This window comes from Rufibacter sp. DG15C, assembly GCF_001577755.1.
In the GTDB taxonomy this organism is placed as follows: Bacteria; Bacteroidota; Bacteroidia; order Cytophagales; family Hymenobacteraceae; genus Nibribacter.
This window is the reverse complement of record NZ_CP010776.1, coordinates 1,382,452-1,496,614: the sequence shown is the minus strand read 5'-3', so window position 1 is coordinate 1,496,614 and position 114,163 is coordinate 1,382,452. Positions and strand designations below refer to the sequence as shown.

Sequence of the window (114,163 nt, the reverse complement as noted above, 5' to 3'; positions counted from 1 at the left end):
GTTCTAGATCCTGTCCGTACTGAATGCGCACGTAGGTCACGTAGTCTGAGTTGATGGGCTCATGTCCGGCCAATCTTAGCTCACGGGCCACCTGTCCGCGGTGGTAGGTGGCGTGGTTGATGGCGTGGGTCAGGATATCATGCACTTTGGTAGAATACGCTTTGCCTTGGGTGTTGGTGTACTCAATTTGGCGGTTCAGCTCGGCTTCATCTGCATTGGCATAAATCTCTACCAGTTTAGTGGAAGTGTCTTGGGCCAGACGATGCAATTCTTCTAAAGAGTGAACTTGTAAAACGGTAACGGGGCTTTTGGTGCCGGTAATACGGGCAATCCAGATGGCTTGGGCGTTCAACACGTGGCTGAACATCAAAACGGCGTAATCTGGCAGTTCGCCTTCTATTCTGTCAAAACTTTTGAGTACCCGGGTGTTGGCCCATACGTTGTACTGCGTTAAGTTCTGGAGGACGTCATTGGTAGTCATAAAAGTAAATTTGGTAAACCATTCCAGAGCCGCGCCCTAGAATTTGCGCAAAAGTACTAAACGGGTGCCTCAGAAAGAATGTTTACTTGGTATATTCCAGGAGTTGGCGCAAATACGGCCAGAATACTAGTAGGCCAATGACGGCAGCCGTGAGTGAAGCGATGAGTACGGCCCCCGCGGCAATGTCCTTGGCCTTGCCCGCCATGGGGTGCGGCCCCGGCGACACCAGGTTCACCACCACCTCAATGGCAGTATTGAACAACTCGGCCATCCAAACTAAGCCAATGGCCGTGCACACCAGCGCCCACTCTACCGTAGTCAGCCCGAAGTAAAAGCCCACTGCCACTACCAATCCCGCCGACAGCACGTGCCAGCGCAGGTTCACCTCAGACCGGAACGCCGAGGAGATTCCTTTTAAAGCAAACCCGAAGCTGTTAATCCGTTGGCGTATGAAGGACGGTCTGGTTTTTTCCATATGGTGCTTGTCTACGTGAGAGACTGATTAAGGATAAAGTTCTGCATTAAATGCCTTATCATCTCCCACCCCAAAAGAAGGACCAACCAGTATAGGCAGGTGGATAAACTTCTTCCGTTTTTAGGCTAATTCCCAGAAAACAGTCCAAAAACGGAAATGTGTAGGCTGTGCATTGACAAGCACTTTTAGACCTTAATAATGATGTTTTTCTTATACATGACCCACAGGATGAGCATCCAGAAGGCAATCCAAGTAAGGGCCCAGGCCAGAGAGGCGTTGATAGGTGACAGGAACGGGGTGTAAAAAGACTCATACAACCACGTTTTGCTGTCTACCTCGCCGTTAGCGGTGTCTATTTTGATCATACCCATGATGCGTGGAATCAACCCAGACAAAAAGAAGACCGTGATGGCATTCACTCCATAGACTAAGAACGGCGTGGTGAACCTACGATAGCCCTTCACGTCAATAAGCCAATAGCAGAGGCCTAAACCCAGCATGGCCAAGCCCGAGGTATACAAAACGTACGAACTGGTCCAGAGGCTTTTGTTGATAGGGAAGTGCAGATCCCAGACAAGCCCCAGACAGACGCAGATGACGCCCCAGACCATAAGCCAAGCAATTTTCTCTCCTGCTTCAACACTGGGTTTCTTCAGCCATTGTCCTACCAATACCCCAGTCAGTGCTGTTGCCACTGCGGGCAGGGTGCTTAAGATGCCCTCGGGGTCCCAGACTTTGGATTGCTTCCAGAGGTGACCAGAAAGCAAGGTGTTGTCCAGCCAGGCTGCCAAGTTGGTAGCAGGTTCCAAGTTGGCCATGCCTATGCCCGGCACCGGCGCGAACATCATTAAGGCCCAATAGCCTACCAGAAGGACAATAGTCGTCCAGATTTGCGTGCGTCTGCTGGTTTTCAAGAAAAGAATGGCGGCTATGATGAACACTACTCCTATTCTCTGTAGTACGCCTGGTATGCGCACGGTGTCAACCTCAAACTTGGGGAACAGCGCCAGGAACATTCCCAGAGCAAACAAGGTAAGGCCGCGCTGCACAATCCTTAGCAGCGTGGCCTTATGCGTCTCGGGTAAATGTTTGTTGCGGTCCAAGGCATACGCAATGGAAACTCCTACAATGAACAGAAAGAACGGAAACACCAGATCGGTGGGGGTGCAGCCGTGCCAGGTGGCATGCTTAAGCGGCGAATATATCTTTCCCCAGTTGCCGGGGTTGTTCACCAAAATCATAGATAGCACCGTGAGGCCCCTAAAGACATCTAAGGATCTTAGTCTTACAGGGCCGGTGGGCTTAGAGGATGTTATAGGTGGGATTTCAAGGGAGCTAGTAGAGGCAGGCACGGGACGAGGGAAAAATATGAGTATGGATGAGTATGTTATTGCCGGTCAGGTATTTAAATGAAATGTCTTAGCTCTTATTAAATAGCTGTGACACTAGGAATACAAAATACGGTCTAATGTCTCTTTCCTAAATTATTAGTCTTTTGAGATGCGTGCAGAGTGCTCATAAAGAGTAATTGCTCAAGTAAGTAATTAATAAAATTTTAAAAGTCGGTCAAATGTTTAACAATGATTTAAGGAAATCATAAATTTGGGAGTGTGTGTCTAAATTTTTAGCAGTTCTCTGTTTGAAAACATACCTTAAGTTTTTCTCACTTATATCTTTTCTTAGTCCCCTTAACCAATTTTTCCCCAATTATTTTCTATGAAGATAGCGTTACGGCTTATGTTGTTTGCTATGAGTTTCCTCATAGTGCAATCAAGTTTTGCCCAGAGCAAAACCATTACCGGGAGGGTTACCTCCTCAGATGACGGCACGGCCCTGCCAGGAGTAAGTGTGGTGGTCAAAGGGACTGCCAACGGTGCCTCTACAGACGGAGATGGTAAATACACCATCCAGGCTGCCCCGGGCAGCGTGCTGGTCTATACGTTCATTGGCATGCTCTCTCAGGAGCGTACCGTGGGTGTGGACAATACCATTGACGTGGTGCTAAAATCAGACGCCAAAGCTTTGGAAGAAGTAGTGGTAACTGGTTTTAACATTGCCCAGGAGCAGAAATCCATCAACTACGCGGTGCAGTCTGTTTCTGGCAAAGCGCTGGAAGAAACCAGACAGCAGAATGTGGTGAATGCCCTACAAGGCAAAGTGGCCGGGGTGAACATCATCAGTTCTGGTGGCGGAGCCGGTGAGGGTGCCAGCATTGTGATTAGAGGGGGTTCTTCTATTGACGGGGATAACCAGCCGCTATTTGTGATTGACGGTATTCCGGTAGACAACTCCTCTTTCCAAGAGTCAACGGCTCCTGGGGCTGGTAGTGGTTTCAACGGTTTATTAGGCCGCTCAGTGGGTTCTTCTAACCGGGCTGGTGACTTGAATCCAGATGACATTGCCTCTATCACAGTCTTGAAAGGACCAGCCGCCGCTGCTTTGTACGGTCTGCGTGCCGGTAACGGCGCCGTGATTATCACCACTAAGAAAGGTGTGGCGGGTCAGACCTCTGTTTCTTACAATGCCATGTTCTCCTTTGACCAGGTAAACAGATTGCCAGAGGTACAGAGTGTGTACAAGCAAGGCACCAACGGCGTGTATGATCCTACCACCCGCAGATCATGGGGGCCTAAATTCCTGGAGGGCGAGCCTGTGTATGACAACATTGGAGAGTTCTTCCAAACGGGTTTCAAGATGAACCACAGCCTGAGTGTGTCTGGCGGTTCTGAGAAGACCAACTTCTATATCTCGGCTAACCACTTAGACCAAGGTGGGGTGGTGCCTGAGACAGAATATGAGAAGAACTCTGTACGCGTGGCTGGTACTTCTAAATTCAATGACTACTTATCCTTTGACGGTTCTGCCAACTACTTACAGACCAGTGGCAAAAGAGCTTTGCAAGGCCCGGGCCTTTTTGGCGGTACCGGTGGTTTCCTGGTGAGTATCTTCAACTGGCCTTTAAATGATAACATGGCCGACTGGCAAAACCCGGACGGTTCGCGCCGTAGATTGCTGGAAAGCGTAACCGGTGACATTGACAACCCTTACTTCACGGTTAACAAAAACCCGCAGACAGATAGAGTAGAGCGCATGATTGGCAACGTAGGCGTGACCATTGACCCTACAGACTGGCTGAAAATCAACTACCGCTTAGGTTCTGATGTGTACACAGAGCGTACTGAGAGCGTGCGCTCACCAGGTACCTCGCTTATCAACAACCAGCAAGGTGGTTTGGCCGTGACGGTGAACCAGTTCCAGCAGTACACCTCTAACTTTGTAGTGACCGCAGACAAAGACATCACCGAGAAAATTGGCGTGGGTCTTGTATTGGGTAACACCGTAGAGCAGACAGAAACCAAAGGCGTAGATTATTTGGGATTGATTTTTCAGAACCCAGACTTTGTGGGCTTGAACAACACCACTAACCGTAGCGTGATTCAGAGAAACTCCCTGCGCAGGTTGATTGGGGCGTTTGGCCGCGTAAGCTTTGACTATGATAACTTCCTGTTCTTAGAACTACAGGGCCGTAACGACTGGTCTTCTACCCTGCCGGTGAAAAACCGTTCGTTTGCGTATGGTTCTGCCAGCTTGGGCTACGTGTTCACAGAGCACCTGCCCTTGGGCTCTAGCTCTTTCTTGAAGTTTGGTAAGTTCAACGTTTCTTACGCCCAGGTAGGAAAAGATTCGCCACCGTACCGCGTGTCTTCGCCGTTGACCAACAACACCTTCTTAGGTGGCGGCTTTAGAAACAACTTCTTTGGCGGTAACCCAGAGCTGAAACCAGAGACCAAAGCATCTTTTGAGACGGGTCTTGACTTCAACTTCTCCAAGAACAACCTGCGCTTCAACGTTACTTATTACCAAGACAGGACCATTGATCAGATCATTGCCCCACGTTTGAGCCAGGCTTCTGGTTTCATTCTGCAATACATCAATGGCGGTACGGTAGAGAACCGTGGTGTGGAAGCCATCTTGTCAGGGACTGCCATTCAGAAAGGTGATTTTGCCTGGGACGTAGTAGCCAACTTTGCCCGTAACAGAAGCGAAGTGATTTCTATCCCGTTCCCATTAACCGAGATCTACCAGTCAGATTCATGGATTGTGCCGTTTGCCAGAGGTTCTGTTTTCCAGGGAAGCTCTTTGAGTGCCTTAGGCGCCATGCAGTATGAGCGTGCCCCAGACGGCCAGATGATCATCAGCTCAACGGGCTACCCAACATTTGTAGACCAGAAGTTCACCTATGCCGGTGACCGTGCCCCAGACTTTACGTTGCAAATCACCAACACTTTCAATTACAAAAACATGTCGTTGTCTTTCTTGGCAGACATTAGAAAAGGTGGTGTGGTAGTGAACGGAAACGAGGCTACGCTGGTAAGCAGCGGCTTAAGCAACCGTACCCTGGACAGATACAAGAAAGCGGTATTCCCGGGCGTAGTGGCCGTGACCGGCGCTGACGGAAAAGTAACCTATGTGCCTAACACCAGAGAAGTAGAATTGACAGAAAGCTACTACCGCAACATTATGTCTGTGGTAGGCTCTGACTTTATTGAAGACGCCTCTTGGGTGAGACTGCGCTACGTGACATTTGCCTATAGCCTGCCTACCAAGTTGTTTGGCAAGATTCCTTTCAAAAACGTGGAGCTGAACGCCACAGGACGCAACCTCCTTCTTTTGACCAAATACTCTGGCTCTGACCCAGAGACTGCGGCAGCCGGTTCTGGCGTGCGTGGTGGTGGTTCTGGCGGATTTGACTACGGTAGCGTGCCCGGAACGAAAGGTGTTGACTTAGGAATTAAGCTATCATTCTAGATTATTGAGAACTCAGATCATGAAGAAATTTATAATAGGATTTTGCGCAGTGGTAGGCATGTCGCTTACCTCTTGTGACAGTTATTTGAATGTAAATGACGATCCAAACAACCCTGTTGACACTACCCCCAATTACCTGTTGCCCAGCATTATTGGCAACGGTTTGCAGGTTCAGTTGTTGACAGAGTTGCGCGTTGGGCAGATTACCCAGAACGTGGCGGGCAGAACAGCCAATATTACCACAGACCAGTATTACTTTACGCCAAGCAACTCTACCTCTACCTTCAACAATACTTATTACCTGGTGGGTAGTAACATTGGGCCGATGATAGAGACAGCGCAGGCCGAAGGCTCTCCGTATTATGTGGGCGCTGGTAAAACCATGCAAGCCATCATCATGGCGCACCTCACAGACATGCTGGGAGACGTGCCCTACACAGAGGCTTGGAAGGGCTACACCAACATTGCCCCTAAGTATGACCCGCAACAGGAAATCTACACCACCATCTTCAAGTTGTTGGATGAGGCAGAGGCAGAGTTCTCCAAGCCAGCCACAGAGAACAAGCGTCCTTTCTACACGGCTACCCCGGTAAGCGGCGATATCCTGTACCAGGGAGATGTGGCCAAATGGATTAAACTGATCAACTCCATTAGAGCGCGCCAGTTAAACCACTTGACCAAGAAAGCCAATTACAGTGCAGATGCGGTGTTAGCGGCCATTGACAAAGGCATTAAGAACAATGCAGATGACGCTACCATTGGCTACAGACAACCTACCAGCGTAGAGTCCAGCACCACCAGCATCTTTGGTCCAACCAGAGGTAACATGGGGTCTTATACCTTCGGGAGAATGTTTGTGAACTACTTGAACGGGACCACTCTTTTAGGTGATGCCACCGCAGCAGATGATCCACGCTTCGCCATCATCTCCCCTACCTTGAGCAACGGTGCCATACCAGGAGCCGGTCAGACGGCGGCGCCGGCTGTGACAGATTTCTATGGCGGCTGGTATTCTACAGACAACAGCCCGTTCCCGTTGGTGACTAACTCTGAGATGCGCTTTATTGAAGCAGAGGCTGCCTTCCGGAAGAATGACAAAAGCCGCGCCTTTACAGCCTACAAAGCCGGGATTACCGCGCACATGACCAAGCTGGGAGTGGCTGCGGCGGCTCAAACTGCATATATGGCTAGTGCGGCCGTGGCGCAGAGTGAGGCCACCTTGACCCTGAAGAACATCATGGAGCAGAAGTACATTGCCATGTTCCTGAACCCAGAGTCTTGGTCAGACATGCGCCGCTTTGACTTTGATCCAGCCATTTATCCAGAGTTTGTGGTGCCTACAGGTGTGAACCCTAACCTAGGTGGAAAGATGGTGCGCAGACTGCCTCCAGCGCAGACAGAAACCCAGTACAACCCCGCCGAAGTTGCCAGAATGGGCTGGGGCGCTCCAGACTATGTGACCCTTCCGGTGTGGTGGGATCAGCAGTAAGCAACGTCAAACGCATTTAATTCAAAGACATGAAACGCATTTTAAATAAATATCTGGCTTTGCCGGTTCTTGCCTTGGTGGGCTTGACCGCTGTCTCTTGTGAAGAGGACTATGAGCCCCAATATCAAATCACCGAAGACTCCTTCCAGCTATTACAGGCTACGGGTACGTTGCCAGTGGCTGCAAAATATGCCGCCGGGGAAACCGTGAAAATGGAGTTGGTGTACAACAAGTCTGACATCAAGGAGATAGTACTTCTTCAGAAGATTGATACCCAGGACTCTACTGTAGTGAAAACTATTCCGGCACAGGGGGCTTACTCTGTTAGAAAGAAGGCAGACACGCTGGTAGTAGAGTACGTGGTGCCTGCTTTGGCAAACAAAGCAACGGTGCGGCTAGACGCCAAAGGTGTTGGTTTCAACAACAGCACCAAGACCAGAAGCGTGAGTTTTAGAGTAGCCGAAGCCATGCCAACTATCAGAATCAAAAGCGTGAGCAACCGTACCGCTACGGCCCAGTATGGTAATGCAGCCAATGATGTGATCCGGTATGAATTGGTCTTAAACGAAGGCGGCGTGACCTCGGTGACCGCAACTACGCCTGCCACCGCCATTCTGTACAAAGACTTGGACAGCTTGAACGTGTATGCTAAAGTAGGCGCAGCCGCTGAAACCCGCGTGCAACGAATTGCCTTGACTAAGTCTGGTGCGGCTTTAACCAGAAACGTAGACGTGACGGTTCCTGCCAGCTCTGCCGGCCAGGAAGTGATTTTCCGTTTCGAGGCGAAGTCAGTGTCTCCTAAGTTAGCAGCCTCTGTGAGCTCTGCGCCAGTTACGCCTAGTGCGGCAACAGCCTTTACGGGAACCAGCACGGCTACCATTGGTTTGAACGGTGATGCCAATGCAGCGTCTTTCAACTTTGTGGCCAGAACCAACGCAGGGACTGATGTCATCGCTAACAAGGACATCACCGTAACTAGCGTGGCCGGAAACAAGGTGGCTGTGAAGGCAGAAAATACCACAGCCTTTGTGAAGTCCACTGCCGCCGCTTATACGTCAGCTACTTTCTCTAGCGTGCGTCAGGCGTATTACGCAGGTGCCAATGCCGTGCCTACTGCCGTGGTGACCTCCATTGCCGACCTGTTGGTAGGTGACGTCTACATTGCCAAACTGGTGGGTACAGACAACTATGTCATCTTCAAAGTGACGGCTATTAATCGCACAGAAACAGGTGCCACCGTTACCATGGATTACAAGTATCTGTAGTTCTAAACCAATAAGCACTAAAACCACAAAGGCCGCCTTGTTACAGGGCGGCCTTTGTTTTTATTTGATTTTCACATCGCAAAAAAGCCCTTCCGCTTGTGAGCAGAAGGGCTTTCGTTTTTGGCCTGTTTTTGCCAAAAGAGGCCAAAAACGGCTTATCCTTTCAATGATCCAATCATGTCTTCTGGTCTCACCCACTCCGTGAACTGCTCATCTGTTAACAGACCCAAGTCCAAAGCGGCCTGACGAAGGGTAGTGCCTTCTTTGTGGGCTTTCTTGGCAATCTTGGCGGCGTTGTCATACCCTACGTGCGGGTTCAAAGCAGTTACCAGCATCAGAGAGTTCTCCAGCTGGCGCTTGATCACCTCGTAGTTCGGCTCAATGCCCACGGCGCAGTGCTTGTCAAAAGAATCACAGGCATCACCTAATAAACGGGCGCTCATCAATAGGTTGAAGATCATCACCGGCTTGAACACGTTCAGCTCAAAGTGACCGTTCATGCCGCCCACCGAGATGGCCACGTCATTGCCAATCACCTGCGCGCAGACCATAGTCATGGCCTCGGCCTGGGTTGGGTTTACTTTGCCCGGCATGATAGAAGAACCCGGCTCATTTTCTGGGATGATGATTTCACCAATACCTGAACGTGGTCCAGAGGCCAGCAAACGAATGTCATTGGCAATCTTCATCAAGCTCACGGCAATCTGCTTCAAGGCACCAGAGGTTTCCACAATGGCGTCATGGGCGGCCAAAGACTCAAACTTGTTCTCAGCGGTTTTCAAGGGCAAGCCAGAGAACTCAGAGATTTTCTTTGCTACTAATTCAGCGTAGCCTTGCGGGGTATTCAAACCAGTTCCTACGGCAGAACCGCCCAAGGCTAGTTCGCTGAGGTGGTCTAGGGTATTTCTAAGGGCGCGCATGCCGTGGTCCAGCTGCGACACGTAACCCGACAACTCTTGGCCCAGCGTCAACGGCGTGGCATCCATTAAGTGCGTACGGCCAATCTTTACCACGTTCATGTACTCCTGTGACTTGGCATGCAGCGTGTCGCGCAGCTTCTGAATCATAGGCAGGGTGTGCTCAGCCACAATTCTGTAGCCGGCAATGTGCATGGCCGTCGGGAAAGTGTCATTAGAGGACTGGGACTTGTTCACGTCATCATTCGGGTGAATCTGCTTTTTCTCGTCCATCAGGTCGCCGCCCAGCAATACGTGTGCGCGGTTGGCCACCACTTCGTTCACGTTCATGTTGCTCTGCGTGCCAGAACCGGTCTGCCACACCACCAGCGGGAACTGGTCGGCTAAGTCACCAGCCAAGATTTCATCGCATACGCGGCCAATGATTTCGGCTTTGTCCTGAGATAGAACGCCTAGTTCAGCGTTGGTGTAAGCGGCGGCCTTCTTCAGGATGGCGAAGGCTTCAATCACCTCGGTGGGCATCAACTGGCCGCCAATGGTGAAGTTTTCTTTAGAGCGTTGCGTCTGGGCGCCCCAGTATTTATCTGCGGGTACCTCTACCGGACCCATGGTGTCTTTCTCTATGCGTATGCTCATGTCTTATAAGAATAAAGTGAATACTGTAGATGCCTCAAAACTACGCAATAATTATAAAAAGCGCGCGCGATTGAAGACTTCCGTTTTTGGCTTATTTTCTGGAAAACAGCCCAAAAACGGCTGATAGAACTTCCTCTGTTGCCTTTACTTTCGCTTGGCTTTCACCGTTTCTGAGGGCCTGCTTTCATTGTGCAACCGGTCCACAGCCGTGACTAGGTAGGTATAGCGCTGGCCAGAAACCGCGGATTGGTCCAGATAAGCAGGCCCGCCATGGTGGATTCTCAAGATGTGCGCCGGGTTTTCCACGTCAATATCTGTGCCTTTGGGCGTGCGGTACACCACATAATAGCGAGCCATCTCCCCGTCTGGCGCTTTGGCCGGTGCTTTCCAGGCCAAATGGATGCCGTCTAGCGTGGAGGTAGCTTTTAGTTCTGTAGGGGCCAGCGGGGCCACATCATCCAGCCAAGGCATGGCAGGCACCAGCGCGGGGTATTTGTAGAAGTCTTTTCTGAGCGTGTCCTGCACGCCCAATGGGTTGCTCATGACAGACTTGGAGCTGAAGAACACGCTCCCCTGCACGTTGGGCGTCTGGCGGTTGAGGCGCAGCTGGTTGCCGGTCTCCAAAGGGTTGTACCATTCTTTGACCCGGGCGTCTGTGTTCACGCGGTAGGTACCTTGACCAATGTAGAGATGCTTCCCGAAGTTGTTTTTGCTCCACCAGTCCAGCAGCTTGGCGTAGTCTGCCACTTGGTAGCCGATGTTGAAATACAGCTGCGGCACGTTGTAGTCAATCCAGCCTTTCTCCAGCCAGCCCCTGATGTCGGCGTAGAGTTGGCCGTAGTTGGTGAGGCCGTTGGTGTCTGAGCCTCGCGGGTCTTCCTTCTTGTTTCGCCAGATGCCAAACGGACTGATGCCAAACTTGACATGGGGCTTGACCGCTTTGATGCTGTCAGACAAGACGCGTATCACCTCGTCTACGTTATGGCGGCGCCAATCATCCTTGTTGACAAAACCGGCACCGTATTGAGCGAAGTCGTCGTCGTCTGGGAACGTGTCTCTGGTGGGGTATGGGTAGAAATAGTCGTCAAAGTGAATGGCGTCTACGTCATAGCGCTGCACCACGTCCAGGATGATGCCCACAATGTATTCGCGTACTTCGGGCAGGCCGGGCTTAAAGTATTTCTTGCCGGCGTAGGTGACAAACCACTCGGGCCGGGTCTTGGTGATGTGGTTGGGCGCGATGTTGGCGCTGATGGTGTCATGGATGGCCCGATACGGATTGAACCAGGCATGAAACTCCATGCCCCGCTTGTGCGCCTCCTCTATCTGGAACGCCAACGGGTCATACGGCGGATTGGGGGCCTCGCCCTGCTTACCCGACAGCCAGTGTGACCACAGCTCCCTGCTGCTGCGGTAGAGCGCGTCTGTGGTGGGCCGTACCTGTACCACCAGGGCGTTGATGCCGTTTTTCTGGTGCTCGTCTAGAATGTACCTGAACTCCTCCATCTGCGTAACCGGCGAAAGCCCTTGCTGGCTGGGCCAGTCAATGTTGGACACGGTGGCAATCCAGACGCCCCTGAACTCGCGTTTGGGAGCTATTTGGGCGTGCAGTTGAAAGGAATAGAACCAACAAAAAATGACGATGAAGAGCAGCGATTGGGGACGGGGAAAGAAAAGCATAAGCTAAAAGGAAGTAAGCAGCAAAGCAGGCAAGTAACCGCCTTTTTAGGTTTCTTCCAACCTTTCTTTCACGCCATTTCGTTTTTGGCCTACTTTCCAGAAAAGAGGGCAAAAACGAAAATCCTAGAAGAAGGTTTTAGGGAAATCGATTGCCAAAAAAATAATATAGGGTTTGGCTATATTTTGTTTTGTATTAGACGGTTAGGGCTTATATTTCTAGAACTTTCAACCAACCCCAAACCCCTATCCATGAAAAAATTTTATCGTCCGTTGGTACTGGCTTTGCTGGTAGGCTTTAGTGTGTCTTGTTCTACAGAAGACGTAGAGCCCAATCAATCCCCCAGTGTGACTGGGACTGAAGATGCTACCGCCACCAAAGACTCACACCTGACTATGGGCAATCCCAGCAGTGCAGGCACCAGCTACAGCAATTACCTGGTGAGCAAATCACAGTACGTGATGTCCTACAACAGCTACCGCGGCACGCCCAACTGGGTAAGCTGGCATTTGAGCAGCGCTTGGGTAGGCAGCACGCCGCGCCAGGATGACTTTAGGGCAGACACGTCATTGCCAGCGGCTTTCTACAAAGTAACGTCTTCTGACTACACCGGAAGCGGCTTTGACCGGGGCCATAACTGCCCTTCTGCTGACCGCACCTTGACCGTGACGGATAACTCGGCCACGTTCTTGATGTCAAACATGATTCCGCAGGCGGGTCCTAACAACCAACAGACTTGGGCGGGCTTGGAGAACTACTGCCGTACCTTGATCAACGCCGGAAACGAGCTTTACATCATCATGGGCAGCTACGGCGTGGGCGGAACCGGCAGCGCTGGTTACAAAGAAACCATTGCCGGCGGCAAAGTGACCGTGCCTAACCGCATCTGGAAGGTGATTGTGGTATTGCCTAACGGTACCGGTGACGCCGCCCGCGTGACTACCAGCACCCGCGTGATTGCCGTGAACACCCCCAACACCACCAGCATCAGCAGCACATGGGGCTCTTACCGCACCACGGTAGACGCCATTGAAGCCGCTACGGGCTATAACATCTTGTCTAACGTGTCCTCAACGGTGCAGGCCACCATTGAGTCACGGGTAGATTCTGGTCCAACGCAATAAGTTTATCTCATTTGCGGGGCTACTTTTCTTGACCGGGAAAGTGGCCCCGCTTTTTTTATGGTGTCTATGTCTACTTTATACCAAGAACTAGAGCAGCTGAGCCAGGGCCTGTTGTTCATCAGTGAGAGTGAATACCCGCTAGAGCCGTTTACTTTGCCCGCGGGCGCCACGGCGCAAGACGCAAGTGGCTTTCTGCAGGCGTTGGGGCAGTCAGGGCAGCCCGTAGAGGAAGTGACCTTGGCGCATTTCTTCCGGAACATGGTAAGAACCTCAGAAGGAGATGCTGTGCAGCAGGAGAATGCCCAGAAGTTTACGGCCTTGCAGCAGTGGCTGGAAAAAAACCTGCAAGACGTAAAGGTATATAGGATTGGGCAGACCCAAGTGCAAGCCTACGTGGTAGGCAAGGCGACAGACCAAACTTGGATGGGCGTGAAAACCACCTTGATTGAAACCTAAGCGCCGTAATGCCAGCTCAGCAGAACTTACTTTTTGTTAGAGATGATGTAGGCCAAGCCTCCTGAGACCATCACGGTAAGCAAGGGAACCCATTCTATTCTACCGGTGGTATAGTAGGTGATGCCCAAAGAAATGAACGCCAGCACGGCGGCTACCGTGAAGAGAATGGAGATGGCCCATCTGTTTTTCATGAACAGGAGATGTGGATGAGGTGATTATTCAAAGATACCTAAGGGTCTACCAAAATTACCTTTCCTGCTGTAAAAGCCAAGGCCGGCTTCCAAATTTTCACATCCCTCCTTCTTCTTGCAAGCAGCTATCGTTTTTGGCCTGTTTTGGCCAAAAACGATAGCCTAAAATCGAAGTCATGCTTTTTCGGGCATCGGCTTTGTGCCCGCTTTCCTCTTTTTACCAACGTTAACTTTTCTCCCTGCCAGCTTGTAAGAAAGCCTGGATCTTAGCTACTAATGGATATGTGCTGGGGCCGCCGCTAGGTTGGCTTTCAACGCAGCTGTTATCTGTAGGCGGTGAAAAGCTAGAGATAGAGTAAATTTTAACGTTGTGTGTGGAAAGCCCGGCGCAAAAAGCGTCGGGGTTTTTTTATGTCCTTCGTTTTTGGGCTGTTTTCCAGGAATCAGGGCAAAAACAGAATCTCGGCAAACACGTTACGTTGTGAATGAACAACTTGCATCCCATCTTTGTCTCAAAGGGAGTCTCTAGCAATCTAACAACCAAATGGTGAACATCTACAAGCGGGTATTGGCAGTAGGGCTGTTGGGGCTGATGTGTGCTTGTACAGATACCCCCAGGCCCGAGATTCCGCCCGGCAGCGTCTCTGACCATAAACGCCCGGCTGCCTCCGCGGTAGATTCTGAGCAGTTAAACGCCTTGGCCACGGCCGTAGGAGACTCCATTGTGCATCTAGTGGAAGGTTCTTTCTTGCAGTTAGCCGAAAGCCAGCCCCGCGCGCAGGCCCTCTTTGTGGCCCAGCCAGACAAATTGCCGGCCGTTCAAGAGCTGTTGCAGCGCTACCATGCCCAGCTAGAAAGAAAGCCTTTCAACAAGAAGGAGGAAAAGCAATGGAAACGGCCTTTCTCTTTGTTCGCTAAGACACCTAATGCCCAAGCCAAAATCAAAGAAACCACTGCTTTCTTGGTGTATCAAAAGCCCATCCAGGTCAAGCGGCGTAACTGTGCCAGCTGTGAAGAACCCAGCCTTCTCAACTTCATGGCCACCGACTTGGACCAATTGCGCGTGTTCTCTGCCCAAGGCAAACCCGAAGGCTATGAGATTGGTACCATCATAGGCTTGTGGGTCATTCATTTCCCTAAACAGGGTTTTCAACAGTAACCCACGCTAGACCAAGGCCAGCGGTATACTCCAAGTGACCTCAATTGCAGGCAAGGCATAGCATAACCAAACTTTCTGTGGTAATTTTGCGTTTTGAAGGCGATTTTATACAAAATGCTTTTAAACATTAGGCAGGCCTGTTGGTTTGCTCAAAGACAAAACGTATCCATTTTAAATTTTCTATCCAAGATATGGCTATCATCCAAGCAAGTGACGCTGATTTTAAGAACGTGCTAGAAAGCAATGAGCGCGTGGTGGTAAAGTATTACGCCGACTGGTGCGGTAACTGCCGCCTGTTCACTCCCAAATTTAAGCGCATGGCCGCTAATGAAGAGTTTGCCGGTGTTTCTTTTGTTGACGTGAACGCAGAGACTAGCCCAGAGGCCCGCAAGCTGGCCGGGGTGACCAACCTGCCGTTCTTCGCGGTGTTCAAGAACGGTGAACTAGTTGAAGGCTCTGCCACCAGCAAAGAAGAGTACGTGTTAGAGATGGTTCGTAAAATAGCTTAACAAGAACATGAAGATACCTGCTATTAAACAACTGGTAGAGACGCAGACCATTGACAGCCTGCGCGCCGCCGAAGAGCAATTGCTAAACGAAGAAAACCCTGCCTTTGAGATTGTTGGCGAAGACGAGGGCGAAAAACTTACCCACGTGTTTGGCGCCATCTACATCCTCAACCACATGGAGGACAACGGTTCTGATTTTAAAACCGCTTTAAGAGAGTTCACTCAAAAGGTGAGAGTCTCCATCAACTAAGAGATAAAACACTTACTTATCCACAGCAAAAAGCCTGTCCTCTAAACGGACAGGCTTTTTGTTTTTCTGATTGATTGGAAGCAAAACTGCTGTTTCTGGCTTATCAATGAGAATATCCGTTTTTGGGCTATTTCTCAGAAAGCAGGCTAAAAACGAGACTAAATGTAAAAGTGGGACTAGCTTTTTAGATTTTAAGTATCCAACCCACCTCCATGTTAAGCCTGTGGATAACTTAAGCTAAAAGTGCGCTAAAGCTGCGGGTTAGTTGATTTGTTCAGCGTGAAGGTTAACCTCAGAGAGTAAGTTTTCTAAGGAGAGATTCCCTTTGTCCGTGGATAAGCCTCTTAGGTAATATTTGAAGATGCCCCTGAAGACCTCTGTAGGATTATAGCGATTGCTGGGAAACAGGTTCTGGTTTAACAGCATGTTTACCTGCTCTAATAGCACCTTGGTGACAATCTCAATGTTCAGGTCGGGCCGAAGGTATTTATGCTCTATGCACTTGTTGAGCAAATCATAGAACATGTAATAGGAGTGAATTTGCACATGGCGTAGGTATAGCATCCAGACGCGCGGGTAGAGGTATTGGATCTGGATGAAGAAGTTGGGATTGATCTGCTGCAGCTGTAGAATATGGTGCCGGATCATGAGCACCAGCTCAGCTAAGGGATGATGACTCTGGGCTTGTAGCGAAGTCTGTTCTGCCGTGTGCTCTGTCAAATACAGCTCCACTGCCTGCCGTATGAAATCCTCTTTGTCCACGAAAGAAAGCTGAAACTCCTCAGGACTCAACCCGAACTCGCGCAGGATACTGCGTTGAGAGATTTCTTTGATGCCGTTGGCACAAAAAAACCGCATGGCGTGTCGTAAAAGCTCTTCTTTGCTTCGGGAGTGCTGCATATCCTAGAAGTTGGGCTTAAACAAAAATAACCCTTTCTCTTAGAATAGCAAATAAATATATATGTTTTCTACTATGTTGAATTGGGTAATTATTTAGCAGAAAGTAGCTTTTAGGTCAAACCGTAGGTACCTGATAGACTTCGTTCTTATTTCCTTTTGAATAGTTGCATGTAAACCTGGCCTTGGCGCACTTCTTTTACTACTGTCCAATCATCAGAGGCCAACGCCTCCAGTTCCTGGTCTGTGAAGTCGTTGAACACATTGGAGTACAAGATATAAGATTGTCGGGTTAGGTCTTTGTTGGCCAGGGTACGTGTATCATTGGTCAAATCAGTGCTTGCCAAAGAGGCTAGATTAGGGAAGTCTGTACCTACCTGCTGCCAGGGAATGCGCTGCTGGTCTAAATAAGTGAGCATCTCTTTCTTCAACTCATAATAAGGCAAGTGCGCCAGCGTGGCATCCCAGCCTTTGGCCACCCGCTGTGGATAAACCCAGAAATGCCCACTTAGCAGGGAGGCAACCAACAGCCCCACCACAGAAAAACGAACGGGTTTGCTTTGTACCTCCAGAAGCAGCCTGGCCGTCAACAGCCCCAGAAACACGTAGACAACTAGCCAATACCGGTGAGCGATAGGATTAGTAAACCACACCAAAACCATGCTTACCGTAAGCAGCGGCACCAACAAAAGGAGAATCAGTTCCTTGACTTCTTTGGAAAGGTGCTTTCTGCCTTGCCACAATAGCACAAACACTGTCAGCCATAGCAGGACCCGTCCAAAGTCTAGGAGGCGCCAAATGATCAATCCTATGTTTCTAGCGAAGCCCATAGGGTCCACCACCGCGGCATATGCTCCCCAGTCAGAGGACCGGTTAAAGCCTATCCACCCAAACTCCTGGTAATGCAGAGCCAGCCATCCCCCTAGCATCAATCCTGCGGGCAAGTACCTTTTCAGTAAGCGCACCAGGTAGTCAGCCGTGAAACTCCCCTGATAGAGCCTGTGGATAACCAGGTTAGTCAGAAACAAGGAAACCGCCATAATCTGCCCTCTAGGGCTGAGCAACACTAAGAATACCAGAGCAATAGCCAGCAGGACATTGTTCTTTTTGAGAAGTGAATTAAGGGCCAGCAGGTACAGAAAGACCAATACACTATCTGGCGCCATCTGAGAACTCTGGGCTAGCAGCGTAGGATCCAGAAAGACTAATAATAACCCAACCAGTAGCCAGGATTTGGGCAGATAGCGCTTGGCCAGTAAATAGACTTGCCAAACGGTTCCCAGCAGTAGTGGGAGCATCAAGAAGTGACTGACGGGAAGGGTCTTCCCGAAGAGCTTCCACCCGGCGGCCAGATACATGCCAAACAAGGGTGGATAGCCAGCTATCTCCTGCGGGACAAAGACTGTGGAAAAGTTAGTGGTGTAGTACCATTGGCCGTAAGTAGAGCCCAGCAGAATGCTGTCCCAGAAGAAGCCGTTGTGCCGTAGCCACCACGTAAGCAGCAAGGCCAAGACCCAGAACGGGAGGACAACAGGAAGGGCTTCTCTTAGCGTTTTCAACAACAGGACAGTCTAAACCCGAAGGTACCAATTGTTTCAGATAACCAGCCACAGGCCCAGGAAAAACAGCACCTGCACCACAAATACCCACGGCGCCATGGGATTGTCTTTCCTGAAATCGGCTTTATGAAAGTAGACCTGCAACAGCAGCGCCACCCCAAACCAGCCCAGGAAATTAGAGAACGGAATCTGGTTCTGGTGCCAGGACCAAAAGTCAAACCGAACGGCTACCGGCTCAATCAGCACATCCAGGCTTACCATGAGTAGCGCGCCTAAAAATGCCCGTACCAGCCAATGAGAAATCCAGCGCTGCACCAAATGCCCCGAACTGTACACCAGCATCAGCCAGTTCAATCCTATCAACAGCGGAATATGATCCACTTTAAACCCCAGTGCTGCCCCGTAGCTGTACTCACCAAATAAAAGGCCAGTATGAACGCCAATCCATTCAAACAGAAAACCAGCAGCCCAGGCAGTAAAGGCAAACAGAAAGAAAGACCTTGTCCAGCCCCGGTGGAAAAGAAACAGAATGGTGTTGGTTAAGAGTAGGTTGAACGGCACCAAGGCTTGGAACCAAGGCTCATGGGCGCTAAAACCCAATCCCCAGAACCCCACCGCATAGAACAGGAACAATACTCCAATTCCCAATGGGAGAAAGCGTTCCCTGAAATCTTTGGAAGACGTGGAGATAAGCGTTGAAATCATGATGACACGAGATTTGAAGAAGCCGGGGCCAGATCACCCACAATCTTAGCCGATAGCAGGCACAGCGGTATGCCGCCGCCCGGATGGACGCTGCCGCCCACAAAGTAAAGCCCCTTTATTTTTGAAGTGAAATTGGGATGCCGCAGGAAAGCCGCCATTTTATTGTTAGAGCTGCTGCCGTACAAAGCGCCCGCAAACGACGAGGTATCGGCTTCAATCCCCACAGGCGTCCAAACGCGTTCTGTGGTGATCAAAGGCTCTATCTCTACGCCCAGTGCCTTGCTCACTTTCTGCAAGACCGCCTGTCTGGTGTATGTGGATAAGTCCTCCCAATCCTGGCCCTCGTTGTGCGGCACGTTCACCATCACAAACCAGTTTTCATGACCAGCGGGCGCGTCTGAGGGTGTGTATTTAGAGGTGATGTTTACATAGACCGTTGGGTCTGGGCTCACGGTTTTCTGCTTAAAGATGTGCGCAAACTCCTTTTGGTAATCCCCGCTGAAGAAGATGTTGTGCAAGTCCAGCTGTGGAAAACTGCGCGAAATACCCCAATAGAAAATCAAGGCACTGCTGCTGCGCGGCTGCTTCAACGTAGTTTCAGGGGCGGGCTGCGTGGGCAGCAGTTTCCTGTAAGTGGGCATGATGTCCATGTTGCTGACCACCACCTCCGCTGGATATGTAGCCTTCGCCGTTCTCACCCCTATGGCTTGTTGGCCTTCCACCAGAATCTCCTGCACCGGTTCCTGGTACTTAAACGTCACACCCAGCTCCTCCGCCAACTTTACCAAACTCTGGGCAATGGCATAGATGCCGCCCTCGGGGTAAAACGCGCCGATGTTGAATTCCAGGTGCGGAATGAGGTTCAAGGTGCCGGGGGCCTGATACGGGTCTGAGCCGTTGTAGGTGGCGTAGCGGTCCAGGAGTTGCACCAGGCGCGCATCTGTGAAGGCCTTGGCGTTGGCGGCGTGCATGGTGGTCATGAGGCCCAGCTCGGGTAGAGCCGGCAAAGTTTTCAACACGTCTGGGCTCAGGAAAGTACTCAGCTTGTGCAGCGACTTGTGCAGGAAGGTGGCCTCGGTGGCATGGTACAGGCGGGCTACTTTCTTGAGGTGCGCCAGTACTTTCTCTTGCGGCACTTGCAGCTTGTTCTCTACTTCTTGGGCAAAGTGCTGGGTGTTGGCATGGGCGGTCAAGCGGGTGTCGTCTGGCCAGAAGTACTCGGTGACTACGGGTAGGCGCTGGTAGTTGAAATAGTCCTTCGGGTTACGGCCGGCCAGGGTGAAGAGCTCATCTACCAAATGCGGAAGCGTGAACAAGGATGGGCCGGCATCAAAGCGGTAGCCGCCGGGCAAGGTGAACTGCGTCATCTTGCCGCCAAAGCTGGCGTTGGCCTCCAGCACAGTCACGTCATAGCCTTTCACGGCCAGCCGTATAGACGCAGCAATGCCCCCAATCCCAGAACCAATGATGACCGCTTTTGCCATGTTGCCAATCTACGCAGTTTCCCGCTTTTTGTGGGCATAACCCTTGCCGGCTTCAGAATGTTTTGCGGCAAGCTGGTGCTGGTCATTCGCTTTTGGGTTGTTTTCCAGAAAATAGGCTAAAAACGCATTACCTACGCTTTCCCGAAGAGCCGCTGGTACACCGGTCCGCGCAGGGCAAACTGGGCGTACAGCACAGGGTAGACCAGGTAATCCAGCACCCTGTTCTTCGTCCTGAACTCAATCAAGTCATGGATGATGCTGTAAGTGCCGTGATGCGTGATGAGGTGTTGGTGCCGCCAGTAGGTGAGCGGGGCGGGTAGTTCCTGGCCTTCGTCTACAAACCAAGCTTCTTGGTCGGTAATGTGCCGTTCGGTGATAAGGCTGGTCCAGCGTCTTTTTACAGGGCCTACCTGCAATTCAATCTCTACCCTGTCGCCCGGAAAGCTTCCGTCAAACCTGAGCACTTTCATTTTGGGGAACGCCGGGGCCAAGGCGGTGAACAAGTCCAAGTTGAACTGGTCTAGCACGGATAGGTAGTCTTGAGCGACGCGGGTTTGCAGAGAAATTTTCAAGGATATAGGGTTTTCTGTATGTATAACTGTCTACATGGTATTAAGTTGAGAATCCTTTTGTTATTTTTAATTAACCTTTGTGGTTTTCATCTTATTAAGCATCACATTCCTAACCTTTTAACCCTTTATGAAAACAAAACATTTACTAGCAGCCATGGCCCTTCTGTTCCTGAGCGTGACCGGCATGGCCCAAAACAGAGAAATCTACACCAATCCTGCCTTCTCCACCTTGGCCAAAGAGCACAAGACCCTGGCCATTCTGCCTTTTCAAGCTACCATCGGTCTTCGTCCTAACCAAATGAAGGCCATGACGCCGGAGCGCATGAAGGAAATGGAGAAGAACGAAGGCCTGGCCGTACAAAGCGCCCTGCAAACGTATTTCTTAAAAGAGCAAGGCAAAGACGACTTTACCGTTTCGTTCCAGGATGCCAACACCACTAACGCCCTTTTGTTGAAGAATAACATCACTGCTGAGAACATTAAAACGTTCACGCCTGCTGAGCTTTCTAAGGTTCTGGGCGTAGACGGCGTGATTATGGGCACGTTCACCACAGACAAGCCTATGTCTGACGGTGCTTCATTGGCCTTGGGCTTAGCCGTGGGTTTCTACGGAGCTACCAACTCTGGCAAGACCACCATCAACATCTATGACGGTTCTACCGGTGACCTGCTTTGGAAGTATGAAAAGAGCCTGGCCCGCGGCCTGGGCAGCGACACCAGCACCATCATCACAACCATCATGCGCAAAGCGTCTAGACAATTCCCGTATTCAAAGATCAAGTCATAAGGAACAGTCCTTTTGCACCAAGGCCGGGCCTGCTGGAGATCTCTGGCAGGCGCGGTCCGTTTTTAGGCTGTTTTCTGGAAATCAGGCCAAAAACGCTTGCTCCTTTCTTAAATCTTTTAGCCAGCGGTGCATAGGGGTAAAGGCAGGTTTACCCATCTATTTATACGTAGGCAACCATTCTCCTCCCCCACGCATCTTGCCTATACCCAGACCAAGAAAAGCCTTTGAAGAATCCCCAGTCTTTAAGGTTGGATGGTCTATCTCTTGTTACTATTTAAGCAAACCCATACTATGAAACCGAAGCATTTTTTCTTGGTGGCAGTAGTGGCCGCCGCCTGCAGTCTCCAGAGCTGTAGCCCATCTGTGTACACCAATCCATCTTTTACGGCGGTGGCCAAGCAGCACAAGACCATTGCCATCCTGCCCTTTGATGTGAAAATAGGCCTTCGGCCGAATGAGATGCGGGACCTCAGCGAGGAGCGTCATTATGAACTAGAACGCCAGCACGGGCGTGCCATCCAAGGGGCTTTGCAAGTACACTTCTTGCAGACCATCAACAAGAAAAGGGAAAAGGTAAAAGTGCAAGACATTGCCACCACCAACGCCATCTTGCTGGAGCAAGACATCCAGCCCGAGGAACTGACCAAGTACACACCTGCTGAGCTGGCGCAAATGCTGGGTGTAGACGCCGTCATGATGGGCTCCCTTACCACTGATAAGCCCTTCTCTAACGGAGTGGCCGCTGCCATGGCCATCTATGAGCTGTTGGCTACCCCCAACATATCCTTGGGCGCTCCTACCAACACCGGCATTACGGTCATGAAGATTTATGACGGCGCCACCGGAAGTCTGCTTTGGAACTACGAGAAAGCCCTGGAACGCTACCTGGGCAGTGACACCAACACCATCACCAAAGCCATCACCCGCAAGGCCGCCAAAAGAATCCCCTACGGCAAGTTGAAGGTGTAATGAAACGTGAATGTAGAACGCAGAAGCCCCGCCCATTTCTACTGGACGGGGCTTCTGCGTTTTTGGCCTGTTTTCTGGAAATCAAGCCGAAACGCTATTTAATTCCCAATGGATGCGCCGGCAAGTCCTGCTTCCAGCCCTCGCCGTACTTCTGGGTTAGGTATTCCTCTAGCCTTTTATTATGCTCAGAAGTATACTTTAAAGTAACGGGGTCAATGACGCAGTTTTTGGCTGTGTACCCCACGCCATACGTCGCTCGGAACGCCGTGAAGTCTAAGTTAAGTTTATAGAGGCAGTGGAAGATAAAATTGACTTCTCCCCGTGTAACCAACGCGTCTAGCTGCTCATTAGTCAAGTGGGTTATGACCGGAGTCAGCATTTCTATCTTAGGGACAATTTTTGAGTATTTGGCCTCTAACCGGATGGTGATGATATTGTTATTCTCCGTGATTCTGGCGGGGTACATGGTATAGGCCTCAAACTCATCTGCCCTAAACCCGAAGCTGTATTTCCCTTTCTCCGGCAAGGTCACCGTGAAGGTTTCTGTGGAGGTGATGTCTAACGTTTTCTCAAGTTCCTTGATGTAGAACTTACCCGCCGTGAGCTGTTTTGCGGTTCGGTTCTCAAAGATGATGTGCGCGGTGATTTCTTTGGCTTGGGCAACGGTGAGTGTGAAGAGAAAGATGATGGTAAGGATAGAATTTCTCATAGCTAGATTTTTGGCGGTATGTAAGGTAAAGTGATGCAATACCTTCTAGTTACCAAAACAATGACAGCACAGCTAACACCCGCCTCACCTTTAACAAAACATTAACCTTTTCCAAGTATGAAAAAGCCCATCCATTACTAGTGGCTGGGCTTCCGTTTTTGGCCTGTTTTCCAGGAAATAAGCTAAAATCGAATTGATTACAGGTGGTTCGTGTATAACTTCTTCGCGCGAGTTCTGTCTGTAGCCGGGTCCAAGTCTGAGAAGTACTGTAGCTGCCATTTCTGTGATTGCTCTGCTTGCTTGCTATGTACCACATCCCACGGCGGATATACCCTAAACGCCCTCTTCCCTTCTTTTTGCTCTGTAGAGACGATGCCCCTTTTGATGAGCACCGCTTTGGGAAACACAAACTGCCCGAAGCGATTCTCCGTCCTCACGTTCACCGTGTAATAGTCAATCGGGTCAGTCTCGAAGAAAGGCACAATGATGCCTTTTTCATTCCTTTTCCAAAAGGTCACAAATTGCCCCACCTTCTTGGGCGTTACCTTGGCGTCTCTGCCTATAACTACCGCTCCATTTACCCTAAACCGACAAGCTTTGTATTTCTGGCTTTCTGGCTCTACTTCAAAGTCTGTCATGTGGAGTGAGCATGCCTCAAATACTTCTTTTATAGAATCTGCCAATGGGCTACTGGGGGTTTCTATTTCAATCATTTATGAGGGCTTGTTGAGGGTTTTACTTAGTGTCATTTAAAAGATTTGAAGCTATTGCGGCTTTATAATTTAACTGAAAGTCACTGTTCATTCGGTGGCAAACTTCACTTTAACAAACATTCAATTTCCTTGGCAAGTAGAAGCCCCATCAACTTTAAATTGATGGGGCTTCTACTTGTAGAATTATGTTGCCCATAGATTAGGGAGGGGCACTCTAAAAAACAAATTATTTGATGGTATAAGATTTTAAAGAGATTTTACCCATACTACCAAAGTCGCTGAGAATCAATCCAACTCCTTTGGCATAAAAATAATTAGCAGGAGGTCCTGGTATAGTTTGTCCCATCACATAAAAGGTAGACTCAAGTTTAATTTGGATGACTTCTTTGTATTCGTTGGCCTCTACTGTTTTAGTTAAATTTTTAGCTACTAAGGTAAATTTATACTTAGTTGAAATGCCATTTACTACCAGTGTGTGTTCCCAAGTGGCACCAGTAGGCTCATTCTCTTTTAAGTAGGTAAGCTCCACATTTGCCATGGTTGGGTCTTGGCCCTTAGTAGTATATATACCCGCATTCTTATGAATGTAGCCTACAGTAGTGGTTGAACCTTGTTTCGTCTCAAACTCATTATAAGTTTTACCATCCATATTTTTGGTTGAGCCTAGAGATGTTTGTGTATATGTTTTATAGCCACCATACGACCAAGTAGAGCCAGCGCTGACAGGTTGGTAATCCAATTCAGCTAATGGAGTTGGGTCTTCGTCCTTTCCGCAGGAAGACAAGGTGCCAACAAGAAGACACCATACTAGCAGTTGTTTGATGGCGGCCAAAGATTTGATGTTCATGATAAAGGGATTTAATAGAGATAGATTAGTAGGATGAAGTATGTGATAGTTTAATAGCGGAAATAGAAGGGAGGTAAGCGCATGCGCTTAAATAAATAAGGAGATAGGGAAAGATGTCGTTTTTGACCTCCTTCCCACAAACCAGCCCAAAAACGGCTTAACTCAGCAAGCTTTCAATATCCTCTTTGGTGAGGTTCTTAATGACGGCTTCGTCCGTGGAAATAAGGTCTGAGACTAGTTGGAGTTTCTTGTCTTGCAGGGCCAGAATCTTCTCTTCTACGCTGTTCTTGGTGATGAACTTGTAGGTGAAGACGGTGTTCTGCTGGCCAATGCGGTGAGCGCGGTCCACGGCCTGGGCTTCCACGGCGGGGTTCCACCAGGGATCCAGGATAAAGACATAATCGGCGGCGGTGAGGTTAAGGCCTACACCCCCGGCTTTCAAAGAGATTAAGAAGACTGGCAAGTTGGGGTCGTTCTGGAAGGTGTTCACCTGTGCCTGGCGGTCTTTGGTGGAGCCGTCCAGGTAGGCGTACTTGATCTTGCGCTCGTCCAGTGAGGCGCGCACAATGTCCAGGTGCTTCACAAACTGACTGAAGATTAATACCTTGTGCCCTTTGCTGACCACCGTCTTGGTCAGGCGCATCACCTCGCCCAGCTTGCCAGACTCTGCCTCATAGGACGGGTCGGCCATGCGCGGGTGGTTGGCAATCTGGCGTAGCTTCATCAAGCCCTGCAAGAGCATGAACTGGCTTTTGGCTGCGCCCTGCTCCTCAATGGTCTTCAGGATTTTGTTGCGGTAGAAAGACTTGGTCTCCTCATAGGCATGCTCCTGCTCCTCGGTCATTTTGCAGTAGGTGATCTGCTCAATCTTTTCGGGCAGTTCACGGGCCACCTGGCTTTTATGCCGGCGGAGGATAAATGGCTTGATGAGGGCGTGCAGGCGCTTGGTCTTGTGCTCGTCTTTGAGCTTCTCAATGGGCTTCAAGAACTCCTTTTTAAAGAACGCCTGCGTGCCCAGCAAACCCGGATTAATAAAGGACATCTGGCTCCAGAGGTCCATGATGCTGTTCTCCACGGGCGTACCCGTCAAAATCAGCCGATGCTTGGATTTAAGCTCCCGTATGGCTTCTGAGGTATTGGAGTTCGGGTTTTTGATGGCCTGGCTCTCATCCAGAATGATGTAGTCAAAGTAGTATTTCTGCAGAAGCTCTGAGTCCAGGCGCACAATGCCATACGACGTCAAGACCACGTCATAATGCTTGAACTGCGATACGTTTTTAGTGCGGTACGTGCCTGTGTAGACTAGAATACGCAGGTGTGGGGTAAATTTCTGCGCCTCAGCGAGCCAGTTGTAAATCAAGGAAGTAGGCATGACTAGCAACGAGGCACTCTGCGCGCCATTCTCCTTGCGATGTTGGAGCATGGCCAAGGTCTGCACGGTCTTCCCCAAACCCATGTCATCTGCCAGACAGCCCCCGAAGTGATAGTCCTGCACAAAATGGAGCCAGTTGTAGCCCGCCTTTTGGTACGGACGCAACTCTCCTTTGAAGCCCTCGGGCAGGGGTTTGTCTTCCACGGTTTCAAACTCGCGGAGCTTCTCCAGCTTGCGGGTCATGGTGACGGTAGCCAGGTTGCCGTTCTGCAGGTCACTCACCAGCGCCAAATGGTGCTTGCGCAGTTTCAGTTCATCGTCCTCACCCTCGGCAAACGCGAAGAGCTCCAGGTACTGCGTAAACCATTCCTCGGGGATGATGGCAATCTGGCCGTTGGGCAGTTTGTACTCGCGCCGTTTGGTCAAAATATGGTTCCTGAGCTTGATAAACGGAATCTCATACGGCCCGAAGCGCACCGTCCCGTAAATGTCAAACCAGTCGTTGTTTTCGTTGATGCCTATATTTACGCTGGTCTCCCCGATGAAGTAGTTCTTGTCTGATTGGTTCTGCTTTAGAGAGAAGCCCAGTTCCTCCAGCGCACTCGCATACTGGTTCAGCCAACTGAACGCCGAGGCCTTGTCCAGCACCGCTTTCCCGTTCCTAATCTCCAAACCCCGACTAGCCAGCTCGCGCACAAAATGGCGCTCCTGCTCCAGGTCGCGGTGCACTCTGTGGAAGATGTAAGAATCAGTCGTTTTCTCCACGCTCACGCTCATCCTTTTGGCGTCCTGCATGGGCAAATTATAAGTGCCGTACTGGAAGTTCAGTTGAAACACCATCTTCTCGGCGCCCGACGGCTGTACCACTTCCTCTTCTTCCAGCATTTCACCGCCCGCCGTGAACAAAGCCACCGAGGTTTCTGCCACCGCCAATTCTGAGAAGACAATCTGCGGTTGTGGCGTAAAACGCTCAGATTTTATCAAGAAGCCACGGGCATAGACGTCAAACTGCTCTACCAGCGGGGCCACAAACTTGCGGTAGTAGCTGTCCTCCACGTTACGGGGCACTACAATAAAGCGCTTGTTCAAAAACGGCTGAAGCTTCTTGCCGTCCACTTCTTTCTCAAAGCTGTAGAGCGTGTCATTTAGCAGAAGCCAGGCCGGCTCATGGCACACCAGTACCGCGTCCTTGTACTGGAAGTCTATCCGCTCGCCCTGGTACTTGATGGTAGGAAAGTAATGGGTATTGTCTGGGTTGCGCACAAAGTGGAACAGCACCGTGGCTTTCTCAGTGGCAGATTCAATACGTTTCCAGGTTGGCTCGCCGTCCTTGCCCATGATGAACGTCATCTTGTTCTGCAACAAAGCCAGAATCTTGGCCATGCGGGACTGCACATAATGCAAGATGTTCTCCTGCAAGAGCTTGTCGCCTTTTACAGGGTCATAGGTCTTCAGAAAGAAATCGGCCAGCGTGCCTTTCTTGACCGCGAACTTCTTGAAGACCGCCTCCTGCTGAATCTGGTCTATGAGCTTGATGAGCTGGAAATCGGTCTCATCTAAGCGGGCGGCAAACTCGTCGGCGTTCTTAGCCGAGATGTTCTGGTGCTGGAGCGTGAGCTGTTTCTTGGAGTTGACCTGAATCACGAAAGACTCAAACAGATAGCCCAGATATTCATGCTCTAGCAAAGAGTAAATAATCTGAAAAGGCTGTGTGGTATAGACTTTCATGGCAGGCGCAAACTAACTCAACTTTGAAAGTACTACTTATTTTGGAGCCTGCCTGAGAAAAAGTAAGTTTTTTAGCCTGATAGTGGTATCGCTATAGAAACCGTTTTTGGCTTGTTTTCCAGAAAGTAGGCTTAAAACGAAGCTCCCCTTTATTTCAAAGCCCATACGCTCTAATCCCGCAGAAGAAACCTTAGAAGCTAAGCAATAATTAGTTAGTTTTGTCCAAAGACCAAAAAGCCAACCCATGCCTAAATTTAGATCTGGTGTTCTGCACGGCGACGAAGTGCAGGAACTATTCAAGTACGCAAACGACAATAACTTTGCATTGCCAGCCGTCAACGTGATTGGCACCAACTCCGTCAACGCTGTCCTGGAAACCGCCAAGGCAGTAAATTCCCCCGTTATCATCCAGTTCTCACAGGGCGGTGCCCAGTTCTTCGCCGGAAAAGGCTTGAACAACGACGGACAGGCCGCCGCCATTGCAGGTGCCATCTCGGGCGCTCAGCACGTACACCTTATGGCCGAGGCTTACGGTGTACCAGTTGTGTTGCACACTGACCACGCCGCCCGTAAACTCCTTCCTTGGATTGATGGTTTGCTAGACGCTGGTGAGAAATACTTTAAGCAAAACGGCAAGCCATTGTTCAGCTCGCACATGTTGGACCTTTCTGAAGAAGAATTGGAAGAGAACGTGAGCACTTGTGTTATCTATTTGGAGCGCATGAACAAGCTAGGCATGACCATTGAAATTGAGCTTGGCGTCACCGGTGGTGAGGAAGACGGCGTAGACAATTCTGACGTAGACAGCGCCCACTTGTACACCCAGCCTGAGCACGTAGCCCACGCTTATACGGAGCTTAACAAAGTAAGCAACCGCTTTACCGTGGCCGCCGCCTTCGGGAACGTGCACGGTGTGTACAAGCCTGGAAACGTAGAGCTTCGTCCAGAAATCTTGAAGAACTCACAAGAGTACATTCAGGAGAAACTAGGTACAGGCCCTAACCCGGTTGACTTTGTATTCCACGGCGGTTCTGGCTCTGAGAAAGAGAAAATCAGAGAAGCCATTGAGTACGGTGCCATCAAGATGAACATTGACACAGACATGCAATGGGCATTCTGGGATGGTGTGAAGAACTACTACGAAGGCAAGCGCGACTATCTGCAAGGCCAAATCGGTAACCCAGACGGCGAAGACAGCCCGAACAAAAAGCACTACGACCCACGCGTTTGGTTACGCAAAGGCGAAGAGGCCTTCATCACCCGCTTGAAAGAAGCCTTCGAAGACCTGAACTGCATCAACCGCAACGCATAGTTTAAGGTGCTGATGTTTAATTTATAGAGAAAGCCGGTCCTAAGGGGCCGGCTTTTTTGGTTACTCAAAGTATGTTATTACCTCATTTGTTACACGCCATTTCCCTTTCTTTTTTAACAAACTATATGCGTGCCCATATCCGCATAATCTATCGCATGCAAAAGCTACTTCAATATAGGCCCGGCTTTGGTCCTCAGAAACAATAGGATTCGAGAATACATAAAATGATTTTTCTGCTTGGCGTGTTTTCCATAATTCGTCAAAAAGTGTCTGTTTGGCTTTAAAGAAAATTCCTTGACTTCTAAGTCGTTGAATTACATAAGGTCTGCTAGACCACTTTGTGTCAAGAAATCTAAAGTATGCTGTGTCGGTTTTTGAAAATAGAAGTTCATCACCTGTGGAGTCCGTCTTTACAGATAGTAGGTCTCTCAGTCTAATTCCTAAACCTGGCATGGTGGGTGGCATATTAGATTCTAAGAATGATAGCCGGTAAGATTGTGTTTCTGAGCTTACAGGATAGTGTGGCGATTTTCCGGATATTACAGGTAAACTATCCTGCTTTATAACTGCCAGTACAATGGCTTGAACATTTTTTTCAGAGGGTATTTTGAAATCACTATTTCTATCTTGATTACAAGAAATAAGGAGGATAAGAGCTAGGGAAGAAAGGATTAGTCTGCGCATTGACTTGTGTTTTAAGTAGGATGCAAGCAATATGCATTTTCCATAAATATTACCTGCATATGTAAACACCCCTCTACGCTCCCCTCAAGGGGAGAATCCGCTTTGAATGTCAGCAGTAGCAATGGGAAACAGAAAAGCGTTTTCGGCCTGTTTCCTGGAAAACAAGCCAAAAACGCTTCTTCAAAAATCCTGTATAAGTGAAAGCTATACTGTTACCAATCTGAGCCAGCCCCGCCGCCTCCAAAGCTACCGCCCCCGAAGCCGCCGAAACCACCTCCGCCTCCTCCAAAGCCACCGCCTCCGCCGCCAAAGATGCCGCGTCCGCCAGAGAAGTCTCCGAAGATGATAGGTGGAATGAAAGGTCCTCCCATGCCACCCATGCCACGTCTGCCGCCCCTGCCACCACCGCCTCTACGACTGATGATGAAGATGAGAATCATGATGCCAATGATAATCCACAGCGTAGGAATGCCTTCTTCGCCCTGGCCTTGGCGCTGTTGTTTGGGGTCTGCCTTGTACTCACCGGCCGCGCGGGTAATGATTTGCGTGGTGGCTTGGTCTAAGCCTTGGTAAAATTGCTGTTTTTGGTAGTTGGGTTTAAGCGTGCCCTCTGTGAGGCGTTTGGCAATGGCGTCTGGCAAAACGCCTTCCATACCGTAACCGGTGGCAATGTAGACCTTCCGCTCATTAACCGCGGTGAGTATGAGAATGCCGTTGTCGTTGTCCTTCTGGCCAATGCCCCACTGCTCACCTAGCCTGAAGGCATAGTCAGAGATGTCATACCCGCCAATGGAGGTGATGTTGACAATGGCAATCTGAGTAGAGGTACTGTCACTGTAGGCTACCAGCTTCTGCTCCAGCGCCGCCTCTTCCTGCGGACTCAGAATATCTGCCAGGTCATTGACCAACCGCGGGGGCGTAGGCCTCGGCGGGAAATCCTTGTCCTGGATTTGAGCAAAAAGGGTAAATGACGTAATCCAAAGCAACCCTAGAAGCCAGAAGTATTTTTTCATGAGGTAGGGTCTTCTTTAGAGGTAGTTCCAAACGAGACGTGGTCTGCCAGCTCGTTAATGTCTTTGTGCGCACCAGCGTACGGGAAGTAGCTTTTGAGTTGCTCGCCGGCCATTTTAATGCCTTTGGCCAAGCCTTCAGAATACTTTTCTAGCTTGAAATCTGCCACTACTTGCTGGGTGATGTCTTCCCAGAAATGCGGCGGAACCACGGCATTGATGCCACCGTCTCCCAGCACGGCAAACTTGTGGCTTTTAAGGGCCACGTAGAACAGCACGCCGTTGCGCAGCTTGGTCTCATGCATGTGCAGGGCGGCAAACACTTGCGTGGCTCGGTCCAGCACTTCAATCTCACAGGTGTTCTCAAAGTGCACGCGCACTTCGCCAGAGGTGTTGGTCTCGGCTTCCTCAATGGCCGCTACAATGACGGCCTCGTCTGCTGGGGTAATGATGTCGCGCGGCATGTTGATGAGTCTTGCGTTCTGAGTCTCGAGTGATTTTTAGAAAATGCGTTTTCGGCCTGTTTTGGGTAAAACAGGCCGAAAACGATAAGATGGTTTGTGCAAGGACAGAGAGCGAGGGCTTTGAAAGTCCTACGTCTTGTGTCTTATATCTTGCGTCTTTATTAGAACTGAACTGTAGGGGCTTTTTGGGCACCGGCTTCGGCCTCAAAGTAGCCTTTCTTCTCAAAGTCAAACCAGCCGGCGTAGATGTTGCGCGGGAACGACCTGATGTAGGTGTTGTACTGCTGAACCGTCTGGTTGAATTTGTTACGCTCCACAGAGATGCGGTTCTCAGTGCCCTCTAGCTGGGCCTGCAACTCCAGGAAGTTCTGGTTAGATTTCAGGTCTGGGTAGGCTTCTACGGTGGCCATTAACCTAGACAAAGAACCGCTCAATTCGCTTTGCGCCTCTTGATATTTGGCAATGTTCTCTGGGGTAAGGTCATCTGCGCTGATGTTGATGCTAGACGCCTTTGCACGGGCATTGATAACGGCCTCCAGCGTAGATTTCTCAAAGTTGGCGGCGCCCTTCACGGTGTTCACTAGGTTAGGGATGAGGTCGGCGCGGCGTTGGTAGGCGTTCTGTACCTGTCCCCATTGGCCAGACACTTGCTCATCCAAGGTCACCATGTCGTTGTAGCCGCAAGAAGACTGGGAGAGTAACACCACCAGCCCGAAGAAGTAAAGCATTAATTTTTTCATAGTTGTAGGGTAGTTTTATCTAGCGTGTAATATAGTTCTTTTACCGTTTAACCGCACGTTTTGGGTTCGGGTAATCCTCTTACGCACATTCACATAAAAATATGCGTTTTTGGTCTAATTCTTAGAAAACAGGCCAAAAACGCGTATGCCCAAAATCTAAGGCGGAGAAGGGAATCGTCTGCTTTTCAAGCCTTAGTGCGAGCCTTCTTCCAGAAAAACACCAAGGGTGCCACAATTTCGTTATTTTAGCTTTTCAAGGAGGTACTTATGAAGGCAATTATACCAGTGGCAGGCATGGGCGCGCGCCTTCGGCCGCATACGCATACCCAACCCAAATCTTTGGTGCCCATTGCGGGCAAGGCTATTCTGGGGCACATCATTGAACGTTTGCAGGAGGCGGGCATCAAGCAGTTTGTGTTTGTGGTGGGCTACCTAGGCGAAAAAATCATGCACTATGTGCAGAAAAAATACCCAGACTTGGAGATGGAGTTCATTGTGCAGCAGCCGCGCGAAGGCCTGGGCCACGCCCTCTGGACGGCGCGTGAGACCTTCCGGAACGAAAAAGAGGTGCTCATCCAGTTAGGCGATACCATTGTGGATGTGAACATGGAAGCCATTCTGGCCTCTGATCAAACCGTGCTGGCCGTGAAGAAAGTGAAAGTGCCTACCCTATTTGGGATTACTGAGGTTGGGCCAGACGCGCATATCACTAAGGTGGTGGAAAAGCCCAAAATCCCGAAGTCCAACCTTGCCTTGGTGGGCCTCTATAAAATCAACAACCCCAAAGGCTTAGCCGAGGCGCTGGAATACATCATTGCCCAGGACATACGCACCCAGAACGAGTACCATCTCACCGATGCGCTCATGCACATGATCCAGAACGGCGAGCCCATGCTCACCTATGACGTGGACAACTGGTTTGACTGCGGAAGAAAGGAAACGCTCCTGCACGCCAACGCCACCCTGCTCAACCGTCCTGAATTCAAGCACACGGACTATCCAGAGTTCCCGAACACCATCATCATTCCGCCGGTGAGCATTGGCAAGGACGCGCAAATCAGCAATTCCATCATCGGGCCCAACGTGGCCATTGGCGAGCGGGCCATTCTCAATTACACCATTGTGCGCGACTCCATCATTGGCGGCTACTCAGAACTGGCCTACGCCGTCTTGCAAGAATCTCTGGTTGGCTCAGACTCAGCACTCAAAGGGCAAAGCCAACGCCTGAACATTGGCGACAGCACGGAGATAGATTTTAGTAGTTAAGAGGCGTGGTTTCAGAGTTAGAAACAGTGTTCAACATTAAGGGTAATATAACAATAGAAGAAGTTAAACTCTGGATGGATGGAGGAACAGTAACTCTGATTCTGACAGACCATAATTCACAAACTTGCGAAGTTGAGTTTGTGCAAAAAGTAGCTCTAAAAAGATATGCTGGCCATCCTAGGCCAGGAAGCCTTATGCTAAACAGAAAAGAAGTTGAAATTAGGTCATTAGTTGAGAAAGAGGTATTAGAAGCAATTCACAGAGCGAATTGGGGTGCTGGAATCAAAGAGGAAGAAAAAGAAAGTCTCAGGAAATTACTAGAAGACTGCATCAACTTTATTAAATCAGAAGAATACATTCATTTGTCCAAAGCATTAAAATAAACCAACAATTTCAGCTGGCGGATTCAATCTTTTCTAACGGGGCCGGACAGTATAACAAGTTTATATTTACCCTCAACCTCAGACAGACAACTCAAGGAAATCTTGATACTTGCTACCTGATACTTGATACCATGAACAATAGAATTACCGAACTCCTTAACATAGAATACCCCATTGTACAGGCCGGCATGATTTGGTGCAGCGGCTGGGAATTGGCCTCGGCGGTGAGCAATGCTGGTGGGTTGGGCCTCATTGGCGCCGGCTCCATGTACCCAGATATTTTGCGCGAACACATCCAGAAATGCAAGGCGGCCACGGACAAACCCTTTGGCGTGAACGTGCCCTTGTTGTACCCAGACTTGGAGCAGCATTTCCAGATTATCATGGAGGAGAAAGTGCCGGTAGTGGTGACCTCGGCGGGTAACCCGAAGACTTGGACCAAGCTATTGCAGGACAACGGCGCAAAAGTGATCCACGTGGTGAGCAACGTCAAGTTCGCGAAGAAGTGTGAGGAAGCTGGCGTTGATGCTATTGTGGCCGAGGGTTTTGAGGCTGGCGGTCATAATGGACGCGAGGAAACCACTACGTTCTGCTTGATTCCCATGGTGCGTGCCGCGGTGAACCTGCCTTTGATTGCCGCTGGCGGAATCGCCACCGGAGCAGGCATCTTCGGGGCGTTTGCTTTGGGCGCCGACGGGGCGCAGGTAGGTAGCCGCTTTGTAGCCAGCCTAGAATCCAGCGCTCACCAGAGTTTTAAAGACATGGTGGTGAACGCACAGGAAGGAGACACAGAACTGTCTCTGAAACAGCTCACGCCCGTACGCCTGCTCAAAAACAAGTTCTACCAGGACGTAAAGTTAGCCGAGTCAAGAGGTGCCAGCACCCAGGAACTAGCCGAACTGCTGGGCTCCAGGCGTGCCAAGCGCGGCATGTATGAAGGCGATTTGGAGGAAGGCGAACTGGAGATTGGTCAGGCCGCTGCCATTGTGGACCGCATTCAACCTGCCGGCGAGATTGTGCAGGAAATGTGGCAGGAGTTTCTAGATGCCAAGAAGAAGTTTTGCAATGAATGGTAAGCCTTGGCTAGCCATCAAACACACAAGTTATTGACGCTTTTGCAGAGAACTTATTGACCAAACAATACCCTATGGAAACGAAAGACAAGCCCACCCTTACCGTAGAGACCACTGTTCAACAACCGGTAGAAAAAGTATGGGAGCTGTGGGCAACACCAGAACATATTACCCAATGGAATTTCGCGCATGAATCATGGCAGTGTCCTGCCGCAACCAATGACCTGCAACGCGGCGGTCGGTTTGTGTGGCGCATGGAAGCCAGGGACGGAAGCGTGGGTTTTGACTATGCTGGTACCTATGAGCAGGTAGTCCCTCACAAAAGCATTGTGCTCAAGTTGGACGACGGCCGTCAGGTACGCATCACATTTGACAGCTTAGGGGACCAGACCAAAGTCACCGAAGTGTTTGAGGTAGAAGACGTGAACACCATTGAACTGCAAAGAAACGGCTGGCAAGCCATCTTGGATAATTTTAAAAAGCATGCCGAGTCGCAGAAGTAAAGACAAGGCTATGATGAAGTAGCTTGACTCAATTCCAATTACTAATGCCGAATTAATTTCCTCTTTGTCATCCTGAAAGGACCTTGTGGGCAAGTTGTAAAGACTGATACTAAGTGAGAAGCCGTCTAAAATAGATGCTTAAACCATAGTATTCCGTACTATAGCCACCACTTGCCTAGCTCGCCCACAAGGTCCTTTCAGGATGACAAAAAGAAGAGAGGGAAGCCAGCCTCAATAATCATATGAATGCAGATCCTCTCTGAAACCTGTACTCATTTACACCAAAGCAATTCCTAACTGTTTGGCACAAGACCTTATTCTAATCGCCTTGCACCAGCATGTCTCCCTCACGCCAGAGGAAGAGGAGGCTTTTCTGGCTATCTGTGAGGCCAAGGAGGCGAAGAAGAAGGAGTTTCTGTTGCGCACCGGGGAACAGAACCACTACCTGTATTTTGTGCAGAGCGGCTGTCTGCGGTCGTTTATCATTGACCAGAGCGGCAAAGAGGTGAACTTGGAGTTTGCCGTGGAGCGGTACTGGATAAGTGATGTGGCCTTCCATAAACCGGCGTTGCTTTCCATTCAAGCCTTGGAGGCCACGCAGTACGTACAAATCAACGTGAATGCCTTTGAGGCCCTCACGCAACAACATCCCGTTTTTAACCTGTTTTACCGGAAACTGCTCCAAAACGGCTACTTCGCGTTTAAGAAGCGCATGCTGTCGGGCATGACCCAGACCGCCGCCGAAAATTACCGCGATTTCCTCCTCAAGTTCCCTGACCTGAGCCAGCGTATTCCGCAGTACCACATCGCTTCTTATCTGGGCATCACACCCGAGTTCTTCAGCACCATCAAGTCTGAAGGGCTGGACCTCTACCAGCAGGCCATTTCTTAAGGTACCTTATTCTTTTCGGCACCCGTCTTCCCGACCTTTGTATTATAAATCTGAGGTAGCAACGCCGTTATGAAGTACTGGTTGCTACGGAAAGGTTTAGCCTAGAATTCTTCACCAAAAACACACTCACCGTGGAAAGAAGAAACTTCATTAAACTAGCTGTAACAGGAGGACTCGCCATGACAAGTTTAAGCGCATTCAAGAAATTTACTGACGGCCTAGCGCCGCAAGACTATACCATGCCAGTGCTGTTTGTAGGGCACGGCTCGCCTATGAACGGCATAGAGGACAACGAGTTCAGTCAGCGCTGGAAGAAGCTGGCCCAAGACATTCCGGTGCCCAAAGCGGTGCTGGTGATTTCGGCGCACTGGTTTACCAAAGGTACCAAGATTACGGCCATGGACTTCCCGAAGACCATTCATGACTTCGGGGGCTTCCCGCAGGAATTGTTTGCCGTGCAGTACCCGGCGCCCGGAGATGCGGCCATTGCCAAAGGAACCGTAGACCTCATCAAATCTACCCACGTGGAACTGGACCATGACTGGGGCCTGGACCACGGCACCTGGACCATTGTGCGCCACATGTACCCAGACGCCAACGTACCGGTCTTGCAGTTGAGCATTGACTACACCAAGGGTCCGCAATACCACTATGACCTAGCCAAAGAACTGCAGGCGCTGCGCAAGAAAGGTGTTTTGATTATGGGAAGCGGCAACATGGTGCACAACCTGCGCATGATGGACTGGAACCTGATCAATGGCGGCGGCTATGACTGGACCCAAACCATGAATGAGAAGTTCAAGGACCTGATCTCTAACCGTGACCACCAGCCCTTAATCAACTACCAGACCATGGGCAAAGAAGCGCTGCTGGCCATACCCACGGTAGAACATTATTTGCCGCTTCTGTACACCTTGGGCTTGCAAGGCAAACACGAAGAAACTTCCTTCTTCAATGACAAGATGGTAGGCGGTTCCTTGACCATGACCTCGGTGAAGATTGGGGCGTAAGTAATCCCTCATGCTCTGGAGTTGAGGATCCGTTTTTGGCCTGTTTCCTAAGAATCAGGCCAAAAACGGATTCTCGTTTTCTAGGGATTTGGCTGGTTGGTCTAGGTGCAGTGGCGGTTGGTCTAAAAGATTTTCTGGAGTGCAAGCGCTTCACGACCTTAGGGTTAGGTAATGCAAAATTGCTGTTCTTCTGATCACCTAAACCGCTACAACTATGATCCAAAACAAAGACTTTCTGGTGCTGCTCATTCGGCTCTTCTTGGGCTATGTGTTTTTCTCAGCCGGCGTCTGCAAACTCACGCACGGCAACTTTGGGCAGTTGATTGGGCCGCCGTGGCTGGAAGAGGCGCTAGCCAAACATGGTTTGGCGTTTTTTGCGCAGGTGGTGGCGGTGTGCCAGGTAGTGCTGGGTACCTTGCTGTTCACGCAGCGGTTTAGTTTGCTAGGGGCGGTGATGCTGGTGCCCATGAACATTGCTATTATAGCGGTGACCATTTCTCAGAACTGGACAGGTACGCCGTATGTCAATGCCGTATTTTTAGTGATGAACCTGGCCATGTTGCTGTACGAATGGAGACGCTTTAAATTTCTGTTTTCTACAGAACCTGCCCTACCCGTTGCGCCTTATGCTTTAGATACGTTTAGAGCTGGAAGTCTGCCTTGGGCAGTAATAGGGGGCGCCTTACTAACACTGGGCCTTTCTAGATTTAACTACCCGTTGACCAACGCCGCTGGGCTGTTGACGTTTCTACTGGCCGGGGCAACAGTGATTTTACCTATTGCGCTCACTAAGCTGCAGAAGGTGATTGTGTTGCTGGCGGTGGCTAACATGTGCTTGTTGACGCTGGGCATGAAACTACCCTACACACATGTAATCATTGGCATATGCAGCGCCGGAATTCTGCTGTTGCTACTTGTGCAGATGTGGCTGTCTACCCGTCAGAAGCAGGTGTTGGCTGCCGTTTAACTTTGACAGTAGCAAGTACAGGCAAACCTGATTTCAGTGATAGAATTTTGAATATAGAGTAATTGCTATTTTTATAGTTTTACGGTTGGTTGTTACCAGGTGCCGCTGCTAGATTTAACTTTTCTCTGGCAGCGGCATCAAAGCATAAACTGACTTTCTTCTATGAAAAGAACTGTTCTCGCGTTTGCCTTCATTTGCCTTAGCCTGCTATCCTGTAAAAAAGACGAGGTCACTCCAGCGCCCACCGCCCAGAACCTGTACTTCCCGGCGGTGGGTTCTTCTATCTGGGAGACATCTACACCAGAAAGTCTGGGTTGGAGTGCGACGGGTGCTGCGGCATTAGATGAATTTTTGAACCAGAGCAATACCCGGGCTTTCCTCTTACTCAAGGATGGTAAGATTGTCATTGAGTATTACAACGGCAAAGCGGCCAATGGCACCACGTTCACGGCCAACAGTAACTGGTACTGGGCCTCGGCGGGGAAGACCTTGAACGCTTTTCTTATTGGCAAGGCCCAGGAAGACGGCCATCTTTCCATTCAGGACAAAACGTCTAAGTACTTGGGCGCCGGTTGGACCAGCCTCACCCCCGCGCAGGAAGACAAAATCACCATTCGGCACCAACTCACCATGACCACTGGCCTGAACGACCTAGTGCCCAACCACCATTGCTACACACCCAGTTGCCTTACGTACAAAGCTGATGCCGGTACCCGTTGGGCCTACCACAACGGGCCCTACACCCTACTCACCCAAGTAACCGAAAAAGCCACCAAACAAGACTTTGACACCTACTTTAAAACCCAGTTAGCCGACAAGATTGGCATGGGAGGTTTCTGGATGACCCTAGGCGATGATTATGTGTACTTCAGTACGGCGCGCGCCATGGCCCGATTTGGCTTGCTCATGCTCAACAAAGGAACCTGGGACAAAACTGTAGTACTCAAAGACACCGAGTTCTTCAAAGCCATGACCAGCCCTTCGCAAAACCTGAACCGCTCCTATGGCTACCTCTGGTGGCTCAACGGTCAGTCTTCCTTCATGCTTCCCACCTCGCAAATGGTCTTCTCCGGTAGCGCCGTGCCCGATGCCCCTGTAGATATGATTGCCGCCATGGGCAAAAACGGTCAGTTCCTTAACATCGTCCCCAGCCAGAACCTTATCCTCGTGCGCATGGGTGACAACCCAGATGACAATGAGGTACCGGTGGTTTTCTTGAATGACCTCTGGAAGAAGGTGAATGCGGTGATAAAGAAGTAATGCCTTTTTTGGCTTGTTTTGGCGGAAATAGACTAAAAACGATTTTCATTTTCTACATTCATGTCTTTATAAATATATAACACAAATACTCTCACGTCTTCTGAGTACAGATGACTTAGATTAAATTATATAAAATTGAATGGAACCAGTTATAGCTTACATAAAATATGAAGGTGAGCTTGTTAAGGATGGATATTTAGATGCTAAAAAGACTGCGGGAGTACTTTCTGGGCTTGATGGAGCATTAAGGTATTTCCTATACAAGGAGAACTCAGACTTAGAAAAGATAGATTTTGAGCTACCTGTAAGTATAAGGAAAGGAAGTTGGGAAGCGTTTTTTCCTGAAAATTTTAATGAACTCTTAATTAAAGGATTAATAGCCTTTAGCGCTAAAAAGTACCTTGAATCAGCTTTAGGGGAAATGGCCAAGAATGACTTTAAGGAAATAGGGTTTAAAGATATTTTTCAACGTGCATTTAAGGCTATGACTTGGGTTATTAAAGCCGCCGTTCATTTAGGGTCATTAAGTAAAAAGTCTTTAGACGGTTTTATATTCTCACCTGACAATCAATTTATAGGATTAAAGAATGCGCAAGGTGAAATCATTTGGTTCCCTGTAGAGTTTTTAGAACAATATGCTGACTGCCCTGAAGGCCTGTTTAAGAACTTGATTAAAATAGTAGAGGAAGAGAGAGAGTTTGTGATCGGTTATAACGACCCACAAGTAAAAGAGCAAGCAAGGGTAAATTATAAGAATAAGTTTATTTTCTTAAATGAGGAAGATGAACAAGAGATTCTATTTCCAGAATTAGAACACAATGCCTATGTTGAACTTGAAGGCCATATTACTAGAGGTAACGAGAAGTCAAACGACCTTGGCTTCCAATATAAAAATCATGTTTTAACATGCTTCCCAGAAAAAGGATCTATAAAAGATTATCGAAATGCTCACTACACAAATTGTATAGTTAAAGGAGTAGTAGATAGATCTGATAAATTTGGGAAAATAAGTGAAAAGAGGCCTAGAATTAAGTTTGTCAGCATTTCAATTTCAGATAATAAGGGTCAATTGGATTTATTTAGTTAAAGCAGAGACTCCACAAAAAAAGAGGCCGAATCTCTCCGGCCTCTTCCAAACAACTAAACTTAATTACTACTCTTTGTCAATCAGTTCCACGCTACGCTTCACGAAGGCCGTTAACGCCGCGCCCGAAAGCATATTCTGCGATAGCAACGCTAAATCATAAGCCTGCTTGGCGATCTTCTCACCGCGGTCATCCTTGGCTTTTAAGATGCGGTGGTTGATAGGGTGGTTCGCGTTGATGGTCACGTTGTACATGTCGGGTAAGTTGCCCATCATCATCATACCGCCACCGCCCATGCGGTTCATGTCCTTCATCCGGCGCATGAACTCAGGCAGGGTGATAATCACCGGTTGGTCATCTACGCTCAGAGCTTCCACGCCCACGGTCATGCTCTGGTTGTCAATGGCTTTCTCAAACATCTCCTTCAGACGCGTGGTCTCTTCCTCAGACAATACGCTCTCCGGCTTGGCATCCGTCTGGATGAGCTTGTCAATGGTATCGGCGTCTACGCGCTTCAGCGTGGTCTTCTCCAGCTTCTGCTCCAACTGCCCGATGAAGTGCGGGTCAATCATGGTGTCCAGTTTCACCACGTCGTAGTTGCGGTTCTGGGCGGTCTCAATGAAGGCGTGCTGCTTCTCCACATCAGTGGTGTACAAGATGACCAAGTTGCCGTCTTTGTCGGTTTGGTTGGCCTGCACCAAGTTGCGGTATTCCTCTAAGGTAGAGAATTTCCCCTCGGTGTTTTCCAGCAACGCGAAGTCCTTGGCTTTCTCATAGAACTTGTCATCTGAGAGCATGCCGTACTTCACAAATACGGCAATGTCATTCCACTTCTCTTCGTAGGCGGTGCGGTCTTTCTTGTAGATTTCGTTTAGTTTGTCCGCCACCTTACGGGTAATGTAGGTGTTGATTTTCTTCACGTTGGCATCTGCCTGCAAGAACGAGCGGCTCACGTTCAACGGAATGTCCGGGGAGTCAATCACGCCGTGTAACAGCATCAGGAACTCCGGCACCACGTCTTTCACCTCGTCGGTGATGAACACCTGGCGGCTGTACAACTGGATTTTGTTTTTCTGGAAATCGAACTCGTTCTTCACCTTAGGGAAGTACAGGATACCGGTCAAGTTGAACGGATAGTCCACGTTGAGGTGAATCCAGAACAATGGGTCCTCAGAGAACGGATACAGTTCTTTGTAGAAGTTCTTGTAGTCCTCATCGGTCAAATCAGACGGCGACTTGGTCCAGATAGGGTTCGGGTTGTTGATGATTTCTCCGTTGAACTCTACCGGGATTGGTAAGAACTTGCAGTATTTGTTCAAGATGGTCTGGATGCGGGCCTCTTCTAGGAACTCCTCAGAATCTTCGGCGATGTTCAGAATCACATCGGTACCACGCTCGGTGCGGGTGCCTTTTGTGATAGTGAACTCCGTAGAACCGTCACAGGTCCAATGCGCCGGCTCTGCGCCGTCTTGGTGCGACAAAGTGTCAATCTCTACGGTGCTGGCCACCATAAACGCCGAGTAAAACCCTAAACCGAACTGCCCAATGATCTGGCTCTTGTCTGCGTTGGTGTCTTTGTAGCGCTCCACAAACTCCGTGGCACCCGAGAAGGCAATCTGGTTGATGTATTTCTTGATCTCCTCGGCGGTCATCCCTATCCCGTTGTCAGAGATGATGATCTGCTTCTTCTCCTTGTCCACCTTCACAGTCACCTTCAACTCGCCTAGGTCGCCTTTCAGCTCACTGATGCTGGAGAGGCTTTTGGCTTTCTGGGTGGCGTCAACGGCGTTGGATACTAGTTCGCGCAAGAAAATCTCGTGGTCTGAGTACAAGAACTTCTTGATGATGGGGAAAATGTTCTCGGTGTGAATCGAAATCGTGCCTTTTTCTTCCATTTCCTATATCTATAAAATGATGTGTGTTGCTTTTTGTAGAAGAGGCTTGGCAAAAGCTGTTCCAGAGCATGATTAGTGACAGGATGGCAGGAAGAAGGAGTTTGTTTGGGTTTATACAATGCCAATTTGAAAGGTTAAGCTGACTAAGATTTCATTTTGGCTTGTTTTCTGGGAATTAGGCGGAAAATGGATTTGATTGTTCTTTAAAAGAACAACCTCCGTTGTTGGTGTTATCACCACGACCCAGACTGCTACTTAAGCTATACTACTTTCTATAACTGTTTTTGTGCACGCAATTGGCTGTTCCTGAGAAAGCTCTTCCTCCCGGTGCCCTTATGCTCCCCTGTTTCATCTTCACCGCAAAGCGCTCACGGCCGCGGGGGCCCGTCTTCCCGCCTCGCGCTGTACCAGCTTGCCTCTGCTGCATGGTTACTTTCCCGCTTCATGAACCAACTTCGCTCTGTCGTAAACGCTATCCTGTCAGAGGCGGCAACCTGCTTAGGCGACTCGCCGGAAAGACTGGATTGGGTGCCAGTAGTAACAGCCTTTACTTAAAGTAAATTCTCACTTTGAGAGGCGAAGGGGTGTTTACATGAGCAAGTATTCAACTAACAATCAACAATTGACAATCAACAATTGACAATAAGCAGTCAATTATTAGCAATAGTCTTTCGTTTTTGGCTTGTTTTCCAGGAAATAGGTCAAAACTAAATCATGTACGTATCTGTATTTCATTTTAGCATCATGGAATTGGATCCTTTCGGTAGAATAGGGCATTGGTATTGTAAATTGGAAGACGCTGTTATATTTGTGAATTAACTTGTTGTAAGTGCGCGCCTTAAGAAACCTAAGTGCTTATTTGTTGCTCCTACTGTTTATGCGGGTGATGGTGCCTGAAAAGGTGCTGGTGACTTTGCACGCCCACGCGCACACCCAACACAAGGTGCATGATGAGAGCAAGCCGCACTTAGACAACAAGCACACCCACTGTCCTACCGCCGAACTCTTTGACACGCCTTTTCAGCTGTCAGAGCATCTGGTACAATTCCCTTCGCCACTTTTGTTGGTTGACAGGTACCAAGAGGGTTTTGCGTTCATCTGGAAGTTCAGTTACCCGCACACGGCTTCGCCGCGGGGCCCGCCTGCTTTGGTATAATCTAATCTTTCTTGCCTCTCCTGCTTGTCCCATTGACTAGGGCCATAGCGAGGGAGCCGGAGTGTCTGCTTCTTTTATTTGTCAGGCATCTGTAGTTGCGTTACGCAGCTGTTTTCCTCATTTTATACCTTAGATATACCATGTCACTTTATAGATTTTTTCTAGTGGCAGGCCTGTTCCTTGTTTTTAGCAGCGCCTTTGCCCAGACTTCTAATTCCCTTTCGGGCACTATTACAGATGCCAACAACGGTACGGCCTTGATTGGCGCCAGCATCTATTTCCCAGATTTGAAACGCGCCGTCTCTACAGATGCCAATGGCGCCTACACGCTGCAAGATTTGCCCAAGGGCAAGTTCTTGGCGCAGGTGCGGTACGTGGGCTACATTACCCAAGCCAGACCAATTCAGATCAACGGAGCCACTACGCTTAATTTTAAATTGGCCCCTTCTGTGACAGAGCTGCAGGCCGTGGTGGTGACCGGCGTCTCCTCTTCTACAGAGGCTCGCCTGAACCCCGTGCCTACCACCGTGATTGGTCAGGAGCAGTTGAACCGCAACAGCGCCACCAACATCATTGACGCCATTGCCAAAACGCCGGGCGTATCTCAAATTTCTACTGGGGCGGGCATCTCTAAGCCGGTCATCAGGGGCTTGGGCTTTAACCGCATCATCACGCTCAATGACGGCATTAAGCAAGAAGGCCAGCAGTGGGGCGATGAGCACGGCATTGAGATTGACGAGTATTCTGTAGAGCGCGCCGAGGTAGTGAAAGGCCCTGGCAGCTTGATGTACGGCTCTGACGGGATAGCTGGCGTCATCAACTTTTTGACGCCAGATCCTGTGGAGGAAGGCAAAGTCATCGGCTCCATTGCTACCAATTACCAGACTAACAACAACCTCTTGGGCTACTCGGCTTACAACGCGGGAAACCTGAACGGCTTTAACTGGGCGGCACGCCTAAGCCAGAAATTTGCCGGCAACTACCAGAACAAGTATGACGGCAAAGTGCACAACTCGGGTTTCAGGGAGATCAACGCGAACGGCTACGTGGGTCTCAACAAAAGCTGGGGCTACTCGCACTTGGCATTCAGCACATTTAACCAGCAGGTAGGGCTGGTGGAAGGCGAGCGCGATGAGAACGGCACGTTTCTGAAACTGGTGCCGGTGAACGGCGAAGTAGAGGAGCAGCCCGTCACTGAAGAGGATTTGGCCGGCTATGACCTAGACATTCCGCAGCAGCGCATCAACCACTTTAGAGTCGCCTCGCAGAACAACCTCATCTTTAACCAATCCAGGCTGGCGTTCAACTTGGCGTGGCAGCAAAACCTGCGCCGCGAATACGGCAACCCGCTGGATGTAAACGAAGAAGAGATTGCCATGCGCCTGCACACCTTCAACTATGACGTGAAGTATTTTCTGCCGCATGTAGCTAACTGGGAACCTACCATTGGCGTCAACGGCATGTGGCAACAAAACCAGAACGAAGGCGAAGAAGTGCTCATCCCAGAGTACCGCACCTTTGACGCGGGTGTCTTTGCCTTTGCCAAGCGTGAGTTTGGGGCTCTGAACGTGAGCGGTGGCCTTCGGTTTGACCTGCGGCGCGTGAACGGGGACGCCCTGTATGTCACCGAGGAAGATGAATTCACCACCAACCCCGCCGAGGCCGCCGAAACTAAGTTTGACGCATTCAAAACCAACTTCTCCAATGTCTCGGGTAGCATTGGTGCCACGTACAGCTTCAATGAGCAGTTAAGCGTGAAGGGTAACATCTCCCGGGGGTTCAGGGCGCCTAACTTGGCAGAGCTGGCTTCTAACGGAAGGCATGAAGGCACGTTCAGGTATGAGCTCGGGAATCTGGACCTGGACCCAGAAACCAGTTTTCAGCTAGACGCCGGAGTGACTTATGACAGCAAGCACGTGACCTTGGGCCTAAACGGTTTTAGAAACAACATCCAGAACTACATCTTCGCGCAGAAACTGAGCAGCGTGTTGGGTGGTGATTCTTTGTCTGGCGAGGAGGATGATTTGGCGCCCACCTTTAAATATGTGCAAGGCAATGCTTTCATCTATGGCGGCGAGGTGACCATTGACTTCCATCCGCACCCGCTGGACTGGCTGCACTTGGAGAACTCCTTCTCTTGGGTGCGCTCTATCCAGAAAGACGTGCCCGAAGATATGAAATACCTGCCCTTCACGCCGGGCCCAAGGCTAGACACCGAGCTGCAAATCAGTTTCCCGACAGCGGGTAGTCACGTGCGCAACTGGTACGCCAAGGCCGAGCTGGAAAACTACTTCAAGCAAGACCGCGTGTACACCGCTTTTGACACCGAGACGCCTACGCCGGGCTACAGTCTGCTAAACCTGGGCGTGGGTGCCAACCTGACCAATGCAGCGGGTAAGACCTTTGCGTCTCTGTATATTACCGCCAATAACGTGTTGGACAAAGCCTATCAAAGCCATCTAAGCCGCTTGAAATATGCCCCTGTGAATGAGGTGACGGGCAGAACCGGCGTGTACAACATGGGCCGCAATGTCAGCTTTAAACTGGTGGTGCCTTTCGGGTAAGCCGTTTTTGACCTGTTTTGGCGAAACTAAGCCAAAAACGGAACCGCCTCCTTGAAATACTTCAAGGAGGCGGTTCCGTTTTACAGATGACTTTACTGGGTGTTGGATAGTGTGGCCAATTGCTACTTATAATCATCCTTCTCCAAGCCAGGTATTCATCTGCTCACAAATGGGGCATTTTAGTTGGATGACTTAAGCAAGAACAGGAGTAAAAGCAAAGAGGCCAGCTCATGGTGGAGCAGGCCTCTTTGCTTTAGTATAGTAAATATTGTGTCTATAAACGTTGATGTAAATTTTAGTCAAATACAGGCTCCACCTTGTAGCCCTTGGCTTTCAGCATTTCTAACAAGCCATATTCACCCGGTAAATGCGCGGCGCCAACGGCAATAAAAGAAGGGCTTTTCTTCATCTTCTTAATCAATGGATTAAGCCAGCGCTCATTGCGCTCATCTAGTAAAAAGTCTTGGTTGTCAGGGCCGCTTTCTGAGTTGATAAGGGCATACAGGCCATTCAAGTCTTCTTGGTGGTACAGGGTGAGCATTTGTTTCATGAGCTTGCGCTGACGGTCAAACTGCTTTACGCTGTTCAAAAACTGCTGGGTCTGGGTTTCCAGGTTAATCTGGTCGAAAAGGGCAATCTGCTCGGCAGGGGTCTCTAGCGTGTACACAGACTTGTGCCATTTCTTAGCCAGGTCCAACAGCGCCAAGTCATATGACTCTGGGTTGTAGCCTAGCATCTTAGGGTACAACAACATCTGTCCCAAAAAGCCTGGCTTGATGTATCTAAAGAACTGCATGTTGCGCTCTAGGCTGTCATGCACAAACTGGGCCAGCCAGTTGTAGTCTTGCGGGGTCATGAGGCTCTCCAAGGGTTTGGCCATGCGCATGGCGTGCGTCATGCCTCTTGTCAACTCTGGGCTGTCCAGGTCTACCTCAAATACCACCGTCTCGGATTTGATAAGTTTTTGTTTTACCTTACTAGGCAGAGAGAACTGGTCTTTTGGAACAAGGTGAAAGGTACCGAAGACATACGATGTCTTGATTCCTTTGCCGCTTACTTTCCAGAGCAGAGACTGCTTGGCAACGGTAGGTGCGTCAGCCGCCATAACTGGTGAGGACAAACCTAAACCAGTTACTAGCAAGAGAAGCAATGCGAAAGCGGCAGCCTTATACGAGTTCATAGGAGCAAGGTTACAAATTCTTAACAAAAATATAAGATTTTTTTGTCCTGAAGTAAAATCAACCTCACTATTTCGCTCTGGATTATAAATATATTGAAAAAATATAAATATCTGTAAACAAAGTAATTATAGTTTTTTCTGAATATTTAGAGAATGACACCACCTTATTTGAAATTTACAATTAATGTTCCAACATCTATCGTAGCATGAGCACACCTGTTTTGCCCACCACCCATGTAAAATTGCTGAACACGGCAGTGATCGTAGCGGCCCTAGGCTACTTTGTAGACATCTATGACTTGGTTTTATTTAGTATAGTCAGAATTGCCAGTCTAAAGGAGCTAGGTGTTTCCAATCCCGCAGACCTGCTGGATCAAGGCGTGCGTCTTATAAATATGCAAATGGCTGGTATGCTGCTTGGGGGCATCTTTTGGGGGGTGTTAGGAGACAAAAAAGGCCGAATCTCAGTATTGTTTGGGTCTATCTTTTTGTATTCTGCCGCTAACTTGGCCAATGGGTTCGTGACAAACATTGATGCCTATGCCTGGCTGCGGTTTGTAGCCGGAGTAGGCTTAGCCGGCGAATTAGGCGCTGGTATTACCTTGGTCTCTGAGGTGTTACCCAAAGAAAAGCGCGGCTATGGGACCACCATTGTGGCCTCGGTGGGCATTTCAGGGGCTATTCTGGCCGGTATCATTGGCGAGTACTTCCATTGGCGGACCGCTTATTTTGTAGGCGGTGGCTTGGGTCTGCTCTTGTTGCTGTTGCGGATTGGCGTGTTTGAGTCTGGCATGTTTGAGCGGTCCCAGCGCGAAGAAGTAAAGCGCGGCAACTTCCTGAGCCTGTTCACCAACGGGACTAGATTTATGAAATACCTCAAATGCATCTTGATTGGCGTGCCCATCTGGTTTGTGATTGGCGTGCTCATCACCTTCTCCCCAGAGTTTGCCCAAGCCTTGGGCGTGCCAGTGGTTGTCTCGGTGGCCAAGGCCATTGGCTTCTCATACTTCGGGCTGAGTCTGGGAGACGTGGCCAGCGGTCTGCTGAGTCAGCAGATGAAAAGCCGGAAGCGCGTGGTGGTGGTCTTCCTCTTCATGCTGGCAGGTGTCATTGCACTGTACCTATTGGCCACCAATGCCTCTGAGGCCTATTTTTATGGCCTGTGCGTGGCACTTGGTTTCTGCAGTGGTTACTGGGCCGTTTTCGTGACCATCGCCGCTGAGCAGTTTGGCACCAACATTCGCGCCACCGTCACTACCACCGTTCCTAATTTTGTACGGGGCGCCGTCATTCCGCTTACGCTTTCCTTCAGTGCGTTCAAAGAGGAGTTCGGGCTCATACAGACGGCAGGCATCTTGGGCGTCATTGCCTTGAGCATTGCGCTGGTGGCCATCCTCACCTTGTCAGAAAGCTACGGCAAGGAGTTGGATTACTTGGAAGAGCATTGAGGTTTCGTTTTTGGCTTGTTTTGGTGGAAACAGGCCAAAAACGTTATCATTATTCTTTGATGCTAAATTTCACAGGGACAGTGTATTTGGTGGAAACCTTCTCACCGTCTAAACTGGCGGGCTCCCATTTAGGCATTTTTTTAAGGACTCTAGCTACCTCGTCTGCAAACTCCTTATATGAGGCCTTCCTCACATGAACACTCTGCACATCTCCATAGGAGTCAATAATAAACTCGGCCAAAACGTTTCCACCTATGCCTGTCATCAAGGCTAGCTCAGGTACCTGTACTTTTGAGACAATGTACTTATATAAACCTTCTGATCCGCCTTTAAACTTTGCTTCTACTTGATAAGGATAATAGGCTATCTCGGTGCTATCTGCCGCATAACAGTGTCCCTCCTTTAGCTTCCCTTTTTCATACATATCCAGCCGTTTCAAAGCGCCAGAAGGGTAAAATGTTTTTACGGTGCCGTGCAGGGTATCTTGCCAGTAAATAGCCAAGGCTTTTCGTCGGCCGTCTTCAAACCATTTCTCTGTGATGCCATGAACGTTATCTTTGTGGTAGAACTTCTTCTCGCTCATCTGCCCGGTCTTGTACCAGCTGGCAGACATTCCCTCTTTCACAGAATCCATGATGGCGTATGGAATAAAGCTTTCTTTTTCTCCCGACATGTAATAGATGGATTCTGATCCTTTCCCCTTGGCGACTCCCTCCCAATGTTTTACTTTATAGTACGTGGCCCCTTCCTTAGAATATACCCTGATTCTATGTTCATTCAGGTATTCTAAAGAATCTGTTTGAGCAAAAGAAGTAATTATGCATCCAAAAGAAAGCAAGAGAAAGCAAAGCAAGATTCTCATTCAGGCAAGGAGTTATGATTTAAGAAGCTGGGTGAATAACAGAGAGTTTCAAGGCACCTTTCTCTCACTAATTTCTGTTATCAAAGATAAGCACTAATTTTGAGGATGATTCTTTTCAACGAGACCGTGAGTATTGAGAATGCTGTAGCCGAAGAGTGGTTACAGTGGATGCAGGAGACGCATGTACCCGAGGTTATGGCCACCACGTTTTTCATAAAATTCCAGATTGCCAAAGTGATGGAAGACGAAGACAACGGCGGCACTACCTACGCCGTGCAGTACTATGCCCGCCACATGGATGACCTATTGGAATACCACCACGACCATGACAAAACCATGCAGGGCAAAATGCAGGCGAAGTTCCCCGGCAAGTACGCCGCCTTCAGGACGGTGCTGGAAGTAGTGGCCTAGCAGTGAACAGGTAGCAGTAAGAAGTAAACAGTGAGAAAGTGGCCAGATTCGTTTTTGGCCTCTTTTCATGAAAACAGCCCGAAAACACTTGGTGTCGTCTTCGGGCTGTTTTGTTTGAGCGGGTAGTGTTTAGTGCTGTAACAGTTGTTCCTCTGAGAGGTTGCAGTTAATCCATTCGCCGTCCAGGTTGGCGCCAATGCTGCGGTAGAAGTTGATGGCGGGCTCGTTCCAATCCAGTACCTGCCATTTCATGCGCTTGTACTTGCCGGCCTTGGCGGCCTCTACCACCGCGGTGAACAACAACCGGCCAATGCCCTTCCGGCGGTGGCGCTCCGTCACCACAATGTCTTCCAGAAAGAGCATCTTGCCTTTCCAGGTGGAGTAGGCGGTGTAATACAAGGCAATGCCTACAATACCCTCCTCTTCAGAATCGGCTACATAGAACTCAAAGATGGGCTGCTCCCCGAAACCGTCCCGTTGCATGTCTTCCAAGGTGTTGGTTACCTCATTGGGCGCTTTCTCATAGACGGCCAGTTCTACAATTAGTGCGTGCACAGCGGCCAGGTCAGTGGGCGTTCCTTTTCTAATGGAGACGGTAAGGCTCATATGGTTTAAAGGTAAAATCAGGTTAGAATACTAGGAGCAAGATATGGCAAACCGAGCGCAATAAAAAAGGCCGATGTCAAAGGAGCATCGGCCTTTCTGTCTTTAAGGGATTGCCTTACTTCTGGTACGGGTTCACGCCCATGTTCTCATAGACAAAAGACCAGACATCCGCGGCCTCGGCAATTTGAGCGGTGGTGGATTTGCCCGCGCCGTGGCCCGCTTTCACGTCTACCCGTATCAAATAGGGGTTGAAGCCGGCGCCTTCCTCCTGCAAAGTGGCGATGTACTTGAACGAGTGCGCCGGCACCACGCGGTCGTCATGGTCAGCGGTGGTGACCAGGGTGGCCGGATAGTTCACGCCGTCTTTAAGGTTGTGGATAGGCGAGAAGGCCATCAGGTTCTGGAACTGCTTCGCGTCATCTGAGGAGCCGTACTCCGGCACCCAAGCCCAGCCAATGGTAAATTTGTGGAAGCGCAGCATGTCCATCACGCCCACGGCGGGCAAGGCCACTTTGAAGAGTTCGGGGCGCTGGTTAACCACGGCGCCGATGAGCAAGCCCCCGTTAGAGCCACCGGCAATGGCCAGCTTCTGGGAGGAGGTGTATTTCTGGGCAATCAAGTGCTCAGCGGCGGCAATAAAGTCGTCAAACACGTTCTGCTTGTTAGGTGTCATGCCCGCTTTGTGCCAGTCCTCGCCGTACTCGCCGCCGCCCCTAATATTGGCAATGGCCAGCACGCCGCCGTTCTCCAGCCACAGCATGTTACTCACGCTAAAGTAAGGTGTCATTGACGCGTTGAAGCCGCCGTAGGCATACAGGTAGGTGGGATTGTTGCCATCCAGTTTCAGGCCTTTTTTGTGCGTGATGAACATAGGAATCTTGGTGCCGTCCTTGCTGGGGTAGAAGACCTGCCTGGTTTCATAGGCATCCATGTTCACGTCTATCTCGGCTTTCTTGTAGAGTGTGGAGGCGTTGCTGGCCACGTCATACTGGTAGATGGCACTGGGATACGTGAACGAGGTGAAGGTGTAGAAGACGGTCTTGTCGGCTTTCTTGCCACTGAAGCCACTGGCCGTGCCCAAAGTTGGGAGCTTGACGTCATGGAGCCATTTGCCGGCGGTGTCATGCACACGCACCAGCGTGGCCGCGTCCTTCATGTAGTTTAGCACCAATTTGCCGCCCACCAACGCCGCCGAGTTGAGCACGTTGTCGGTTTCTGGGACCAGCGTTTTCCAGTTGGCTTTCTGCGGACGGCTCAGGTCAATCTCAATAAGCTTGTACTTGGGCGCGTCCTGGTTGGTGAGGACAATTAGCTTGTCGCCTATGTTCTCTACCACGCCGTATTCTTTGCCGAAACTCTCTACCAAGGGCACAATCGGGTTGCTGGCTTTGCTCAAATCCTTTACATACAAGGAGTTGTTGCTGGTGCCTTCAGAGGCGGTTAAAATCAGGTATTTCTCATCCTCGGTTGTGCCCGCAAACAAGAGGCGCAAGGGATGTTGTTTAGCTTCCCAGATGAGTTTATCCTGGCTTTGCGGGGTGCCTACTTTGTGGTAGTAGACCTGGTGGTACTCGTTCTTGTTCGCCATCTTGGAGCCTTGTTTGGGCTCTGCGTACCGGCTGTAGAAGAAACCGTCCTGGTGCCAGCTGGTGCCCGAGAACTTAATCCAGTGCAGTTCATCCATCAGTTTCTTGCCCGTGGCCACGTCCAATACATAGCCATCTCGCCAGTCAGAGCCGCCGGTAGAGGTGGTGTAGACCGCGTACCTAGCATCCTTGCTGAAGGCCAGACTCCCTAGAGAAGTAGTACCGTCCGTGGAGAGCTTGTTGGGGTCCAGGAACAGTTCTGGTGTACCGTCCAGGCCTTTCATGCGGTAGAGCACGGCCTGGTTCTGGAGCCCGTCGTTTTTGTAGAAGTAGTAGTAGTCTCCTTCTCTGAAAGGCGCGCCGTATTTGGGGTAGTTCCAGAGCTTGGTGAGGCGTTCCTTGATTTGGTTTCTGAACGGAATCTTCTCCAGGTAGTCAAACGTGACCTGGTTCTGGGCTTTCACCCATTCGGCTACGTCCTGGGCCGTGTCTGCCTCCAGCCAGCGGTAGGGGTCTGGGACCTGGGTGCCGTGGTAGGTGTCAGTATGGGTGATTTTTTTAGTCTGGGGGTACATGGGCAAGGAGTCTAACGTGGGCACTGGGGTGGCTACTGCTTCTGGAGCGGTAGAGGCACCTGACGCGGGTTTATTGCTTTGGCAGCTCACCCCTAACGCAAGGGCGCTGGCCAACAGGAAAGTAGACGAGGTCTTCATAGTAGTGGTGTTTAGGTGAGCCTTGGTTTGTTTCTCCTAAGTTGCACAGCCCTACTGGTAAAGTCAACCCTTTGCTGCAACAGCCGCCGGTGGTTCTTCGGTATACACCTTATGGTGCCGCTGTCAGAAATTCAACAGAAAATCTGTAGTATTGTTCCTTCGCGTATGTCTATCCCAAGTAACTCCTTCTATATGAACAGAATTCTTTACACCTGCCTCTTGGTACTGGCCTGCCTTTTCAACGCACAGGCCCAGACCAAACCCGCCAAAGCCAAAAAAGCACAGGCCAAGCAAGCGGCGGTAAAGCCATCAGATGCGAAGCCCGAGCAAGCTGCCACTCCGGCTAAAGGAGCTGATGCCAAACCCAATGAGGCAAAAGAGCCCGCGGACGGCGAGATGAAAACCTATTACATGGCCATTTTGAAGAAAGGACCTAACCGCAGCCATGACGCCTTAACCGCCGCCCGCATCCAGGACGAGCACATGGCCCACATCAACAAGATGGCCGCCGACGGTAAGCTGACCATGGCCGGCCCCTTTATGGATGATGGTGAGATGCGCGGCATCTTCATCTTCAATGTGAAGACCATGGAAGAAGCCAAAGCCCTGACAGAGGCAGACCCCGCCGTAAAAGCCGGAAGACTGGTCATGGAGTTGCACCCATGGTACAGCATGAAAGGCGCTAAACTGCAGTAAATCCGTTTTTGCCTATTTCTCGGGAAAGAGGCAAAAAACGAAAGACGATATACAATACGGGGAGTTTGGGCAGCGTTATAAGCCCAGAAGTAGTTCCTGTTTTTAGCTTGTTCGAGGCGCCTGTCTATTGTAGACGGGCGCCTCGTTTTTTATAGCTAGGGGGCATTTGGTATTTTTCAATCTAAATGGCGGCATTGCTCGTAAATTCAGGTAGTTTTTGCAGTTCCAACATGCTTGTGTATATTTCTCTGTGCTAGGGCCTTTGAGGTCGCTGTTTACCCGTTTCTACCTGCTTCTATGAAATACATTTCCTCTCCTGTTGCCTCGGAGAACGCCGGGGTTAAAAGACTCTTCCTATTTGTTGGTTTGTGGCTCTTTTCCTTTTCCCAAACGTGGGCGCAAGTAGACAACGCCTCTTTAGTGCCGCTCTCTTTGGAGGAACGCATGAACGCCGCTGATCTGGTCTTGGAAGGAAAGGTCATTGCCCGGAAATCTTTCTGGGATACCCGCCATGAGAATATCTATACCGTCAACCAGGTAGAAGTCTACAAGGTCTTTAAAGGAACTGCTTCGCCCACCACGGTAGAGGTCATCACCGAAGGCGGCCGCGTAGGCCTGAACATGCACGTGTACTCTGCCACGCTGCAACTGCAGACCCAGCAGCAAGGGGTCTTCTTTCTACAAAGCGCTAGCGGCAAAAACTCATCTAAACAGTACAAGGTCTTTGGCTCTATGCAGGGTTTCATCAAGTACAAGGTGGCCAACAAATCTGCGCAAGATCCCTTTGCCCGTTACGCTTCCATTGAACAGGAACTCTACCCGGCCCTCACCAAATTAAGAGGCGCCTCTTTGCGAGTGCTGCGCACCAACCCAGCCTTAGATAGCACCATCAAAACCCCAGAAAGAACCCAGGAACTGCGCCGGGCCATTCCGCAGATTTCAGACTTCACCCCTAAGAGTTTGCGTGCTGGTACTAGTGACATCTTAACCATCACGGGTATCAACTTTGGCGCTACGCGTGGTACGGGCTACGTGGAGTTCCCAGACGCTGACGATGGCGGAAAGAGTTTCATTAAGCCTTTGGACACAGACTACATCAGCTGGAGCAATACCCAGATAAAAGTAAAGGTGCCCACCTACGGCATTGACGGGGGCACAGCGGGCACCGGAAAGTTTAGAGTGGTGAACAGTGACCCCGCCACGGCCACGGCCGCTACAGACCTCTTAATTATCTTTGCCTACTCCAACGTGGGCTATGACGATGATGAGCGCAACCTGCCCTTAAAAAGCTATGGCCCTGAACATATCAACCAAAATGGCCGAGGTGGTTACACGTTTAGATTTGGGGCGAGTTTTGAAGCCAACAAGCCTGCACTGTACGCCTTTAAGCGCTCTATGAACGAATGGTCCTGCGCCACCCTCATTAACTGGGACACGCAGGCGGGCGCCAACATTTCCAGAACGGCAGATGACAACATCAACTCGGTGCGGTTCTCTAACACTTCAGAATTGCCAGCCAACGTGTTGGGTAGAACCATCAGTCGTTACTCGGGTTGTATCATTGGGCAGGATGTGAACTTCTGGGTAGAGGAGATTGACATGGAGTTTGCGCCCAACTTTGTCTGGCAGTACGGCCCAGACCAGCCCACCAATGTGCAGTATGACTTTGAGTCGGTGACGTTGCATGAGTTGGGCCACGCTCATCAATTGAGCCACTTGATCCTGCCCAAGGCCGTGATGCACTATGCCGTAGGCCGCGGGCAGATCTCCAGAACCTTAAACGCCGAAAACGACATTGCCGGCGGTAAATACGTGATGGCTCAGAATGCCTCGCCGCAGTTCTGTGAGGAGCCCATCATGATCCCTAAGCAACAGAGTGCCTGCGCCATTCCGGTAGAGACGGTCATCTTAATGGGTACCTACCAGTCCAACAACACGGTCTTGCTGCGCTGGGAGATTGAGAATGAGCAGAACGTGGTCACCTACGTGGTAGAGCGTAGCGAAGACGGCATTAACTACATAGAGATTGGCCAGGTACCAGCCGCCAGCCGCGGCACCTATGAGTTCATAGACCAGAATCCCTTGCCTACCTTGACGTATTACCGTCTGCGCATTCTTAAAAACAACAACACCACAGAGCTGTCTGAGGTAGCCCAGGTGGCCGGTCCAGAGTTTACCAATTTGATTTCGCCTAACCCCGGCGGCAGCGAGGTCTTCCTCAACTTCAACACTCCCCAGAAGGATGTAGTGACCTTAGAGTTCTTTGACACTATAGGCCGGTTCTATGGAGCAATTTCTGTAGACGTTCTGCCCGAGGTGAAGCGCTACGGCGTACAGCTGCCAGACCTGGTGACGGGGTATTACATCATCAGATGGCGGACCGCCAGCCAGAGTGGTACCTTCAGGTTCTATAAGATTCAATAACGCCTTTGTAAGGATTGAGTAGGAAATCCGTTTTTGGCCTGTTTTGCGCAAAACAGGCCAAAAACGGATTTTTCTTTTATTCTGCTGCCCGTTGTTTTGCACGACATCTTCTGTTGGTGTAGCTTGAGGTTCTTTACAGCCTTTGCCATGCCTACAATGACTTGGGAGCGCCTTATCTCCATGGAGCGCTCAGATACGCCTGCCAATTCTCCTGCCCCAGACAGCTCCGTGCGCGGTGACTTTCAGCGGGACTATGACCGTATTGTGTTTTCCTCGGCGTTCAGGCGCTTGCAGAACAAGACGCAGGTCATGCCCATGCCCGAAAGTGATTTTGTCCACAACCGCCTCACGCACAGTTTAGAGGCGTCTTGCGTGGGTCGCTCATTGGGCAGAACCGTGGGCAAAGTCATCCTAGAAAGGCATCCAGACCTTCCGCAAACACATAAGAACCTGTCAGACGCCGACTTTGGGGATATGGTGGCGGCTGCCTGTCTGGCGCATGACATCGGGAACCCACCCTTCGGGCATTCTGGCGAGGACGCCATTTCTGCTTACTTTAGAAGTGATGAAGCCAAGCCGTTTTTGTTGTCTTTGTCTGAGGCCCAGAAAGCCGATCTGCAGAACTTTGAGGGCAATGCCGCAGGGTTCAGGATACTCACGCACACGCATCCCGGCCAGAGCTCGGGTACCTGCGGCATGCGCTTGACCTACAGCACCCTGGCCACCTTCACCAAATACCCAAGGCCTTCTGACCAGGTGGTGAAGGGCACCCAACGCACCAGTGAGAAGAAGTATGGCTTTTTTCAGGCGGAGCAAGCTCAGTTCTCCAAAATAGCGACCAAGCTGGGCATGCTCCCGGCGGGCAGCAACGCCTTCCACCGCCACCCGCTGGCGTTCTTGGTAGAAGCCGCTGATGACATCTGTTACCGCATCATTGACTTTGAAGATGGCTGCAAGCTAGGGTTGATTCCGTTTGACCAGGCAGAGGAGTTGTTGCAACCTTTGCTCAACCGCGACCCAAACAGAAAGTCTAGCGTGGAGTTTCATGACCAGCATGAACAACTGGGCTTTTGGCGCGCCATCATCATCAGTAACCTCATAAAAGAATGCGCTGATATTTTCTTGGCCCATGAAGAGGAGATTCTGTCCGGCACCTATGACCAACCGATCATCAATGAGGTGAAGCAGAAGGCCGCGCTGGACCAAATTAAGAAGGTGTCTATTGATAGAATCTACCGCAACCGCCCGGTACTGGAAATTGAAGCTGCTGGGTTTGAAGTGTTAGGTGGGTTGCTAGACGCGTTCTTAAAAACGGTATTTCATCCCTCAGCGAGCCGCCATAAAAAGTACCTGGACCTCATCCCCAACCAATACCTGGCGCGCGACCGGCAGATTGTGACAGACGCCTATGAGCGCATCCTCAACATCACTGACTTCATTTCTGGCCTCACAGACAGCGCCGCCATTAGCTTGTATAGAAAGATTAAAGGGATTGAACTGCCTAAGATGTATTAAGGGGATTGCTGATAAAAATTTGTCCACTTAAGATCAAGTAAGACTGTAATATCCAAAACAAGGAGCCCGTTTTCGGTCTGTTTTCTAGAAAACAGACCGAAAACGGGCTCCTACATGCAAAATTGTTTCTCTTCTATTGAAGAGCAGTCTTCATTTTTTCACGGGCGGGGGCTTCTACCTTGGTCCAGTAAGCGTCAAAGCTAGAAGCATTATTACCAGAAGACACATATAGGTCTTTCAAGAGTTGCTTCACCTTAGAGTTAGTGTTACCAGTGGCTACAATAGACTCAATGGTTTTCTGGGCTTCTATCTTATTGGGTGACGCAGCTAAAACTTGTACGTATCGCTCATTGATGCTAGAGTTAAGGCCACGGGTGTATTGATAGGCTTTCGCCATGTATTTGGTAGCAGTTGCTTTGTCGCCTTCTTTGATTAAAATGGCAGCGCATACATTGGCTACTTCTCCTAAAGCATATTCGCGTTTAATTGTCCAATCTGCATTGGTGATTAAGTTGTCTTTGGCTCCGGTGGGCTCGTTTACTTCATTCATAGCCAACTGGTAGGCCTTCCAAGCCAGTTCTTTGGCTTTAGCAGTGTTTTGTCCGGTGTCATGCAGGCTTTGGGCAGCAGCAAGGTATACCTCATACATATTTGGAAATGGGTATTGCTTTAAGATGTTTTCAAATTCCACCCATTTCTGTTTTTTAGCATAGATGCCAGCTGTTGCTGCAACAACGTTAGATACTTCTGGATGAATAGGATAGTCTTTCGCAAAAGCTAAGCCTAGGGCAATTCGCTTATCAGGGTTTTTTTCTTGGTTAAAGAAATCCAGGCGCTCATTCTCTGTTCCAACTTTAGGATCAAGAATCTTAGCCCGTGAGTTATAATCTGCCGCTTTCTCTGGGTTATTTATTACACTGTAAAAATTTGCCATCATACGCAATTCTTTGCCAGATAAACCTTTGTATTGGGTAAAGGCTTCTAACTCTGCAGCAATTCTTTGCTTTCTTTCTTCCCCATCATGCACTGCAGATAAACCGGTTAGTTTAGTCTTGATCACTGCTCTGGCCTGGTGTGGATATTGGGTGACCTCTTGCTCAATCAGTTGTAAACCTTTAGAAGGATCTGGATTTATGCCAACTGTTGGACCCCATTCAATATATGCAGCGGCTAAGCCATGCAATGCATCAGGTACTGGTTGCTTTTTGGCCGTGTGTATAAAGAATGAGTACCCTCTACCCCCATTATTTTCATACACATCCTCTGCCCTGAACTGGATTAGTACCCCATCAATGGTAGCACCTGGGGTAATCCAACCTTGCCAGTTATTGCCTACTTTATGTAGTTTGATTTCTTGCATCCTTGGCACACTGCCATCATATACATACGCTAACGCTGTAATGGCACTAGCCGAAGCCAATACTGTACCTGCAGGGTTGTAGATGATGTTAACCTCTTGTCCCGCTTGCGGGTTTGTGGGTTTAATGGTGAAAGTTGAGTTTTGCGCCTGGGCCCAAGTAGTCACTACAAGGAAGAATACCAGTAGAAGTCTGCTTTTCATAAAGGTTGTTGTGATTGAGGTAGAACTCCGCGCCAGTGGGGGATTTGGCACTAATAGATACAATCAAAAACCTATATTACTATATAGACATTAGAAATGCAAAAAAAATATGCAAAGAAAATTTTGGCTTTATTTTTAAGAAACAGGCTAAAAACGAGAAACTTAGGCGGCCTCCTGCTCTTCTCTTCTAATGGACATGAGGAACGTATCATGCAATTTGCCGTCTTCCATGGACCGTTGTCTGAACATAGTCTCTATGGTGAAGCCTGCACGCTGGTAGGCTTTTACGCCGCCTTCATTGGACTTGGACACCACCAGTATAATCCAATGCAGGTCTTGTTCTGTGAAGCCTTTCTCAATCATCTGCTTGGTCACCTCGGTGCCAATGCCTTTGCCCCAAGACGCTTTGTCCCCAATGAAGATGAAGAACTCGCCGCCGTCGCTGGCCTCAGACATGTTGCTTAAAGCCGCATAGCCCAAGCATTCCTGCGTCTCTGAGTCAATAATGGCCAGGTTCACGCTCTCCGTATCCTCTAGGACTCCCTCAAACCACTCAGTGATCTCTGCCTTAGACGAAAGCCCATGAAACGCCGCCAAAGAGTATTTGATCACTTCTTCGTCATTGATCCACTCCAGAAAGTACGGAAGGTGTTTATCGGCTAGTTGGGAGAGTTCAATCATGCGGCACAGGTGCTAAGAGATGGATAAGGGCGTCCAACATAGAAGGCAGGGCGCTAGAGCAGCGGGGTAAGCTCTACGTATTTCTACGAATATTTTAGTAGAAAGACTGAGATGCCTTAAAACCGTAGTTTAGGCAGTTTGGGTATCTTGATTTGTTGCAGGGAGCCTAGCACGCCCAGTTCTTTTAAAAACGCCCCGGCATTGGGCAGGCCTACTATTTGCCAGTGGTCGCCTTTGTCCAGCATTTGCACTTCTAAGATCAAGGGGTTTTGTTTAGAGGGTACGCGCAGCTCCAGCCCTACCACTGCCAGGGAGTCTTGTTGGTTCACGTAAGCAATGTCCTCTAACTGACTATTCTCCAGCTGGCTTTCACGAAGCACTTTCTCTAAGGGCATGAGGGATTGCACCTGCTCCCATTCCTGCGGACTCATGTTGGCCGGCGGCCCCTGCCCAGCTTTTCCTTCGCGCACGTAGCGCTCCAGTTCTGCCCGAAGCGTTTGCAGCACTTTGTCTTTCTGCGAGGCCATCATCATGCCTATGAACAAGCCGGCCATGGCACGGTCCGTCTCAGACATCTCGGCTAGGCCGGCCTGGGTAGTCTGTTCTAAAAGGCTGGTGGAAGTTCTGGTTATGTCCACGTACTTTTCAATGGCTGCCATATCCCGGGCGTCTACGGCCTTCTTAATCTGGTAGAGGGAGTACTCCGGGCCTTGCACGTATCGGTCATAAAACCAATATCCGCCCGCGGCTAGCAGAACCAAGACAAGAATCCAGAGCAAAGGCTTTTTCATAGGGTGTTTAGGTAAGGATGCGTGAAAAAGGTTAGCAGTAGTGCTCAAGCGTAAATCAACCCCAACATATAACTAGAGCTAAGGTAACAACGCCAGAAATCCGTTTTTAGCCTCTTTTCTGGGAATCAGCCCAAAAACGACTTACAGCAAGCCTGCGCCAATGGCCAAGGAGGCCCCGGCAATGGTAGCGATGAGTTTGCCGCGGTTGAACCGGTGCTCAGGGCTGCTCTCAAACAGGATGGTGGTAGAAATGTGCAAGAAATTCCCTACTACCAGGCCAGAGAGAACCGTGAAGACTTCGCCGGTCAAGAGTTGCTCCAGCGCTACATAATTGCTGAACAAAAGACCCAGCGGCGAGGCAATGGCAAACAGGAAAAGGTAGGCCAACGCTTTCTTGAAGTTGTGCAACCGGTCCACCAGCACAGACATTAACGCAATGGCCGCCGGAATATGGTGCAACGCAATACCTGCCAGAATGTGGTAGAAGTTGTCCCCTACGGCTGCGTGTGAGTGTAAATGAGAATGAGCCTGTTGCGCGGCCATCCTGGACTGGATAAGCACGCTGCCTTCCAGGAATGAATGGATGATTAGAGACACCAGCAAGAGTACCGGCACCGCCCCTATGCCGTGACTATGGCCGTGGGCATGCGAGTGCGCGTGAATGTGTCCGTGCTCTACGCCATGCGAGAAGACCTCCAGGATCAACTGCAGAAAGAAACCGGCCAGAATGTAAAAGCCCACGCGGTGCGGGTCCTGGGTGCTAAGCAACACGTCTGGCAGAATATGCAGAATGGTGAGCGCAAACAGATAGGCCCCGCTAAAGGCCAGCAGAATCTTAAGCCAGCGCTGGTTGCCCTGTGGCAGAAACTTGACCAGCCAACCCGCCAGCATGACGGTAAAAAACAGAATAGAGACAGCTACCAACATGAGGTCATTACTTTTTCAGCACGAAAATCATGCGTTCACTTTTTACAGGGTCAAAAGGCCCTAAATGGTAATCCCCGAAGACTTCGGCTAGGCGCAGCTGGCACATCTGGAAGTATTCTATAAACTCCTCATAGCGCAGCGCCCGCACCCGTTCCTGGTAATGAAAGTCCTGGCCCTTGTCTTGGAAAGAGATGGTCTTGATGATGAAGCCCATCTCTACGCGCCGGGTAATGTCAAAGGTGATGCCGTCCACTTCTTTGGTCTCATGGAGCACCAGCCGGTCAATGACGCGTTGGGTGTTCATGAAGTCAATGATGAGCTTTCCGCCGGGCTTGATGGACGCCGTAGTAGCGCGCAAGGCCACTACGTTCTCATAGTCCTCCTGAAAATACCCGAAGCTGGTGAACAGGTTGAAGATAAAGTCAAAGTGGTCTGGCCGGAAGATGTTGCGCATGTCATGCACGTAAAAATGCAGACGCTCATTCTCAGACTGCTGGGCCACGGCAATGCTCTGCTCAGAGAGGTCAATGCCGGTCACGTCATACCCTTTCTGATTTAAGTAGATGGCATGCCTTCCCCGTCCGCAGGCCAAATCCAGCAATTTGCAGGTGGCTTTGGGGTGCAGGTGCTCCAGCAGGTTGTCCATGAACCGCTGGGCCTCATGGGCGTCTCGGTTCTTGTACAAAATGTGGTAATACGGCGAATCAAACCAAGTACTAAACCAATCTGAGGGTACTTCCATGCGTGCTGCCAAAAGGGTGAAACCTGTTTGCCAAGCGGCCTTCGCCTAGCCTGGGTCAACAGGAGTGTGATTACTGTGCGGTGTAGGCTGGGTTCTTGGTCAGGTCCATTTTGCACACGGGGCACTTGCCGGGCTCCATGCTGGCGCTACCCTTACATTCCATAGGGCAGATATACGCCATTTGCGTGGTAGTGGTGGCCGTGCTGTCTGCCGGAACCTCAGCTTTTGTAGTGGAAGTAGCTTCTGTAGAAGTCTTCTCCTCTTTGGTAGCGGTTGTGTCGCAGGCACTTACAGAGACCATGGCTATCGCCAGGGCCCAAGCTAGAAATGATCTTCTCATATAAATAAGTTATACAGCAAATACCCGTTTTTGGCCTGTTTTACAGAAAACAAGCCAAAAACGGGTATTCTATGAACGTGAGTAAGCCTTAGTTGTGGTTTTCTACGGCTTCTTTCTTCTTGGTTTCTTCGTGTGCTGGCGTGCCTTGGGTCTTGGTGTCAATGTCAGTGGCATGCTCATCATGGTTCACCTGCACGTCTTGGCGGTGCTTGGCGGCGTCATCTTCGCTGTCAATGTTTGACGTGTTGTTGCGTGTTCCCGGAGGAACGGTGTCTGTTGATACTTTGGCGCCTGGACGTAGGTCAGACGGTTCGCTGCTGCAAGAAGCCAGGGCAAGAGCGCCTGCCACGGCAATTACGGAAAGAATGTTCTTTATCATCGGTTGAGAAGTAATTAGGATCTATCTAAAGGTTGTAGGTATACACGCTTACGCGGGCAGAAGGTTTTTACGCTTGAGCAAAGAGTCCATCAGCTTAAGGTCATTGGCACTGTTGAAAATCTTGTGCGGCAACAATAAGAAGATGGGAACGGTAAAGGTACGGGCCAACCATCCTTTGAAACCGCCCGGCAACTGGTCTGCGTTGGGCTGCTTCAGCCACAGCATATAAGAATCCTTCTGGTTGGCGGCCTTCTCAATCATGTCCCAGTTAATGTTCATGCCTTCGCGCTCGTTCAGTTTCAACAACACCTGGCGCTGGTCAATCTCATAGTTCACGCGCTGGAACAAGGGGTTGCTCTGTTCCATCTGGGTCACGCCCATCACCTGCGCCGAACGCAGAAGCACAAAGATAACCGTTGCCAACACGGCAGCGGCTACCCACCACCAGGAGAACGCAAACGCGGCCGGCAAAGAGAACAGCACCAGGGGAATAAGGGCCCGCCACCATTCTTTCTTCCAGACCTGGCCCATAGCCATCTTGGCGTAGTCGTTCTTGTCTAACTGGTACTTCTTTGTTTTGATGGCTAATGGATTAGAAGCTCCCTGCGCCTGTCTATATCCTCCTCTTTGATTAGGTTGCTGCATAATGTTGGTAAAGGTAATGGGACGCAAGATACAAGACACAAGATGTAAGACTTTCTTAGTGTTCTGTGATTCTTCCGTCTAAAGTAAATTATTGTTTTGTTGTCTTATGTCTTGCGTCTTAAATCTTGTGTCTGACTAAAACGCTTTCAAGCTCAGGTCCAGGCTTCTATTTGAGTGCGTAAGCGCGCCCACAGAGATAAAGTCTACTCCCGTCTCAGCCACGGCCCTGATGGTTTTCTCCGTGATGCCGCCCGAGGCCTCTACCTCAAACCGGCCGCCTATCAACTCTACGGCTTCTTTCAGTTTCTCTACGGGGAAGTTGTCCAGCATGATTCTATGGATGCCGCCTACTTCCAGTGCCTGGCGTACTTCGTCAATGTTTCTGGTTTCTACTTCAATCTTAAGGTCTTTGCCCAGTTTTTTTAAGTAAGCGTGCGTGGCTTCTATGGCGGGCTTGATGCCGCCGGCGTAGTCCACATGGTTGTCTTTGAGCATTATCATGTCAAACAGCCCAAACCGGTGGTTGGTGCCGCCGCCAATTAAAACCGCCCACTTCTCCATCATCCTGAAGTTGGGCGTGGTTTTGCGGGTGTCCAGTAAACGGGCGCCGGTGCCTTCAATCAGTCTGACAATGCTATTCGTGTAAGTGGCAATGCCACTCATGCGCTGCATGCAGTTCAAGACCAAACGTTCGGCCGTTAGAATAGACTGGGCTTTGCCGTGTACGGTCAAGGCTACGTCACCAAATTTGATAGGCGTGCCGTCTTGCAAAAGCACTTCTACGCGTAGGGTTGGGTCCACTTGCTTGAAAATAGCCACGGCTAACTCTACCCCCGCCAAGATGCCTTCATCCTTCACCAAAAGCTTGGCCTGGTTAGTGGCAGCCGCTGGGATAGCCGCTAAAGAGGAGTGGTCCCCATCGGCTACGTCTTCCTGCAGGGCCTGCCGGATAAACGCCTGTATGCTTTCTTCTGTTAGGTACGGAGCTTTCACGGGTGCAAAAATAAAAAAAGGCACCGAACAATCGGTGCCTTTTCAAACTATCGCTGTAAACAGCCGGTATATTTTTAATTTATCTAAGAATCTTACGCCTTGTGACTTAGAACGCAGGTCTCTTACTTGAATTCTATGGTGTCAATCTTGTAGGCGTCACCGTACTTCTTCATGCGTACCAGCACCGTGTAACGGCCGCCTTTGTGGGCATATTTACCAATGGCGTAGCGCTGTCCGTCCTCAGAACCGCCTTGGTGCTCAAAATCAAAGCTCAGCGGGGCGTTCTTGCTGAAAAAGTTGCGCAACACCATCTCTGCCTGGCTTTGGCTATAGCTGGCGTTGTCACCGTCAATGCTCACCTGTACTTTGGTGTTCAGGTATTGAGCCAAGCTGCGCGAAGAGCCCGACTTGATGGCGGACTTCACACCGGCCACCACATCTGACTGAGCGGCCACTTGTCCGGCGCCTACCAGCATCCCCAACATCACCACCACCATTGCCAGCACTCGTTTCATATTTTTCATCGCTTCTAGTCTCCAGTTTACAGGTAGGTAGCCAAAACTATGCCAAACACCACCAAGATTGGATGTTACAAAGATACATGAAATCTATAGAAACAGATAGGAAGCCACGCTTTTTCACCTAGGTCTTGTATCTTTACATCATGAGCAAGAAGGTACTTTTAATGATTCTGGACGGATGGGGATTGGGCACCGACCCAACCGTGTCTGCCATTGCGCACGCCCACACGCCCTTTATAGATTCAATGTTTGAGCGTTTTCCGCATGCCCGCCTGGAGGCGTCCGGAGAGGCCGTGGGCCTGCCCGAAGGCCAGATGGGAAACTCTGAAGTGGGCCACATGAACCTGGGCGCCGGCCGCGTGGTGTACCAGGACTTGGTGCGCATCAACGTAGCCATCAGAGAGAAGACCCTTGGCCAGAACCCTGTCTTGCAGGATGCCTTCACCTACGCCCGTGAGAATGGCAAGCCCGTGCATTTGATTGGATTGGTCTCTGAAGGCGGCGTGCACTCGCATATCAACCATTTGAAAGGCCTTTGCTCTCTTGCCCATGAACAAGGTTTGTCAGATGTCTTCATCCATGCCTTCACCGATGGCCGGGACACCGACCCCAAAGGCGGCCTGGACTATTTGACTGATTTACAAAACCACTTAGATAAAAGTACTGGTAAAATCGCCTCCATCATTGGCCGCTACTACGCCATGGACCGCGACAACCGCTGGGAGCGCGTGAAGTTGGCCTATGACCTGATGGTGCACGGCAACGGAAGGGCCTCTGTGAACTGGCGCGAAGCCGTACAGGAGTCCTATGACAATGCCGTGACCGATGAGTTCCTGCAGCCCATTGTGTGCCTGAATGAGAACGGCGAGGCCATGGCTAAAATCAAAGAAGGCGACGTGGTGATTTGCTTTAACTTCAGGACGGACCGCGGCCGCGAGATTACCCAGGCCCTCACCCAGCGCGAGTTCCCGGAGCAGGACATGTACCCCTTGTCCTTGCGCTACTACACGCTCACCAACTATGACGATACCTTTGTGGGTGTTCAGGCCATCTTTGACAAAGACAACCTTGCCAATACTCTGGGCGAAGTCCTAGAGCACGCCGGTAAAACCCAGATACGCATAGCCGAAACGGAGAAATACCCGCACGTGACCTTCTTCTTCTCGGGTGGCCGCGAGCTGCCGTTCAACGGGGAGAAACGCCTCATGTGCCCTTCACCCAAGGTGGCTACTTATGACCTGCAGCCTGAGATGAGTGCCTTTGACATAAGGGACGCCATTGTACCAGAGATTAATGCTGAGAGCGCTGATTTTATCTGCCTTAACTTTGCCAACCCAGACATGGTAGGCCACACGGGCGTATTTGAAGCGGCCATCAAAGCCGTGGAGACCGTTGACCAATGCGCACAAGCCGTAGTGACTGCCGCCTTGGCCCATGGCTACGCCAGCATCATCATCGCGGACCATGGCAACGCCGACATCATGCGCAACCCAGACGGCACGCCTAACACAGCGCACACCACCAACCTGGTGCCGTTCATCCTGGCTGACGAAGCCTACAAAGGCGAACTCTTGGACGGGAAGCTGGGCGACATTGCCCCCACCATCTTGGCGCTCATGGGCCTGCAAGCCCCCGCCGACATGACGGGCACGTCTCTGCTCACGCCGCATTTAGTCTAAAGCATCTTACCCACACCGGAACGCGTATTTCTGTTTTTGGCCTCTTTCCCAGAAAAGAGGCCAAAAACAGAAATCTTGTTTCACGGAGCATTCAGCCTTTATCTTTTATTCCTACCTCTATGAGGAAATCCTCTCTTCTGCTTGGCCTTGCTGTTTCTTTGTCCATGGTTTCTTGCCAGGACCAGCCCATGCCCAAAGCCGCGCGCTCTACGGGCCAGGCGTTTGACTTGGTCGGGTTTCTGGACCGAGAAGCTCAGGCTTTAAGCCAAAGCAATGCCAAGGTAAAGAAGACAGTGCTGGAGGACGGGCAGGTGAAAGAGACCAAGGTGCTGCAAAGCATAGACTGGCCGCAAGAGTTAGGCACCTTCGCCGATGCAGACCTGAACAAGCCCGCCTTGCTTGGGCTCTTTGCGATTGAGAAGACCACCAACGCCCAAGGCCAGCAGGTGCACCACTACACCGCCAAAGAAGACGCAGACGCCATCGTCAAGGAAGCTACTTATGTTTTAGACGAGCAGGGGCGATTGGTGCAGTTTAAGGCCACCATGCTCCAGAAGAATTTCCTGTTCACTACGCACAAGCAATTGGTGGTAAAGGCCCAGCCTGGAGCCACACCGGCATTGCAAGCCTACAGCCTGGATGAGTCACAGACGCTGCTGTTCTCCAACTCTGAGCGTTACGGGGTGCAGGGTGAGATAGTGCGCTAGAATTACTGTCCCTGCAAGGTCACTACCACTGTTCTCTTGCCGCCGTGGTCCCGGTGCTCACACAGGTAAACGCCTTGCCAAGTGCCTAAGGCCAGACGGCCGTTGGTGATGGGAATGGTGACAGAGGAACCCAGTAAAGCGGCTTTGATGTGCGCGGGCATGTCATCGGGTCCTTCTAAGGTGTGCCGATAATACGGCGCGTTTTCGGGCACCATCTTATTGAAATGCTGTTCAAAGTCATGCCGCACGGTAGGGTCTGCGTTCTCATTGATGCAAAGCCCCGCCGAGGTGTGCTGAATGAACACATGCGCCAAACCTATGTCAAAATCCTCAAGTTCGGGAAGCTGCGCCTCCAGCAGGTCGGTGATGAGATGAAAGCCGCGCTTAACGGCCGGGAGCCTAATGGATTTCTGAAACCACTTCATGGGTAGGGATTAGTCTATAACTTCTAAGGCGCCTACGTCTGGCGTGGTCTTGTCGCGCTCTTTGGCCTCATAATCCAGCAAAATGCCCGCCAGCGGGGTGCCCGCTTTGTTGGCCGGTGAGAGCTTGATGATCTGGAAATCAAACTTGGGCGCGTCCCTGAACTTGGGGTCCACGTTGATTTGGTTGTTGTTGCCTGCCAGTTCAGCGGCGTAGGCCACCGTCTTCACAAAGGAATGCCGAATGGCTCTGGTAGAGCCTAACGTGGCCGGTCCGAACTGGAGTTCCTCGTCCTGCCTTCCCCAGAGGATGCTATTGACTACTTCTACTTGATACCGGGCCTTTCTGGTATTCCCCAAATCCTCCTGAAATACAAAGGACGGAGTAAAGCGCACGAAATCATTCGCGTAATTGGCCAGCGTGCTGAAGTAGATTTTATACTGTCCGCCGCCCAAGCCTGCCAGCGCATACTCGCCGCAGTTGGTGATGATGCTGTTGATGAGGTTCACATTTCCGCCGTGGCTCAAGACCCCCGACTGGAGCATGGTTTTAATGAAGGTCTGTTCCAGCGTGATGGAGGGGATTTGGTTTCCCTGGGCGGTGAGCAAGATGCCCGTGACCGCGTTCTTAATCTCGGTGTACTGCATTTTATTGCCCGTGCTGGTAGGGCCAAACTCTAGTCCCTGCCATTGGCCGGGGGCGTTTCTATAGTCTTCTTCCTGCCGAACCTGCTGAAAGCGCACCCGCTCTTTCTCTTCGCCGCGTACTAGAAGCGTGCCTAGCACTTTGAGCTTGGCGTTCTTGTGCAGATGAATCTGGGCGCCTTTTTCAATAATTAAGGTACAGCCTGCCGGCACCGTCACTGAGTCATAAATGACATGCGCCTTGCTGGCCGTCCAGGTTTCGGCGCAGCCCGCCGTGTATTTTCTGTAGAAGGCCGCGTTCTGCCCGTAGGCCTCCAGAATTACCTGCTGTTGGTTTCCGTTGGTTAGGAACTGGATGGAGTCTCTCACCAGAAACGGCTGGTTGTCTGCGGTAGGGTTGATGGTGGCTTTGACCAAAAGCAAGAGGCTGTCGCCGCCCCGCACTTCCACGCTTTCCAGCAAGGGCCCCGGCCTCCCGTTCACAAACACCTTAAAAGGTGATGCACCCATCCCCGCCACCTTAATCTCAGAGATGCGCACCGCGTTTTGGTTGCTGTTGTAGACCTTCAGGCGCTTGGTCACGCTGCCCACCTCGGTAAACACTGTGTCAAACACCACCGTGTCTGCCTCAAACTTGAGGATGGCGCTGGCGTTTGGGGTGAATTCCTCGTCCTGGGGGGTGCAGGCAACAATGCTCCATACCGCAAACGCCACCATAGCCAAACCCTGCACCATGGTGCGAAGTGGAGAAAAGGCAATTATTGGTAGGCGATTATTCATGTTACTAAGTGTATATCAGACTATGTGTAGCTGGCTTCTGGTTCATCTGTTATTATGTCTATTCTAACTGTTTTGTTAGTGTAGTAGACAATCGCAATTCCAACTAAAATAGATACAGCACTAAGACTGTAGGACTCCAAGTTGCCAGTTACAGACCCTGCTACATACCCAAATAAGCCTCCTACAAGCTTTAGGCTCGAGCTTACAATAAGAAATAGAATGGCCCAGATTTTTATCCCACTTCTAGCATATTCATGTTTTTTAACAACCAAAGCAAGTATGGTACCTTGAATTGCTATTGGAAGAAGGCCAAGAAACTGCGAGTAGCCAACCACTAAGACTAGATTCCACAGAAATAGTGCGCTAAGGATTGAAATTATTGTCCAGTAAAAGACAGTATTGGTAAAAATGGACTTTCTCATAGGTGTGATTTCGTTTTTAGCCTGTTTCCTGAAAAATAGCCCAAAAACGGCAGAAACAAAAAAGCGCAACCCAACGGGTTGCGCTTTCCTTATATAATAAGAGCTTACGCTTGGGCGCCTTCTTTCAAGCGTTCGGCGTTCTCAGCTATTCTTAGCTGTTCCACAAACTCGTCAATACCGCCGTCCATTACGGTTGGCAGGTTGTACACAGTCAATCCAATGCGGTGGTCGCTTACGCGGCCTTGCGGATAGTTGTAAGTTCTGATTTTGTCAGAACGGTCACCACCGCCCACCATGCTCTTGCGCTGGGCGCCTTCAATCTCATTTTTCTTGGCCAGCTCCTGCTCATAGATACGGGAACGCAACACGGCCAGGGCCTTGTCAAAGTTCTTCATCTGTGATTTCTGGTCCTGGCACTGGGCCACCAAACCAGTAGGTAAGTGGGTCAAGCGTACGGCAGAATACGTGGTGTTCACCGACTGACCACCCGGGCCCGAAGAACAGAACAAGTCCTTCCGGATGTCATTCATGTTCAGGTCAATGTCCAGTTCCTCCACTTCGGGTAAAACTACCACAGAAGCCACCGAAGTGTGGATACGACCCGCCGTCTCCGTAGCCGGTACGCGTTGTACACGGTGGACACCCGACTCAAACTTGAGCTTGCCATACACGTCTTCGCCTTTAATGCCTACAATCACTTCTTTGTAGCCGCCGGCGGTACCTTCCATCACGTCAATCACCTCCATTTTCCAGCCTTGCTTCTCCGCAAAACGGCTGTACATGCGGTACAGGTCACCGGCAAACAGAGAGGCTTCATCACCACCTGCACCGGCTCTAATCTCCATGATAATGTCCTTGCTGTCATCTGGGTCAGTGGGAATCAGCATCTCTTTGATGGTCTCTTCCATCTGCTCGCGCTGGGGTAACAGCTCGTCTAGTTCCTCCTTGGCCATCTCCCTGAAGTCCTCGTCCTTCTCCGTGGAAATCACCAGTTTGGTATGCTCAATGTTGCTCAGCAACAGTTTATAGCGCTCGTATTCGGCCACGATTTTTTCCAGGTCCTTGAACTCTTTGTTCAGGGACTTGTATTTTTTCATATCACTAACCACGTCCGGCTGGATCAGTTGTTGGCTCACGTCCTCAAACCGAACCTTGATCGCTTCCAGTTTATCTAACATCTTCTGCGTTACTTAATTCAGGGGGCAAAGATACGAAATTTCCTGCGCAACTGGCAGTGTCGTTTTTGCCCTGTTTTCTGGGAAACAGCCCAAAAACGGGAAAAGTGCGATACAGGATTCTAAATCTGAGACGGAAGGGAACAGAATAAACAAGGCCCATGACTACGGGCTTCAGCGTCAGAATTCCCTTATTTCCACAGCTGTTGCATAAACCTGAGCGCGTTGCCGTAACTGATAGCCTCTAACTCCTGAGTGGACACTTGCGCTTCCAACTCCTGCAAAATGCTCTGATACTTGGTGGCGTTTCTATGCTCTGGATGAAAGTAAGATTCCCCGCCCTCCATCATCCCCGACTCCTGAAAGAAATCCGCCCCAAACGCCAGCGCCTGCGGAGCTTGCTCCAAACCATACAGAATATGCTCCAGCAGAACCTCTGGCTTTTCTGGGTGCACAAACTTCTTCAGGAAATTGATGCCTATCAACCCGCCTCTGCGCACTACCTCCTGTACCAGTTCATTAGGCAGGTTTCTGGGGTTGTCATACACGCTTCTAAAGTTGGAATGGCTGGCAATGATGGGAATGTCCAGAGAGTTTTTATCTATGAAGGTAAGCAGGTCAAAGGCTGCAGCATCTGAGGTGTGCGCTAAATCCACGGCAATGCGCCTTCCGTTTAAGTAGCGTAACAGTTCCTCGCCGTCTGGCTTCAACCCAATGCCTGGCGTGAAGTTGCCACCCGAAAACCGGTTTTCATCTACATGGGTAAGCCCGATGTAGAGCAAGGGCCCGGCCAGTTCTATAATTTTCTCCAAGCGCAGGAAAGCGTTGGCCAAAGGCTCGCCTTCGTCACACAACCCAGAAGCGTTTTCAATGGCAGACACTATCGCAATCCTGTTCTCTTGCAAGACCTGTCGCTCCAACTCCTTTGGCTTAACCAAGGTGAAAACGTCACTCCCTTGCAATAGAACCTCCCTGAAAAGATGTGCCTGCTTTAACGTGAACGCAGAACTGTCGGGCTCGGTGGGCGTGAAGAACGCCATGGTCTGCAAACGCACCCTGCCCGACTGCAAATGCGGAATGGCACAACCAATGATGTCCTCGTCCAGGGCGGTGGACCCTTCAATCCAAGCCAGGTAACCGGTCAGGTCGCAGTGCAGGTCAATGATGGGCCATTTCATATGGATTGATGGAGAGATTGAAGGATTGAATGAATAAGAATTAACGCGGTTTCTGGGCAGTTTACGGCATAGAGGATGACACTGCACAACAATGCCGTATTTTTTGCCGAATTTTGGAAAAACAAGTCAAAAACGGCAGTCCTCCAAAACTGCCTTTCTTTATATTCTTATGGCATCCTTACCTTCTATTTTACTACACAACGGCAAAGAGCATTCCTTAAAGCGTTTCCACCCGTGGGTTTTCTCGGGGGCCATTAAAAAGATTGAGGGCGATGTGCAGGAAGGCGACATTGTGGCCGTGTATACCCACCGCCGTGAGTTTCTGGGCATCGGGCATTATCAGCCGGGCTCTATTGCGGTGCGCATCTTCTCTTTTCAGGAAGTGGAGATTGACTACGCTTTCTGGAAAAGCCGGGTACAGCGCGCCGTTGACTACCGTCGGGAGCAAGGTTTTCTGGACACCCCAGACACGGATGTGTACCGTTTGGTCTTCGCCGAGGGAGACAGTCTGCCTGGTCTCATCATTGACGTCTATGGCAATACTGCCGTCTTGCAGGCGCACAACGTGGGCATGTTCCACGTGCGTCAGCAGATTGCGCAGGCCTTGGTTGAAGTCTATGACGGCAAACTGACCGCTGTTTACGACAAAAGCGCTGAAACCCTGCCGGGCAAAGGCACCGAGCAAGGCCAGAACGGCTACCTGATTGGCGAAACGTCTACTCCGCACGTGGTCACCGAGAACGGCAACAAGTTCTTGGTGGACTGGGTAACTGGTCAGAAAACCGGCTTCTTCATTGATCAGCGCGAAAACCGTGAGTTGCTGGCCCATTATTCCAAAGGCAAGACTGTCCTCAACACCTTCTGCTACACCGGCGGTTTCTCCATCTACGCCCTCAACGCGGGCGCCGAAGCCGTGCATTCTGTAGACGTTTCCAAAAAAGCCATTGTGCTCACCGAGCAGAACGCCGAGCTAAACAACGGCCAGGACCGCCACGAAGCCTTTGCCATGGATACGTTTGACTTTATGAAAGGCCGCGAAGACTTTTATGACGTGATTGTGCTGGACCCGCCCGCCTTCGCCAAAAGCCAGAAAGTGCGTCACAACGCACTCATGGGCTATAAACGCCTGAACGCCGAAGCCATTGAGAAAATTAAGCCGGGCGGTATCATCTTCACCTTCTCCTGCTCGGGCGTGGTAGACAAATACCTGTTCCAGAGCACGGTCATGGCCGCCGCCATAGAAGCCGGCCGTAACGTCAAAGTCATGCACCACCTCTCCCAACCCGCAGACCACCCCATCAGCATCTTCCACCCAGAAGGCGAATATCTGAAGGGCTTGGTGCTGTATGTGGAATAATGAGTATCAAGTAGCAGGTATCAGGGAGCAAGACTTCAGTTGATTTAAACGGAAAGCCTCCGCTGTTTACATACAGCGGAGGCTTTCCGTTTTTGGTTTGGTTTCTGGAAATTAAGCCAAAAACCGCTTCAAATATCTAAGGCGTGAACTAAGCGCGGATTCTCCCCTTGAGGGGAGCGTAGAGGGGTGTCTTAGTCTTGAGTAGAAGAGGTTGCAACCCTATTGAAGAAAGGATATTTAGGGTGATATTCTACTTTGATTGAGTCGCCAATACTAGCCTCAGTGTCTCTAGAGTCATCTTTGTAAGGCTTACCATCTACGTAAAATTGATAGGATAAGGAATATTCTTGAGACACCGCGCAGTTCCCTAAATAGTTTCTCTCACTTATGATTTTAGCATAGATGGTTTTTGTATTATCATCAAGCATTTCATCTTCTATCCATCTTGAGGCTCCAACATAAATAGTATATCCTATGAGATAAATAATGATTAAGGCTCCAACTATTTCTGAAATGCCCCATAGTTTACCTGAGGATTTCTTTTTCTTCTGTTTCCCTTTCATAACATGAAAGCAATATTACTGGTTCGCCAACACAAACTGCCTCTCCAGATTCTCCGGCTTAAGCACTTCATCCAAGCTCATTCTAATCCGCCATTCCTTGGGGTAATGGTTGTTGACGCGGTTCTGTAGTTTCTTTCCCCAGCCCAGTGGAACGCCGTTGAATTGTACCAGCACCCAGCCGTTGGCCGAGTCTTCCAGCACCACGTCTTCGCGGTGGAGGAATTTGAGGGCGGTGGCCAGGTCTACCTCGGCGTGGGGGAAAGCGTCTGTGGACAAATGTTGCGACAAGGCGAGGGCGGGTAGAGGTTTGGCGTTGTTTTTCATGACCTCAGCGAGTTCAATGCCTCCGTAGACCACGCGAAGGTTCTCATAGAGTTGCTCCAGTTCCAGCATCCAGGCCTTGGGCAAGGCACGTAGGGTTTCTTTGTGTTTTACAATTTCCCAATCGCTGGGCGCACTCAGCCAATCCTGCACCAGGGCTTTCTCTTGTTTAGAGGCAGACACCAGGTACGGGCGTTTGCTCTTGCGGTAGTTGCCGGCTTCGTCGCCTTCGGTTTTGCGGACCACGGCCAGGAAGAAGCCCTCGCCCTGGGTTTTATGCGGATAGAAGCGGTACCCGCGCATGCCCTGTTCCTGGGTTTCGGTGACGTTCCATTCAGATTGCAGAGTCAAAGGCACAGTCTCTACGTCCTGTTGTTGGGATAGCCAGGCCAGGTTCTCTTCGTTCTCTTCTGAATTGTAGGTGCAGGTGCTGTAAATGAGAACACCGCCGGGTTTCAAGGCATCCCAGACGTCCATAAGGATTCGGCGCTGGCGCTCAGAGCAGAGTTTGACGTTGGCCTCAGACCATTCCTGAATGGCATCGGGGTCTTTCCGGAACATGCCTTCGCCGGAGCAGGGCGCGTCTACCACCATGACGTCAAAGAAACCAGTCAAGGCGCCAATGTGACTAGGGTCATTGTTGGTGACTACTACGTTCCCGCTTCCCCATTTCTGGATGTTCTCTGCCAGAATATTGGCTCTGGGTTTGATGACTTCGTTGGCCACCAACAGGCTTCCGGCAGAAAGCAAAGAGGCAATGTGGGTAGACTTTCCGCCAGGGGCACCGCACAAATCTAATACCGCCAAGGATTCTTCTAAATCTACGCTCTGCTTTAAGGCTTGCTCCAGAAACATAGAGCTGGCTTCCTGCACGTAATACGCCCCACCATGGAACATGGGGTCTAGCGTGAAGCTGGGCCGTTCAGAAAGGTAGAAACCGGTCTCGGTCCAAGGCACGGGCGTCAAGGAAGTAGGCAAAGAGGTCTTGTTGGCGTTCACCCGTATGCTGATGGGCGAAGGGCTGGTCAAGGCTTCTTTGAAGGCGGTGTAGTCCTCTTCCAGTTGGGTTTGCATGCGCACCTGAAAGGAAAGCGGAAGTTGTATAGACATGGCTGGTAAACGTCAAGGTAAGGCAGAAGAAAGCTCAACTGCGGAAAAGCGTTTTTGGCCTGTTTTCTGGAAAAGGGCCCAAAAACAAAATTATTCTGCAGGCAGGATAGGCTCTTTGCGGGTGGTGATTTTAGAGGGTTTGCGCACCGTGCGGGTCTGGTACACCGGGTTGTCCACGAAGGCCACTACTTTCAAGGTCAGGTCCAGGCCGGTGATGGTGCTGGGGTTCTCGAAGCCCAAGTACAGATAGCCGTCATCGGTTTTAGGGGTCTGGTTGGCCATTATTTTGCCGTAGTCAGAGAGCACGTCCTGTCCTTTGGCCACGCCGTAGGGTTTCCAGCCGTCTTCGTCCTCCCGGAACAGGTTGGCATTGGTCTTGTTAAGTAAATAGTAGCTGATGTAGCCACTACTTTTCACCTGCGGTAATTGCGGTAACAGCCCCAACCCGAAGGCCACCAACGGGTTGCTCCCCGTCAGGAGAGCCGTCGCGCCTTTGGCCAGCAGCTTACCAGATTCCTGCAAGGCTTCTACTGATTCCTGCCCTACGCCTACCCAATACACCCAGTGCTTGGTGTTGGCGGGCAGTTTGAAGCGCTCGGTGGTTCTGTTGTTGCTGGTGATGTTGGTGACGGAGGCCAGCCGGAAGGTCTTATCCAGAATGGTCTCTGCCAGTAAATCGTTTTTCACCAATACCTTCTCCGTGGCGGTAGTCCAGGTAGTGTCTTGAATAGTGCGCCAGGCTACGTGGGTATTGAAGTTCTGCGCTATGGCGTTGGCCGGAATACGCGTTAACGTGAAGTGGCTCTTGGTGCTGGTAGGCGAAAGGCTCTGCAAGGTGATGGTGTACACCGACTTCTGCGGAACGGTCAAACGCAACTTGCTCAGCTTCTTGGTCTCCTCCACGCTATACAGCGGTGAACTGGAGTAGAACTCCTGCACCGTCACTTTGTAGTTGACCTTCGCTTTGTTGTCCAGGTCCAGCACCAACACGTCACCCGCCTGAAACGCATATTGCAATTGCGTGGCCGGTTGTTTGGCACCGGCTACCTGCACCTCTAAATCGGCAATCTTAAGGGCCTTGCCAGATTGGGCCTGCAGGTTCACAGAAAGGGAGAAGCATAAACCGGCAAGAAGGACAAGGGACCTAAGGGAAAAGCTAGACATATGGGCACGAGGTAAATTCCGTTTTCAGCGCAATTTACGAAAAACGCCTCAGAATCAGTACCTCTCCTCTAGCCACAGCTTTCTAGCCACGCCTACGCCTACCATGTTTCCCTGTCCGCCCCCGCGCAAGAGAATGGCCACGTTCTGTCCTTCATAGAGCTCATTCATGCTGATGGTCTTTCCGTCCAGTCCAATAATTTGCGTGATGGGCGTCACCAAGACAAAGGCTCTGGTAAAGCGCGCATACTGGGAGTTGGTGCCTTCTACTTCCAGCGTCACCTGCCCTTGGTCATACACTTTTCTAATGACGGTGCCCCGCACGTCTACGCGTCTTAAAGGAAGGGTGGGCTCCGCTTCCTCGGTGGCTGGAGCATTGGTGGTTTTGGTGGGTGTTTGCGCGCGCTGGCAACTAGTGAGCAAAGTCAAGACCAGCAAAAAAAGAAACGGTAAACGAATATATAAATGGGAGTGATTCATCTTTAGAGACAATTAGTTACCTCTTTTAAACGGAATAACGGGTGTGGAGATATACTGCGTGTAAGGCGAGATTTATCAGAAATTTTCATGTTATAAGGAGCCAAAGGCGTAGTTTTTTTGTTTTCCTAGAACCCACGAGCGGTGCCAATTCCCTTATTGTTTCACTATCTTGGCACCATGACCGCCGTGCGGTTTTCTATACTTTATGGCTAAAATCAAAACAGCATATTTCTGCCAGAGCTGTGGTGCGCAGTCGGCTAAATGGGTGGGTCGTTGTCCGGCCTGCGGTGAGTGGAATACCTATGTAGAGGAAGTGCTCTCCCGCGAGGACGTGACCCCTACCTCGGCCTGGAAAGTGGGCACCAGTAGTCAGCAGGTGGCCAGCAAACCCAAGCCCATCGCAGAAATCACCTACTCAGAACAGCACCGCATTGAAACCCAGGACGGCGAATTAAACCGTGTATTGGGCGGTGGCATTGTGCCCGGGTCCATGGTTCTGATAGGCGGAGAGCCCGGAATTGGAAAGTCCACGCTCATGCTCCAGATTGCCCTCAGCCTCAAGAACCAGCGCGTGCTCTACATCTCTGGCGAGGAAAGCGAACAGCAGATTAAAATGCGCGCCGAACGTTTGGGTGCCCAACACCCTAACTGCTTTATCCTCACAGAGACCGGCACGCAAAACATTTTCAAGCAGATAGAACAGCTCCAACCCGAGGTCCTCATTGTAGACTCCATTCAAACCCTGCATTCCTCTTTTATTGAAAGCGGGGCAGGCAGTGTGGCGCAAGTGCGCGAGTGTACGGCAGAGCTCTTGAAGTTTGCCAAGGAAAGCGGGACGCCCGTGTTTCTGATCGGCCACATCACCAAGGAAGGTTCTTTGGCAGGTCCTAAGATTCTGGAGCACATGGTAGACACCGTGTTGACGTTTGAAGGCGACCGCCATATGACCTACCGCATCTTGCGCACCACTAAGAATCGCTTCGGCTCTACGTCTGAGCTGGGAATCTATGAAATGCTGGGCACGGGCTTACGGGAAGTGAGCAACCCGTCTGAGATATTGATTTCCCAGCGCGAGGAGTCCTTCAGTGGCATTACCATTGGCGGTACCATGGAAGGCAACCGTCCATTATTGATTGAGGTGCAAAGTTTGGTGAGCCCCGCCACCTACGGTACGCCCCAGCGCACGGCTACCGGCTTTGACGTGAAGCGCCTGAACATGCTCTTAGCAGTATTGGAGAAACGCGGTGGCTTTAAACTAGGCACGCAAGACGTTTTCTTAAACATTGCGGGTGGCTTAAAGGTTGAAGACCCAGCATTGGACTTGGCCATCTGCGCGGCGCTGCTTTCCTCGTTTGAGGACATCGCCATTCCACATACCACTTGTTTTGCGGCAGAAGTAGGCTTGGGCGGTGAGGTGCGTGCGGTACATCGCATTGAACAGCGTATTTCTGAGGCCGAGAAGCTGGGCTTCCAAGACATCTACATCTCCAAGTACAACAAGAAGGGCGTGGACTTTAGCCGGTTCAACATAAGGATACATGCGGCCAGCAGGTTAGAAGAAGTTTTCAGCGGATTGTTTGGTTAAGGCGCTCAGATTGAATGATTTTATGAGAATTGGCGTTTAGTCATCATTCGCTTTTAGGATAAAATCATCCAATTACATATTTACACGGTCAGGAATGCGGTATCAACACTTCTCAAAGATTCTCTTTTCGGTTTTCTTCTTGTTTGTGCTGGTTGTGCAGGCGCAGGCGCAGAAAACCGCGACTATCACTGGCAAGATTAGTAAACCCATCAGTGATAGTGCCTTGGTAGAACTCTACACTTTGCCGGCCTCTTATTCGGGGAAGTCTTATACGGCGGCGCTCAACAACAGCGGTGAGTTTAAGATTACGGTACCTTTAGAGGAGGCCATGGTGGCGGAGTTGGTGCACGGTCCGGAGTCCATGATTCTGTTTCTGCAGCCAGGCAACAACCTGGACGTGCGGGTAAACACAGACGATTTTCTGAATACTATCAAATACAAGGGCACCGGGGCCAATGAGAATACCTACTTGGTGCAGTTTGAGCAGAAGTTTGAGGAAGAGGAAGACTACCAGGTCTTGCCAGACAATGTGCACAAGCGCGAGGCAGACTTTATCAAGTTCTTAGAGGAACGCCGCAGTGACCAGCGCGATTTCCTGGAGAAGTACGCTAAGAAATCCCCTGTCTCAGAAGCCTTCCAGAACTACGCCAAAGCCCAGATTGAGTATAGCTACGCCAATGACCGCCTCACCTACGCTGAGCTTAGAGTCCGGATTGGGGGCTTGGCGCCAAAGCTTTCGGCTAGTTACTATGACTACCTCAAGAAGATGGATTTGAACCTGCCGGGCGCCACCCGCAACCAAGCCTATCTGGATTTCTTGGTCAATTATTTTCAATACAGAGCTTTGGGAGACCGCCGCGGCAACGTAGAGAAAGACTATTACCCCATCATGTACAAAATGGTAAAGGAAGAACTGAAAGGTTCTGCCCGAGACATGATGATGGCCCGTATCATTTCGCAGTCGGCGCGGTTTGGCTATGTGCCAGACACGGACGCTATGTACTCTGACTTCCAGAAGCAGGTGCAAAACCCGCAATATCTTGCCTATGTGAAAAGCCAGTATGGCCAGTACCAGAAAGTAGGTATGGGCTCTCAGGCGCCAGACTTCAAGTTGATGTCTGCCAAAGGCGATAGCGTTTCTTTAAAAAGCTTGAAAGGCAAATTAGTGTATCTGGGCTTCTGGCGCCCATTGTGCGGCATCTGCCAGGTAGACCAGCAGGCCTATAAATACTTTGTGGAGCAGTTGGCAGAGAAAGGCATCACGTTTGTGCAGGTGACCGTGGGCGAGGAACTGGCCAACTGGAAGAAAACCTTGGAACAGAAAAAATACCCTGGTTTGCACTTGTTCTCCGCAGACATGGAGGACAAGGTGGTGAAAGCGTATGAGGTGAAGAACTTCCCGTCGTACTTCTTGATTGCGCCAGACGGCAAGCTCATCAAGACCAACGCGCGCCGTCCCGGCTACGCCGAGGGGGCTCGGGAGATTGCCGCCTTGGTAGACCAGTACAGAGCCTCAAGTATCAAATAGCCGCTTTTGGCTTACTTTTAAGAAAACAGCCCAAAAACGTAGCTGTTTCTAATTTGAATGCGTTGATGTGCTGACTACTTTTGGCACATCAACGCATTTACCTTTTTATACCACCACTTCCTTGACCAGAGGCGCCCTACAAGATGGATTGAATTTTGTGTCCAAGTTGACACCGCGTCGTGCTTGGAATACCCTACAGGTGGTTAGCAGTTACGCTTTGGCCCGTGTCACCAAAAAGCCACGCCATTGGGGAAGTCCCGTGAGCATCTCGTTTGAGCCCACCACGTCTTGCAACCTGCGGTGCCCCGAATGTCCCAGCGGCCTTCGGTCTTTCACCCGGCCCACCGGCATGCTGCCTGACAACCTATTCAAGGAGACCATAGACCAGTTGCACCAACGGCTGCTGTACCTGCTGTTCTACTTTCAGGGAGAGCCGTATCTGCATCCTTCGTTCTTAGGCTTGGTCAAGTACGCTTCTAAAAAGGGTATTTACACGGCTACTTCCACCAATGGCCATTACTTATCTGATGACAATGCCCGCAAAACCGTTGAATCTGGTTTGGACCGGTTAATCATCTCTCTGGACGGCACTACGCAAGAAGTGTACAAGCAGTACCGCGTGGGTGGCCACTTGGACAAAGTACTGGAAGGCACCAAGCGTTTGGTCAAGCACAAACGTGAACTCAAGTCCAAGACGCCGTACCTCATTTTTCAGTTTCTGGTGGTCAAACCCAATGAGCACCAGATTGAAGATGCCAAACAACTAGCCAAGGAACTAGGCGTGGACGATGTCTGGTTTAAGACGGCTCAGATTTATGACTATGAGAATGGTTCGCCGCTCATCCCTACCATAGACTATTATAGCAGATACAAAGAACAGCCTAACGGCACATATTCATTAAAGAACAAACTGATTGACGGCTGTTGGAAGATGTGGCATTCCTGCGTCATTACTTGGGATGGGCTGGTGGTGCCCTGCTGTTTTGACAAAGATGCCCATCATAGGTTAGGCAATTTGCAAAATCAATCGTTTAAAGAATTATGGCGCAGCGACGCCTACCGCACCTTTAGAGGCTCTCTCTTGCACAGCAGAAGCACCATTGACATGTGCCGAAACTGCTCTGAGGGCACCAAAGTCTGGGGATGACCTCTCTTGGGCTTTTCTGTTTTGACGTGATTCTATTCTTTAAAAGGAGCAGATTATGTCTTCAAAATTACTTTTCCTTATCCCTGTATTTCTTTTTTTGCCAACCTTAAGCCAGGCTCAGACCGCCAATGAATATGAACGCGGCGTGGTGGTGGGCTACGCGTATGCCAAGACCCATTTTTTTCAACTAGGCATTCTGCACGGCAAGCACTACAAAGAGGCGCACGCGTCTGCTTACGGCTACGGGGCAGGCGTAGAATTAGGCGTGTTGGACCATGAGGTGACGCTGGGCTTGAAAGGATTCTTAGAGTACTGCCCGTTCAAGATTCTGGCCACCAGAATGAATGCGATTACCTATCTGCGCGAGGACCGGTTGGACCTACGGCTGATGCCCGAGGTGGGAGTCACGGCAATGGGCAAGGCTACGCTGTTGTACGGTTACGGTTTGCCCGTGGCAGGCAGAGAGATGCAAGGCATAAATGAGCACAGGATTTCTCTCTCGTTCACGTTCTTTACAGGGGAGTAACAAGATAAATGAGAGCAGATTAGCGTTAGACCTTGTATAGTCCTTATATTTCCAGCAACTTACCCAAGGCCTTTTGCCGTAAGGGACTAAGTTCCCTGTTGTTCACCCACTGCTCCTATCACCTGTGACCGAAATAAATCAAGCGTTTCAATTACTTCTGGCCAAACTAGAGCTGTGGCTGCGCGCTCTGGTGCTCATGCTGCCCAACCTCATCATTGCCACGCTGGTCTTGATCCTGACCTTCTTCGCGGCCAAGGTACTGCGCAAAACATCAGACAAGCTTCTCATCAGGTTCACGCACAGCAGTTCTTTGAACAACCTGGTGGGCACTACCGTCTATGTGGCCATCATGACGCTGGGCATCTTCTTCACGCTCAGTATCCTCAAGTTGGACAAGACGGTGACTACCTTATTGGCGGGTGCCGGTATCATCGGTTTGGCCTTGGGTTTCGCGTTCCAGGACATTGCCGCCAACTTCATATCAGGGGTAATCATTGCCATCAGAAAGCCTTTTGTGGTAGGGGACGTGATTGAAACCAATGAGCACTTTGGCACCATTGAGCGCATTAACCTGCGCACCGTAGACGTGCGTCGCCAGACCGGCGAGCTGGTGAAAATTCCCAATAGGAAGGTGTTTGAGACATCGGTGATCAACTTCTCGCATTACGGCATTAGGCGCATTGACTTGAAGGTGGGCGTGTCCTACGCCGAGGATCTGGAGCGCGTGCAGGAAGTGGTAAAAGAGGCTATGACCGGCATCAAAGGCATGATTGAAGGCAAAGAGGTGGAGGTGGTCTACACAGATTTCTCACCTAGCAGCATTGACTTTTTGGTGCGCTACTGGATCCACTACAAACGCCAAACCGACTTCGTCTACGCCAAGAGCGATGCCATCATCAAGATTAAAAAGGCTTTTGACGAGCAAAAGATTGAGATTCCGTTCCCTATCACCACGCTCAACTTTGGTGTGAAGGGCGGCAAAGACCTGTCCATACAAGTGAAAAACGGCCAATCCCATTCCCCCGAAACAGAATTGAAGGTGAACGCCTCAGAAGAGACGCCAAAAGAGAAAGGGGAGAACGGTTAACCGTTCTCCCCTTTCCTATGCTAAGCAGCCTGTAATGCTGGCTATTTTGAGTTTTTGTCTAAGTTCTTGCCCAAGTCTTCTACCTGTTTTAAGAACGCATCAATTCCTTGGTCTGCATAGGTACCGTATGAGTTGGAGATGGTGCCCTTGGTGCCGTCTGTGCACTCAATAGCATACAGAATAGACATGTCGTCTGGGTCAGTTTCGCCCTCAAAGCGGTAGAAGTCCACAATCTTCACGTCCTCAATGGTGTAGCTTTTTTTGCCGTCCAGCGTCCAGAGGCGGTTGTCCTCGCCCACTTTAAAGTCTTGCGTGAAGCCGTCTTTGTTTAATCTAGCCTCCACGTTCACGAGGCTTCTTTCTTCTTCCTTGTCTTGCATAACCAAGTATTTTTTAGGTGTTCAATATCCGAAGTTGGTTCTCGGCTATACGTAAAACCCGCAAATGGTTTTCGGCTATATTCAAAGCCATGAATATAGTAATTGACAATCAGTTGTTTGAGGGTTTGGCGTGATGCTCGTTTTTGGGCTCTTTTCTGGGAAACGGGCTAAAAACGGAAAGAGAAGCTCATAAAAAAAGCCACTCTTTTGGAGTAGCTTTTCATCTATATTCTGAAATAAAATTACCGGGCCATTTTACCCTGCCTGGCTTCTATCTCCTTCTGAATCTTGTTCAAGTCAATGGTGGAGCAAGCGCCGCCGCAGCCTTTGGCACAGCCCGTGTCCTTAGAGAAGAAACTCTTGTAGCCAATACGCAACACATACACGCTTGCCAGCGCGAAGAAGATGAAAATGATGATTTCCTGAACCATAGCCCTACAGATTAAACCAGCCTAGCGGCCTCTCTACCAGAAGTAACGCCCGCAAAGGTACAAATAGTTTAAGGGATGACGGAATTGTGAGGTGTGCTAAAGGATACTGATGCTGTTGCCTTGAAGTCGTTTTTGGCCTCTTTCCTAGAAAACAGGCCAAAAACGGTTGAGTAGCTGTTCACTGCTTCCTGTTAATTGGACCTACTATCTCCAGATAGGCTCCGTCAAGGCTAGCATTTCCTGCTGGATGGCTTGGCCGTTGCTGGCGCAAATCTGCCGCCCGAATAGATAACCGTTTTCGCCTTTGAAGTCTGTGACTACGCCGCCGGCCTCCTGCACGATTAAGGCGCCGCCCGCTACATCCCAGGGGTTGAGGTTGAATTCAAAGAAGCCTTCAAAGCGCCCAGCGGCCACATAGGCCAAATCCACGGCGGCAGAACCAAGTCGGCGTACGCCATGCGACTGTTGCATGAACTTGCCCAAGACCTGTAGGTACTCATTCATTCTCCCGAAGTCATGGTAGGGAAAGCCCGTGGCAATGAGTGAGTCTGCCAGAGAGCCCGCTTTGGAAACGGAGATGCGGTTTTGATTGCAGAAGGCGCCGCCGCCCTTCACGGCATGGAAACACTCGTCCAGGTTGAGCTCATGCACCACGCCCAAAACCAGTTCCTCGTGCTGTAGCAGGGCCACGCTGATGGAGTAGACCGGCAGGCCATGGATGAAGTTGGTGGTACCGTCCAGTGGGTCAATAATCCAGTTGTATTCGTCTTTCTGAACCGAGTTGGTTCCTTCTTCGGTGATGAACCCAGCCTCTGGCAACAGTTTTTGCAGGCCTTCTACCAGTTGTTGTTCGGCTTGTTTGTCCACGTAAGACACCAGGTCGTTGTGGCCTTTGCGCTCCATCTTAGACACATCAAACTGCGCAGCCTCTGCCTGTATAAAGGTTCTTACTTGGGCCGTTAGCGCGATGACTTGTTCTTTGAGGGATGCTAAATCTGCCATGGAATGGATAGGTTGAAGTTTGAAATTACCGTAGCGTTCGCCAGATATAGATGGCTCTAAGTGCTAAGGTCAATACGAGCGGCAACAAGGATGGATGATATTCCTGTGGCAAAAACTTCCAAGCCAGAACCAGTACTACCATAACTATGCCCGTCACCAAGAAATAAGGTTTGAGCCAAGATGGAGGATTCTTTTGCAACAACAGCAGGCCCGTAATCAGGTGCACCGGGAAAGCCCACAGCAGATTCAGGTTGCCGGCAAAGGACTGATGGTCGGTGCCAAACCACAGGAACAGCACTACAAATCCAAAAAAGCCGGTTAGGGAGAACAGTACTACATCCAAACCTCGGCCCGCCTTTTTGTTTCTGAATTGCAGGAACGTGATGATGGTCACTAGTACAAACAAGGTCCAGAAGACCACCATTGGTGTCACCAGAGAATCATTAGCAGGTACCGCAGTGGCTTCATAATGCTTGATGACCGGTCCCGCAAAGGCTACAGCACCTGTAGGCGTTTGCAACTTGGCTTTCGCGAAGCTGGCCAGCAAGTAGTCTGGCAGGAACATGGCTTCCCAAACACCGGTTTTCTCATCTGAGGGCAAACCCATGGCCAGGTCCACGCCCAGGTCCACCCACGGGTGCGGCGTCTGGTAAATGCCTACCATGCGTCTAAAGGTGCTGGGCGTGCCAGGTATGTCTGAAGGGTATTGCAGAGAATCACCCAATGTCTTTTTGAAAACGTCCCGGATGCGGGTGGCGCAGTTGTCCTTCAGGAAATCATAGAGGTACTCACGGTTCTGAGGCTCATAGTTGGTTTCTAGGAAGTCCATGACGCGCTGTTTCTGCGCCGGGGTAAGGTTCAAGACTTGCTCGTAGACAGAGCGGTTGTCTTCTATGTTGCGGTCTTTCAGTTCTGAGAAATAGCCGGGTGCCAGCTGGTACATCAGCTTGCCGCGCACAAACTTCACGTAGAAATTGGGCGTGTTGAAATTGAAGGTGCCGTAGTTGAAGGCATAGTCCATGCCGTTGGCTGGGTCCACTATCCTAATGGCACTGTGGCCATACATGGAGTACAGCTCGGCGCCCGGCGAAACAGTGATCAAGCTGATTTGAGCCTGGGGAGACAAGGGTAAGGCCTTGGCAGAACCGCCAAATGCCAGCAACAAACACAAAGCGGCAATTTTCTTAATGAAAGAGGACATCATTAGAAGCGAAGGGTTATTTTTTACTAAAACCGTCTACTACCACCACAAACTCACCTTTGATGGCCTTGGTCGTGAAGATTTCCGCCAGCTCAGCCAGCGTGCCGTTCAAGGTCTCTTCAAACATCTTAGAGATTTCTCTGGAGACGGAGGCCTGTCTGTCGGGCCCGAACACTTCTTTGAACTGCTCCAAAGTTTTAAGCACCCGGTGCGGCGATTCGTAGAAAATCATGGTACGCTCTTCTAGGGCCAAGCTTTGCAGGCGGGTCTGGCGGCCTTTCTTTACCGGCAAAAAACCTTCAAACGTAAACCTATCCGTACTGAAACCCGATTTTACCAAGGCCGGCACAAAGGCAGTGGCCCCAGGCAGACATTCCAGCTTAATGCCTTCCTGCACGCAGGCGCGTACCAATAAAAAACCAGGGTCTGAGATACCGGGTGTGCCCGCATCTGAGATCAGAGCCATTTTTTCGCCTTTCTTGAGACGTTCTACCAAGTGCGCCACGGCTTTGTGCTCATTGTGCAGGTGGTGGCTGTGCATGCGCTTCTCAATTCCTAAGTGGTTGAGCAGCTTACCACTGGTGCGGGTGTCTTCAGCTAGGATCACATCCACTTCCTTGAGCACTCTGATGGCGCGCAGGGTGATGTCCTCCAGATTGCCAATAGGTGTGGGCACTAAATATAAAACGGTTTCTTCTTGGGGCTGAGCCATAGCCCAAAGATAGTGCTTTTTGAGTTCTGAGTCTTGAGTCCTAACCTTAGAGTCAGAATTCTCACTTATTGGGGGGAGGAGAAAAGCGTTTTTGGCTTGTTTTACCCAAACCAGGCCAAAAACAGAAGTTGTTATTGCCCTAAGGTCTTGGCTATCTCGTCAATCTGCTTGGCCAGTTCCCAGTCTTTTTCGGTGACAGTGTTGCCGGCGTCATGGGTGGTCAGTTCAATGTTCACTTTATTGTAGACGTTGCTCCACCAGGGGTGGTGGTTGAGGTGTTCGGCGGCCTCTGCTACTTCACTCATAAACACGAAGGCCTCTTTGAAATCCTTGAACGTGAAGCTCTTTTTCAAGCTATTGTCTTCTTCTTTCCACATAACTGCTCTGGTTTAGGTTGGAGCTAAAGCAATGTACAAAGAGCATGCCTTGATTGTGCCTCTGCCATGCGTTTTTGTGCTCTTTTACGGAAATCAGGCCAAAAACGGCTCCCTTCTTTTTTGCTTTTCGTATTTCCTTATTCCGTTCGTCTGTAGACCAGGTTATCCTTAAGTGGATTTTTTAGATGAATAGAACTCCTATCAGAAACTATTAATCAACAATAAAACCATGGCAGATAAGAATCCTAAGAAAGTGCCCGACCAGCACCAAAGCAAACAGCCAGGCTTGGAGCATAAAATGACACCTGAGCCTATTGTGATCAGAGACAACTACAAAGGCAGTGACAAGCTCAAAGGTAAAAAGGCTCTCATCACTGGCGGTGACAGCGGCATAGGCCGCGCGGTGGCCGTTCATTTTGCCCGCGAAGGCGCCGATGTAGCCATTGTGTACCTAGATGAGAACCAAGACGCTAAGGACACCCAGCAGATGGTGGAGAAGGAAGGCCGCAAATGCGTGCTCATCAAAGGCGACCTGCGAGATGAGAAATTCTGCAAAGACGCCGTGAAACGTACCGTGAAAGAACTGGGCGGGCTGAACATCCTGGTCAACAACGCCGCCGAGCAGCATGAGAAAGAAGACCTTCGCGAAATCACCGCGCAGCAGCTGGAGAATACCTTCAAGACCAACATCTTCTCTTTTTTCTATGTGACCCAGGCCGCTTTAGACCATCTGCAGAAGGGCGATTCTGTCATCAATACCACTTCTATCACGTCGTACCGCGGCTCTGACCATCTCATTGACTACTCGGCTACCAAAGGCGCCATTACCACGTTTACGCGGTCCCTCTCCCAGAACCTGGCCAAGGAAGGCATCAGGGTGAACGCCGTAGCTCCTGGGCCCATTTGGACGCCGCTCATTCCGGCCACGCTGGAAGAGGTAGGAGATTTTGGCAAGGACCAGCCTATGGGCCGACTGGGTCAGCCCTCAGAGGTGGCGCCCGCCTATGTGTTTTTGGCCTCTGAGGATGGTTCTTATATCACAGGTCAAGTCATTCACATCAACGGCGGTGAGATGATAAACGGGTAAAGCTTAACCTTTCCACGTGGAAAAGAGTAAACTACCAGACAATATTCACCTAATTCTAACGCCTATGGCTACTGAAGATAAGCAACACCCCAATGGTCATGATCGGCCGGTGAGGGTTATTGATGACACAGCTACCAACATGGAAGACATGATGGCAGGACACATCATCCCGGGCGCAGATCCGCCCAAGAATGAGGCCCAACGCGGTGGCTTCGGGAATCGTGACGGCAAAGAGGGCTACGGCTCTGACAGCTCTGACGGCCCGTCTAGCGTAAGCGTGAACGAGGATGCAGACAGCACAGAGCATCCAAAAGACAACATGCGCACCGACGACGAAGGTCGCGGCACCTGATAGAACCAGTGCCTTTGATTAATTGTTGAACCTAACCAGAAAAGGAGGAAATCATGCCCTATAACAGCAATAACACCAACCAAAGAGGCAGTGAAAACAAAGGAAACCCGTCTGGCCGTGGCCAGAGCAAAGCTGATGTAAAACAGCCCGGTAACCCAGACCAAATAAAACGGGATGAGGAAATTGTGGCCAAGCACGTGCGTGAAGGCGAACGTCCAACGCAAGACGCTGTCACCCATCCCAACCGTAACACCAATAAAGAAGATATTGACAAACCGCCCTACAGCGGCTCATAACTGAAATATCCTATATTCAAGAAAAACGCCTTCTCTCACGGGAAGGCGTTTTTTTATGTCCGTTTTTTACCTGTTTTCTAGGAAATATGCCAAAAACACAATGTGCGCTCTTGTGATCTGGTTATTAATATTCCCAAGCATCAGACTTTATGTCTATATTTAGCTTCTTAAGCCTATTCCCCCAATGGCCCGTTACGCTATTTCTGACATACACGGTTGTTTGGCCACCTTCAAGGCCATGGTGGAGCAAGTGCTTAAACTTGAACCTAATGACCATCTCTATCTTTTAGGGGACTACATCAACAAAGGGCCAGACAGCAAAGGCGTTTTAGATTATATTCTGCACTTACAACGCTCCGGCTTTCAACTCACCTGCCTGCGCGGCAACCATGACCAGTTGCTGCTAGATGCCATAGATAAAGGAGTCCATACCGTTTGGCTAACCCCTGAAGAACAGCAAGCCACCTTGCAAAATTTTGGAGTTGAGCGTTTTGAGGATATACCTGTGGGTTATATCCAATTTATCAGGTCTATGTCCCTGTTGGTTGTACTAGACGATTATATCTTAATACACGCCGGGCTGGACTTCTCTCAAGCCAATCTCTTAGCCACTGATTCTTACACGCTTTTGAATATCAAGCGCTTTCAGCCCTCTGTAAGAAAACTGGGAAAAAGGATTTTGATTCATGGTCACCTGCCGGTGTCTATGGCCAGCATAGAGAAGGCTGTTCAGCAAAACAGGATAAGCGTGAACCTGGATGCCGGTTGTGTTTACTATAAGAACGCTGAATTGGGCTGGTTGTGCGGCTATGATTTAGATAAGCGACAGTTGTTATGGCAGAGGAATATAGAAGATGAATATGCAATTAAAGTAAAAGAATAGATTGTTGGCTTAGCTAGGTCTTGAAATAGTTGGAAATCCTACTTTCTGATTTTTAAAGGCAACTACTTTATATTCAGCAGGTTGATTTAAGGAGTGCTGTTGTGACTTGAAAATATTGAATAAAGCTGATAAATTATCTTCACTGGGATTGAACTATTCTTTACGGGAATAGTTATGAAGAAGCCTTTAATATAGGAAATTTACATATTGAATGTTGCCTATATTTAGTTAAAAAAATAAAATACTCAGCAATTAGTATTGAAACCGCGAATAAAAAACCATATTTTTGTAATCAGTAATAATAGGCTCAAAAAGAAAGACTTATGAAACAAACTTTACTCAGTGTCAATTTAAAGGGATTAAGAGGGGTACGCGCAGTAATGCTTTTGGCCTTTCTAAGCCTGTTTTCAACAATTAATGTATTTGCACAAACAGCATCTCTGCCTTATACAAACCGAAGCAACTGGGGGCAAGCATCTTATCCTTTACCCTCTGGATGGTCTAGAAGCAATGCTCAGACCTTTTCAGGTGAGATTGGTGGTACTAGCACATTGCCACTTGTGTCAGCCAAATTAGCATTAGGTGGTTCAGGTATATCTAATAGTGATGGCGATTATATTTCTATTGCATTTGATCAAAGGCCAGGTGCAATATCATTTAATGCTCGTGTAAGAGCAACTTCAGGAACAACAAGTCCTGGATTCACTGGAGGTATTTTGGTTGTAGAGCAGTCAACACTTGCTGATGGCAGTTCAGGATATAACACCTTACCAAAACAGCAAACTACGTCACTGGCTACTACAGCTGCTGGAACTCTCATTACTTTTACACCACATGCAAATGCAAGAAGCATTAGAATAAGATATGCTCAGCAAGGATCAGAGGCGCTTGCTAGTGTAGGTATTGATAATGTCGCCATTACAGGAACCCCAGAAATCTCTGTGGAAGCCGGAGGGGTGGCCTTTACTTCTGGTTCAGCTATACCTTTTGATTTTGGGAGTCAAGACGTAGGCACTACAACCCCTGCCACGTTTACTATTAAAAATACAGGAAGCACACTTTCCATAACTGGTAATGTGACCATACTTGGTACAGACGCTAATCAATTTGAAGTAACCAGTCAACCAACCGCATCCATTGTCACTGGTGGAAGCACCACATTCACAGTTTCATTCAAGCCTACCAATGCAACTCCTGCACTGAAGATAGATGCAACTTTGTCTATTCCCAACAATGACTCTGATGAGAATCCTTATTTGATTAAATTATCAGGTACTGCAGTAGAGGTATTAACAATTACTTCCTTTTCTCCAGCGGTAGGTCCTGTAGGTACAGAGGTTACTGTAATAGGTTCGGGCTTCACGGAGAACTTCGCCTTGGCCTTCAGTGACGGGGAAGGTGGCTATGTTTTCGCGGATGTAATCAACTTCGACAACTCTTCGCAAATTCGGGCCGTGGTACCACAGGGCGCCGGTACTGGCATCATCACTGTGGTGGACGACGCGGGCCTTGCCGAGAGTTCGGATGTCTTTACCGTTTTTGGTATTTCTTCATTTAGCCCAGGTGCTGGTAAAGTAGGAGATGAAGTAATTATTACTGGTTCAGGCTTCACGGAGAACTTCGCCCTAGCATTCAGTGACGGCAATGGAGGCTATGTCTTCGCAGACATAATTGGGTTTGACAGCCCAACCCAGATTCGCGCCGTGGTGCCAGAGGGTTCCGGAACGGGCATCATTACTATTGTGGACGATGCCGGTCTTGCAGAAAGCCAGGATGTGTTTACAGTTGAATCTACTCCCCTGCCAGTTGAGTTAGTAAACTTCACTGCTACTCCAACTACGGTTGGCGCTAAACTATCTTGGCAAACTGCTTCTGAGAAGGACAACGCTTATTTTGAAGTTCAGTCTACAAACAACTTGAAGTCAGGTGAGTTCAAGACGTTGGGACGTGTAATCACCCAAAACGGTAACAGCAACACCTTACTTTCATATGAGTTCTTAGATGCTACTGCTGCCAGGGGTACTACAGTATACTACCGCTTAAAGCAAGTAGATACGGACGGTGCGTTTGAATACAGTAAAGTAGTGTCTGTAAACATTAAGCAGGCTGCCAAAGGAAAAGGTTTGGTAAATGTGTATCCAAATCCATTTAAGGAGCAAGTAAATCTTGAGGTAGAAGTAGAGCAGGCTGGCGAAATGGTGGCCACGCTTTATGATGCTAGGGGCTATAAAGTGTTTGCAAAATCTATTTCAGTAGAAGTAGGTGTTAGCAATATCTTAGTAAACTTGCCTACTAACCTAAAGACTGGCTTGTACTTCCTGACTACGCAAGTAGATGGTACTACCAAGACCACTCGCTTGATTAAAGAATAAGCTCTTATACTAATAAAAAAAGCCTGAGCCTTCGCTCAGGCTTTTTTTATGTCCACCAGTGTAAATCAAAATGATGCTTCTCAAACCTCTCATGCAAAGCATTGGTTAATTGACGCATTCCCTGTACTTTTGAGAACCTAAACACCAACGTATGCAACGCGACCAACAGATTTTCGACCTTATCCAAAAAGAGCACGAACGCCAGTTACACGGCATTGAGTTAATTGCTTCAGAGAACTTCGTTTCTGAGCAGGTAATGCAGGCCATGGGCAGCGTGATGACGAATAAGTACGCAGAAGGTTTGCCGAACAAGCGGTATTACGGAGGCTGTGAGATTGTAGACCAATCAGAGCAATTGGCCATTGACCGTGCCAAGCAACTGTTCAACGCAGAATGGGTGAACGTACAGCCGCACTCAGGGGCGCAGGCCAATGCGGCGGTGATGCTGGGCGTGTTGTCACCGGGAGACACTATCCTAGGCTTCGACTTGTCACACGGTGGCCACTTGACGCATGGATCCCCTGTGAACTTCTCTGGTAAATTGTACAGACCGGTGTTCTATGGCGTAGAGCAGGAAACTGGTGAAATCAACTGGGATAAGATCATGGAGGTGGCGCAGCGTGAGAAACCAAAGTTGATCATCTGCGGTGCCTCGGCGTATTCCCGTGACTGGAACTATCAGAAAATAAGAGAAGCCGCCGATGCCGTTGGCGCATTGGTATTGGCCGATATCTCCCACCCAGCGGGTTTAATTGCCACGGGCTTGTTGAATGATCCGTTTGACCATTGCCATATAGTAACTACCACCACGCACAAAACCCTAAGAGGCCCACGCGGGGGTATGATCATGATGCGCAAGGACTTTGAAAACCCGTTTGGGTTGAAAACACCCAAGGGTGAAGTACGCATGATGTCTGCCTTGTTGGACAGCGCGGTATTCCCAGGTACGCAGGGCGGACCTTTGGAGCACGTGATCGCTGCCAAGGCCGTGGCGTTCTTTGAGGCCTTATCGCCTTCGTTTAAAGAGTACCAACTGCAGGTGCAGAAGAATGCCCAGATGTTGGCGCAAGGATTTGTGAACCGTGGTTACCAATTAATCTCTGGGGGGACAGACAATCACTTAATGCTCATTGACCTTCGTTCTAAAGGATTAACGGGTAAATTGGCTGAGAACACCTTGATCAAAGCAGACATCACCATCAACAAGAACATGGTGCCGTTTGATGACAAGTCTCCGTTTGTGACCTCCGGAATCCGGATTGGCTCCGCTGCCGTAACTACCCGTGGACTGAAAGAACAAGACATGGACCGTGTGGTGGACTACATTGATCGCGTGCTCATGAACCATGACAACGACACCATTCTTTCTGACACCAGAAAAGAAATCAACAGCTGGATGCAACAGTTTCCGCTGTTTAGCTACTAATACTAGATTTATCAAATGAGCTTACGTTCCGAAGAGGTGGCTGTGCAGGATGCTGAAGAACATGAAATGACCTTTTTGGACCACCTTGAAGCATTAAGGTGGCACTTGATCAGGGCGGCTATCGCGGTGGTAGTCTTCACCATCCTGGCGTTCAGCTACCCAGAAATTGTGTTTCATGAGATCATACTAGGGCCCTCGCGCACAGATTTTTTCACCTACCGGAAACTCTGTGAGCTGGGCGCGCACCTGAACTCTTCGGGCCTTTGCATCAACAAGCTACCCTTTGTGCTGCAGAGCCGGGAGCTGTCCTCACAGTTCACCATGCACATGACCAGCTCCTTCGTGATTGGTTTGTTGTTGGCGTTCCCGTATCTGTTCTGGGAAATCTGGCGGTTCATTAGACCAGGCCTGTACCCACATGAGCAGAAAAGCTCAAGAGGAGCGGTGTTTTTTGTTTCCTTCTTATTTCTGCTCGGCTGCGTGTTTGGGTATTTGATTGTGGCTCCACTGTCCATCAACTTTTTGGCCAACTACCAGGTAGACCCTAGCATTAGAAACGACATTGACTTATCGGCGTACATTTCTACGTTGATGACCTTGGTGCTCTCCTGCGGCATCATGTTTGAGCTGCCCATGATTGTGTTCTTCTTGTCAAGAGCCGGTCTGGTAAGCCCAGAGTTGATGAAGCTGTACCGCAAGCATGCCATTGTGGTGATATTGATAGTGGCCGCCATTCTTTCGCCGCCAGACGTGTTGAGCATGACCTTGATGGGCATTCCCTTGCTGTTATTGTATGAGGTGAGTATCCATATCTCATGGCTGGTGCGCAGACGGGATGTGGCCAGACTAAACAAACAAGCTACTTCTTAACCCAGAATTATGAAAATTGCATTAGGCGGCGATCATGCTGGTTTTAAATACAAAGAGATGCTCAAAACTCAATTAGAACAGTTGGGGCATGAGATGAAAGACTTCGGGCCTTTTTCTGAGGACTCGGTAGATTACCCCGACTTTGTGCACCCATTGTCAAGTGCCGTGGAGAAGCAAGAGTACGACTTAGGCATCTTGATCTGCGGAAGCGGAAACGGCGTAGCCATGACGGCCAACAAGCACGCTGGCATCAGGGCCGCCCTGTGCTGGAACAAAGAACTGGCCGAGCTGTCCAAATCCCACAACAACGCCAACGTACTGTGCATTCCAGCCAGGTTTGTTTCTGAAGACGTGGCCAAGGACATGGTAGCTGCTTTCCTGAATACTCCTTTTGAAGGCGGGCGGCATCAGAACCGGGTAGCTAAGATTGCCTGCTCTTAGTAGAAATCTCAAATAGAATTAAGAAAGCCGTTTTTGGCCTGATTCCATGGAATCAGGCCAAAAACGGCTTCTTGCATTAAGAATAGTTTAGTGAAAATGGCTGGTAAGTTATCTTGCTGAAGCAGCTATAGACTTTTTAAACTACTTCACCCTTTTATAAATCAACCCATTCTGTACCCGATCATAGCGGTTAAATAACACTGGCAGTTTGTACTGCAACTCAGGCATGAGGCCCTGTTGGTCTATGATGTAGGCAGGCGGCGCTTTGCGCAAATCCTGGAAGATGGTGAACAGCGCATCATACTTGGCCAGGTGCCCAAAGTAGGGCTGGGCCAAATCCCAACGCAGGAACGGCGAGCCTAGGCTATTGTGCTGATAGTAGTTCAAATCTGATCCTAACACCAACAAACGCTCATTCTCAACCTGGTGGTATTTGGGTAGTTCACTTACCTGGATCAGTTCGGGCTGGATCCCCAAGGTAGAATACACCAAGCCCAGAGGATTGAAGCGCATAAAGAGCGTGCTCGCCAGCAAGACCAGGAAGAAGACTTCATTGATGAGCACTTTCTTGCCTGTCCATTGCGTGAACAAGAATACCCCAAAATACGCGATGATGGGCATGAAGAGAATCAAGCCTTTGGCAGAGCCGTCATGTCCGCTCACCAACACCAATCCTGCCACAATGAGCCAGATGAGCATGAACTGCAAGAAACGCGCCTGGTAGTTCAACCCAAGGTTTACCAAGGGCAAGGTGATCAGAGACAACGCCAGTACGCCCAGCGGGATGGCCCCCACTTTTAAGACCTGCACAAACGGCAACGCAAACGTAAATTTAAACTGCCAAGACCACGCCAGCCCAAGCTCTAGAAAGGGAAGTAAAGAATCCTGGTACAAAAAGAACGTAATGGCCACGCTAAACGGAAACAGAAAACCCGTAATCAGCAAGAGCGTGCTTCTTACCGCGCTAGATGCAAAGTAGATGATGGCAAAGAACCCCAGCACCAGAAACCAAACCAAAGGCAGGTAGCACAAAGCAGCCAAGCCTAGCATAAACCCCGCTTTAAAGAGACGCTGTGCATTAGCGCCGTCCTTAGAGATAGCGGTTAAGCTATAGACGCCCAACAGCACAAATGTATGGCCCAGCAACAGCGGGGACAAGACATCCAACTCAAAGAAGACGCTGCTGAACACTAGATAGAACAGCGCCGGCAAGAAGGACTTCTGCGGGTGTACCTGGTTTCTATTAAAGATGAAGTTGAGCAAGAACGCCTGGTACAGCGTGAGTAAGAGCGCTAGTATGCGGTGCGCCAGATAAGACTTGCCAAAGAGCGCGTCCAGCCATTTGTACAGACCGGCCGTGAGCGGCGCCGTGGTGTCATACACGTCTTGGTACATGATAAAACCGTCTTGCAGGCGCTCTCCCAAGAGCATGTGGTGCAGCTCTGTGAGGGTGGCAGGCAGTCCAAAGAACAGCAACGGCAGCCGAATCAAAAGAAACAGCAACACCAGCACTACCCATCTGGAGGGAAACAAACTACGGAAGAAACGTATCAAGAGGGAACGCAGAAGAGCCGCCCCACAAAGAGGACGGCGGTTTGTGAAGTAAAAATGTGAAATTAATGCGATATTTGTCGAACCATGGATAGTAAACGCCAACAAAAATTCGCCCGACTGATACAAAAGGAGCTGGCTGAAATCTTTCAGCGAGATGTTTCTCACTTGTTTCAGGGGTCATACATATCAATTAGTGGAGTGCGCGTGTCACCAGATCTGGGCGTGGCCAAGACGCATTTGAGCTTTCTGCTCAACCCCAACGGCAAAGACTTGCTTAAAGAGATACAGTTTCATACCAAGACCATACGCCATGAGCTGGCCAAGCGCATCAGAAACCAGGTGCGCGTGGTACCCGAGCTGATTTTCTACATTGACGAAAGCGCCGAGTACGCCGCCAAGATGGACAAGATCATCTCCCAATTAGACATTCCCGGCGAATCTAAAGAAGACCCTACCAACCCGTTCCATACTGAGGAAGACGAGGATGAGGAGGACTTCCAGGACGAGAACCTGGACGAAGAGGATGATGAAGACCGCCGCGACCGCTAAGCTGCGTCGCTACCCAAGCCTGATACTAAACCCAACATGCAGTACGATCCTATCAAGCGCGTCTTAGGCGATGCGTTCAACAAAACCCCATTCCTGCGCAAGGTCTTCTATAACCTGCTGGACTTGCTTTTACTTAGAACCTGGCACATTCACAAAGAACTGCGGGCCTGGGGCAAAGGCAGACGCCAACAGCCGCTTCAGATTCTGGATGCGGGTTCTGGCTTCGGGCAGTATTCTTACTACTTAACCGGCATGAGCGAGAAATGGCGCGTGCTGGCCGTAGACGTCAAAGACGAGCAGATAGCCGACTGCACCAACTTCTTCAATAAGATAAACCGCCGCAACGTCATCTTCCGGAAAGAGGATCTGGTGACTTACCGCGAGCCGCAGGAGACCTTTGACCTGGTGCTGTCTGTAGACGTGATGGAGCATATTTTAGAGGACGTGGAGGTGTTCAAAAACTTCTATGCCTCTATGAAGCCCGGCGGAATGGTATTGATTTCTACGCCTTCAGACCAAGGCGGCTCAGACGTGCACGGCGATGATGAAAGCTCGTTCATAGAAGAGCACGTACGCGACGGTTACAACATCCAGGAGATACAAGACAAGTTAAAGAGCGCCGGTTTCAGCCGCACCGAGGCGCATTACTCTTACGGCACGCCAGGCAAGATCTCTTGGCGCCTGAGCATGAAGTACCCCATCTTGATGCTGGGTGCCTCTAAGCTGTTTTTTGTGCTGTTGCCGTTCTATTACCTGGTTGTGTACCCGTTCTGTCTGGTGCTAAACTGGCTGGACACCAACACCAAGCATGAAACGGGCACGGGATTGATTGTAAAGGCCTGGAAATAGAAACCTTCTTTAACAGAGGCGGTTCTTAGAATAGGAGTTTAATCGTTTTTGGCTTGTTTTCCAGAAAACAGGCTAAAAACGCGTAGCAGGTCTTCGGTTTTGACAATAGGTAGAGAAAAGCTATCTTCCATAGATTATTTTCAAGTCCCCCTAATTCTTACACTATTATGCTAGAGTTAGTTAGAACAGATTCAGGTAACCAGGACTTTGTAGAACTGGTGTTTCTGCTGGACGCCGAACTGCACGTACGGGACGGGGATGACCATTCCTTCTTTGCCCAGTTCAACAAGATAGACGCCATCAAACAGGTAGTGGTGGCCTATCAAGATGAGCAGCCCGTGGGCTGCGGGGCCATTAAGCCGTTTAGCTTTGGCGTAGCCGAGGTCAAGCGCATGTTTGTGCAACCAGAATTCAGGGGTTTGGGCATTGCCGGCCAAATCTTGCAGGAGCTGGAGTGCTGGGCCGCCGAACTGGATTTTAAGCATCTGGTCCTGGAAACAGGCAAAGCCATGCCAGAGGCCATCAGGCTGTATACCAAGAGCGGTTTTGAGGTCATTCCCAACTATGGGCAGTACGCCAACATAGCCACCAGCGTGTGCATGAAAAAAGAACTGCAGCTAGAAAATGCCTGCCGATAAGTTGCTGGAAGACTATAAGATAGAAGTTCTAGGAGTGAGAGAATATAACCCTTTGCCGCCAAAACAGTACACGCAACCTGAATAGCCCTAGAGACTATTCTCCCCATTCATACAAGCATTCACTCATACCCCACTAGATGAACGTTGCCCTTTTTATCGCGAAGCGGTACTTCTTCACCAAGAAGAAGCGCAACATCATCAACATCATCTCCATCATTGCCATGATTGGCGTGGGCGTAGGCACCATGGCGCTTATTGTGGTCTTGTCCGTGTTCAACGGACTAGAAGATTTGATCAGGTCTCTGTACGGCAAGTTTGACCCCGAAATCAAGATCACCTCAGTAGAAGGCAAGTCCTTTGAAACCGATGCCGCCTTTTTGGAGCGCATCAAGAAAACGCCCGGCGTGGTCCTGCTCACCGAGGTCATAGAAGACAACGCCCTGCTCCGCTACAATGACCGCCAGATGGTAGTCAAGATCAAAGGCGTGAGTGACAATTACTACAAACAAAACCAGATTGACTCTGCTATTGTAGACGGAGACCGCCGCCTGAAACGCGGCGAGCAGCAGTATGCGCTCATTGGCCGCGGCGTGCAATATCAGTTGTCTATACGGCCCGAGAATCCATTCTCACCATTACAGTTCATGTACCCTAAGGCGGGTAAGAAAGTCACCTTAAACCCAGAAAACGCGTTCAGGCAATTGGGCATTCAGGCGGGTGGCGTGTTTGCCATTGAGCGGCAGTATGACGACCAGTACGTGTTTGTGCCGCTAGAATTTGCCCAGGAATTGTTAGGCTATGAGAACAAGCGCACGTCCATTGAGGTGAAGGCCAATTCGCCGGACAACATTGACCAGATTAAAAACGCCTTACAGGAGAAATTGGGGTCGGGCTTTCAAGTACAGAACAGCGAGGAGCAGCACGTGAGCCTTCTGCGCGCCGTCAAGGTAGAGAAGCTGTTTGTGTTTGTGACCTTTACGTTTGTCTTGCTCATAGCCTCCATCAACATCTTCTTCTCGCTGTCCATGCTAGTTCTGGACAAGCAGAAAGACATCGCCATCCTAGCCTCTATGGGTGCCGACCCAGGCACCATCCGGAAGATCTTCTTACTAGAGGGTGCCATTGTTGCGTTTACCGGGGCCGTGGTGGGTTTGGTGATTGGCGGAGGCATCTGCTGGGCGCAACAGACCTTCGGCATCGTGTCCATGGGCATGACGACCTCAGTGGTAGAAGCTTACCCCGTGCTCATGCGCGTGGAGGACTTTCTGTTCACCGCCGCCGCCATTGTTATTATTACCTTGCTGGTCTCCATCCGTCCCGCCCGCAAAGCCGCTTCCCTTTCCATCAGAGAGAATCTGTAATTCCTGAATTCCGTTTTTAGCCTGTTTTCTGGAAAACAACCCAAAACAGAAAAGCACCGTCCCTTCTCCTAGAGGGAGAATGCTAGGATGAGAGGGCTGATGTTTGAGATAATGTAGAGACAAGGCAGTGCCTAGTCTCCCACACATTGCTTTCTTTTGCAAGGTTCATCTGCTCGCGTAAACACCCCTCTACTGAGCTACGCTCGCTGCCTCAAACTCTCGTTTGAGCAATCCTCAAGGGGAGAATCTGCGTTTGGCAAAGGCCTTAACCAAACGCACCTATTCCAGTCCTTCCGTCGAGTCGCCTAAGCAGGTTGCCGTCTCTGACTGACCAGCGGTTACAACACAGCAAGTAAGTTTAAATAACATAGGAAGAAACCACGAAGAAGAGGCAAGCTGGTACAGCGCGAGGCGGGAAGACGGGGCCCCGCGGCCGCGAGCGCTTAGCGGTCAAAATGAAACAGGGTGGCATAAGAGCACCGGAAGGAAAGATCTTCTCAGGCATAGCCCCAATGGTAGTGCACGGCAGAGGGAGTCAGGGTAGTATCATGCGCGTCATAGACAAAGTTGTTTGAAGGCAGTCTATGTCATTGGTGATAACACAACGGCGGGCAGTGTAGCTACAGCCTAGCCAATCCACAATCGACAATCAAATCCATTTTCCTCCTAATTCCTAGAAAACAAGCCAAAAACGCTTTCCCCTAACTTTCTGCCGCGTCTTCAGTTAAATAAACAACACCGTTGCACAGCAGACGCATTGCTTGTACCTTCGCTAGCCTATGAGTACACCAGACAAACGCCTTTTCCTTTTAGACGCCATGGCGCTCATTTACCGCGCCCACTTCGCGTTCAGTAAGAATCCTAGAATCAACTCCAAGGGCATGAACACCGGCGCCGCGCTGGGCTTCACCAACACCTTAGTAGACCTGCTCAACCGCGAAAAGCCCACGCACATTGGGGTCTGCTATGATGCGCCGTCCAAGACGTTTAGGCATGACAGCTTCGTGGAATATAAGGCCAACCGCCAGGCTATGCCCGAAGATATTTCCATCGCCATCCCCTATGTGAAGAAGATTGTGGAGGCCTTTGGCATACCAGGCATGATGCTGGACGGTTTTGAGGCCGATGACATCATAGGCACGCTTTCCTGCAAAGCCGAGAAGGCCGGGTACGACGTCTTCATGATGACGCCAGACAAGGACTACTACCAATTGGTAACAGACCATGTGTTTGTCTACAAGCCCGCGTTCTTGGGCAATGCCATAGAAGTGATTGACAAGCCCAAAGTGCTGGAGCGCTGGGAAATAAGCGATGTAAAACAAGTCATTGACATTCTAGGTTTGCAAGGGGATGCCGTGGACAACATCCCGGGCATCCCGGGCATTGGCGAGAAAACCGCGAAGACGCTCATTCAGAAATACGGTTCGGTAGAGAACCTTATTGCCCACTCGCATGAGTTGAAAGGCAAGCAAAAGGAGAACGTGGAGAAGTTCGCGGAGCAGGGCCTCATGTCCAAAGAACTGGCCACCATCCATCTGGACGTGCCCATTGACTTTGACGAGCAAGGCCTGTTTTATGAAGGGCCAGATGTGGAGAAACTGGCGGCACTCTTTGACGAACTGGAGTTCAGGCAACTGGCTACCCGCGTGCTGGGTACCGCCTCGCCCGCCGTCCCCAAACCCATTTCCAACAAGCCCACGGTGGGCAAAGGCTTCAAATCAGACAAGCCCATGGGCCAGACGTCTCTGTTTGACATGCCCGCCAATGAGACCGTTGTCCAGGAAGAAGGCGAGGAAACCACCGCAGGTACCTATATCACAGGCGTCAGAAAAACTATTGACACTACCCTGCATGAGTACCACCTGCTTACCACCCCAGAGCAGCGAGCGCAACTTTTAAAATACCTGAAACTCCAGAAGGAAGTCTCTTTTGACACCGAGACCACCAGCATAGACGCCATCACCGCACGCTTGGTGGGCATCTCGTTCTGTTACATCCCCGGCGAGGCCTATTACATTCCGGTGCCGGCAGATGACTATGAGGCTACCCTAGAGATTGTGCAGGAGTTCAAGGAAATACTGGAAAGCCCTAGCATCACCAAGATTGGCCAGAACATCAAGTATGACCTAGTGGTGCTACAACGCTACGGCATTGACGTACAGGGACCGCTCTATGACACCATGCTGGCCCACTACCTCCTGGAGCCCGACATGCGCCACAACATGGACCTGCTCGCTGAGACGTACTTGCATTACACGCCTATTGCCATTGAGACGCTGTTAGGCAAAGGCAAGAACCAGCTCACCATGGATAAGCTGCCACCGCTCCAAATCTATGAATACGCTTGCGAGGACGCGGACGTCACGCTTCAACTTAAGAACTACTTTGACCCGCTGTTGGAGAAACAAGGCCTTAAGAAGCTCTTCAATGAGGTGGAGAACCCATTGTTGCGCGTGCTGGGTCACATGGAACGTGAGGGCGTGAGCATTGACGCCGAAGCCTTGGGAGAATCCTCTCAAGTGCTGCAAACCAGCATCCAGGAGATTGAGCAGAAAATCTTCAACCTGGCCGGCATGGAGTTCAACATCGGGTCACCTAAACAGCTGGGCGAGGTGTTATTTGACCGCCTGCAGTTGGGAGGGAACAAGATTAAGAAAACCAAGACGGGCCAGTATGCTACCGGCGAGGAGATTCTATCTAAGCTGGCCTTTGAGCATGAGATTGTCGCGTTGATTCTGGATCACCGGCAGCTTACTAAATTGAAGAGCACGTACGTAGACGCATTGCCGCAATTGATTTGCCGTGAGGATAACCGTTTGCACACGTCCTACAACCAAGCCGTGGCCGCGACGGGCCGTTTGAGCTCCACCAATCCCAACCTGCAGAATATCCCCATTCGCACAGAGAAAGGGCGGGAGATACGCAAAGCCTTTGTGCCGAGGGATGAAAACCACGTCCTGCTGTCCGCGGATTACTCGCAGATTGAGCTACGCATCATGGCGCATTTCAGTAATGACGCCACCATGAAAGAAGCGTTCCAGAAGGGCCTGGATATTCACTCGTCTACCGCGGCCAAGGTGTTCCACGTGCCCGTGGACCAAGTAGACAGTGACATGCGCCGGAAGGCCAAAACCATTAACTTCGGGATTATCTACGGTATTTCGGCGTTTGGGCTGGCAGAGCGTCTGGCTATTCCAAGAAGAGAGGCCGCCGAGATTATTGAGGCGTACTTCCAGGAGTTTCCGGCGGTGAAGCAGTACATGGACAGTGCCATCAACGAAGCCCGTGAGCAGGAGTTTGTGGAGACCTTGCTGGGCCGTAGACGCTACTTAAGGGACATCAATAGCCGTAACCAGAACGTACGTGGCTACGCCGAACGAAATGCCATCAACGCCCCAATCCAGGGCACGGCGGCCGACATCATCAAGATTGCTATGATCAACATTGACCAGTGGCTACGCGATGAGAAACTGGCCAGCCGCATGATCTTGCAGGTGCATGATGAATTAGTGTTTGACGTGCTCAAAGAAGAACTACCAATAGTACAAGCCAAAGTGGAGGAGCTTATGAAGAATGCCTTCCCGCTGAGCGTGCCTATGGAAGTTGGCATGGGCACCGGCGAGAATTGGCTACAGGCCCATTAACCGTTTTTGGCTTGTTTTCTGAGAATCAGGCTAAAAATGAGAGTATACAAAAAGAGGAAGCTCCTGTTCAGGAGCTTCCTCTTTTTGTATTAAGGCTTGGAGCTATTTGGCTTTGTAGGTGGTAGTGGTGACAATCTTGTCATCTCCTTTGCTTGCTTTAAACCCTAGCACCAGTACAGTGCTGGACAGTTGCTGTACTTCATACTCCTGCTCGGCAATGAACAGTTGCTTGTCATACAACTCCCAGGTTCCTTCCTCCATCACAGAAATCTGGCATTCGTCTTTGCCTGGGTTAAGCTCATAGGTGCCGTTCTCAAAGAAAATGAGTTCGTCGTCTTTTTGGCAGTCCTCTAGTTGGGCATAAACGTCTTCTTTGGGACCGTCATTGCGTTGCACAACCTGTGACGCTACCAGCCAAGTCTTTGCCAGAAGTTGCTTCTGATCTGGAGCACCTTCGTCTTGCTGGCAACTTGTGGTACAAAAGAAAACCAATAGAAAGAATAGAGCTGGGAGAAAGGTTCTGCTCATAAAAAATGGTGGTTACTTACCGGAAGGTACAAAAAAAGGCCCAGCGTGTGCCGGGCCTTCTCTATAAGTGGTAAAGCAGCTTACGGGATTTGTACCGCTCTAAACTGGGTTACGTCAATGGTTGGGATGGTAGAACCGTATTTGGTGTTGATGGCTCTGATCATCTCGTTGGCAATGATGGCGTAGCCACGCTGCGTAGGGTGCACACCGTCCAATGAGAACAGGTTACCCGTGATGAACGCAGGAGAATAGTTAACACCATTCAACGCGAAGCCAGTCTGGATTCTGTTAAAGAACTCAAAAGCATCAAACACCGCCAGGTTTTTAGAAGTAGCTTGTGCTTTGATGAAGGTGTTGAACGCCGTAGTGGCCGTGGCAATCTCTGCCTGCTCATCGTTGTCCAAAACCAACGCACTTGGGAACGGGTTCTCGCCGCTTAAGCCAAACATCTTGGTCGTGTCAATCTGGAAGGCCGCCAAGTATTGCTGCAAGGCTGCGTTAGGGTTTGTTGGGCTTTGAGACTTAGCCAGATCTCTCCAGTATTTACCGGTAGGCGTGCCCACCAACGGCAAGTAAGGAGCAGATGTCAACGTGAACAAGACAGTTCCGCCGGCTGCAGATTTGATGTCTGACTTAAGGACTACTTTACGAGTAGGCGTGTTCTTGGTTAATACTACTACTGCTGGTACCGCCGCTGGCAAAGACGCCTTAAACGTTGGACCTACGGTTGTAAAGAAAGGAACCGCGCGTACGTCAGGGATAGTAGCCACAATGCCTTCTGTGTTGTTGGCAGAAAGGGCATTCACCATGGCGGTGTAATTGGTTTCAAACGTGCTGGTAGCCGTGATGCTTCCGGCAAAACCACCTGCAGTGGCATACCCTAGCACGTCGTTGTTTCCTAACCATAAGCTAAAGAAGGTAGGCGCGCTGGTAGAAACCTTCTGCAGATACGTCGTGAAAGAATTGTCTGGTAAAAGTCTCTCAAAATAAGGGTTGAAGCCTTGTGGGTTGTTCAAGCCGTAGCCTGGCGTGTTGATGTCAGCCACTCTAATACCCGGTACGCCAAAGTTGTTGATGGCACCAGTGAATTTAGTCAACAAAGGTGTTTTGCCGTCTGCGCCAAGGCCTCTTACCGCCAACTCAGTGTTCACAGTGGTGGTGATAGGGCTACCCGTGCTGGTAAAACCAGTCAGTCTAAGATAACCAGTACCGTTTCTTTGCTCTAAAGAAAACAATGGCTGGGTAAAGCCGCCGCCGCCTACAAAAGAGAACTGGTTAGCCAGCATGTTTGGATAAGAATTCAACTGTCCTTCTAAAGAAAGACCGTTGTCTTGGTAGCCGGCCGTAAGGGAGTTACCAACCGCCACGTATTTAGTCAAGTCAAGAGAGCCGGCACTAAAGGTGCGGTCATCTTCAAACTCAGGATCACAACCAGTAAACAGTAGGGAGCTGGAAAGGAAAGCAACAGCACCCAGTTTATGTAAGATATTTTTCATGTTCATTAATTCGATTAGAATTTATAGTTAACCCCTACACCAGGAATATAGGCCACCGATTTGAAAGTACCGGCTACACCGTTAGACTTGCTGGCGTCATCTGTGCGCTCTTTTTTGTTGACATATAAGAAAGAAGCGTCTAGGTCTACTTTCTCAGAAAGCTTAAGCGTTAAGCCAACAGAAACACCTCTAGAGTCTGAGTCTGGCGTCTCTGGGGTTAAATAACCGTCTTCTACCGGAGACTGGTCATAGTAGGCGCCCGCACGCAGGGTCATGATGTCAGATAAGACATACTGGGCACCTAAACGGTAGATGTAAGAATCTTCATACTGACGCTGAGCCTCAGAAGAAGTCTGGCCGCCAATCACGTCATTAAAGTCAAAGCGCAAAGACTCATAGGCACTCCACTCCACACGCTGTACGTCTAAGGCAAGCGTCAACTTGTCTGTAGCCTTGTAGCCTAAGCCCAAGGTAAGGTTAGCGGGTAAAGGAAGGGTAGCATTGAATTTGTCTCCTTTAAACTGAGCTCTCACCGGCGCTGCGTCTGGAATCTGAAGGATGATGTCTCCGTCTTCTACCTTTGCATCAACTTTAGAGCGGTAGGTCAAGCCCAAAGAAAGCTTCTCTGTTGGCTGGAAGTACACGCCTGCGTTAAAGCCAATACCGGTTTTAGATTTTCCGTCTAGCTCAATGCGGCCTTCGTTGCCGTTCTCATCTGTCAAGGGAACAGAACGTTGTAGGTTTACGCTGCCTATAGAAACAATTAAGCCAGCGCCCACGCCCAACTTGTCAGTGATTCTGTAGCTCACGGTAGGCTGGATGTAAATAGCCTGCAGGGTTAACTCATTCAAACCAAAACGTCCTTGCCACGTGCTTCCCCAGTTCACGGTGCTACCGTACGGAGTATACACGCCAATACCAAAACGCAAGGGGCTCTCAGCGGCACCGTAAGAGGCGTACACCTGAAAAGGAGTACCCAGTGGGTTGTCGGTCTGAGACTCGGCCACGCCACCAGAAGATTCGCGGTACGCTATCTTAGAATTTAAGGCGCTTATGCCTAGTTGGATGCCGTTCTGTCTCAAATGCGCCAAAGCACCTGGGTTAAAGAAGATACTGCTCTGGTCTAATGCTAAGCCAGTGCCGGCGTGCCCCATCCCTATCTGCTTTTGCCCCTGGAGGTTTGCTTGGTATCCTCCGGCATTGGCAACGCCTGCGGTAAGCACAGCGCTGCCCAGAAAGGCTAAAAATTTACTTTTCATGCGTTGGTTTGTTAAATCTGGTTAAGTGGAATGTGTGAGTTTGTTAACCAAAGATAGAAAAATTGGAATGATATTCTAATGTTAGTATGCATACGCACTATTATTTTAATTTTTAGCAACCAAACGGGTATTTACAGGAGTTTAGACACATCTCTTCAGGGTAAGAAATGACTAAAGGAAGCAGGTTACACTATGAAAATACCATCAGAAAGCCCATCACTTTCGGCTTATTTGCGTTAAGCCATTTCAGGTAAAAAGAAGGTGACTATGTATGACGTATTAATAGTGGGGGGTGGCCCGGCCGGTTTAAGCGCTGCCATGTTGTTGGGCAGGTGCTTGCGCAAAGTAGCGTTGTTTGATACCGGCGAGTACCGCAATGCGTACTCGCATGCCATGAACGGTTTCATTACCCGGGACGGCACCCCGCCCAGCGAGTTCCTGCAACTGGGCCGCGAAGACTTGGCCAAATACGAAGTTGACTTTAAGCAGAGGCGCATCACCAAACTCCACAAGAAAGGCGATTTATTTCAAGCCCTAGACGAGGACGGCCAAGCCTACCTCTCCAGGAAAGTACTGTTGGCCACGGGCCTTACCGACAGATGGCCCCAAATACCGGGCGCCGAGCCTTTCTTTGGCACCAGCATCCACCACTGCCCGTACTGTGATGGCTTTGAGTCCAAAAACAAGCCGCTGGCGGCCTACGGAAAAGGCAGAAACGCCATTGGCTTGTCCTTGTCCTTGAAAACGTGGAGCCTGGACGTGATGCTGTTCACAGACGGCACCAACAAGCTCACCCGTGAGGACCGGGAACTGCTCACGCGCAACGGCATCAAATACACCACCGCTCCCATAGAAAAGATTGAGGGTGAAGACGGCCAGATGAAAACTATTCATTTGGGCAACGGCCAGATAGAAGAGCGCGAGGCTCTGTTCTTTGCGACCGGATCAGACCAACGCTCAGACCTGGCCAGCCAACTGGACTGTGACTTCACCAGTAAAGGGGTGGTGCGCACGTACAAACACCAAGAGACCAATGTGAAAGGCCTCTACGTAGCCGGTGATTCTGCCCGAGACATGCAACTGGTCATAGTCGCCGCCGCCGAAGGCACTAAGGCCGCCGTCGCCATTAACATAGAACTGCAGAAGGAATTCAGGCAATAGCTTTAAAACGCAAGACTAAATAGAATAAAGAGCGGCCCTCGTTTTTGGCCTGTTTTCCAGAAAACAGGCCAAAAACGAGGGCCGCTGTCAATAAGATGTATGTAGGCTGGTGCTTATTTCACCAGTGACTTCTTTTTCTGTTGGGAGAGTTTTCTAAAGAAGCGGTCTTTGAGGCAGTATTCATGGCCTTCTACCAGCAGGTGCATGGTGAGGTTCTCAATGGCGATGGGTTCGCCTTCGGCTACTTCTGTGATGTTGGTGTAGCGCACATGAGAGCCGTCCATGATGGTGACCACGCCGTTGCCAAACACCTCCACATGGTTGCCGCCTTTGATGATGACGCCGGTTTCCTCACCTAGTCCAATGCCCACAAACTCGGGGCGTTTGGTGACGGCGTGCGCCAGGCGCCCAAAACGGCCGCGCTCTGTAAAATGGGTATCAATGAAGACGTTCTGGATAAAGCCCAGACCCTCGGTGGTTTTCACTTCGCCTTTTAATAGAGAGTAATAGCCGTAGCCCTCATAAATCATGCGGTCAGACATGGCGGCGGCCCCGGCGCTGGTGCCGGCAATGGTGACCTCGTCATACTGGTATCGCTGGAGCATGAGGGCGTGCAGGTTGGTGTTGGCCAGAAACTCTTTTAAACGCAACTGGTTGCCGCCGGTAAAGAAGATAACCTCTGCCTGCTGAATGCGGTCCAGGTAGTCAGGCTTGTCGGCTATGTTGTCTTCGTCAATGTGCATAAAGCGCACGCTGCTGCAGCCCAGCTCTTCAAAGGCCTCTTTGTAGGCCTGGCCAGACTCTAGCGGCTCTAGTGTGGCGGTGGTGATGACTTCAATGTTGGAGTCCCGGCTGCAGAGCTCGCCCCGTATGAGGCTGATGAGGCCGTCATCATCGCCGCCGCCTAGCGCAATCAAGGTGCCTTTTGGTTCTTGCATGTATTCCTTCTATATGAACAGTGAATGAATAGTCTCTGGATAGTTTGCCTAAAATATAGGTTGAGGGCAAGCATCTGGCTCTAGTACTAAGATGTTCGTATAAGACATAACTAAAAAGCCCTGCCTCAAGTTATGAAAACCTACGTGTTTCTACTTATTTCTAGGAGTTGGTACTTTTAAGAAGGGCAACGGCTCATGGACTGGTTCCCTGAAGTAAACCTAAGACAAGGGCTGCCCTATTCTATGCTGGAAATTTCTGAGCAATCTTTAAATTGCCACATACGTGCCGTTTTTGGCCTATTTTCTGGAAAGCAGGCCAAAAACGACCGGCAAAGCTGACGAACGTCATCTATGAATTACCGCTGTAAAATGACAACTTTGCCTTATTCATTCCTCCGTAACCTCTTTCCCTATGAAAATAGAGCAGTTTGAAGACAAGGGCCTGGCCCATTATTCATACATCATCATGAGTGATGCCGAGATTGCCGTCATTGATCCCACCCGCGACCCCAAGCAGTATGAGGAGTACGCCATGTTGCATGACGCCCGCATCACCACCATCATAGAAACCCACCCGCACGCCGACTTTGTGAGCGGTCACCTAGAACTAGCCGAAGCCAAGAACGCCACCATCTACGTGAGTGAACTCTTAGGCGCCGAATACAAACACACCACCTTTGATGACGGCGACGTCATTAAATTGGGTAAAGTGACCTTAAAGGCCATCAACACGCCCGGCCATTCACCAGACAGCATCTCTATCTTATTGTTAGACGAAGAAGGGAAAGAGCACGCCGTCTTCACCGGTGACACCCTGTTCATTGGGGACGTGGGCCGTCCTGACTTGCGCGAGAATGTGGGCAACCTGACGGCCTCCAGAGAAGAACTGGCCCGCCAGATGTACCACTCCACCCGTGAGAAACTGATGACCCTGCCAGATGACGTATTGGTATACCCGGCGCACGGCGCGGGCAGCCTCTGCGGCAAGGGCATGAGCAGCGCCAACAGCAGCACCATTGGGGATGAGAAGCGCACCAACCCGGCCCTGCAACCCATGTCTGAAGACGCGTTTGTGCAATACCTCACCTCAGACCAGCCCTTCGTGCCTAAGTACTTTGAGCATGCCGTGGCCATTAATCGTAAAGGCGCACCCAAGTATGAGTCTTCTGTCAAGCGCGTGCCCGTGCTGCCCGCTGACCATGAACTGGAGAAGAACGCCTTGGTGATTGACACCCGCCCGCAGGCTCAGTTCAAGAAAGGTCATTTGCCTAATTCCATCAACCTGCAAGACGGTGGTAAGTTTGAGACGTGGCTGGGGTCTATTGTCTGGCCCACAGAGCAGTTTTACCTAGTGGTAGAGAATGAGGCCAAGGTGCAGGAAATCATTAGCAAGACCGCCCGCATTGGCTATAACCGTCTCATCTTGGGCGCCCTTACCTGTCCTCCCGAGGCCACAGACAAAACCCCCGAACTGAACCTGGAGGACTTTAAACAGCACCCTGAGAACTACACCATTGTAGACGTACGCAACTGGAACGAGATCAAGCAGCGCAAGATTTTTCCTTCGGCGCTGGAGATTCCTTTGCCAGAGTTGCGGGAACGCGTAGAAGAAGTGCCGGCAGACAAGCCCGTTATCATCCATTGCGCAGCCGGGTATAGGTCTGCCGCCGCCACCAGCATTGTGAAGCCTCATGTAGTGGGCGTGCCCGTATATGACTTGGGAGACGCCATTTCGCAGTTTTAGTGGATGGAGGAACGGGTCAAATCTGTCAGGACGGTTGGCATTGTCATGGCACTGCTTTCGGGAGTAATCCTGATGAGCAATGTGGTCGGGTTGATTGTGTCTCAAACCCTTAAAATAACCATAGACGAGTACTCTAGCCAAGTAAGAGCATTTGCGCCTTTTGTGGCAACGGCCGGAATTGTCTTGAGCTTGTCTCTTTTAGTGGCAGGGATATTTCTGGCGAAGTATAGAAATTGGGCCAGAACCCTGGCCATAGGCGTGTCTGTTCTCTATCTGTTGTATGTTTGGGGGCAAGCCATCTTTTTGGCGCCATACAATCCTTTTGACAAAGGAGAGCATACCTTTGACCATTTCATGATGGCACTTATCTGGTCCATTCCCTTTCTGTTGTTGATCAAGTTTCTGACCAGTAGAAAAGTGAGAAACAGTGTAGCTTAAAAGGGCATCGCTTCTTTCTACTTATTAAAGAAGAAGGAAGCGATGCCTAAAATGAAGAGATGGACAAAATCATTTGGCCGTCTTTTATGACTGAGGACTGCACCATGCTAAAAGGTAGAGGGCATTGGCAATTCTTTTGATAATTTGCCTTTTCTTTTAGCGTCCACGCCTTCTTTCGGTCTTTATTTTTAGATGAATTTACCAGTCCGCTTTTCCTTTCTAATCCTCTTTTTTTTACTTTCCATTGTCGCTTCGGGTCAAATCTTAAACGTGGAGAAGGCGCGTGTGGAGCGGGACTCCTCGCATTACTTTACCGGTAAGCTGGGCGTCAACTTAAACCTGTTCAACAGGGCCACTGGCAGAGAAGGCAAAACAGACCATTTCATTGGCCTGACGGGTAACGGCAACATTGGCTACGTCTCTGAGCACAATACCTACCTCTTGCTTAGCTCTTACAACTATGTGCGGCTGCGCAGCGCCACGCAGGTAGAGACCGGCTATGTGCACGGCCGTGTCACGTTCAGGAGGCAGCAGCGGTTGTCTTATGAGAGCTTCGGGCAGTTGCAGTATGACTATAACCGTGGTCTGGAGTTGCGGGCACTGGTAGGGGCGGGCATCCGGTTTGCGGTGGTGCGCAAAGAGAACCTGCGGTTTAACCTAGGCACGGGCGTAATGTATGAGCATGAGCGCTGGCATAACCTGGCGGAGGACCGCTACATCAAAAAGCACATGCCCAAGCTCTCTAACTATGCCAGTGTGCGTCTGCCTTTGAACCCCTATCTGGAACTGAGCACTATTCATTACTACCAGGTGGGTTATGACCAGCCGCATGACCAGTTCAGGCACCGGTTCAGCGGTGATGTGTCCTTGACCGTGAAAGTGAACACATGGCTGCAACTCACCACCAACTTCGCGCACACCTATGAGAACCAGCCCATCGTGCCCATTCCCAAGTACCTCTACAGCCTCACCAACGGTTTGCAGGTAAGCTTCTAAATTAGTCGCGAGTTTTGAGTCTAGAGTCGCGAGTCGTTTTTGGGGTGTTTCCTGGGAATCCGGCTAAAAACGGTTCATCTAACTTGCGCTGTGAGTCTGAAGGGTATAAATGGGGAATTTGTCTTATCATGGCGCAGGCATTCTCTTTGGCCAAACGCAAATTGAATTTGGAATGCGCAGAGACAAGGCGGTGCCGTTGTCTCTACATTTTTATTCAACATCATCTTGCCCTGCTTGCTCAGAGCGGAAAAACCACCTGTCCATTTTGGCCTGATTCTCAGAAAACAGCCAAAAAACGCCAATCTATTTTCCTTTTTAAGACGCTAGACTCGCTACTCAAGACTCAGAACTAAACCTTCGGTTGGCTTTCTTTTGACCAATCTTCTTCTTGGCTTCAATGCGTTTCTGGACGGCGGCTTTAGAGGGTCTGGTCTTTTTGCGGGGTTTGGGACGGTGCAGGGCTTGTTCCAGGGTCTCATAGAGCTTTTGAGTGGCTAGCTCCTTGTTGACTAGCTGGCTGCGGTCTTCTTGGCTGGCCAGGTGCAGAAAACCTTCTTTGTTCAGACGCGGCGCCAATTTCTCCAACATCAATTCTTTTTGCTCTGGGCTGAGCAGCGCTGAGTTCTCAATGGAGAACCACACTTCTACGCGGCTTTCTACCTTGTTCACATTCTGTCCGCCGGGGCCGCTGCTGCGCGATGTCTGGAAAACCAATTCGGGGGTTAAATCTGGGAGTGTCATATAGGATGGGGTCGGCTGTCAGGAGATGGTGGGCGTCAGGCCAAGAGGAGTTTTGACAGATGGTATTTGCTTCAAATTCAGTTTTTTATGTGCGCATGTGGCCCTCTTAGCCGGACAATCATGTACGAAATTGGTTGTCACTTGTCCGGTAGCGGACATATTTTGTTCGGTGTTGGACAATTGAAAAATAAAAATATGCCTTAAAACGCTTATAATCAATGATTTACACTTGTGGCACACCGTTTGGATATAATAGTTCACAAGCAAGGCAACCCAATGAAGGCCATGTGCATCTTACTAACAGAAGCCAGATGAACAAAACAGAAAATGACCTTCAGGTACCGAAAAAAAACTTTGTAAAACGGTGCAACTAATTAAGAATCAGATAGTCTCTTAAACAAACCATTAAAGATTAAAGCCATGAAATTGATCGTATTATTGTTCGCAGCATGTTTGGGTTCTAGCTTCGCGTTAGACAACGCGTTAAGCAGTGTAGACTACAAACAAGAAGTTATTTATGTGAACCAAAACGGGACACAAGTTTTATCACCAGAAGACCATGCACAGTCAGAGACTTTGGCCTCTTACGCTCAGATTGCCTCTCTATAAAGCTTACCCGTTTTTAGCTTGTTTTCCCAAAACAAGCCCAAAAGCACCCCACAAGATAACTAGTCCCCCTTCTTGCTTTTCCCAGACGGCGAAAAGATTCCTTTGATGAAATCCAGCGGTGACTCTGTTGGCTCTTTCACTATCACATACCTGATGGAGAAAGCGCTGCCCAGATTGAACCACTCCTCGTGACGCAGATGAAAAGCCGGTTTCAGATCGGCGGATAGGACAAACGGGAGCCCGTTGATTTTATACTCTAGGCCGGCTATGACGTCAAACCCGTAGACGGCCCCATAATCCTTCAGCTTCCCGCCGTGCGCGCCCGCGCCCATGTAGTAGTTCAGGCGTTTTCCTAGAATGTTAAAATGTTGTTCGGCCAGTACCGTGGCCAAAACCTCGCGGGGGGCGGCCGTAGCTAAGCCCTCCAGTGTGGTTTTCTCAAATATCTTCTGTTGTATGGTTAGGCCCACTTCGTTTTTACCCACCCGCAAACCCGCGGCCGTCCGGTATTTTTGGGCCCAGGCTGGGGCACTAGAAAGAAGCCCCGCCACCAAGACCAACACTGCTGTTCTCTTCATGCTGTAGATTACGCAACAATTTTCATATCTGGTATAACCTCTCTTGCAAGGTGACAGAATTTCTTCTGCCAGCCTTGCCCCAATATGCCCTTTAAGTAGAAGGCAATGCCTTTTCCTTGAGGGGTATACAAGGCCTTCTAAAGCACAGTAAAGAAAGGAATTGAAGAACTACGAAAAATTTCGTGTAAAAAAGTTTTCCTTTTACGAAAGTGTTCGTATAATTGAGTACGAAATCAATCGTAGATACAATTTCAGCGTACCGCCATGACCAACCAGACCCCGCCGCTTAAACCCACCGAGACCGAACTAGA

General features: G+C 50.0%; 110 protein-coding genes (2 of these 110 running past the window's edge). 54 read left to right on the top strand and 56 right to left on the bottom strand.

What is annotated here, in order from left to right; translation table 11 throughout:
* The 3 genes from TH61_RS06335 to TH61_RS06325 form a co-directional block, all read right to left on the bottom strand.
* Nucleotides 1–481: the 5' portion of a DinB family protein gene (locus TH61_RS06335; RefSeq protein WP_066507377.1), read on the bottom strand. The gene continues 5 nt to the left of window position 1, outside the view; only the first 481 of its 486 coding nucleotides appear in the window; it begins with the start codon at nt 479–481; its stop codon lies beyond the left edge, outside the window.
* An 82-nt stretch (nt 482–563) separates the two neighbouring features.
* Nucleotides 564–956, bottom strand: coding sequence for a diacylglycerol kinase family protein (locus tag TH61_RS06330; protein ID WP_066507371.1), 393 nt, complete (start codon nt 954–956; stop codon nt 564–566).
* 185 nt (nt 957–1,141) lie between these two features.
* Complete coding sequence (locus TH61_RS06325; protein ID WP_157600608.1) at nt 1,142–2,197, bottom strand: acyltransferase family protein; 1,056 nt, start codon at nt 2,195–2,197, stop codon at nt 1,142–1,144.
* Between the two features lie 508 nt (nt 2,198–2,705).
* Here TH61_RS06325 and TH61_RS06320 point away from each other — a divergent pair.
* The 3 genes from TH61_RS06320 to TH61_RS06310 are packed head-to-tail and all read left to right on the top strand — an operon-like array spanning nt 2,706 to nt 8,519.
* Entirely contained in the window at nt 2,706–5,765 is a 3,060-nt protein-coding gene (locus TH61_RS06320; protein WP_197464109.1) for a SusC/RagA family TonB-linked outer membrane protein, read from the top strand.
* Between the two features lie 19 nt (nt 5,766–5,784).
* Entirely contained in the window at nt 5,785–7,254 is a 1,470-nt protein-coding gene (locus TH61_RS06315; RefSeq protein WP_082780313.1) for a SusD/RagB family nutrient-binding outer membrane lipoprotein, read from the top strand.
* Between the two features lie 29 nt (nt 7,255–7,283).
* On the top strand, nt 7,284–8,519 hold the full coding sequence (locus tag TH61_RS06310; RefSeq protein WP_066507351.1) for a hypothetical protein: 1,236 nt from the start codon (nt 7,284–7,286) through the stop codon (nt 8,517–8,519).
* Between the two features lie 155 nt (nt 8,520–8,674).
* Here the strand turns inward: TH61_RS06310 and fumC are convergent, their stop codons facing one another.
* Together fumC and TH61_RS06300 are read right to left on the bottom strand one after the other, a co-directional pair.
* Entirely contained in the window at nt 8,675–10,072 is a 1,398-nt protein-coding gene (gene fumC, locus TH61_RS06305) for a class II fumarate hydratase (RefSeq protein WP_066507349.1), read from the bottom strand.
* 144 nt (nt 10,073–10,216) lie between these two features.
* Nucleotides 10,217–11,752 carry a glycoside hydrolase family 10 protein gene (locus tag TH61_RS06300; protein WP_082780312.1) on the bottom strand — a complete coding sequence of 512 codons (1,536 nt, stop codon included), beginning with the start codon at nt 11,750–11,752 and terminating at the stop codon, nt 10,217–10,219.
* Nucleotides 11,753–12,001: 249 nt separating this feature from the next.
* Between TH61_RS06300 and TH61_RS06295 the strand changes: the two genes are divergently transcribed.
* Both TH61_RS06295 and TH61_RS06290 read left to right on the top strand, forming a co-directional pair.
* A complete protein-coding gene (locus TH61_RS06295) occupies nt 12,002–12,874 on the top strand; it encodes a DNA/RNA non-specific endonuclease (RefSeq protein WP_066507343.1) in 873 nt (290 codons plus the stop codon).
* A gap of 66 nt (nt 12,875–12,940) precedes the next feature.
* Entirely contained in the window at nt 12,941–13,330 is a 390-nt protein-coding gene (locus TH61_RS06290) for a nuclease A inhibitor family protein (RefSeq protein WP_197464108.1), read from the top strand.
* 26 nt (nt 13,331–13,356) lie between these two features.
* Here TH61_RS06290 and TH61_RS18115 read toward each other — a convergent pair whose 3' ends face one another.
* Nucleotides 13,357–13,521 (bottom strand): hypothetical protein, encoded by a 165-nt coding sequence (locus tag TH61_RS18115; protein ID WP_157600607.1) that lies wholly within the window; start codon nt 13,519–13,521, stop codon nt 13,357–13,359.
* Nucleotides 13,522–14,065: 544 nt separating this feature from the next.
* On the opposite strand from TH61_RS18115, the gene TH61_RS06285 reads away from it, so the two are divergent.
* The 3 genes from TH61_RS06285 to TH61_RS06275 all read left to right on the top strand — a co-directional run bounded on the left by TH61_RS06285 (nt 14,066) and on the right by TH61_RS06275 (nt 15,439).
* The gene (locus tag TH61_RS06285; protein ID WP_066507337.1) at nt 14,066–14,680 is read left to right on the top strand and encodes a hypothetical protein; all 615 of its coding nucleotides are present in this window, start codon (nt 14,066–14,068) and stop codon (nt 14,678–14,680) included.
* A 191-nt stretch (nt 14,681–14,871) separates the two neighbouring features.
* Nucleotides 14,872–15,189 carry a co-chaperone YbbN gene (locus TH61_RS06280; RefSeq protein WP_066507335.1) on the top strand — a complete coding sequence of 106 codons (318 nt, stop codon included), beginning with the start codon at nt 14,872–14,874 and terminating at the stop codon, nt 15,187–15,189.
* 7 nt (nt 15,190–15,196) lie between these two features.
* A complete protein-coding gene (locus tag TH61_RS06275) occupies nt 15,197–15,439 on the top strand; it encodes a hypothetical protein (RefSeq protein ID WP_066507333.1) in 243 nt (80 codons plus the stop codon).
* A 261-nt stretch (nt 15,440–15,700) separates the two neighbouring features.
* Here the strand turns inward: TH61_RS06275 and TH61_RS06270 are convergent, their stop codons facing one another.
* The 5 genes from TH61_RS06270 to TH61_RS06250 all read right to left on the bottom strand — a co-directional run bounded on the left by TH61_RS06270 (nt 15,701) and on the right by TH61_RS06250 (nt 20,656).
* Complete coding sequence (locus TH61_RS06270) at nt 15,701–16,339, bottom strand: TetR/AcrR family transcriptional regulator (RefSeq protein ID WP_066507331.1); 639 nt, start codon at nt 16,337–16,339, stop codon at nt 15,701–15,703.
* 146 nt (nt 16,340–16,485) lie between these two features.
* Nucleotides 16,486–17,895: a hypothetical protein gene (locus tag TH61_RS06265; protein ID WP_157600605.1), complete on the bottom strand. Its 1,410-nt coding sequence runs from the start codon at nt 17,893–17,895 to the stop codon at nt 16,486–16,488.
* 36 nt (nt 17,896–17,931) lie between these two features.
* Entirely contained in the window at nt 17,932–18,600 is a 669-nt protein-coding gene (locus tag TH61_RS06260; RefSeq protein ID WP_066507326.1) for a carotenoid biosynthesis protein, read from the bottom strand.
* Nucleotides 18,597–20,084, bottom strand: coding sequence for a 1-hydroxycarotenoid 3,4-desaturase CrtD (gene crtD / locus TH61_RS06255; protein ID WP_066507323.1), 1,488 nt, complete (start codon nt 20,082–20,084; stop codon nt 18,597–18,599). Before crtD ends, TH61_RS06260 begins: the two co-directional genes overlap by 4 nt.
* A gap of 131 nt (nt 20,085–20,215) precedes the next feature.
* Nucleotides 20,216–20,656 (bottom strand): hypothetical protein, encoded by a 441-nt coding sequence (locus TH61_RS06250; protein WP_066507320.1) that lies wholly within the window; start codon nt 20,654–20,656, stop codon nt 20,216–20,218.
* A 127-nt stretch (nt 20,657–20,783) separates the two neighbouring features.
* On the opposite strand from TH61_RS06250, the gene TH61_RS06245 reads away from it, so the two are divergent.
* Together TH61_RS06245 and TH61_RS06240 are read left to right on the top strand one after the other, a co-directional pair.
* On the top strand, nt 20,784–21,443 hold the full coding sequence (locus TH61_RS06245; RefSeq protein ID WP_066507318.1) for a hypothetical protein: 660 nt from the start codon (nt 20,784–20,786) through the stop codon (nt 21,441–21,443).
* A 291-nt stretch (nt 21,444–21,734) separates the two neighbouring features.
* On the top strand, nt 21,735–22,412 hold the full coding sequence (locus TH61_RS06240) for a hypothetical protein (RefSeq protein ID WP_066507317.1): 678 nt from the start codon (nt 21,735–21,737) through the stop codon (nt 22,410–22,412).
* 94 nt (nt 22,413–22,506) lie between these two features.
* On the opposite strand, the gene TH61_RS06235 is transcribed toward TH61_RS06240, so the two are convergent.
* From TH61_RS06235 to TH61_RS06220, 4 genes are all read right to left on the bottom strand, one after another.
* Nucleotides 22,507–23,121 carry a hypothetical protein gene (locus TH61_RS06235; RefSeq protein ID WP_066507315.1) on the bottom strand — a complete coding sequence of 205 codons (615 nt, stop codon included), beginning with the start codon at nt 23,119–23,121 and terminating at the stop codon, nt 22,507–22,509.
* 197 nt (nt 23,122–23,318) lie between these two features.
* The gene (locus tag TH61_RS06230; RefSeq protein ID WP_066507312.1) at nt 23,319–23,834 is read right to left on the bottom strand and encodes a MepB family protein; all 516 of its coding nucleotides are present in this window, start codon (nt 23,832–23,834) and stop codon (nt 23,319–23,321) included.
* 226 nt (nt 23,835–24,060) lie between these two features.
* Nucleotides 24,061–24,681, bottom strand: coding sequence for a hypothetical protein (locus tag TH61_RS06225; RefSeq protein WP_071887798.1), 621 nt, complete (start codon nt 24,679–24,681; stop codon nt 24,061–24,063).
* Between the two features lie 157 nt (nt 24,682–24,838).
* The gene (locus TH61_RS06220) at nt 24,839–27,781 is read right to left on the bottom strand and encodes a DEAD/DEAH box helicase (RefSeq protein ID WP_066507308.1); all 2,943 of its coding nucleotides are present in this window, start codon (nt 27,779–27,781) and stop codon (nt 24,839–24,841) included.
* Nucleotides 27,782–28,025: 244 nt separating this feature from the next.
* Here TH61_RS06220 and fbaA point away from each other — a divergent pair, with 244 nt between their 5' ends.
* Nucleotides 28,026–29,093 (top strand): class II fructose-bisphosphate aldolase, encoded by a 1,068-nt coding sequence (gene fbaA, locus TH61_RS06210; protein ID WP_066507306.1) that lies wholly within the window; start codon nt 28,026–28,028, stop codon nt 29,091–29,093.
* A gap of 60 nt (nt 29,094–29,153) precedes the next feature.
* On the opposite strand, the gene TH61_RS06205 is transcribed toward fbaA, so the two are convergent.
* The 4 genes from TH61_RS06205 to TH61_RS06190 form a co-directional block, all read right to left on the bottom strand.
* Entirely contained in the window at nt 29,154–29,777 is a 624-nt protein-coding gene (locus tag TH61_RS06205) for a hypothetical protein (RefSeq protein WP_066507303.1), read from the bottom strand.
* A gap of 212 nt (nt 29,778–29,989) precedes the next feature.
* Entirely contained in the window at nt 29,990–30,790 is an 801-nt protein-coding gene (locus TH61_RS06200; RefSeq protein ID WP_066507300.1) for a YgcG family protein, read from the bottom strand.
* Nucleotides 30,787–31,251 (bottom strand): TPM domain-containing protein, encoded by a 465-nt coding sequence (locus TH61_RS06195; protein ID WP_066507298.1) that lies wholly within the window; start codon nt 31,249–31,251, stop codon nt 30,787–30,789. Before TH61_RS06195 ends, TH61_RS06200 begins: the two co-directional genes overlap by 4 nt.
* Before the next feature lie 161 nt (nt 31,252–31,412).
* Entirely contained in the window at nt 31,413–31,991 is a 579-nt protein-coding gene (locus TH61_RS06190) for a LemA family protein (protein ID WP_066507297.1), read from the bottom strand.
* 267 nt (nt 31,992–32,258) lie between these two features.
* Here TH61_RS06190 and TH61_RS06185 point away from each other — a divergent pair, with 267 nt between their 5' ends.
* From TH61_RS06185 to TH61_RS06145, 9 genes are all read left to right on the top strand, one after another.
* Entirely contained in the window at nt 32,259–33,257 is a 999-nt protein-coding gene (locus tag TH61_RS06185; protein ID WP_066507296.1) for a sugar phosphate nucleotidyltransferase, read from the top strand.
* A gap of 5 nt (nt 33,258–33,262) precedes the next feature.
* On the top strand, nt 33,263–33,640 hold the full coding sequence (locus TH61_RS06180; RefSeq protein WP_157600604.1) for a hypothetical protein: 378 nt from the start codon (nt 33,263–33,265) through the stop codon (nt 33,638–33,640).
* 131 nt (nt 33,641–33,771) lie between these two features.
* Nucleotides 33,772–34,716 (top strand): nitronate monooxygenase family protein, encoded by a 945-nt coding sequence (locus TH61_RS06175; RefSeq protein WP_066507288.1) that lies wholly within the window; start codon nt 33,772–33,774, stop codon nt 34,714–34,716.
* A gap of 71 nt (nt 34,717–34,787) precedes the next feature.
* Nucleotides 34,788–35,216, top strand: a complete 429-nt coding sequence (locus TH61_RS06170) for an SRPBCC family protein (RefSeq protein WP_066507286.1) — start codon at nt 34,788–34,790, stop codon at nt 35,214–35,216.
* 301 nt (nt 35,217–35,517) lie between these two features.
* Nucleotides 35,518–36,108, top strand: coding sequence for a Crp/Fnr family transcriptional regulator (locus tag TH61_RS06165; RefSeq protein ID WP_066507285.1), 591 nt, complete (start codon nt 35,518–35,520; stop codon nt 36,106–36,108).
* Nucleotides 36,109–36,287: 179 nt separating this feature from the next.
* The gene (ygiD, locus tag TH61_RS06160) at nt 36,288–37,118 is read left to right on the top strand and encodes a 4,5-DOPA dioxygenase extradiol (RefSeq protein ID WP_066507283.1); all 831 of its coding nucleotides are present in this window, start codon (nt 36,288–36,290) and stop codon (nt 37,116–37,118) included.
* A gap of 214 nt (nt 37,119–37,332) precedes the next feature.
* Nucleotides 37,333–38,085: a DoxX family membrane protein gene (locus TH61_RS06155; protein WP_066507276.1), complete on the top strand. Its 753-nt coding sequence runs from the start codon at nt 37,333–37,335 to the stop codon at nt 38,083–38,085.
* 162 nt (nt 38,086–38,247) lie between these two features.
* Nucleotides 38,248–39,345 carry a serine hydrolase gene (locus tag TH61_RS06150; RefSeq protein WP_066507274.1) on the top strand — a complete coding sequence of 366 codons (1,098 nt, stop codon included), beginning with the start codon at nt 38,248–38,250 and terminating at the stop codon, nt 39,343–39,345.
* 139 nt (nt 39,346–39,484) lie between these two features.
* Entirely contained in the window at nt 39,485–40,432 is a 948-nt protein-coding gene (locus TH61_RS06145) for a hypothetical protein (protein WP_066507272.1), read from the top strand.
* Between the two features lie 66 nt (nt 40,433–40,498).
* On the opposite strand, the gene htpG is transcribed toward TH61_RS06145, so the two are convergent.
* A complete protein-coding gene (gene htpG / locus TH61_RS06140) occupies nt 40,499–42,325 on the bottom strand; it encodes a molecular chaperone HtpG (RefSeq protein ID WP_066507270.1) in 1,827 nt (608 codons plus the stop codon).
* An 829-nt stretch (nt 42,326–43,154) separates the two neighbouring features.
* On the opposite strand from htpG, the gene TH61_RS06135 reads away from it, so the two are divergent.
* Nucleotides 43,155–43,481 carry a hypothetical protein gene (locus TH61_RS06135; protein ID WP_157600602.1) on the top strand — a complete coding sequence of 109 codons (327 nt, stop codon included), beginning with the start codon at nt 43,155–43,157 and terminating at the stop codon, nt 43,479–43,481.
* A gap of 140 nt (nt 43,482–43,621) precedes the next feature.
* A complete protein-coding gene (locus tag TH61_RS06130) occupies nt 43,622–46,045 on the top strand; it encodes a TonB-dependent receptor (protein WP_071887797.1) in 2,424 nt (807 codons plus the stop codon).
* Between the two features lie 295 nt (nt 46,046–46,340).
* Here TH61_RS06130 and TH61_RS06125 read toward each other — a convergent pair whose 3' ends face one another.
* Nucleotides 46,341–47,225, bottom strand: coding sequence for a TraB/GumN family protein (locus tag TH61_RS06125; protein WP_082780310.1), 885 nt, complete (start codon nt 47,223–47,225; stop codon nt 46,341–46,343).
* A 206-nt stretch (nt 47,226–47,431) separates the two neighbouring features.
* On the opposite strand from TH61_RS06125, the gene TH61_RS06120 reads away from it, so the two are divergent.
* Nucleotides 47,432–48,673: an MFS transporter gene (locus TH61_RS06120; RefSeq protein WP_066507260.1), complete on the top strand. Its 1,242-nt coding sequence runs from the start codon at nt 47,432–47,434 to the stop codon at nt 48,671–48,673.
* Nucleotides 48,674–48,722: 49 nt separating this feature from the next.
* Here the strand turns inward: TH61_RS06120 and TH61_RS06115 are convergent, their stop codons facing one another.
* Nucleotides 48,723–49,511, bottom strand: a complete 789-nt coding sequence (locus TH61_RS06115; protein ID WP_197464107.1) for an energy transducer TonB — start codon at nt 49,509–49,511, stop codon at nt 48,723–48,725.
* 129 nt (nt 49,512–49,640) lie between these two features.
* Here TH61_RS06115 and TH61_RS06110 point away from each other — a divergent pair, with 129 nt between their 5' ends.
* Nucleotides 49,641–49,946: a DUF4286 family protein gene (locus TH61_RS06110; protein ID WP_066507255.1), complete on the top strand. Its 306-nt coding sequence runs from the start codon at nt 49,641–49,643 to the stop codon at nt 49,944–49,946.
* 129 nt (nt 49,947–50,075) lie between these two features.
* Here the strand turns inward: TH61_RS06110 and TH61_RS06105 are convergent, their stop codons facing one another.
* Nucleotides 50,076–50,552: a GNAT family N-acetyltransferase gene (locus TH61_RS06105; RefSeq protein WP_066507252.1), complete on the bottom strand. Its 477-nt coding sequence runs from the start codon at nt 50,550–50,552 to the stop codon at nt 50,076–50,078.
* 115 nt (nt 50,553–50,667) lie between these two features.
* Nucleotides 50,668–52,851 (bottom strand): prolyl oligopeptidase family protein, encoded by a 2,184-nt coding sequence (locus TH61_RS06100; protein ID WP_066507251.1) that lies wholly within the window; start codon nt 52,849–52,851, stop codon nt 50,668–50,670.
* Nucleotides 52,852–53,043: 192 nt separating this feature from the next.
* Between TH61_RS06100 and TH61_RS18335 the strand changes: the two genes are divergently transcribed.
* The 3 genes from TH61_RS18335 (at nt 53,044) to TH61_RS06085 (ending at nt 57,486) form a co-directional block, all read left to right on the top strand.
* A complete protein-coding gene (locus TH61_RS18335) occupies nt 53,044–53,547 on the top strand; it encodes a YciI family protein (RefSeq protein WP_066512570.1) in 504 nt (167 codons plus the stop codon).
* A gap of 297 nt (nt 53,548–53,844) precedes the next feature.
* Nucleotides 53,845–55,971, top strand: coding sequence for an IPT/TIG domain-containing protein (locus TH61_RS06090; RefSeq protein WP_066507244.1), 2,127 nt, complete (start codon nt 53,845–53,847; stop codon nt 55,969–55,971).
* Between the two features lie 147 nt (nt 55,972–56,118).
* Complete coding sequence (locus TH61_RS06085) at nt 56,119–57,486, top strand: deoxyguanosinetriphosphate triphosphohydrolase (protein ID WP_066512568.1); 1,368 nt, start codon at nt 56,119–56,121, stop codon at nt 57,484–57,486.
* A gap of 133 nt (nt 57,487–57,619) precedes the next feature.
* Here TH61_RS06085 and TH61_RS06080 read toward each other — a convergent pair whose 3' ends face one another.
* The 10 genes from TH61_RS06080 to TH61_RS06035 all read right to left on the bottom strand — a co-directional run bounded on the left by TH61_RS06080 (nt 57,620) and on the right by TH61_RS06035 (nt 65,069).
* Nucleotides 57,620–59,110, bottom strand: a complete 1,491-nt coding sequence (locus TH61_RS06080; protein WP_157600600.1) for a hypothetical protein — start codon at nt 59,108–59,110, stop codon at nt 57,620–57,622.
* Nucleotides 59,111–59,209: 99 nt separating this feature from the next.
* Nucleotides 59,210–59,728, bottom strand: coding sequence for a GNAT family N-acetyltransferase (locus TH61_RS06075; RefSeq protein WP_066507240.1), 519 nt, complete (start codon nt 59,726–59,728; stop codon nt 59,210–59,212).
* 116 nt (nt 59,729–59,844) lie between these two features.
* Nucleotides 59,845–60,519: a DUF2939 domain-containing protein gene (locus tag TH61_RS06070; RefSeq protein WP_066507237.1), complete on the bottom strand. Its 675-nt coding sequence runs from the start codon at nt 60,517–60,519 to the stop codon at nt 59,845–59,847.
* Nucleotides 60,520–60,660: 141 nt separating this feature from the next.
* Nucleotides 60,661–61,446, bottom strand: a complete 786-nt coding sequence (locus TH61_RS06065; RefSeq protein ID WP_066507235.1) for a zinc/iron permease — start codon at nt 61,444–61,446, stop codon at nt 60,661–60,663.
* Between the two features lie 7 nt (nt 61,447–61,453).
* The gene (locus tag TH61_RS06060; protein WP_066507233.1) at nt 61,454–62,188 is read right to left on the bottom strand and encodes a cyclopropane-fatty-acyl-phospholipid synthase family protein; all 735 of its coding nucleotides are present in this window, start codon (nt 62,186–62,188) and stop codon (nt 61,454–61,456) included.
* Nucleotides 62,189–62,258: 70 nt separating this feature from the next.
* The gene (locus TH61_RS06055) at nt 62,259–62,528 is read right to left on the bottom strand and encodes a heavy metal-binding domain-containing protein (protein ID WP_066507231.1); all 270 of its coding nucleotides are present in this window, start codon (nt 62,526–62,528) and stop codon (nt 62,259–62,261) included.
* A gap of 88 nt (nt 62,529–62,616) precedes the next feature.
* Nucleotides 62,617–62,907, bottom strand: a complete 291-nt coding sequence (locus TH61_RS06050; protein ID WP_066507229.1) for a hypothetical protein — start codon at nt 62,905–62,907, stop codon at nt 62,617–62,619.
* Nucleotides 62,908–62,955: 48 nt separating this feature from the next.
* The gene (locus tag TH61_RS06045; protein ID WP_066512566.1) at nt 62,956–63,552 is read right to left on the bottom strand and encodes a hypothetical protein; all 597 of its coding nucleotides are present in this window, start codon (nt 63,550–63,552) and stop codon (nt 62,956–62,958) included.
* A 135-nt stretch (nt 63,553–63,687) separates the two neighbouring features.
* The gene (nadC, locus tag TH61_RS06040) at nt 63,688–64,545 is read right to left on the bottom strand and encodes a carboxylating nicotinate-nucleotide diphosphorylase (RefSeq protein ID WP_066512565.1); all 858 of its coding nucleotides are present in this window, start codon (nt 64,543–64,545) and stop codon (nt 63,688–63,690) included.
* A gap of 122 nt (nt 64,546–64,667) precedes the next feature.
* Nucleotides 64,668–65,069: a DUF4783 domain-containing protein gene (locus TH61_RS06035; RefSeq protein WP_071887796.1), complete on the bottom strand. Its 402-nt coding sequence runs from the start codon at nt 65,067–65,069 to the stop codon at nt 64,668–64,670.
* Nucleotides 65,070–65,209: 140 nt separating this feature from the next.
* On the opposite strand from TH61_RS06035, the gene gpmI reads away from it, so the two are divergent.
* Together gpmI and TH61_RS06025 are read left to right on the top strand one after the other, a co-directional pair.
* Nucleotides 65,210–66,745, top strand: coding sequence for a 2,3-bisphosphoglycerate-independent phosphoglycerate mutase (gpmI, locus tag TH61_RS06030; protein ID WP_066512562.1), 1,536 nt, complete (start codon nt 65,210–65,212; stop codon nt 66,743–66,745).
* Between the two features lie 119 nt (nt 66,746–66,864).
* Nucleotides 66,865–67,452 (top strand): hypothetical protein, encoded by a 588-nt coding sequence (locus tag TH61_RS06025; RefSeq protein ID WP_157600598.1) that lies wholly within the window; start codon nt 66,865–66,867, stop codon nt 67,450–67,452.
* A gap of 2 nt (nt 67,453–67,454) precedes the next feature.
* Here the strand turns inward: TH61_RS06025 and TH61_RS06020 are convergent, their stop codons facing one another.
* The 5 genes from TH61_RS06020 to TH61_RS06000 form a co-directional block, all read right to left on the bottom strand.
* Complete coding sequence (locus TH61_RS06020) at nt 67,455–67,877, bottom strand: secondary thiamine-phosphate synthase enzyme YjbQ (protein ID WP_066507221.1); 423 nt, start codon at nt 67,875–67,877, stop codon at nt 67,455–67,457.
* 9 nt (nt 67,878–67,886) lie between these two features.
* Nucleotides 67,887–69,299: a hypothetical protein gene (locus tag TH61_RS06015; protein WP_157600596.1), complete on the bottom strand. Its 1,413-nt coding sequence runs from the start codon at nt 69,297–69,299 to the stop codon at nt 67,887–67,889.
* A gap of 20 nt (nt 69,300–69,319) precedes the next feature.
* A complete protein-coding gene (locus TH61_RS06010; RefSeq protein ID WP_157600594.1) occupies nt 69,320–69,721 on the bottom strand; it encodes a hypothetical protein in 402 nt (133 codons plus the stop codon).
* Between the two features lie 104 nt (nt 69,722–69,825).
* Entirely contained in the window at nt 69,826–70,899 is a 1,074-nt protein-coding gene (gene prfA / locus TH61_RS06005; protein ID WP_066507215.1) for a peptide chain release factor 1, read from the bottom strand.
* A 188-nt stretch (nt 70,900–71,087) separates the two neighbouring features.
* Complete coding sequence (locus tag TH61_RS06000) at nt 71,088–72,074, bottom strand: dipeptidase (RefSeq protein ID WP_066507211.1); 987 nt, start codon at nt 72,072–72,074, stop codon at nt 71,088–71,090.
* 169 nt (nt 72,075–72,243) lie between these two features.
* Here TH61_RS06000 and TH61_RS05995 point away from each other — a divergent pair, with 169 nt between their 5' ends.
* Nucleotides 72,244–73,431 (top strand): class I SAM-dependent rRNA methyltransferase, encoded by a 1,188-nt coding sequence (locus TH61_RS05995; RefSeq protein ID WP_066507209.1) that lies wholly within the window; start codon nt 72,244–72,246, stop codon nt 73,429–73,431.
* Between the two features lie 191 nt (nt 73,432–73,622).
* Here the strand turns inward: TH61_RS05995 and TH61_RS05990 are convergent, their stop codons facing one another.
* From TH61_RS05990 to TH61_RS05975, 4 genes are all read right to left on the bottom strand, one after another.
* Nucleotides 73,623–73,994, bottom strand: a complete 372-nt coding sequence (locus TH61_RS05990) for a hypothetical protein (RefSeq protein WP_066507207.1) — start codon at nt 73,992–73,994, stop codon at nt 73,623–73,625.
* Between the two features lie 15 nt (nt 73,995–74,009).
* The gene (locus tag TH61_RS05985; protein ID WP_066507205.1) at nt 74,010–75,425 is read right to left on the bottom strand and encodes an rRNA methyltransferase; all 1,416 of its coding nucleotides are present in this window, start codon (nt 75,423–75,425) and stop codon (nt 74,010–74,012) included.
* Nucleotides 75,426–75,515: 90 nt separating this feature from the next.
* The gene (locus TH61_RS05980; protein WP_066507203.1) at nt 75,516–76,589 is read right to left on the bottom strand and encodes a hypothetical protein; all 1,074 of its coding nucleotides are present in this window, start codon (nt 76,587–76,589) and stop codon (nt 75,516–75,518) included.
* 54 nt (nt 76,590–76,643) lie between these two features.
* Nucleotides 76,644–77,066, bottom strand: a complete 423-nt coding sequence (locus tag TH61_RS05975; protein WP_157600592.1) for a hypothetical protein — start codon at nt 77,064–77,066, stop codon at nt 76,644–76,646.
* Nucleotides 77,067–77,271: 205 nt separating this feature from the next.
* Between TH61_RS05975 and radA the strand changes: the two genes are divergently transcribed.
* From radA to TH61_RS05950, 5 genes are all read left to right on the top strand, one after another.
* Nucleotides 77,272–78,651, top strand: a complete 1,380-nt coding sequence (radA, locus tag TH61_RS05970) for a DNA repair protein RadA (RefSeq protein WP_066507196.1) — start codon at nt 77,272–77,274, stop codon at nt 78,649–78,651.
* Nucleotides 78,652–78,745: 94 nt separating this feature from the next.
* The gene (locus TH61_RS05965; protein ID WP_066507193.1) at nt 78,746–80,179 is read left to right on the top strand and encodes a redoxin domain-containing protein; all 1,434 of its coding nucleotides are present in this window, start codon (nt 78,746–78,748) and stop codon (nt 80,177–80,179) included.
* A 121-nt stretch (nt 80,180–80,300) separates the two neighbouring features.
* Complete coding sequence (locus TH61_RS05960) at nt 80,301–81,326, top strand: SPASM domain-containing protein (RefSeq protein WP_066512559.1); 1,026 nt, start codon at nt 80,301–80,303, stop codon at nt 81,324–81,326.
* 97 nt (nt 81,327–81,423) lie between these two features.
* A complete protein-coding gene (locus TH61_RS05955; RefSeq protein WP_157600591.1) occupies nt 81,424–81,852 on the top strand; it encodes a hypothetical protein in 429 nt (142 codons plus the stop codon).
* Between the two features lie 124 nt (nt 81,853–81,976).
* Nucleotides 81,977–82,939: a mechanosensitive ion channel family protein gene (locus TH61_RS05950; RefSeq protein ID WP_071887795.1), complete on the top strand. Its 963-nt coding sequence runs from the start codon at nt 81,977–81,979 to the stop codon at nt 82,937–82,939.
* A 41-nt stretch (nt 82,940–82,980) separates the two neighbouring features.
* Here the strand turns inward: TH61_RS05950 and TH61_RS05945 are convergent, their stop codons facing one another.
* From TH61_RS05945 to TH61_RS05920, 6 genes are all read right to left on the bottom strand, one after another.
* Nucleotides 82,981–83,319, bottom strand: a complete 339-nt coding sequence (locus TH61_RS05945) for a hypothetical protein (RefSeq protein WP_066507189.1) — start codon at nt 83,317–83,319, stop codon at nt 82,981–82,983.
* A 242-nt stretch (nt 83,320–83,561) separates the two neighbouring features.
* Nucleotides 83,562–83,750, bottom strand: a complete 189-nt coding sequence (locus TH61_RS05940) for a hypothetical protein (protein ID WP_066507187.1) — start codon at nt 83,748–83,750, stop codon at nt 83,562–83,564.
* A gap of 204 nt (nt 83,751–83,954) precedes the next feature.
* Nucleotides 83,955–84,752 carry an inositol monophosphatase family protein gene (locus TH61_RS05935; protein ID WP_066507185.1) on the bottom strand — a complete coding sequence of 266 codons (798 nt, stop codon included), beginning with the start codon at nt 84,750–84,752 and terminating at the stop codon, nt 83,955–83,957.
* Between the two features lie 25 nt (nt 84,753–84,777).
* Nucleotides 84,778–85,956, bottom strand: coding sequence for a DUF4105 domain-containing protein (locus tag TH61_RS05930; RefSeq protein ID WP_082780309.1), 1,179 nt, complete (start codon nt 85,954–85,956; stop codon nt 84,778–84,780).
* Between the two features lie 13 nt (nt 85,957–85,969).
* On the bottom strand, nt 85,970–86,665 hold the full coding sequence (rsmI, locus tag TH61_RS05925; RefSeq protein ID WP_066507182.1) for a 16S rRNA (cytidine(1402)-2'-O)-methyltransferase: 696 nt from the start codon (nt 86,663–86,665) through the stop codon (nt 85,970–85,972).
* Nucleotides 86,666–86,796: 131 nt separating this feature from the next.
* Nucleotides 86,797–87,042 (bottom strand): 4a-hydroxytetrahydrobiopterin dehydratase, encoded by a 246-nt coding sequence (locus tag TH61_RS05920; protein WP_066507180.1) that lies wholly within the window; start codon nt 87,040–87,042, stop codon nt 86,797–86,799.
* Between the two features lie 229 nt (nt 87,043–87,271).
* Here TH61_RS05920 and TH61_RS05915 point away from each other — a divergent pair, with 229 nt between their 5' ends.
* The 8 genes from TH61_RS05915 to rpiB all read left to right on the top strand — a co-directional run bounded on the left by TH61_RS05915 (nt 87,272) and on the right by rpiB (nt 94,769).
* The gene (locus TH61_RS05915; RefSeq protein ID WP_066507177.1) at nt 87,272–88,129 is read left to right on the top strand and encodes an SDR family oxidoreductase; all 858 of its coding nucleotides are present in this window, start codon (nt 87,272–87,274) and stop codon (nt 88,127–88,129) included.
* Nucleotides 88,130–88,193: 64 nt separating this feature from the next.
* The gene (locus TH61_RS05910; RefSeq protein ID WP_066507175.1) at nt 88,194–88,481 is read left to right on the top strand and encodes a hypothetical protein; all 288 of its coding nucleotides are present in this window, start codon (nt 88,194–88,196) and stop codon (nt 88,479–88,481) included.
* Between the two features lie 53 nt (nt 88,482–88,534).
* Nucleotides 88,535–88,777: a hypothetical protein gene (locus TH61_RS05905; RefSeq protein WP_066507174.1), complete on the top strand. Its 243-nt coding sequence runs from the start codon at nt 88,535–88,537 to the stop codon at nt 88,775–88,777.
* Between the two features lie 184 nt (nt 88,778–88,961).
* Nucleotides 88,962–89,660 carry a metallophosphoesterase gene (locus TH61_RS05900; RefSeq protein WP_066507172.1) on the top strand — a complete coding sequence of 233 codons (699 nt, stop codon included), beginning with the start codon at nt 88,962–88,964 and terminating at the stop codon, nt 89,658–89,660.
* Nucleotides 89,661–89,983: 323 nt separating this feature from the next.
* Complete coding sequence (locus tag TH61_RS18020) at nt 89,984–92,032, top strand: choice-of-anchor D domain-containing protein (RefSeq protein ID WP_082780308.1); 2,049 nt, start codon at nt 89,984–89,986, stop codon at nt 92,030–92,032.
* A 151-nt stretch (nt 92,033–92,183) separates the two neighbouring features.
* Nucleotides 92,184–93,458, top strand: coding sequence for a serine hydroxymethyltransferase (gene glyA, locus TH61_RS05890; protein ID WP_066507168.1), 1,275 nt, complete (start codon nt 92,184–92,186; stop codon nt 93,456–93,458).
* A gap of 15 nt (nt 93,459–93,473) precedes the next feature.
* Nucleotides 93,474–94,328, top strand: a complete 855-nt coding sequence (gene tatC / locus TH61_RS05885; protein ID WP_066507166.1) for a twin-arginine translocase subunit TatC — start codon at nt 93,474–93,476, stop codon at nt 94,326–94,328.
* A 9-nt stretch (nt 94,329–94,337) separates the two neighbouring features.
* Nucleotides 94,338–94,769: a ribose 5-phosphate isomerase B gene (rpiB, locus tag TH61_RS05880; protein WP_066507164.1), complete on the top strand. Its 432-nt coding sequence runs from the start codon at nt 94,338–94,340 to the stop codon at nt 94,767–94,769.
* A gap of 141 nt (nt 94,770–94,910) precedes the next feature.
* Here the strand turns inward: rpiB and TH61_RS05875 are convergent, their stop codons facing one another.
* Nucleotides 94,911–96,323: a hypothetical protein gene (locus TH61_RS05875; protein WP_157600589.1), complete on the bottom strand. Its 1,413-nt coding sequence runs from the start codon at nt 96,321–96,323 to the stop codon at nt 94,911–94,913.
* 84 nt (nt 96,324–96,407) lie between these two features.
* Here TH61_RS05875 and rbfA point away from each other — a divergent pair, with 84 nt between their 5' ends.
* From rbfA to polA, 5 genes are all read left to right on the top strand, one after another.
* A complete protein-coding gene (gene rbfA / locus TH61_RS05870; RefSeq protein ID WP_066507159.1) occupies nt 96,408–96,872 on the top strand; it encodes a 30S ribosome-binding factor RbfA in 465 nt (154 codons plus the stop codon).
* Nucleotides 96,873–96,908: 36 nt separating this feature from the next.
* A complete protein-coding gene (locus TH61_RS05865; RefSeq protein ID WP_066507156.1) occupies nt 96,909–97,721 on the top strand; it encodes a bifunctional 2-polyprenyl-6-hydroxyphenol methylase/3-demethylubiquinol 3-O-methyltransferase UbiG in 813 nt (270 codons plus the stop codon).
* A gap of 167 nt (nt 97,722–97,888) precedes the next feature.
* Entirely contained in the window at nt 97,889–98,359 is a 471-nt protein-coding gene (locus TH61_RS05860; RefSeq protein ID WP_066507155.1) for a GNAT family N-acetyltransferase, read from the top strand.
* Between the two features lie 137 nt (nt 98,360–98,496).
* Nucleotides 98,497–99,720 carry an ABC transporter permease gene (locus TH61_RS05855; RefSeq protein WP_066507153.1) on the top strand — a complete coding sequence of 408 codons (1,224 nt, stop codon included), beginning with the start codon at nt 98,497–98,499 and terminating at the stop codon, nt 99,718–99,720.
* Nucleotides 99,721–100,499: 779 nt separating this feature from the next.
* Nucleotides 100,500–103,364, top strand: a complete 2,865-nt coding sequence (polA, locus tag TH61_RS05850; protein WP_066507150.1) for a DNA polymerase I — start codon at nt 100,500–100,502, stop codon at nt 103,362–103,364.
* A gap of 102 nt (nt 103,365–103,466) precedes the next feature.
* On the opposite strand, the gene TH61_RS05845 is transcribed toward polA, so the two are convergent.
* The 3 genes from TH61_RS05845 to TH61_RS05835 all read right to left on the bottom strand — a co-directional run bounded on the left by TH61_RS05845 (nt 103,467) and on the right by TH61_RS05835 (nt 106,647).
* Entirely contained in the window at nt 103,467–103,892 is a 426-nt protein-coding gene (locus TH61_RS05845) for a lipocalin family protein (RefSeq protein ID WP_066507146.1), read from the bottom strand.
* An 80-nt stretch (nt 103,893–103,972) separates the two neighbouring features.
* The gene (locus TH61_RS05840) at nt 103,973–105,388 is read right to left on the bottom strand and encodes an SGNH/GDSL hydrolase family protein (RefSeq protein ID WP_197464106.1); all 1,416 of its coding nucleotides are present in this window, start codon (nt 105,386–105,388) and stop codon (nt 103,973–103,975) included.
* A 14-nt stretch (nt 105,389–105,402) separates the two neighbouring features.
* Nucleotides 105,403–106,647 carry an OmpP1/FadL family transporter gene (locus TH61_RS05835; protein WP_066507142.1) on the bottom strand — a complete coding sequence of 415 codons (1,245 nt, stop codon included), beginning with the start codon at nt 106,645–106,647 and terminating at the stop codon, nt 105,403–105,405.
* A 267-nt stretch (nt 106,648–106,914) separates the two neighbouring features.
* Between TH61_RS05835 and TH61_RS05830 the strand changes: the two genes are divergently transcribed.
* Entirely contained in the window at nt 106,915–107,808 is an 894-nt protein-coding gene (locus TH61_RS05830; RefSeq protein ID WP_066507140.1) for an NAD(P)/FAD-dependent oxidoreductase, read from the top strand.
* 113 nt (nt 107,809–107,921) lie between these two features.
* Here TH61_RS05830 and TH61_RS05825 read toward each other — a convergent pair whose 3' ends face one another.
* Nucleotides 107,922–108,746 carry a cyanophycinase gene (locus TH61_RS05825; protein ID WP_066507138.1) on the bottom strand — a complete coding sequence of 275 codons (825 nt, stop codon included), beginning with the start codon at nt 108,744–108,746 and terminating at the stop codon, nt 107,922–107,924.
* A 412-nt stretch (nt 108,747–109,158) separates the two neighbouring features.
* On the opposite strand from TH61_RS05825, the gene TH61_RS05820 reads away from it, so the two are divergent.
* From TH61_RS05820 to TH61_RS05810, 3 genes are all read left to right on the top strand, one after another.
* Nucleotides 109,159–110,490, top strand: coding sequence for a rhodanese-like domain-containing protein (locus TH61_RS05820; RefSeq protein ID WP_066507134.1), 1,332 nt, complete (start codon nt 109,159–109,161; stop codon nt 110,488–110,490).
* 45 nt (nt 110,491–110,535) lie between these two features.
* The gene (locus TH61_RS05815) at nt 110,536–110,928 is read left to right on the top strand and encodes a hypothetical protein (protein WP_157600587.1); all 393 of its coding nucleotides are present in this window, start codon (nt 110,536–110,538) and stop codon (nt 110,926–110,928) included.
* Nucleotides 110,929–111,198: 270 nt separating this feature from the next.
* The gene (locus tag TH61_RS05810; RefSeq protein ID WP_197464105.1) at nt 111,199–111,924 is read left to right on the top strand and encodes a DUF481 domain-containing protein; all 726 of its coding nucleotides are present in this window, start codon (nt 111,199–111,201) and stop codon (nt 111,922–111,924) included.
* A 336-nt stretch (nt 111,925–112,260) separates the two neighbouring features.
* Here the strand turns inward: TH61_RS05810 and arfB are convergent, their stop codons facing one another.
* The gene (gene arfB, locus TH61_RS05805; RefSeq protein WP_066507125.1) at nt 112,261–112,665 is read right to left on the bottom strand and encodes an alternative ribosome rescue aminoacyl-tRNA hydrolase ArfB; all 405 of its coding nucleotides are present in this window, start codon (nt 112,663–112,665) and stop codon (nt 112,261–112,263) included.
* Nucleotides 112,666–113,085: 420 nt separating this feature from the next.
* Between arfB and TH61_RS18110 the strand changes: the two genes are divergently transcribed.
* Nucleotides 113,086–113,274 (top strand): hypothetical protein, encoded by a 189-nt coding sequence (locus TH61_RS18110; RefSeq protein WP_157600585.1) that lies wholly within the window; start codon nt 113,086–113,088, stop codon nt 113,272–113,274.
* 59 nt (nt 113,275–113,333) lie between these two features.
* On the opposite strand, the gene TH61_RS05800 is transcribed toward TH61_RS18110, so the two are convergent.
* Nucleotides 113,334–113,852 carry a hypothetical protein gene (locus TH61_RS05800; RefSeq protein ID WP_066507116.1) on the bottom strand — a complete coding sequence of 173 codons (519 nt, stop codon included), beginning with the start codon at nt 113,850–113,852 and terminating at the stop codon, nt 113,334–113,336.
* A 264-nt stretch (nt 113,853–114,116) separates the two neighbouring features.
* On the opposite strand from TH61_RS05800, the gene TH61_RS05795 reads away from it, so the two are divergent.
* A protein-coding gene (locus TH61_RS05795) for a BlaI/MecI/CopY family transcriptional regulator (protein WP_066507114.1) crosses the window boundary here: on the top strand, nt 114,117–114,163 show its 5' portion. 358 nt of this gene lie beyond the right edge of the window; 47 of the gene's 405 nt are visible here — the first part of the coding sequence; the start codon lies at nt 114,117–114,119; the stop codon falls past the right edge of the window.

Excerpts from the sequence above, each read along its gene's own strand:
- TH61_RS06330 (WP_066507371.1), bottom strand. The coding sequence starts at position 956 with ATGGAAAAAACCAGACCGTCCTTCATACGCCAACGGATTAACAGCTTC.
- TH61_RS06325 (WP_157600608.1), bottom strand. The coding sequence starts at position 2,197 with ATGATTTTGGTGAACAACCCCGGCAACTGGGGAAAGATATATTCGCCG.
- TH61_RS06320 (WP_197464109.1), top strand. The coding sequence starts at position 2,706 with ATGAGTTTCCTCATAGTGCAATCAAGTTTTGCCCAGAGCAAAACCATT.
- TH61_RS06315 (WP_082780313.1), top strand. The coding sequence starts at position 5,785 with ATGAAGAAATTTATAATAGGATTTTGCGCAGTGGTAGGCATGTCGCTT.
- TH61_RS06310 (WP_066507351.1), top strand. The coding sequence starts at position 7,284 with ATGAAACGCATTTTAAATAAATATCTGGCTTTGCCGGTTCTTGCCTTG.
- fumC (WP_066507349.1), bottom strand. The coding sequence starts at position 10,072 with ATGAGCATACGCATAGAGAAAGACACCATGGGTCCGGTAGAGGTACCC.
- TH61_RS06300 (WP_082780312.1), bottom strand. The coding sequence starts at position 11,752 with ATGCTTTTCTTTCCCCGTCCCCAATCGCTGCTCTTCATCGTCATTTTT.
- TH61_RS06295 (WP_066507343.1), top strand. The coding sequence starts at position 12,002 with ATGAAAAAATTTTATCGTCCGTTGGTACTGGCTTTGCTGGTAGGCTTT.
- TH61_RS06290 (WP_197464108.1), top strand. The coding sequence starts at position 12,941 with ATGTCTACTTTATACCAAGAACTAGAGCAGCTGAGCCAGGGCCTGTTG.
- TH61_RS18115 (WP_157600607.1), bottom strand. The coding sequence starts at position 13,521 with ATGAAAAACAGATGGGCCATCTCCATTCTCTTCACGGTAGCCGCCGTG.
- TH61_RS06285 (WP_066507337.1), top strand. The coding sequence starts at position 14,066 with ATGGTGAACATCTACAAGCGGGTATTGGCAGTAGGGCTGTTGGGGCTG.
- TH61_RS06280 (WP_066507335.1), top strand. The coding sequence starts at position 14,872 with ATGGCTATCATCCAAGCAAGTGACGCTGATTTTAAGAACGTGCTAGAA.
- TH61_RS06275 (WP_066507333.1), top strand. The coding sequence starts at position 15,197 with ATGAAGATACCTGCTATTAAACAACTGGTAGAGACGCAGACCATTGAC.
- TH61_RS06270 (WP_066507331.1), bottom strand. The coding sequence starts at position 16,339 with ATGCAGCACTCCCGAAGCAAAGAAGAGCTTTTACGACACGCCATGCGG.
- TH61_RS06260 (WP_066507326.1), bottom strand. The coding sequence starts at position 18,600 with ATGATTTCAACGCTTATCTCCACGTCTTCCAAAGATTTCAGGGAACGC.
- crtD (WP_066507323.1), bottom strand. The coding sequence starts at position 20,084 with ATGGCAAAAGCGGTCATCATTGGTTCTGGGATTGGGGGCATTGCTGCG.
- TH61_RS06245 (WP_066507318.1), top strand. The coding sequence starts at position 20,784 with ATGAAAACAAAACATTTACTAGCAGCCATGGCCCTTCTGTTCCTGAGC.
- TH61_RS06240 (WP_066507317.1), top strand. The coding sequence starts at position 21,735 with ATGAAACCGAAGCATTTTTTCTTGGTGGCAGTAGTGGCCGCCGCCTGC.
- TH61_RS06235 (WP_066507315.1), bottom strand. The coding sequence starts at position 23,121 with ATGAGAAATTCTATCCTTACCATCATCTTTCTCTTCACACTCACCGTT.
- TH61_RS06230 (WP_066507312.1), bottom strand. The coding sequence starts at position 23,834 with ATGATTGAAATAGAAACCCCCAGTAGCCCATTGGCAGATTCTATAAAA.
- TH61_RS06225 (WP_071887798.1), bottom strand. The coding sequence starts at position 24,681 with ATGAACATCAAATCTTTGGCCGCCATCAAACAACTGCTAGTATGGTGT.
- TH61_RS06220 (WP_066507308.1), bottom strand. The coding sequence starts at position 27,781 with ATGAAAGTCTATACCACACAGCCTTTTCAGATTATTTACTCTTTGCTA.
- fbaA (WP_066507306.1), top strand. The coding sequence starts at position 28,026 with ATGCCTAAATTTAGATCTGGTGTTCTGCACGGCGACGAAGTGCAGGAA.
- TH61_RS06205 (WP_066507303.1), bottom strand. The coding sequence starts at position 29,777 with ATGCGCAGACTAATCCTTTCTTCCCTAGCTCTTATCCTCCTTATTTCT.
- TH61_RS06200 (WP_066507300.1), bottom strand. The coding sequence starts at position 30,790 with ATGAAAAAATACTTCTGGCTTCTAGGGTTGCTTTGGATTACGTCATTT.
- TH61_RS06195 (WP_066507298.1), bottom strand. The coding sequence starts at position 31,251 with ATGCCGCGCGACATCATTACCCCAGCAGACGAGGCCGTCATTGTAGCG.
- TH61_RS06190 (WP_066507297.1), bottom strand. The coding sequence starts at position 31,991 with ATGAAAAAATTAATGCTTTACTTCTTCGGGCTGGTGGTGTTACTCTCC.
- TH61_RS06185 (WP_066507296.1), top strand. The coding sequence starts at position 32,259 with ATGAAGGCAATTATACCAGTGGCAGGCATGGGCGCGCGCCTTCGGCCG.
- TH61_RS06175 (WP_066507288.1), top strand. The coding sequence starts at position 33,772 with ATGAACAATAGAATTACCGAACTCCTTAACATAGAATACCCCATTGTA.
- TH61_RS06170 (WP_066507286.1), top strand. The coding sequence starts at position 34,788 with ATGGAAACGAAAGACAAGCCCACCCTTACCGTAGAGACCACTGTTCAA.
- ygiD (WP_066507283.1), top strand. The coding sequence starts at position 36,288 with ATGACAAGTTTAAGCGCATTCAAGAAATTTACTGACGGCCTAGCGCCG.
- TH61_RS06155 (WP_066507276.1), top strand. The coding sequence starts at position 37,333 with ATGATCCAAAACAAAGACTTTCTGGTGCTGCTCATTCGGCTCTTCTTG.
- TH61_RS06150 (WP_066507274.1), top strand. The coding sequence starts at position 38,248 with ATGAAAAGAACTGTTCTCGCGTTTGCCTTCATTTGCCTTAGCCTGCTA.
- TH61_RS06145 (WP_066507272.1), top strand. The coding sequence starts at position 39,485 with ATGGAACCAGTTATAGCTTACATAAAATATGAAGGTGAGCTTGTTAAG.
- htpG (WP_066507270.1), bottom strand. The coding sequence starts at position 42,325 with ATGGAAGAAAAAGGCACGATTTCGATTCACACCGAGAACATTTTCCCC.
- TH61_RS06130 (WP_071887797.1), top strand. The coding sequence starts at position 43,622 with ATGTCACTTTATAGATTTTTTCTAGTGGCAGGCCTGTTCCTTGTTTTT.
- TH61_RS06125 (WP_082780310.1), bottom strand. The coding sequence starts at position 47,225 with ATGAACTCGTATAAGGCTGCCGCTTTCGCATTGCTTCTCTTGCTAGTA.
- TH61_RS06120 (WP_066507260.1), top strand. The coding sequence starts at position 47,432 with ATGAGCACACCTGTTTTGCCCACCACCCATGTAAAATTGCTGAACACG.
- TH61_RS06110 (WP_066507255.1), top strand. The coding sequence starts at position 49,641 with ATGATTCTTTTCAACGAGACCGTGAGTATTGAGAATGCTGTAGCCGAA.
- TH61_RS06105 (WP_066507252.1), bottom strand. The coding sequence starts at position 50,552 with ATGAGCCTTACCGTCTCCATTAGAAAAGGAACGCCCACTGACCTGGCC.
- TH61_RS06100 (WP_066507251.1), bottom strand. The coding sequence starts at position 52,851 with ATGAAGACCTCGTCTACTTTCCTGTTGGCCAGCGCCCTTGCGTTAGGG.
- TH61_RS18335 (WP_066512570.1), top strand. The coding sequence starts at position 53,044 with ATGAACAGAATTCTTTACACCTGCCTCTTGGTACTGGCCTGCCTTTTC.
- TH61_RS06090 (WP_066507244.1), top strand. The coding sequence starts at position 53,845 with ATGAAATACATTTCCTCTCCTGTTGCCTCGGAGAACGCCGGGGTTAAA.
- TH61_RS06085 (WP_066512568.1), top strand. The coding sequence starts at position 56,119 with ATGCCTACAATGACTTGGGAGCGCCTTATCTCCATGGAGCGCTCAGAT.
- TH61_RS06075 (WP_066507240.1), bottom strand. The coding sequence starts at position 59,728 with ATGATTGAACTCTCCCAACTAGCCGATAAACACCTTCCGTACTTTCTG.
- TH61_RS06070 (WP_066507237.1), bottom strand. The coding sequence starts at position 60,519 with ATGAAAAAGCCTTTGCTCTGGATTCTTGTCTTGGTTCTGCTAGCCGCG.
- TH61_RS06065 (WP_066507235.1), bottom strand. The coding sequence starts at position 61,446 with ATGTTGGTAGCTGTCTCTATTCTGTTTTTTACCGTCATGCTGGCGGGT.
- TH61_RS06060 (WP_066507233.1), bottom strand. The coding sequence starts at position 62,188 with ATGGAAGTACCCTCAGATTGGTTTAGTACTTGGTTTGATTCGCCGTAT.
- TH61_RS06055 (WP_066507231.1), bottom strand. The coding sequence starts at position 62,528 with ATGAGAAGATCATTTCTAGCTTGGGCCCTGGCGATAGCCATGGTCTCT.
- TH61_RS06050 (WP_066507229.1), bottom strand. The coding sequence starts at position 62,907 with ATGATAAAGAACATTCTTTCCGTAATTGCCGTGGCAGGCGCTCTTGCC.
- TH61_RS06045 (WP_066512566.1), bottom strand. The coding sequence starts at position 63,552 with ATGCAGCAACCTAATCAAAGAGGAGGATATAGACAGGCGCAGGGAGCT.
- TH61_RS06035 (WP_071887796.1), bottom strand. The coding sequence starts at position 65,069 with ATGAAAAATATGAAACGAGTGCTGGCAATGGTGGTGGTGATGTTGGGG.
- gpmI (WP_066512562.1), top strand. The coding sequence starts at position 65,210 with ATGAGCAAGAAGGTACTTTTAATGATTCTGGACGGATGGGGATTGGGC.
- TH61_RS06025 (WP_157600598.1), top strand. The coding sequence starts at position 66,865 with ATGAGGAAATCCTCTCTTCTGCTTGGCCTTGCTGTTTCTTTGTCCATG.
- TH61_RS06020 (WP_066507221.1), bottom strand. The coding sequence starts at position 67,877 with ATGAAGTGGTTTCAGAAATCCATTAGGCTCCCGGCCGTTAAGCGCGGC.
- TH61_RS06015 (WP_157600596.1), bottom strand. The coding sequence starts at position 69,299 with ATGAATAATCGCCTACCAATAATTGCCTTTTCTCCACTTCGCACCATG.
- TH61_RS06010 (WP_157600594.1), bottom strand. The coding sequence starts at position 69,721 with ATGAGAAAGTCCATTTTTACCAATACTGTCTTTTACTGGACAATAATT.
- prfA (WP_066507215.1), bottom strand. The coding sequence starts at position 70,899 with ATGTTAGATAAACTGGAAGCGATCAAGGTTCGGTTTGAGGACGTGAGC.
- TH61_RS06000 (WP_066507211.1), bottom strand. The coding sequence starts at position 72,074 with ATGAAATGGCCCATCATTGACCTGCACTGCGACCTGACCGGTTACCTG.
- TH61_RS05995 (WP_066507209.1), top strand. The coding sequence starts at position 72,244 with ATGGCATCCTTACCTTCTATTTTACTACACAACGGCAAAGAGCATTCC.
- TH61_RS05990 (WP_066507207.1), bottom strand. The coding sequence starts at position 73,994 with ATGAAAGGGAAACAGAAGAAAAAGAAATCCTCAGGTAAACTATGGGGC.
- TH61_RS05985 (WP_066507205.1), bottom strand. The coding sequence starts at position 75,425 with ATGTCTATACAACTTCCGCTTTCCTTTCAGGTGCGCATGCAAACCCAA.
- TH61_RS05980 (WP_066507203.1), bottom strand. The coding sequence starts at position 76,589 with ATGTCTAGCTTTTCCCTTAGGTCCCTTGTCCTTCTTGCCGGTTTATGC.
- TH61_RS05975 (WP_157600592.1), bottom strand. The coding sequence starts at position 77,066 with ATGAATCACTCCCATTTATATATTCGTTTACCGTTTCTTTTTTTGCTG.
- radA (WP_066507196.1), top strand. The coding sequence starts at position 77,272 with ATGGCTAAAATCAAAACAGCATATTTCTGCCAGAGCTGTGGTGCGCAG.
- TH61_RS05965 (WP_066507193.1), top strand. The coding sequence starts at position 78,746 with ATGCGGTATCAACACTTCTCAAAGATTCTCTTTTCGGTTTTCTTCTTG.
- TH61_RS05945 (WP_066507189.1), bottom strand. The coding sequence starts at position 83,319 with ATGCAAGACAAGGAAGAAGAAAGAAGCCTCGTGAACGTGGAGGCTAGA.
- TH61_RS05940 (WP_066507187.1), bottom strand. The coding sequence starts at position 83,750 with ATGGTTCAGGAAATCATCATTTTCATCTTCTTCGCGCTGGCAAGCGTG.
- TH61_RS05935 (WP_066507185.1), bottom strand. The coding sequence starts at position 84,752 with ATGGCAGATTTAGCATCCCTCAAAGAACAAGTCATCGCGCTAACGGCC.
- TH61_RS05930 (WP_082780309.1), bottom strand. The coding sequence starts at position 85,956 with ATGATGTCCTCTTTCATTAAGAAAATTGCCGCTTTGTGTTTGTTGCTG.
- rsmI (WP_066507182.1), bottom strand. The coding sequence starts at position 86,665 with ATGGCTCAGCCCCAAGAAGAAACCGTTTTATATTTAGTGCCCACACCT.
- TH61_RS05920 (WP_066507180.1), bottom strand. The coding sequence starts at position 87,042 with ATGTGGAAAGAAGAAGACAATAGCTTGAAAAAGAGCTTCACGTTCAAG.
- TH61_RS05915 (WP_066507177.1), top strand. The coding sequence starts at position 87,272 with ATGGCAGATAAGAATCCTAAGAAAGTGCCCGACCAGCACCAAAGCAAA.
- TH61_RS05910 (WP_066507175.1), top strand. The coding sequence starts at position 88,194 with ATGGCTACTGAAGATAAGCAACACCCCAATGGTCATGATCGGCCGGTG.
- TH61_RS05905 (WP_066507174.1), top strand. The coding sequence starts at position 88,535 with ATGCCCTATAACAGCAATAACACCAACCAAAGAGGCAGTGAAAACAAA.
- TH61_RS05900 (WP_066507172.1), top strand. The coding sequence starts at position 88,962 with ATGGCCCGTTACGCTATTTCTGACATACACGGTTGTTTGGCCACCTTC.
- TH61_RS18020 (WP_082780308.1), top strand. The coding sequence starts at position 89,984 with ATGAAACAAACTTTACTCAGTGTCAATTTAAAGGGATTAAGAGGGGTA.
- glyA (WP_066507168.1), top strand. The coding sequence starts at position 92,184 with ATGCAACGCGACCAACAGATTTTCGACCTTATCCAAAAAGAGCACGAA.
- tatC (WP_066507166.1), top strand. The coding sequence starts at position 93,474 with ATGAGCTTACGTTCCGAAGAGGTGGCTGTGCAGGATGCTGAAGAACAT.
- rpiB (WP_066507164.1), top strand. The coding sequence starts at position 94,338 with ATGAAAATTGCATTAGGCGGCGATCATGCTGGTTTTAAATACAAAGAG.
- rbfA (WP_066507159.1), top strand. The coding sequence starts at position 96,408 with ATGGATAGTAAACGCCAACAAAAATTCGCCCGACTGATACAAAAGGAG.
- TH61_RS05865 (WP_066507156.1), top strand. The coding sequence starts at position 96,909 with ATGCAGTACGATCCTATCAAGCGCGTCTTAGGCGATGCGTTCAACAAA.
- TH61_RS05860 (WP_066507155.1), top strand. The coding sequence starts at position 97,889 with ATGCTAGAGTTAGTTAGAACAGATTCAGGTAACCAGGACTTTGTAGAA.
- TH61_RS05855 (WP_066507153.1), top strand. The coding sequence starts at position 98,497 with ATGAACGTTGCCCTTTTTATCGCGAAGCGGTACTTCTTCACCAAGAAG.
- polA (WP_066507150.1), top strand. The coding sequence starts at position 100,500 with ATGAGTACACCAGACAAACGCCTTTTCCTTTTAGACGCCATGGCGCTC.
- TH61_RS05845 (WP_066507146.1), bottom strand. The coding sequence starts at position 103,892 with ATGAGCAGAACCTTTCTCCCAGCTCTATTCTTTCTATTGGTTTTCTTT.
- TH61_RS05840 (WP_197464106.1), bottom strand. The coding sequence starts at position 105,388 with ATGAAAAATATCTTACATAAACTGGGTGCTGTTGCTTTCCTTTCCAGC.
- TH61_RS05835 (WP_066507142.1), bottom strand. The coding sequence starts at position 106,647 with ATGAAAAGTAAATTTTTAGCCTTTCTGGGCAGCGCTGTGCTTACCGCA.
- TH61_RS05830 (WP_066507140.1), top strand. The coding sequence starts at position 106,915 with ATGTATGACGTATTAATAGTGGGGGGTGGCCCGGCCGGTTTAAGCGCT.
- TH61_RS05825 (WP_066507138.1), bottom strand. The coding sequence starts at position 108,746 with ATGCAAGAACCAAAAGGCACCTTGATTGCGCTAGGCGGCGGCGATGAT.
- TH61_RS05820 (WP_066507134.1), top strand. The coding sequence starts at position 109,159 with ATGAAAATAGAGCAGTTTGAAGACAAGGGCCTGGCCCATTATTCATAC.
- TH61_RS05815 (WP_157600587.1), top strand. The coding sequence starts at position 110,536 with ATGGCACTGCTTTCGGGAGTAATCCTGATGAGCAATGTGGTCGGGTTG.
- arfB (WP_066507125.1), bottom strand. The coding sequence starts at position 112,665 with ATGACACTCCCAGATTTAACCCCCGAATTGGTTTTCCAGACATCGCGC.
- TH61_RS18110 (WP_157600585.1), top strand. The coding sequence starts at position 113,086 with ATGAAATTGATCGTATTATTGTTCGCAGCATGTTTGGGTTCTAGCTTC.
- TH61_RS05800 (WP_066507116.1), bottom strand. The coding sequence starts at position 113,852 with ATGAAGAGAACAGCAGTGTTGGTCTTGGTGGCGGGGCTTCTTTCTAGT.